The organism is Anabaena catenula FACHB-362 (assembly GCF_014698735.1).
Classification (GTDB): Bacteria; Cyanobacteriota; Cyanobacteriia; order Cyanobacteriales; family Nostocaceae; genus Anabaena; species Anabaena variabilis_A.
Map to the genome: position 1 here is coordinate 1 of NZ_JACJTQ010000014.1, position 115,343 is coordinate 115,343.

91 protein-coding genes and 1 pseudogene (1 of these 92 running past the window's edge) are annotated in these 115,343 nt (G+C 38.3%); 37 read left to right on the top strand and 55 right to left on the bottom strand.

Annotated elements, in window-relative coordinates:
- Positions 1–326: pseudogene (locus H6G68_RS11020) on the bottom strand (serine/threonine protein kinase); the annotation flags it as partial.
- Positions 327–1,044: 718 nt separating this feature from the next.
- Here H6G68_RS11020 and H6G68_RS11025 point away from each other — a divergent pair.
- The gene (locus H6G68_RS11025; protein WP_190906699.1) at positions 1,045–2,733 is read left to right on the top strand and encodes a potassium channel family protein; all 1,689 of its coding nucleotides are present in this window, start codon (positions 1,045–1,047) and stop codon (positions 2,731–2,733) included.
- A 48-nt stretch (positions 2,734–2,781) separates the two neighbouring features.
- Here the strand turns inward: H6G68_RS11025 and H6G68_RS11030 are convergent, their stop codons facing one another.
- The 4 genes from H6G68_RS11030 to H6G68_RS11045 all read right to left on the bottom strand — a co-directional run bounded on the left by H6G68_RS11030 (position 2,782) and on the right by H6G68_RS11045 (position 5,993).
- Positions 2,782–3,297, bottom strand: a complete 516-nt coding sequence (locus H6G68_RS11030; protein WP_190906700.1) for a hypothetical protein — start codon at positions 3,295–3,297, stop codon at positions 2,782–2,784.
- 19 nt (positions 3,298–3,316) lie between these two features.
- Positions 3,317–4,120 (bottom strand): hypothetical protein, encoded by an 804-nt coding sequence (locus H6G68_RS11035; protein ID WP_190906701.1) that lies wholly within the window; start codon positions 4,118–4,120, stop codon positions 3,317–3,319.
- Positions 4,086–4,862: a TIGR04255 family protein gene (locus H6G68_RS11040; RefSeq protein WP_190906702.1), complete on the bottom strand. Its 777-nt coding sequence runs from the start codon at positions 4,860–4,862 to the stop codon at positions 4,086–4,088. Before H6G68_RS11040 ends, H6G68_RS11035 begins: the two co-directional genes overlap by 35 nt.
- 162 nt (positions 4,863–5,024) lie before the next feature.
- Entirely contained in the window at positions 5,025–5,993 is a 969-nt protein-coding gene (locus H6G68_RS11045) for an ROK family protein (RefSeq protein ID WP_190906703.1), read from the bottom strand.
- Positions 5,994–7,081: 1,088 nt separating this feature from the next.
- Here H6G68_RS11045 and H6G68_RS11050 point away from each other — a divergent pair.
- Complete coding sequence (locus tag H6G68_RS11050; RefSeq protein ID WP_190906704.1) at positions 7,082–8,065, top strand: sucrase ferredoxin; 984 nt, start codon at positions 7,082–7,084, stop codon at positions 8,063–8,065.
- 121 nt (positions 8,066–8,186) lie between these two features.
- Here the strand turns inward: H6G68_RS11050 and H6G68_RS11055 are convergent, their stop codons facing one another.
- Positions 8,187–9,776: a helix-turn-helix domain-containing protein gene (locus H6G68_RS11055; protein WP_190906705.1), complete on the bottom strand. Its 1,590-nt coding sequence runs from the start codon at positions 9,774–9,776 to the stop codon at positions 8,187–8,189.
- 1,141 nt (positions 9,777–10,917) lie between these two features.
- Here H6G68_RS11055 and fdxB point away from each other — a divergent pair.
- The 4 genes from fdxB to H6G68_RS11075 all read left to right on the top strand — a co-directional run bounded on the left by fdxB (position 10,918) and on the right by H6G68_RS11075 (position 15,007).
- Complete coding sequence (gene fdxB, locus H6G68_RS11060; protein ID WP_190716893.1) at positions 10,918–11,211, top strand: ferredoxin III, nif-specific; 294 nt, start codon at positions 10,918–10,920, stop codon at positions 11,209–11,211.
- A gap of 364 nt (positions 11,212–11,575) precedes the next feature.
- A complete protein-coding gene (locus H6G68_RS11065; protein ID WP_190906706.1) occupies positions 11,576–12,538 on the top strand; it encodes a cytochrome c oxidase subunit II in 963 nt (320 codons plus the stop codon).
- A gap of 41 nt (positions 12,539–12,579) precedes the next feature.
- Entirely contained in the window at positions 12,580–14,226 is a 1,647-nt protein-coding gene (ctaD, locus tag H6G68_RS11070; protein ID WP_190906707.1) for a cytochrome c oxidase subunit I, read from the top strand.
- 184 nt (positions 14,227–14,410) lie between these two features.
- The gene (locus H6G68_RS11075) at positions 14,411–15,007 is read left to right on the top strand and encodes a cytochrome c oxidase subunit 3 (protein ID WP_190906708.1); all 597 of its coding nucleotides are present in this window, start codon (positions 14,411–14,413) and stop codon (positions 15,005–15,007) included.
- A gap of 140 nt (positions 15,008–15,147) precedes the next feature.
- On the opposite strand, the gene H6G68_RS11080 is transcribed toward H6G68_RS11075, so the two are convergent.
- From H6G68_RS11080 to H6G68_RS11090, 3 genes are all read right to left on the bottom strand, one after another.
- Positions 15,148–15,714, bottom strand: coding sequence for a Uma2 family endonuclease (locus H6G68_RS11080; protein WP_190906709.1), 567 nt, complete (start codon positions 15,712–15,714; stop codon positions 15,148–15,150).
- A 129-nt stretch (positions 15,715–15,843) separates the two neighbouring features.
- Positions 15,844–16,104 carry a ribbon-helix-helix domain-containing protein gene (locus H6G68_RS11085; protein WP_190906710.1) on the bottom strand — a complete coding sequence of 87 codons (261 nt, stop codon included), beginning with the start codon at positions 16,102–16,104 and terminating at the stop codon, positions 15,844–15,846.
- Between the two features lie 170 nt (positions 16,105–16,274).
- A complete protein-coding gene (locus tag H6G68_RS11090) occupies positions 16,275–18,080 on the bottom strand; it encodes a bifunctional serine/threonine-protein kinase/formylglycine-generating enzyme family protein (protein WP_190906711.1) in 1,806 nt (601 codons plus the stop codon).
- A gap of 404 nt (positions 18,081–18,484) precedes the next feature.
- On the opposite strand from H6G68_RS11090, the gene H6G68_RS11095 reads away from it, so the two are divergent.
- The 3 genes from H6G68_RS11095 to H6G68_RS11105 all read left to right on the top strand — a co-directional run bounded on the left by H6G68_RS11095 (position 18,485) and on the right by H6G68_RS11105 (position 20,497).
- Positions 18,485–18,970: a hypothetical protein gene (locus H6G68_RS11095; protein ID WP_190906712.1), complete on the top strand. Its 486-nt coding sequence runs from the start codon at positions 18,485–18,487 to the stop codon at positions 18,968–18,970.
- A gap of 228 nt (positions 18,971–19,198) precedes the next feature.
- On the top strand, positions 19,199–19,810 hold the full coding sequence (locus H6G68_RS11100; protein ID WP_190906713.1) for a cysteine dioxygenase family protein: 612 nt from the start codon (positions 19,199–19,201) through the stop codon (positions 19,808–19,810).
- 195 nt (positions 19,811–20,005) lie between these two features.
- Positions 20,006–20,497: an ArsC/Spx/MgsR family protein gene (locus tag H6G68_RS11105; RefSeq protein ID WP_190906714.1), complete on the top strand. Its 492-nt coding sequence runs from the start codon at positions 20,006–20,008 to the stop codon at positions 20,495–20,497.
- 167 nt (positions 20,498–20,664) lie between these two features.
- Here H6G68_RS11105 and cysK read toward each other — a convergent pair whose 3' ends face one another.
- Positions 20,665–21,606 carry a cysteine synthase A gene (gene cysK / locus H6G68_RS11110; RefSeq protein ID WP_190906715.1) on the bottom strand — a complete coding sequence of 314 codons (942 nt, stop codon included), beginning with the start codon at positions 21,604–21,606 and terminating at the stop codon, positions 20,665–20,667.
- 1,059 nt (positions 21,607–22,665) lie between these two features.
- Here cysK and H6G68_RS11115 point away from each other — a divergent pair.
- The 8 genes from H6G68_RS11115 to H6G68_RS11150 all read left to right on the top strand — a co-directional run bounded on the left by H6G68_RS11115 (position 22,666) and on the right by H6G68_RS11150 (position 29,294).
- The gene (locus H6G68_RS11115; RefSeq protein WP_190906716.1) at positions 22,666–23,094 is read left to right on the top strand and encodes a hypothetical protein; all 429 of its coding nucleotides are present in this window, start codon (positions 22,666–22,668) and stop codon (positions 23,092–23,094) included.
- 36 nt (positions 23,095–23,130) lie between these two features.
- A complete protein-coding gene (locus tag H6G68_RS11120; protein WP_071188923.1) occupies positions 23,131–23,394 on the top strand; it encodes a hypothetical protein in 264 nt (87 codons plus the stop codon).
- Between the two features lie 2 nt (positions 23,395–23,396).
- Positions 23,397–23,708: a hypothetical protein gene (locus tag H6G68_RS11125; RefSeq protein ID WP_016949635.1), complete on the top strand. Its 312-nt coding sequence runs from the start codon at positions 23,397–23,399 to the stop codon at positions 23,706–23,708.
- 510 nt (positions 23,709–24,218) lie between these two features.
- Positions 24,219–24,554, top strand: a complete 336-nt coding sequence (locus tag H6G68_RS11130; protein ID WP_127055969.1) for a hypothetical protein — start codon at positions 24,219–24,221, stop codon at positions 24,552–24,554.
- Between the two features lie 126 nt (positions 24,555–24,680).
- Positions 24,681–25,682, top strand: a complete 1,002-nt coding sequence (locus H6G68_RS11135; protein WP_127055936.1) for an LLM class flavin-dependent oxidoreductase — start codon at positions 24,681–24,683, stop codon at positions 25,680–25,682.
- On the top strand, positions 25,675–26,046 hold the full coding sequence (locus tag H6G68_RS11140) for a hypothetical protein (protein WP_127055935.1): 372 nt from the start codon (positions 25,675–25,677) through the stop codon (positions 26,044–26,046). The genes H6G68_RS11135 and H6G68_RS11140 overlap by 8 nt, the downstream gene beginning before the upstream one ends.
- A gap of 403 nt (positions 26,047–26,449) precedes the next feature.
- A complete protein-coding gene (locus H6G68_RS11145) occupies positions 26,450–27,061 on the top strand; it encodes a class I SAM-dependent methyltransferase (RefSeq protein ID WP_190906717.1) in 612 nt (203 codons plus the stop codon).
- A 466-nt stretch (positions 27,062–27,527) separates the two neighbouring features.
- Positions 27,528–29,294, top strand: coding sequence for a ShlB/FhaC/HecB family hemolysin secretion/activation protein (locus H6G68_RS11150; RefSeq protein ID WP_190906718.1), 1,767 nt, complete (start codon positions 27,528–27,530; stop codon positions 29,292–29,294).
- A gap of 168 nt (positions 29,295–29,462) precedes the next feature.
- Here the strand turns inward: H6G68_RS11150 and H6G68_RS11155 are convergent, their stop codons facing one another.
- The 13 genes from H6G68_RS11155 to H6G68_RS11215 form a co-directional block, all read right to left on the bottom strand.
- On the bottom strand, positions 29,463–32,021 hold the full coding sequence (locus H6G68_RS11155; RefSeq protein ID WP_190906719.1) for a CHAT domain-containing protein: 2,559 nt from the start codon (positions 32,019–32,021) through the stop codon (positions 29,463–29,465).
- 189 nt (positions 32,022–32,210) lie between these two features.
- A complete protein-coding gene (locus H6G68_RS11160) occupies positions 32,211–36,584 on the bottom strand; it encodes a beta strand repeat-containing protein (protein WP_190906720.1) in 4,374 nt (1,457 codons plus the stop codon).
- A 201-nt stretch (positions 36,585–36,785) separates the two neighbouring features.
- Positions 36,786–39,035: a CHASE2 domain-containing protein gene (locus tag H6G68_RS11165; RefSeq protein ID WP_190906721.1), complete on the bottom strand. Its 2,250-nt coding sequence runs from the start codon at positions 39,033–39,035 to the stop codon at positions 36,786–36,788.
- Positions 39,036–39,088: 53 nt separating this feature from the next.
- Entirely contained in the window at positions 39,089–39,880 is a 792-nt protein-coding gene (locus tag H6G68_RS11170) for a DUF928 domain-containing protein (protein ID WP_190906722.1), read from the bottom strand.
- A gap of 294 nt (positions 39,881–40,174) precedes the next feature.
- Positions 40,175–40,978, bottom strand: a complete 804-nt coding sequence (gene hypB / locus H6G68_RS11175) for a hydrogenase nickel incorporation protein HypB (RefSeq protein ID WP_190906723.1) — start codon at positions 40,976–40,978, stop codon at positions 40,175–40,177.
- Positions 40,969–41,310, bottom strand: a complete 342-nt coding sequence (gene hypA / locus H6G68_RS11180; protein WP_190906724.1) for a hydrogenase maturation nickel metallochaperone HypA — start codon at positions 41,308–41,310, stop codon at positions 40,969–40,971. The genes hypB and hypA overlap by 10 nt, the downstream gene beginning before the upstream one ends.
- A gap of 57 nt (positions 41,311–41,367) precedes the next feature.
- Positions 41,368–42,462 carry a hydrogenase expression/formation protein HypE gene (gene hypE, locus H6G68_RS11185; RefSeq protein ID WP_190906725.1) on the bottom strand — a complete coding sequence of 365 codons (1,095 nt, stop codon included), beginning with the start codon at positions 42,460–42,462 and terminating at the stop codon, positions 41,368–41,370.
- 66 nt (positions 42,463–42,528) lie between these two features.
- Positions 42,529–42,783 carry a tautomerase family protein gene (locus H6G68_RS11190; RefSeq protein WP_190906726.1) on the bottom strand — a complete coding sequence of 85 codons (255 nt, stop codon included), beginning with the start codon at positions 42,781–42,783 and terminating at the stop codon, positions 42,529–42,531.
- 24 nt (positions 42,784–42,807) lie between these two features.
- Complete coding sequence (hypD, locus tag H6G68_RS11195) at positions 42,808–43,959, bottom strand: hydrogenase formation protein HypD (protein ID WP_190906727.1); 1,152 nt, start codon at positions 43,957–43,959, stop codon at positions 42,808–42,810.
- Between the two features lie 76 nt (positions 43,960–44,035).
- Positions 44,036–44,284: a HypC/HybG/HupF family hydrogenase formation chaperone gene (locus H6G68_RS11200; RefSeq protein WP_190906728.1), complete on the bottom strand. Its 249-nt coding sequence runs from the start codon at positions 44,282–44,284 to the stop codon at positions 44,036–44,038.
- A 51-nt stretch (positions 44,285–44,335) separates the two neighbouring features.
- A complete protein-coding gene (gene hypF / locus H6G68_RS11205) occupies positions 44,336–46,687 on the bottom strand; it encodes a carbamoyltransferase HypF (RefSeq protein ID WP_190906729.1) in 2,352 nt (783 codons plus the stop codon).
- Between the two features lie 31 nt (positions 46,688–46,718).
- Positions 46,719–47,891 (bottom strand): NHL repeat-containing protein, encoded by a 1,173-nt coding sequence (locus H6G68_RS11210; RefSeq protein WP_190906730.1) that lies wholly within the window; start codon positions 47,889–47,891, stop codon positions 46,719–46,721.
- Between the two features lie 104 nt (positions 47,892–47,995).
- Positions 47,996–48,151, bottom strand: coding sequence for a NifU family protein (locus H6G68_RS11215; RefSeq protein ID WP_242045222.1), 156 nt, complete (start codon positions 48,149–48,151; stop codon positions 47,996–47,998).
- A 187-nt stretch (positions 48,152–48,338) separates the two neighbouring features.
- Between H6G68_RS11215 and H6G68_RS11220 the strand changes: the two genes are divergently transcribed.
- Positions 48,339–48,833, top strand: a complete 495-nt coding sequence (locus tag H6G68_RS11220; protein ID WP_190906731.1) for a hypothetical protein — start codon at positions 48,339–48,341, stop codon at positions 48,831–48,833.
- A 43-nt stretch (positions 48,834–48,876) separates the two neighbouring features.
- Here H6G68_RS11220 and H6G68_RS11225 read toward each other — a convergent pair whose 3' ends face one another.
- From H6G68_RS11225 to H6G68_RS11245, 5 genes are all read right to left on the bottom strand, one after another.
- Complete coding sequence (locus H6G68_RS11225) at positions 48,877–49,689, bottom strand: NifU family protein (protein ID WP_190906732.1); 813 nt, start codon at positions 49,687–49,689, stop codon at positions 48,877–48,879.
- 94 nt (positions 49,690–49,783) lie between these two features.
- Entirely contained in the window at positions 49,784–50,008 is a 225-nt protein-coding gene (locus H6G68_RS11230; protein WP_190906733.1) for a hypothetical protein, read from the bottom strand.
- An 8-nt stretch (positions 50,009–50,016) separates the two neighbouring features.
- Positions 50,017–50,280: an asr0689 family protein gene (locus H6G68_RS11235; RefSeq protein WP_190716957.1), complete on the bottom strand. Its 264-nt coding sequence runs from the start codon at positions 50,278–50,280 to the stop codon at positions 50,017–50,019.
- A 19-nt stretch (positions 50,281–50,299) separates the two neighbouring features.
- Positions 50,300–51,280: a hypothetical protein gene (locus tag H6G68_RS11240; RefSeq protein ID WP_190906734.1), complete on the bottom strand. Its 981-nt coding sequence runs from the start codon at positions 51,278–51,280 to the stop codon at positions 50,300–50,302.
- Positions 51,281–51,753: 473 nt separating this feature from the next.
- On the bottom strand, positions 51,754–52,161 hold the full coding sequence (locus H6G68_RS11245) for a universal stress protein (protein ID WP_016949615.1): 408 nt from the start codon (positions 52,159–52,161) through the stop codon (positions 51,754–51,756).
- Between the two features lie 88 nt (positions 52,162–52,249).
- Between H6G68_RS11245 and H6G68_RS11250 the strand changes: the two genes are divergently transcribed.
- The 7 genes from H6G68_RS11250 to H6G68_RS11280 all read left to right on the top strand — a co-directional run bounded on the left by H6G68_RS11250 (position 52,250) and on the right by H6G68_RS11280 (position 58,599).
- Positions 52,250–53,452: a phosphoglycerate kinase gene (locus H6G68_RS11250; protein WP_190906735.1), complete on the top strand. Its 1,203-nt coding sequence runs from the start codon at positions 52,250–52,252 to the stop codon at positions 53,450–53,452.
- Between the two features lie 116 nt (positions 53,453–53,568).
- Entirely contained in the window at positions 53,569–53,784 is a 216-nt protein-coding gene (locus tag H6G68_RS11255; protein ID WP_190906736.1) for a hypothetical protein, read from the top strand.
- Positions 53,775–53,990 (top strand): hypothetical protein, encoded by a 216-nt coding sequence (locus H6G68_RS26885; protein WP_199332569.1) that lies wholly within the window; start codon positions 53,775–53,777, stop codon positions 53,988–53,990. Before H6G68_RS11255 ends, H6G68_RS26885 begins: the two co-directional genes overlap by 10 nt.
- A 147-nt stretch (positions 53,991–54,137) precedes the next feature.
- Positions 54,138–55,331: an AAA family ATPase gene (locus H6G68_RS11265; RefSeq protein WP_190906737.1), complete on the top strand. Its 1,194-nt coding sequence runs from the start codon at positions 54,138–54,140 to the stop codon at positions 55,329–55,331.
- Entirely contained in the window at positions 55,328–55,942 is a 615-nt protein-coding gene (locus tag H6G68_RS11270) for a DUF4276 family protein (protein ID WP_190906738.1), read from the top strand. The genes H6G68_RS11265 and H6G68_RS11270 overlap by 4 nt, the downstream gene beginning before the upstream one ends.
- A 231-nt stretch (positions 55,943–56,173) precedes the next feature.
- On the top strand, positions 56,174–56,596 hold the full coding sequence (locus H6G68_RS11275) for a DUF29 family protein (protein WP_190906739.1): 423 nt from the start codon (positions 56,174–56,176) through the stop codon (positions 56,594–56,596).
- 179 nt (positions 56,597–56,775) lie between these two features.
- The gene (locus H6G68_RS11280) at positions 56,776–58,599 is read left to right on the top strand and encodes an MASE1 domain-containing protein (RefSeq protein ID WP_242045224.1); all 1,824 of its coding nucleotides are present in this window, start codon (positions 56,776–56,778) and stop codon (positions 58,597–58,599) included.
- A gap of 231 nt (positions 58,600–58,830) precedes the next feature.
- On the opposite strand, the gene H6G68_RS11285 is transcribed toward H6G68_RS11280, so the two are convergent.
- Positions 58,831–59,553, bottom strand: coding sequence for an SDR family NAD(P)-dependent oxidoreductase (locus H6G68_RS11285; protein WP_190906741.1), 723 nt, complete (start codon positions 59,551–59,553; stop codon positions 58,831–58,833).
- Positions 59,554–59,586: 33 nt separating this feature from the next.
- A complete protein-coding gene (locus H6G68_RS11290; RefSeq protein ID WP_190906742.1) occupies positions 59,587–60,342 on the bottom strand; it encodes a glucose 1-dehydrogenase in 756 nt (251 codons plus the stop codon).
- A gap of 69 nt (positions 60,343–60,411) precedes the next feature.
- On the opposite strand from H6G68_RS11290, the gene H6G68_RS11295 reads away from it, so the two are divergent.
- On the top strand, positions 60,412–60,885 hold the full coding sequence (locus tag H6G68_RS11295) for a winged helix-turn-helix transcriptional regulator (protein ID WP_190906743.1): 474 nt from the start codon (positions 60,412–60,414) through the stop codon (positions 60,883–60,885).
- 332 nt (positions 60,886–61,217) lie between these two features.
- Here H6G68_RS11295 and H6G68_RS11300 read toward each other — a convergent pair whose 3' ends face one another.
- From H6G68_RS11300 to H6G68_RS27145, 6 genes are all read right to left on the bottom strand, one after another.
- Positions 61,218–63,326, bottom strand: a complete 2,109-nt coding sequence (locus tag H6G68_RS11300; RefSeq protein WP_190906744.1) for a serine/threonine-protein kinase — start codon at positions 63,324–63,326, stop codon at positions 61,218–61,220.
- 73 nt (positions 63,327–63,399) lie between these two features.
- Positions 63,400–65,127: a serine/threonine-protein kinase gene (locus tag H6G68_RS11305; protein ID WP_190906745.1), complete on the bottom strand. Its 1,728-nt coding sequence runs from the start codon at positions 65,125–65,127 to the stop codon at positions 63,400–63,402.
- A gap of 755 nt (positions 65,128–65,882) precedes the next feature.
- The gene (locus tag H6G68_RS11310) at positions 65,883–66,305 is read right to left on the bottom strand and encodes a type II toxin-antitoxin system VapC family toxin (protein WP_190906746.1); all 423 of its coding nucleotides are present in this window, start codon (positions 66,303–66,305) and stop codon (positions 65,883–65,885) included.
- Positions 66,302–66,529, bottom strand: coding sequence for a hypothetical protein (locus tag H6G68_RS11315; protein ID WP_242045226.1), 228 nt, complete (start codon positions 66,527–66,529; stop codon positions 66,302–66,304). The genes H6G68_RS11310 and H6G68_RS11315 overlap by 4 nt, the downstream gene beginning before the upstream one ends.
- Positions 66,530–66,690: 161 nt before the next feature.
- Positions 66,691–67,197: a DUF1993 domain-containing protein gene (locus tag H6G68_RS11320; RefSeq protein ID WP_190906748.1), complete on the bottom strand. Its 507-nt coding sequence runs from the start codon at positions 67,195–67,197 to the stop codon at positions 66,691–66,693.
- Between the two features lie 88 nt (positions 67,198–67,285).
- Complete coding sequence (locus H6G68_RS27145; protein ID WP_339327854.1) at positions 67,286–67,459, bottom strand: WD40 repeat domain-containing protein; 174 nt, start codon at positions 67,457–67,459, stop codon at positions 67,286–67,288.
- 11 nt (positions 67,460–67,470) lie between these two features.
- Between H6G68_RS27145 and H6G68_RS11330 the strand changes: the two genes are divergently transcribed.
- On the top strand, positions 67,471–68,994 hold the full coding sequence (locus H6G68_RS11330; RefSeq protein ID WP_190906749.1) for a phenylacetate--CoA ligase family protein: 1,524 nt from the start codon (positions 67,471–67,473) through the stop codon (positions 68,992–68,994).
- A gap of 70 nt (positions 68,995–69,064) precedes the next feature.
- On the opposite strand, the gene H6G68_RS11335 is transcribed toward H6G68_RS11330, so the two are convergent.
- Both H6G68_RS11335 and H6G68_RS11340 read right to left on the bottom strand, forming a co-directional pair.
- Positions 69,065–69,286: a hypothetical protein gene (locus H6G68_RS11335; protein ID WP_190906750.1), complete on the bottom strand. Its 222-nt coding sequence runs from the start codon at positions 69,284–69,286 to the stop codon at positions 69,065–69,067.
- 634 nt (positions 69,287–69,920) lie between these two features.
- Positions 69,921–72,191, bottom strand: coding sequence for an AAA-like domain-containing protein (locus H6G68_RS11340; RefSeq protein WP_190906751.1), 2,271 nt, complete (start codon positions 72,189–72,191; stop codon positions 69,921–69,923).
- Between the two features lie 387 nt (positions 72,192–72,578).
- Here H6G68_RS11340 and H6G68_RS11345 point away from each other — a divergent pair, with 387 nt between their 5' ends.
- A complete protein-coding gene (locus H6G68_RS11345; protein WP_242045229.1) occupies positions 72,579–73,997 on the top strand; it encodes a tetratricopeptide repeat protein in 1,419 nt (472 codons plus the stop codon).
- A 314-nt stretch (positions 73,998–74,311) separates the two neighbouring features.
- On the opposite strand, the gene H6G68_RS27600 is transcribed toward H6G68_RS11345, so the two are convergent.
- Positions 74,312–74,434, bottom strand: coding sequence for a hypothetical protein (locus H6G68_RS27600; protein ID WP_277925487.1), 123 nt, complete (start codon positions 74,432–74,434; stop codon positions 74,312–74,314).
- A 117-nt stretch (positions 74,435–74,551) separates the two neighbouring features.
- On the opposite strand from H6G68_RS27600, the gene H6G68_RS11350 reads away from it, so the two are divergent.
- Positions 74,552–75,382 (top strand): Rpn family recombination-promoting nuclease/putative transposase, encoded by an 831-nt coding sequence (locus tag H6G68_RS11350; protein ID WP_190906752.1) that lies wholly within the window; start codon positions 74,552–74,554, stop codon positions 75,380–75,382.
- A 279-nt stretch (positions 75,383–75,661) separates the two neighbouring features.
- On the opposite strand, the gene H6G68_RS11355 is transcribed toward H6G68_RS11350, so the two are convergent.
- A complete protein-coding gene (locus tag H6G68_RS11355) occupies positions 75,662–77,074 on the bottom strand; it encodes an AAA-like domain-containing protein (RefSeq protein WP_190906753.1) in 1,413 nt (470 codons plus the stop codon).
- A 204-nt stretch (positions 77,075–77,278) separates the two neighbouring features.
- Between H6G68_RS11355 and H6G68_RS11360 the strand changes: the two genes are divergently transcribed.
- A complete protein-coding gene (locus H6G68_RS11360) occupies positions 77,279–77,725 on the top strand; it encodes an META domain-containing protein (protein WP_190906754.1) in 447 nt (148 codons plus the stop codon).
- Positions 77,726–78,028: 303 nt separating this feature from the next.
- On the opposite strand, the gene H6G68_RS11365 is transcribed toward H6G68_RS11360, so the two are convergent.
- The 5 genes from H6G68_RS11365 to H6G68_RS11385 all read right to left on the bottom strand — a co-directional run bounded on the left by H6G68_RS11365 (position 78,029) and on the right by H6G68_RS11385 (position 90,290).
- A complete protein-coding gene (locus tag H6G68_RS11365; RefSeq protein ID WP_190906755.1) occupies positions 78,029–83,779 on the bottom strand; it encodes an AAA family ATPase in 5,751 nt (1,916 codons plus the stop codon).
- Positions 83,780–83,837: 58 nt separating this feature from the next.
- Positions 83,838–85,244, bottom strand: a complete 1,407-nt coding sequence (locus tag H6G68_RS11370; protein WP_190906756.1) for a radical SAM/SPASM domain-containing protein — start codon at positions 85,242–85,244, stop codon at positions 83,838–83,840.
- Between the two features lie 277 nt (positions 85,245–85,521).
- Positions 85,522–86,076: a hypothetical protein gene (locus H6G68_RS11375; RefSeq protein WP_190906757.1), complete on the bottom strand. Its 555-nt coding sequence runs from the start codon at positions 86,074–86,076 to the stop codon at positions 85,522–85,524.
- A gap of 135 nt (positions 86,077–86,211) precedes the next feature.
- The gene (locus H6G68_RS11380; RefSeq protein ID WP_190906758.1) at positions 86,212–87,297 is read right to left on the bottom strand and encodes an amidohydrolase family protein; all 1,086 of its coding nucleotides are present in this window, start codon (positions 87,295–87,297) and stop codon (positions 86,212–86,214) included.
- Positions 87,298–87,983: 686 nt separating this feature from the next.
- Positions 87,984–90,290 carry a TOMM precursor leader peptide-binding protein gene (locus H6G68_RS11385; RefSeq protein WP_190906759.1) on the bottom strand — a complete coding sequence of 769 codons (2,307 nt, stop codon included), beginning with the start codon at positions 90,288–90,290 and terminating at the stop codon, positions 87,984–87,986.
- 739 nt (positions 90,291–91,029) lie between these two features.
- Between H6G68_RS11385 and H6G68_RS11390 the strand changes: the two genes are divergently transcribed.
- Positions 91,030–95,001: a glycerophosphodiester phosphodiesterase family protein gene (locus H6G68_RS11390; RefSeq protein ID WP_479686160.1), complete on the top strand. Its 3,972-nt coding sequence runs from the start codon at positions 91,030–91,032 to the stop codon at positions 94,999–95,001.
- Between the two features lie 369 nt (positions 95,002–95,370).
- Here the strand turns inward: H6G68_RS11390 and H6G68_RS27150 are convergent, their stop codons facing one another.
- Positions 95,371–95,697 carry a hypothetical protein gene (locus tag H6G68_RS27150; protein WP_242045230.1) on the bottom strand — a complete coding sequence of 109 codons (327 nt, stop codon included), beginning with the start codon at positions 95,695–95,697 and terminating at the stop codon, positions 95,371–95,373.
- Between the two features lie 318 nt (positions 95,698–96,015).
- Between H6G68_RS27150 and H6G68_RS27155 the strand changes: the two genes are divergently transcribed.
- Complete coding sequence (locus H6G68_RS27155; RefSeq protein ID WP_242045232.1) at positions 96,016–102,717, top strand: phytase; 6,702 nt, start codon at positions 96,016–96,018, stop codon at positions 102,715–102,717.
- Between the two features lie 185 nt (positions 102,718–102,902).
- Here the strand turns inward: H6G68_RS27155 and H6G68_RS11415 are convergent, their stop codons facing one another.
- Genes H6G68_RS11415 through H6G68_RS11425 form a run of 3 tightly spaced genes read right to left on the bottom strand, consistent with a single transcriptional unit; the run spans position 102,903 to position 103,897 of the window.
- The gene (locus H6G68_RS11415; protein WP_190906761.1) at positions 102,903–103,229 is read right to left on the bottom strand and encodes a helix-turn-helix domain-containing transcriptional regulator; all 327 of its coding nucleotides are present in this window, start codon (positions 103,227–103,229) and stop codon (positions 102,903–102,905) included.
- Positions 103,230–103,277: 48 nt separating this feature from the next.
- A complete protein-coding gene (locus H6G68_RS11420; protein WP_242045234.1) occupies positions 103,278–103,538 on the bottom strand; it encodes an HNH endonuclease in 261 nt (86 codons plus the stop codon).
- Complete coding sequence (locus tag H6G68_RS11425; protein WP_190906762.1) at positions 103,535–103,897, bottom strand: hypothetical protein; 363 nt, start codon at positions 103,895–103,897, stop codon at positions 103,535–103,537. Before H6G68_RS11425 ends, H6G68_RS11420 begins: the two co-directional genes overlap by 4 nt.
- A 222-nt stretch (positions 103,898–104,119) precedes the next feature.
- Here H6G68_RS11425 and H6G68_RS11430 point away from each other — a divergent pair, with 222 nt between their 5' ends.
- Together H6G68_RS11430 and H6G68_RS11435 are read left to right on the top strand one after the other, a co-directional pair.
- Positions 104,120–105,499, top strand: coding sequence for an AAA family ATPase (locus tag H6G68_RS11430; RefSeq protein ID WP_190906763.1), 1,380 nt, complete (start codon positions 104,120–104,122; stop codon positions 105,497–105,499).
- Complete coding sequence (locus tag H6G68_RS11435) at positions 105,489–106,052, top strand: hypothetical protein (RefSeq protein WP_190906764.1); 564 nt, start codon at positions 105,489–105,491, stop codon at positions 106,050–106,052. The genes H6G68_RS11430 and H6G68_RS11435 overlap by 11 nt, the downstream gene beginning before the upstream one ends.
- Positions 106,053–106,145: 93 nt before the next feature.
- On the opposite strand, the gene leuS is transcribed toward H6G68_RS11435, so the two are convergent.
- On the bottom strand, positions 106,146–108,725 hold the full coding sequence (gene leuS / locus H6G68_RS11440) for a leucine--tRNA ligase (RefSeq protein ID WP_190906765.1): 2,580 nt from the start codon (positions 108,723–108,725) through the stop codon (positions 106,146–106,148).
- Positions 108,726–108,886: 161 nt separating this feature from the next.
- On the opposite strand from leuS, the gene H6G68_RS11445 reads away from it, so the two are divergent.
- Positions 108,887–109,336 (top strand): gamma-glutamylcyclotransferase family protein, encoded by a 450-nt coding sequence (locus tag H6G68_RS11445; protein WP_190906766.1) that lies wholly within the window; start codon positions 108,887–108,889, stop codon positions 109,334–109,336.
- Here the strand turns inward: H6G68_RS11445 and H6G68_RS11450 are convergent.
- Both H6G68_RS11450 and H6G68_RS11455 read right to left on the bottom strand, forming a co-directional pair.
- Positions 109,329–109,961, bottom strand: coding sequence for an anti-sigma factor family protein (locus H6G68_RS11450; protein ID WP_190906767.1), 633 nt, complete (start codon positions 109,959–109,961; stop codon positions 109,329–109,331). The genes H6G68_RS11445 and H6G68_RS11450 overlap by 8 nt on opposite strands.
- A gap of 156 nt (positions 109,962–110,117) precedes the next feature.
- Positions 110,118–110,774 (bottom strand): sigma-70 family RNA polymerase sigma factor, encoded by a 657-nt coding sequence (locus H6G68_RS11455; RefSeq protein WP_190721066.1) that lies wholly within the window; start codon positions 110,772–110,774, stop codon positions 110,118–110,120.
- A gap of 580 nt (positions 110,775–111,354) precedes the next feature.
- On the opposite strand from H6G68_RS11455, the gene H6G68_RS11460 reads away from it, so the two are divergent.
- Positions 111,355–112,179, top strand: coding sequence for a L,D-transpeptidase (locus H6G68_RS11460; RefSeq protein WP_190906768.1), 825 nt, complete (start codon positions 111,355–111,357; stop codon positions 112,177–112,179).
- 352 nt (positions 112,180–112,531) lie between these two features.
- Here the strand turns inward: H6G68_RS11460 and H6G68_RS11465 are convergent, their stop codons facing one another.
- Both H6G68_RS11465 and H6G68_RS11470 read right to left on the bottom strand, forming a co-directional pair.
- Positions 112,532–113,077 carry a late competence development ComFB family protein gene (locus tag H6G68_RS11465; RefSeq protein WP_127056902.1) on the bottom strand — a complete coding sequence of 182 codons (546 nt, stop codon included), beginning with the start codon at positions 113,075–113,077 and terminating at the stop codon, positions 112,532–112,534.
- Positions 113,078–113,154: 77 nt separating this feature from the next.
- Positions 113,155–114,075 (bottom strand): M23 family metallopeptidase, encoded by a 921-nt coding sequence (locus tag H6G68_RS11470; protein WP_190906769.1) that lies wholly within the window; start codon positions 114,073–114,075, stop codon positions 113,155–113,157.
- A gap of 6 nt (positions 114,076–114,081) precedes the next feature.
- Here H6G68_RS11470 and H6G68_RS11475 point away from each other — a divergent pair, with 6 nt between their 5' ends.
- Positions 114,082–114,240, top strand: a complete 159-nt coding sequence (locus tag H6G68_RS11475; protein ID WP_190906770.1) for a hypothetical protein — start codon at positions 114,082–114,084, stop codon at positions 114,238–114,240.
- Positions 114,241–114,407: 167 nt separating this feature from the next.
- On the opposite strand, the gene devC is transcribed toward H6G68_RS11475, so the two are convergent.
- Positions 114,408–115,343 carry the 3' portion of an ABC transporter permease DevC gene (devC, locus tag H6G68_RS11480; RefSeq protein WP_190906771.1) on the bottom strand. 240 nt of this gene lie beyond the right edge of the window, so 936 of the gene's 1,176 nt are visible here — the last part of the coding sequence; its start codon lies beyond the right edge, outside the window; the stop codon is at positions 114,408–114,410.

Below are 115,343 nucleotides of genomic sequence, written 5' to 3' on the forward strand. Positions count from 1 at the left end.
TCTGGTGAAAAACTGCGAGGTTCTGCTAAAGTGGCAGCATCAATATATTCTTGAACCAAACAAAAACCATCAGATGTAGCAAAAGAATTCAAATAACTGGGAATACCAGGATGTTCTAATCCTTTGAGTACCTGTATTTCTCGTTCGTGTGCTTCTGAACCGGACCAACTCGAACCCACTTGAGCAAAACAAAACTGCTTAATTACCTCTTCTTGCCCTGTGTTAATATTTGTAGCTAACCAGGTAATCCTACCACCTTCTCGGTTACGTCCTAGTTCTCTAATAACTTGATAGCCTTGTTCTTGAAAATCTGGATAGATGCTCATATTTAGACAATAAGTTACAAGTGTGACTTTTTTATCATCTTCCAAGCATAGCATATATGAGAAATCTCAGGCAACAAAAGCTTTGACTGAAATCTTGTATTATTATCTTATTGCGAACATAAAAGCTTATAATTCTTGTAATTCTGTAGATATGGAATACCAAGCCTACTCTTATTGAGAAATTGTTAGATATAAATTTAACTCTGTCATCTGTCACTATTCGGGTTATTTATCACCACTTGCTTTATGTCAGTAAACTCGTCTACCTCAGTGACTTTTATATAAAATGTTACTTATTATACTTTTTAAACGGAGCCAAAATACTACTTAGTTTGGTTATACCAACTCTGTATAAAGATGCGCTTAATTTAAAGATAGACGTATCCTTTACGGGAGCCGAAGGCATACCACAGAGGACCCAGAGAAGCCAGTGCGTTGCGGAGGTTTCCCCCGTTGTAGCAACTGGCGCGACACAGAGAAAGAAAAGACAAGGTTAGGAAATTCGGCGCAGCCTCATAAAGAAATGGTATTAGTTGTAATAAATTCTTCATGGTTCACATTCCAGGTATTTAAATCAACTTGACTTAAAAAACTTGTGAAAGTGCCATGCTATTTGAACTTATCGTATTTTCAGCTACAGTTATCACAATAGAAAGTGAGCAACAATGGAAATGAAGAACTGATATGCAGCCTTTCCTGTAAATAATGCGGCTGTTTCATGAAACCTCGAATAATTGTTTGTGGCTTAGGACGTACTGGATATAAAATCTTTCGTTTGCTGAGACAACAGGGTGCTTTAGTCGTTGGTATTCATCGCAAACCCATACCTGGCGAAGCTTCGGGAGATGTAATTGTTGGCGATTTATACGCAGCTTCTACCCTGAAAGCAGCAGGAATTGAGCAAGCACATACTTTAGTAATTGCTGGTTCTGATGATGCGCTAAATTTGTCAATCATGATGCAAGCGCGGGTATTGAATTCCCATATTCGGATTATTAACCGCTTTTATAATACAAATTTAGGTGAACGTCTAGATCAAACTATAGTAGACCATTTAAGTATGAGTGTTGTCGGGTTGGCAGCACCAGTATTTACTTTTGCTGCTTTGGGAAATCAAGCAATAGGACAAATAAAGCTATTTGATCAAACTTGGCCAATTCAGGAAGAATATATTGATGAGGATCATGTTTGGATAGGTCAGAAAATAAGTGATTTATGGGAAGATAAGACGCGGATGCTGATTTATTATCTACCTGTAGTTGGGAAGATGAATTTAGTATCGGCGGTATTGTCTGAACAAAGATTGAAAGTAGGCGACCGCTTAATTATTGGCATTCAACCTCGCGTCAATCAATCGCGGAAATCATTAGCAAGAAAACTGCTAAAAATATTTACAAGTATCCGGCAGTTTCAGAAACACGCCCAATCTGTAATAGTCATGGCAATGGTGCTAGTAGTAATTATTTTACTGGCTACATTCACATATGTTTCTACTAAATTAAATATCTCATTTGTTGATGCTTTATATTTTGCTGTGGGCATGATTACAGGTGCAGGTGGTAATGATAAGGTAGTAGAACAAGCACCCAACAGCATTAAATTATTTACAGTTTTTATGATGCTGGCAGGGGCAGCAGTTTTTGGTATTTGGTATGCTATGCTCACCGATTTTGTTTTAGGTACTCGCCTCAAACAATTTTGGGATGCTGCCAGAATTCCCCAACGTAGTCATTATATTGTTTGTGGTTTGAGTGGGATTGGTATTAGAATTATCCAGCAACTTCACGCCAGTGGACACGAAGTAGTGGTAATTGAAACAGATCCTAATAATAGATATGTTAACACTGCTAGGGGAATGAGTATTCCCGTAATTCTTGCTGATGCCAGTTTTCTGACAACGTTACAAATCAGTAATATAGATACTGCTGCCGCCGTTTTGGCTGTTACTAATAACGATGCAACTAATTTAGAAATTGCGCTCAAAGCTAAGTGTTTAAAACCCAAAATTCCTGTAATTGTTAATTACGCTGATCCTGATTTTGCAGGAATGGCACAACAGGTATTTGATTTTGAAGCTGTATTGAGTCCGGCAGAATTAGCCGCCCCTGCTTTTGCTGCTGCTGCCCTTGGGGGTAGGATTATTGGGAATGGGATTATTGCCGATAGTTTGTGGGTAGCTTTTGCCACTTTAATTACACCTTTACACCCTTTTTGTGGTCAATGGGTGAAAGATGTAGCCAGATCTGCTGATTTTGTCCCTTTGTATTTAGAGACAAATCATCAAACTTTAAATGGCTGGGATTTATTAGAAACTAACCTCAGTGCTGGAGATATTTTGTATATGACCATTCCTGCAAATCGGTTATATCAATTATGGCGCGAGGAACAGCAGCCGATTATAGGTTGATGATCAGGGTTGGCTGTCTGGCCTACCCTACAAGAGTTTTAAAATTGCTTAGTTTTGGTTTTCACACTTGCAGTTTGGGCTGTTAGTCACTAGAGCTTTACATCCTAAAGTTTTTAAATGATTTAAAATTTCCATTGTATTTTTCTTTTTACAACGCTTTGCTTCTCTATTTTTTGACATGATATTTTCACATAATTTGCAACCAGTGTTTGTGTCGAGAGAAGCATTAAAATGTAGTTTTTGGGAATGTAAACAAGCTCCTTCTATTACTAATTCAAACTTGATTCCAACTTCTTGTAATTCTTCTTGGGTTATCCAGATAAAATCAAAATTCTGATCTTTTGGAGTTCTATTAGCGCTTATAGCAACTATGGTGGCATAAAAATCTTGATCTGACTTAACTAGGTAAAGACTATTAATACCATCGTCAAATATATCTATAGCAGCTTTTTGAGCGCGTTCCTGTTGACTATTACAATTTTCTGGATGCCAATGTGTGAGCTTATTTATTTTTCTGATGTATGCAGGAGTTTGTACACCAAAATCTTCAAGAGTTGGAAGCATTTTTTAAAGTTCTCAACTCCTACATATCTTCCATCGCTTCTTTGGCATATTCCTTTACATATTCATCATGTTCAGAATCTGACAAAAAATATTCTAATTGACCTTTGATAGATTCAATATCTATCTCATCTTCCATGATGAGCAAAGCATCTATAATAGCAGTTTTTACTGAGCGTCTTTTGCTATCTGGAATCAATTTAACGATTGCATCAAATCTTTTTTGAGCAGGAATATTCGAGCTACAAGCCATGCTCGTAATAAGAATTTCCCACTTTTCTTCTAAAACTAATAAATCCTTATTATCTGGGCTGGGTTTTGATAGATGATTAAGAGTAGAAAGAATTACATTTCCACATTCTGCTAACAGCATAACTGTAGCATCAAAACCTTCACGAATTTTTCTGGAAGTACCCAAATCTAATACTTCCAATACTGTATCAGTAGAGGTGATGTATTTGGCAACGTTTTTAGCAAGTGCTTTTCTTTTAGTTGGATGCTCTTGGAAATAATCTTTGATTAGGATTGAACCAATTAATTCACCACCAGAAGAAGTAATTATGGTTCTATTATCATAATTATTTTGACTTGAAATATTGTAACTTCCTGTAGAAAATACAAGCCTCGCGGTAACTAAATTAATTGCTTTTTTACTAGACTGGAACTTAACTAGATTGCATTTTTTGATTCTGATTTCAGAAAATTTGGAAAATCGCAATTCGTCAATATTATCTTGACCTTTACTTTTCTTAAAAGATTGTAAATTTTCAAGTTCAGAAAAACTAGTACACTTAGTAGTCATAACGCCCCCATAATTTTTGAGCATCTTCTTGTGTTAGTTCCAAAAAAGCTTTTACTATGTAATCATGGGCAGATGTGAACCAGTTTGTTATTGGAATATTAGCATTATCAATTGCCGCAATTAGTTGAAAACCTACAAAATCTTCTGAAGTTACTTCTTCCTCATTATCAACATCGCTTGAAATTTTAGATAATTGCTCCACTTTAACAGATAATGCTCCAATTTGATTAGGCAATGAGAAACTAATCTGGAAATCGAATGAATCTGGAATTTTTATAAAACCATTCCATTCTGTTGTTATAAAATTAAATATTTTGGCATAATCTTTAGCATTTTTCCATCCCCAATTGTTGTCAATTCCATTTACATAAGCCAATTCATATTTTTGAATTTCTATAGACTCTTCTGCAATATTTAACCACCATTCTTCTAAATGATTCCATTGGATAATAAAATTTTGAAATATCTCCTCAAAATGAGGATTTTCATCTTGTTGATCATACCTCCAATTGAATATAAATAGATTATCTTGAAGTTGAATTATTTTTTTTCTATCATTTGATATGAACCATACTCTGCGTAGAGGAGGTGTATTATTTTCATAATCTTCTAATTCAATGGGTATGTTATCTTGTTGCAATGGAAACTCTGCCCGAATTGACTCCCAATAAAGTCCTAAATGAACAGACGAAAAACCAGGAGCAACAAATTCTACAGAAAAAACAATTTCATCTAGAGGGGGCTGTGTAAATCTTACTGAAGCCATTAGTCTTTGTGATGATTATATTAATCATGAGACAATATACAATAATATTAGCATTCATATAGATAGCAAAGTCATACCAAATAGAGGGATTGGATGGGCTAAGGATAATTGGTTGTACAGATATGAATCTGGATATTTGTCCATTATCCTTTGGCTTTCAATTCACCGCGCAACATCCAAACCCAAAGCCACAGCCCCCCACAACGGTGCATCATCCCCCAACAACGCCCGCACAACTTCAAAATTAACTTCTGGCAATGCGGTTTCCTGTGCTACCTTGCGTACTGTTGCCCAAAAACTGTCCCCGGCTTTGGTGACACCACCGCCTAAAACAAAGCGTTGAGGATTCATCAAGTTGGCTACATTACCAATACCTACACCTAAAGCCCAAGCCGCTTTGTACAAAACTTCCTGAGCCAATTCGTCCCCATTAGCAGCAGCTGTACTGATGACTTGCCCGGTGAGTAAGTTTAAATCATTGCCTACTAAGTATTTAAGTATTTCTCCTCTTGTGCTGGCTGAGGAATCCTGGGCTTCTTTGTCCAAAAGTTCCCGCGCATTTTGTACCATGTAAGGACCGGATGCTAAACGTTCTACACATCCCCGTTTTCCGCATAAACAGACTGGCCCTGTGGGATCTACAACCATGTGTCCAATTTCCCCAGCCATACCACCAGCACCCTGCCAAGGTTTACCGTTGAGTATCCAACCGCCACCCACTCCTGTACTGATGGTGATATAAAACAAGCTATCATATCCTCGACCAGCACCAAACCGATGTTCGCCAATAGCAGCTACGTTAGCATCGTTGTCTACACTGGCAGGAGCATTGTAGTCTTCTTCTAGTAAGTCTTTGAGGGGAATATTTTCCCAGCCTGGGACATGATGAGAAAGTCTTACCATTCCTGTGGCTGCGTCTACTGGGCCACCAAAGCTGACACCGATAGCATCGGGTTTATTTTTATCTAGCACGGAATCAATGAGCGATCGCATAATTTCTATATCACTCAACGCATCCGCATTTGCTGGTGAGAGGCGATTTTCATAACGCAACCACTCTCTAGAACCAGCTTTCACTGTCGCTGCTGCTAGTTTAGTTCCGCCAAAATCAAGAGCTAATATTAATGTCATAATCGGTTATTGGTTATTGCTTATTGGTGATAGGAAACTAGTCTGACTCATTACCTTTTTCCCCATTACCAATTACTCAATTATCACGCCAATAGACTGTTGCCGTCGTGCATAATGTGACCCTTTCCCATAAATTTGGGTGCATTCGTGACAGCATATCTATTTATTACATTGAAAACTCTAATGATTATTTTATGAAATGCGGATTAAACTTGGTTAAAGCCAAACAAGATGAGAAATATTTGCAAAAATGAGAAAAATTATCAATTACTTGCTTTTATGATTAAATTCTGTTACCCTTGATACAGATACTCAAAAAACTTGCCAAATAGGATTTTCAGTATCTTCATGGTTGATGCACTTTGAGTACAGCACCAGAGATCAAAATTCTTATCTCTCCTCCTCTCTGTCTTCCGGCAGATTTTGACAATAACCTAGATAGGTTGAGGCTAAAGTAAGTTAAATGATTTAATATTTAGTTGGTAAGTTCAATTGTCTGATTGTTCTTCCCGCCCATAGTTTGATTGCTTATATTTTTTTCGGAGTTAATTGAGAATTATTAGCAACATGAAACTAAAAATTGATCAACTTCAACCTTGTGAAAATATGCCGTTAGGTATACAGATAAAAGCCATTGGTAAGAGAGTCTTAATTAAAGATAAGATTTGTTTCCAAACTTCTCCCCTACAAGAAGGGAGGTTTTTAATCTTCTCTTCCCTACTAGGAAAGGGAATAGGGAATAGGGAATAGGGAATAGGGTTGAAAGTCTTTTAGCATAAGGCTTGAGTCTTAAATTTTGTACCTCCTGCAACCTGAAATATGCTGTATCTTTAATTACGGAATTTTACATAGCTTTCCAATAATTAGATACTAAATTAATTATTTACTACGTAAATGCTGTCTTTATAGAGGCTAAGTTTGGGGAATGGAGGATTTATTAACCGGAAAGACTTTAAAAAACCAGAAACTTATAAAGTGGCCACCTGTTTTTAGCTGGTAAACCTATTAGCCTCAGAACTGGTAGCTAGAAACACAATTTTATTTTTTCATTACCTTTGTCTATAAAATTGATTCTTGAGTAAACCTATATGGATACTTTTTTTTGCTCTGATTATTCTCGACAAATAGGAGAAGAAATTATTGGTAGCGCCAGCAATTATCAAACTTATATTTTGGTTGAATGCCCTCAACCTTGGATTTCAGAAGCATTTAAATCCAAATGGGTTCCAGATAATTTACGTGTTTTAGTTGAAGAAGTACAGCGCAGTAAATTACCGATTCGGTTTCTGTTAATTGCTAATGATGAATCGCATAAAATAGAAACAACAACTTTGCTGATTTATCAAAAACACCAAGGTTTAAGTAATGGCTACAGCAAGCAAGAGTTTAAGTTGCCGAATATTGAGCAAGTTGCAGGAGTTGTGCGGAAATGGTTATCGGGTGACAGTCCTGATTATCAACTAGAAACCAGTATAACTAGAGATATTTTAGTATGTAGTCACGGTAGCCATGATCAGTGTTGCGCGAGATATGGCAATCCTTTTTACTTTTATGCCAAAAATACTATTGCTGATTTAAATTTAGATCATGTCAGGATGTGGAAATCGACTCACTTTGGTGGACATCGTTTTGCTCCCACAGCGATAGATTTTCCAGAAGCCAGATATTATGGTGTACTAGATCAAGATTCCTTCAGAGCAATTTTAACTCGGACTGGTGATATTCAATTTTTGAATAAAGTATATCGTGGTTGGGGAATTTTGCCATCTGCATTACAGATTTTAGAAAGAGAAATAATTCTCCAACAAGGTTGGGATTGGTTCAACCACAAAGTAGCCGGTAAAGTTTTAGAGCAAAGTTTAGATAATAATACAATTTTAGCAGAGCTAACTTTTGAAAACCCCGCTGGTTCTCTCTACACATACCAGGCTAAACTTGTGAAAGATCCAGTTAAAACACAAGCATTAAAAAGTTCTTGTCATGCTACACAAGAATCAGTGGTTGTTAAATATGCTGTAGCTAATCTTTGGCTTGCTGATAGAAAAGTTGCTACTTATGCAAATAATTATTAGTGCAATCAATCAGCAGGAAAGAAGAAAAAAAGTGTGTGGTAGGGGTTTAGCATTACGCTTTACCCCAACTTAGGGAATCAAACGATTCAGAATTTTGAACAGGAGCGCACTCAAAATGAAGTTAAAGTATATTCAGCACCTTTCTTAAAAGCGCTTGATCTTCTAACTTAGGTTTAAGACGACCATTTTCCACATCACGAATCCAGCTTTGGCTTTTACCCGTAAGCTTTGCTAATTCTCTTTGGGAAATATTGATATTCTTTCGAGCTTGCAAAATCTGTTCACCTAATAAATCATCTGTACTTTTAAGAGTTTTTTTACTCCTAACATGACGCTGCTTTTTTTTATCTGCTTCTGAACTGTGCTGTTCCCATTCTGGGGGAAGTTCAAAAGATAAAATTCGTGCATTCATCAACAAATTCCACTTCCCACGAGGTCCACTATCTGTGAGACGATTATCACCACCACCGTCATTAATCCAAAATTCCAAAGCCTCATCTGGATCTTCGGGAATATCAACTAATTTCGCCCACAAAGGTTGAATTTCGGGCGGGTAGGTAATTGGGTCAAATAATGCTTTGACTCCATAATGATTGAGAACTTCCAAATCATTTTCAAATGTTCGCAATAAGCGTTTACGTTCATCTCGTAATCTAGAAGCTAGGTTGACTTTTTCTTCACCATAGGCAACGCGCAGCAAGGTAGGAATGGTGATGCGTTGTTCTCTACCCATTTTGGTTTTAAATAGTAACCATAACATAAGTCTAACTGCGCCTTCATGCTGTTGCCAAAGACTCATAACTGTAGTTAATACGGTTTTGGGGAGACTACCATATTGATAGAATCCACTTCGCTCCTTACAGGCTTGTTTATTTAAGAAATGCTGCGCCCAAATGCCGGCTTTGACTGTAAATGTCAGTCCAATCAAATATTTAGACCCCTGAGCATCTTCTTGAAAATGGTGCTGAATATTTGTTAAATGCCATAAGCGACTATTTGTGATGGAAAATCCGGGAACTCTACCCCGTTCAGGCCAGTCAATGGAAACAATAAGTGAGCAAGCTTGTTGGATTATGTTCTTGATTAAACATAGCTTGGCTATTTTATTCAGGTCTTTGCGTTTCTCTAACCCCAAGTAGTTTTCAATTTGTCGTTCATCAATGGTAAATTCCTGTTCCCACGATTGATCTAAGGCTGTAGCATGGGCAGCAAAAATTAGATGAATACAAGCTGCTCGAATATCTATATTTTCGATTGCTTGTAAATTTTGAGCTAGGTTGCTAACTTGAAATGGGTCTTGGATGTGAAAAGAAATTGCACCCCGACCTTGATTAACTTGTCGGCTATAATGTAAATTACCTTCTGAATCTGTTTCCCAATTTAATGATTTGCGTTGTGCTAGTAAATTGCAAGCTTCCCAGATAACTATTGCCGAAGCAAAAGGGTGATTCTTGCCATTGGAAAACAAATCAGGACTGGTAGGTTCTCGCGCGTCAACTTTGCATCTGCCTTTTTTTGCTTGCCAAGGTATAGGAGCGTTTGTTGGGCAAGCAATTACACATTGTGGTTCGGGATAATAACCCTCACAATTGTTGCAAAGACAAGGATCAATCCAATATTCATTATTTTCGATTTTGATTGCACCCGTAGGACATTGGGGGCGGCAGTTGTCACATCCAACGCAATTTTTGTTAGGAATTGTATAAGGCATTAGACTTCTTCCTACTTTAATTGCTGAGATGTCTGGCTCAAGTCTCCCCTCGATGTCTCCTCTTGATTCATAACTTGCTACCAAAGTATCTCCATGACAAGAAATGTTTTTCTCGCCTCACTTATCAGTTATCAGTTGTATAGTTTAGTGAAACATCACAGCATATCCTTAATAACTGTTCACTGTTGACTATTCACTGATTTAAGATATTGAAACTAAGGCTTCATTACTTCTTCATTAACTATACATTTCATAAAGATTTTGCTAAGTTTGTTCACAATGAGCTTAGGAATATTTCTTAATATTTGTGTTGTTGTTTGACCACAAATCCTTACTCAAAGTGTTTTTGGAGAACATCAAAGTGATGCTGAATTGTTTTTATTTGCAATTAATATAAATTCAGATATTGCTATAGAAGTTACAGCTTTTTTCATAAATTCATTCTTGGGCATAAATTGAGTTAAGACAAAAATATAACTTTTCTTCTAATTGTATTTGTATAGATGTTTGCATAATAGATAACTAATATTTTTATCATGTTGGATTGAAAATTTTAGCTTTGGGGTTGTAAAAGACTGACTGCATAAGCTTTACGGTTTTACATCTGTCAACATAATTTTAAAAAAATTAAAAAAATTGGTATTATTTAGTATCTACTAATACTGTTAAAGTGCATTGTTTATCTAGAGTTTTCATATTCTATTTGCTAAAAAATATCAATATTGAATGTATTGATATAGTAATAATATTTGACTTTTGAAATATAAGTTTGGTGGGCAATGCCCACCCTACGAGAGTTAAAATTTTCAGATATTATTTATGATTCCTAGATGGCTTATTTTATTGAGATATAGAGACTTTGCCTGTAAGGTGTCTAGATTAAAAAGATAGATTTAAGCCTGTATTTTATCAAATAAAAGTTGCTCTAAATAAGCATTTAGTGAGTTTGGCTTTTAGGTAATTTATTAATAATGAGTTGCAGCTAAGATACTTAATTATCTCAAGTGAATTGAGATTATTTGGCAAGTCAGCAAAACATGATAAAAAAATTAATTTTTATTAGCAAATTTAAAAAATATTAGGCTAGTATGAAGATTAAATCACCAACTAATTTGTAAGCAGAATTGCTGAGGATAAATTCATGGCAACATTAACAGGAGTGACTTTTGGCGGTAAGGCTTGGACACCTAAATTTGCTCAAGAAATTGACAAAGATAAATGTATCGGTTGTGGCAGATGTATTAAAGTGTGTGGTCACAATGTTTTAGGGTTGAAGGCGCTAAATGAAGAAGGCGAATTTGTGGAAGATGAAGATGATGAAGAAATCGAACGGAAAGTAATGTCAGTTACTTCTCCAGAAAACTGTATTGGTTGTGAAGCTTGTTCTCGGATTTGTCCCAAGAACTGTTATTCTCATACAACAGTAGACAACTAAGACTTTTAGGAATTAGCTCAAGTTATCATTCTTTCCAGGAGAGATGATTTAATTCCGTACATCAGTCAAACAAGGTAATTAGAGGGGAATACTCAATCCTTATCTGAAGTAGTTAAAAAGTTCACAATAAACAAAAATATAAATTACAAATTGTTATTAATTAACAGAATTTAAAAACTAGATTCCCGGTTTCCATAAGATGTCGGGAATCTGAGCATTTTCAGAAGGTAAGATATGAAAAAATATGGAAGTTTATCCCCTTTCTGATTAGGTGTAAGTTAGAACGTTAGTAAGTGAAAATCAAAAACACTGGCTTAAATCAGTGAACAGATTGATAACTGATAATGGATAGAGATCAGCTAGTATGCAAAAAGTTCCTGTATCGTTATGGACGCTGTTAGCTGGGATGATAATTTCCCCTATCAGCATCTGGATTGGTCAAAATCATCATCTACTACCGGTACAAGCATCGCAACAAGCGCCTTTGGTAGACGGATTTTTCAATATCATGTTTACCATTGCTGTTGCTTTATTTTTAGTAGTAGAAGGAACGATTCTAATTTTCTTGTTTATGTATCGTCGCCGTCCAGGAGACAATGGTGATGGTACATCTGTAGAAGGTAACTTAGCCTTAGAAATTTTTTGGACAGCAGTCCCCACAGTAATTGTGATTGTTTTAGGTATCTACAGTGTGGATATTTATAACAAAATGGGAGGTTTAGAACCAGGAAGTCATCCTCATGGACAGATGGCTCATGTTTCCGGTAGTGCAATGGCTGCTACTATGAATGATGGTTCTGAACCTGTAACTGCTGGGATTGGTATTGGTGCAAGTCCACAAACTCAAGGTAAACCAGCGGATTTGGTAGTTGATGTCAAAGGGATTCAGTTTGCTTGGTTATTTAACTATCCTCAAACTGGTATTGCTGCGGGTGAATTACACGTTCCTGTTGGTGCTGATGTGCAGTTGAATCTATCAGCAGATGATGTAATTCATTCGTTCTGGGTTCCCCAATTTCGTCTCAAACAAGATGCACTTCCTGGTATCCCTACAGAATTACGTTTTGTCGCTACAAAACCAGGTACATATCCGATAGTTTGTGCGGAATTGTGTGGTGGTTATCACGGTTCCATGCGATCGCAAGTTATTGTCCACACCCAAGAAGATTTTGATAGCTGGTTGACAGAAAACCAGATTGCTCAACAGCAAGGACAACCCCAAGTTGTGGCTGTAAATCCAGCTAATTTATCTACACCTGAATTTCTGGCGACCTACATCAATGATATGGGAGTGAGTACAGATACTCTGTCCCAAATTGCAAAATAGCAGCGTTCAGTTGACTACTGAACAAATTCCCAAAATAGCTTATGACACAGTTAGAAGTTCCACAAAATACGCCACACACCTCACACCCTACAGCGTGGAAATGGCGAGATTATTTCACTTTTAATATTGATCACAAGGTAATTGGGATTCAATATTTAGTGACAGCGTTTGGATTTTATCTCATCGGTGGGTTGATGGCGATCGCACTTCGCACCGAGTTAGCCACCGCAGATTCCGATTTTCTTGATCCTAATCTGTACAACGCCTTCATGACCAATCATGGGACAATCATGATCTTCCTATGGATTGTCCCCAGTGCAATTGGGGGATTTGGTAACTATCTAGTCCCGTTGATGGTGGGTGCTAGAGATATGGCGTTTCCCAAATTAAATGCGATCGCATTTTGGTTAAACCCACCAGCCGGTTTACTGTTATTACTAAGTTTCATTTTTGGCGGTTCTCAATCAGGTTGGACAGCTTACCCACCATTAAGCTTAGTTACCGCACCAATCGCGCAAACCATGTGGATTTTAGCGATTGTGTTAGTGGGAACTTCCTCAATTTTGGGTTCACTCAACTTTGTCATCACCATCTTGTTCATGAAAGTCCCCAGCATGAAATGGGATCAAGTTCCCCTATTTTGCTGGGCAATTTTAGCAACTTCCGTCCTCGCACTTGTATCTACACCAGTATTAGCAGCAGGTTTAATTCTGTTGTTGTTTGATATCAACTTTGGTACTTCCTTCTTCAAACCAGATGCTGGTGGTAACATCGTTATTTATCAGCATTTGTTCTGGTTTTATTCCCACCCGGCGGTTTATTTAATGATTCTGCCGATTTTTGGGATTATGTCCGAAGTAATTCCCACCCATGCGCGGAAACCGATATTTGGTTATAAAGCGATCGCATTTTCCACAGTTGCTATTTGCGTCGTCGGTTTATTCGTCTGGGTACACCATATGTTCACCAGTGGCACACCTGGATGGATGCGGATGTTCTTCACCATTTCCACCCTCATAGTTGCAGTTCCCACTGGTGTCAAAATCTTCGGTTGGGTTGCTACTCTGTGGGGTGGAAAAATCCGCTTCACCAGCGCCATGTTATTCGCTATTGGCTTACTTTCCATGTTCGTCATGGGTGGATTAAGCGGCGTAACAATGGGAACAGCACCCTTTGATGTTCACGTCCACGACACCTATTATGTAGTCGCACATTTCCACTACGTTCTCTTTGGTGGTTCCGTCTTTGGTATTTACGCAGGTATATATCACTGGTTCCCCAAAATGACCGGCAGAATGATGAATGAAACCTGGGGAAGAGTTCATTTTGTTCTGACTTTAATTGGTACTAACTTGACATTCCTACCCATGCACAAATTGGGTTTACAAGGAATGCCCCGCCGAGTTGCTATGTATGATCCCCAATTTGTGAGCTTAAACCAGCTTTGCACCATTGGCGCATTCATTTTGGGTATTTCTGTGATTCCCTTCGCTTACAACGCCATTATCAGTTGGAAAAAAGGTGAACTCGCAGGTGATAATCCCTGGGAAAGTTTGACTTTGGAATGGACAACCAGTTCTCCACCAATTATTGAAAACTGGGAAGTTTTACCTGTTGTTACTCATGGCCCTTATGATTACGGTCATATTCATGATGAATCTTCATCGGTGACTGAGGCTGTCAGTTAAAACGCAGACATTGACATAGTTTACTCACCTTGTACTCAAGTTCAAGGCTAATAGCAAAAGTCGGTTAAAACCGACTAACAAATCCGGTTTTCAGTCCGTTTTAACGGACTTGGGCTATTAGACTGGGAATTTATTCCCAGGCAGGTGAGACAGCTAATCGAGAAATGAATAGTAGGTAAATGAAATGACTGCAATTACAACCAGTGAACATCACGAAGCTGGACACGAAGAACATCAAGATTTGCGAGTTTGGGGACTGTTGACTTTTCTGGTTTCTGAATCTTTGATGTTTGGTGGATTTTTTGCCACTTATTTGTTTTTTCGAGGTACTACCGCAGTTTGGCCACCAGAAGGCACTGATGTAGAATTATTTATCCCTACAATTAACACTATCATTCTGGTTTCTAGTAGTTTTGTCATTCACTTTGGTGACATGGCAATTAAAAGAAATAGTGTTGGCTGGATGCGGTTTTGGTATTTTATTACCGCCGTTATGGGCGCAGTTTTCTTGGCTGGTCAGGTTTATGAATACATGAATTTGAGCTATGGTCTGACCACCAATGTTTTCGCCAATTGCTTTTATCTTATGACTGGTTTCCACGGTTTACACGTCTTTATCGGACTGTTGTTAATCTTGGGCGTATTATGGCGTTCTTTACGTCGTGATCATTATTCTGCCACTAAACACACTGGCATTGAAATGGCAGAAATTTACTGGCACTTCGTTGATATTATTTGGATTGTTCTCTTCACTTTGGTTTACATTCTTAACGCATTTTAAATTGGTAATGGGTAATGGGTAATGGGTAATTGGTAATTACAATCCTTTTACCTATTACCTGTTATAACTAAAATGTATATTTCTAATAGCATAGCGAAAGCTATATCAAGATTTACAGGACTATTTTGTTTATTTTAACCTTAATCAAAAATCTGAGATGCTTGTAAATTGAGACTATTAAATTGTGGAGATATAACTAACTCATCACCAGAAAAAATCCCAATTTCATGATAAATTTCATTAATTAATTCTAAAACTAATATACTTTTGGTTTGGGGGTCAATAATCCAATATTCAGGAATACCACAATCTTGATACTGTAGACGCTTGGCGATAAAATCTCTATCTCTTTGTAATTCCCCAGGGCTAACAACTTCAACAACTAACAAAGGTGGTGACATTGAGAGGCGAATCGTGTTACGGTTTACTAATTGTTGAATATGTTCTTCTCGAATAATAGTCAGGTCAGGATAACGGTTTCTTGGTTCTCCTCTTACTTCCAATTCCAAACCATGTCCCCGCACTCTATCAATGCCTATTAACAATGCAAAAATGAGAAAAAGACGATTAGCAATTTGTACATTAATACCTGATTCTGGTGGCATTTCAATCAACTCACCATTAAACAATTCATACAAGTTATCTGTGCCATCATCATAAGATAAATATTCTTCAAAACTTGCAAATCTATGTTTAGTTTGTACCATGACATTTACTCCATGATTACTTATATCTAACTTTAACACGATGTGGATGAAGGATTATTATCCTACTCTCCAAATAAAGCTTCTAAATCTTGGCGACCGTTCACAACTCGAAGAATTTCAACATTATTATCAATAACTTGATAAAAGACGAAACTTTGCCTGTATCTGTTCAACAACCGTTTCTAAAGGAACTCCTTCTCCTCGTTCTAATTCTTCACCAGCTTCATTGACTTTAACTCTAACAACCTCTACCCATTCTTCATATTCTCGCTGTTTTTCCTGCAAAAGCTGTAGAGCTTGATTAATCACTGCTTCAGCATTAGGAAATCTGCCTTGAGCTAACTGATTTTGAATAAACTGTTCTTGTTCTGGTTTTAAGGTAATATTCATCGCCTATTTCCTGTATTTTAAATAGACTGTAACTGATAATTTAATTATAAACTGGTAAAAGATAGCCAGATTTACAGAATTAAATTATTAATGATACATTATTAATGTTAATTGATGCTTAGGAGAAAGGGAAAGAAGTGTAGAGGGTAAAATATCAAAAGTATAAACAGCTATAAATTATTAGAAATGACGACTACACGGAAACCCACGTTGACGTACCAGTAGTCACGGGAGTCGTTGACGCGATTTGCACAACGACAGTCCCTAGCGTTACTGTCCCAAGAACCACCGCGCAGCAATTTTGAGTTACATTGTCTAATCCAAGCACTACCGTTTGTAGGCGCGTTTATATAATTATTATGCCAGTCATCTTCGCACCATTCCCATACATTCCCGTGCATATCGTATAAACCAAACTTGTTAGGGGGAAAAGAACCTACATCATTAGTTTGTTGACGATATTTACCTTTTGCACCGGAATTATAGGGATATTTACCATTGTAATTTGCCAAATCAGTGGTGATGTTGTCACCAAAGTAAAATGGTGTAGTTGTTCCGGCTCTACAGGCGTATTCCCATTCAGCTTCACTAGGTAGACGATATTTTTTACCTGTAGCTTTACTTAGCCTAGCGCAAAACTCCTGTGCATCAAGCCATGAAACACATTCCACTGGTCTATTTTTGCCAGAAAACTGGGAAGGATTGGGATTTAGATCCGATTTAATTTTTGGTAACGCTGCCACCCTTTCCCATTGTGGCTGAGTTACAGTAAACTTGCCCATATAAAATGGTTGAATATTCACCCGATGTTGGGGACTTTCTGAATCATATCTTTCGGGTTCATTTTCTGGTGAACCCATGAGAAAAGTTCCATTAGGAATAGCAATCATTTCTAACAGTACACCATTACCTAAATTTTCCGTAAATGATGTTTGAGCATTACTAGCTTGAGGCTTAATATTAGACTGAATATTTACAGGTTGAGGTGAGTTAGTTGGGGTAGAAATAAACTGTTGAAAAATTTGTTTAAATGGGTTATTAGAACCTGGTTGTGTTTGAGGAGGTTGTGGGTTAGGAATGACAACAGTTTTTTGACTGATGGGATTTTTTAATGCTGCTAAAACCTCTGCTGCTGAATGATAACGTTTTTTAGGAATATCTTGCAACATAGTTTCTAAAACATCACTTAATTCCTGACTTAAAGAAACATACTTTTGCCATTTCCACTCCATAACAGAAGTATCAAATAACTCATCTGAACCATCAGCTTTGGGAAAATATCCCGTCAATAAACGTACACAAGTAACAGCTAAACTATATAAATCACTACTTGGGTAAACCATCCCGCGAAATTGTTCCGTTGGTGCATATCCAGGAGTACCTGTAATCGTACCAAGTTTAGTTAAAATACTGCCACTTGTTTCTTTAGAAACACCAAAATCAATTAGGAATAATTTACCGCTTTTGCTTCTAATAATATTTTCTGGTTTAATATCTCTATGAATGACTTGATTTTCATGAATAAATTGTAAGACTGGCAATAATTCTGTTAGAATAATTCTAATTTGGGATTCATTTAATTGACCTTGAGTTTTTAACTCTTGGAATAAATTTTGACCATCAATAAATTCCTGTACCAAATACAATCTACCATCCTGGGGAAAGAAGGCAAGTAAATCTGGTATTTGGGGATGTTTTCCTAACTCTTGCAGTCTTTTAGCTTCTTGTTGAAATAATTCCGTAGCTTTTGGTAAAGATGCGCTTCCGGCTTGTTGTGGTAAAAATTGTTTAATGACACAGGGAGTATTTAATCTTTTCACATCTACAGCTTGAAAAGTCCTCCCAAAACCACCTTCTCCGATAAATTTAATCGGTAGATAACGGTCATCTAAAATGATTTTATTTCCACAACGTTGACAAAAGCTAGTACCCTGGTGATTTTCGTAAAGACAGTCAGGATTGAGACATTGGCTCATGGTATTTGCTGGGGATATCTAGTGATGATTGTAGCATAAGCAATGTCTGAATCATGATTTTAATTGTCTGAATCAGGATGTCCAGGATTTAAGGATTTACAGGATATCTTCTTTGCGCTTTTGCTCCTTTGCGTCTTTGCGCGAAATAAATCAATTTTGTCTGAATCAGGATATCCAGGATTTCAGGATTTACAGGATGGTATTATTTGTGTGTAAGTTATGACTTTGATTAATTATTTATTATTTTTTAAGATAGATATTGAGATAAGCTAAAATTTACAGAATTACGTCTAGTGTATGTTCTACAATAAATTAGATTGGTAATTGGTAATTGGTAAATTACATCCTGTTAATCCTCAAATCCTGGACATCCTGATTCAGACAATTTATCATGTTTCAAGATTATGCAACCTAACCAAAACAAATTTTCATGGTTTGATGTAGCAGATGATGTGAAGGAATTATTGATATTAGCAGCACAGACTTGGGAAAATACAGAATTCTCAGAAAAATATATGCAACAAGCTTTAGCTAAAACCCAAGGAAATACAGATGTTTTAGTTGCAGCTTATAGATATTTTTACTACAAAAATAATTATCCTCTAGCACTGACAACAGCACAGCAATTAATTGCTAAAATTAAAGAAATTGAAAAATTACCTGATAATTGGGAAGACCTAAAATCCATCTTAGTTCAGCGACACGAAGAACCACAAATCAGATTGTACTTGAATGCTTATGCTGCTTCTGGTTTGGTATTAGCTAAACTAGGAGATTTAGAGCAAGCCAAGGAAATCAGTACCAGAATTAAAGGTATTGATGACAAAAATGATTTTGGTGCTGGCATTCTTCTGGATATTTTAACCCGTCCACCAGAAGAAGATGATTAAAATAATTCGTAATTTGTAATTGTCAAAAACTATTACCTAGTCCCCAATCACCATGAATAATTGGTTTTCTACCCAAATCTATGATCACACACACTCAACATCTACTAACAATAATGTTATCTTACCCATGCTTCCTACATCTCCTGTGACTCCTATAACTAAGATGCCTCAAACCAATCCTCCCATAATTTTCCTACCCAAATATTCCTAATTGATAGGATAGAAATTATGCAAGGTAAGGATTGGTTTGTCGCTGGAGATGGAGAGCATCAAATCTGTAAATCAGCGAGAATATGGGATTTATTGCGTGATAATTATCGCCTATATCGGTTTCTGACAGAGGTAGAAGATGTTCTCAATAATGTTGAGGATGAATCAACTCGTCTCCCTGAAATTAGAATGCTGGTCAGGCGATTAATTATAAATTCCTATTGGGTAAATAGTCAATTTTTAGAACCTGATAGTAAAGCAGGAACATCAGTTTTACTGTTATATGATGAATTAGGATTTCCCTTAACCGTGCAAACAGTCACATTTGCACCGGGGACAATTTCCAATATTCATAATCATGGAACATGGGGAGTAGTAGCAGTCTTAAAAGGCGAGGAAAAAAATACATTTTGGCGGCGCAGTTCTCATCCAGAGTTTCCTGATCAAATTGAAAAAACCGGAGAAATCAATTTATTTCCAGGCGATATTATCAGTTTTGCTCCTGATACAATACATTGCGTGCAAGCTGTGGGAGAAGAACCAACAGTTACATTTAATATATATGGAGAAACCGATCCCAAAAAGAGATTTGAATTTGATATCATTAACCACATTGCTAAAAAATTTTAAATGTAGTGGCAAAAACAGAAATAAATGATTATTGTGATAAATAGATAGCAACTAATAGTAATAGGTAAAAAATCCAGAATATTTACCTATCAATAAAACCCACCATCTTTCTTTTATCTGCGTTTATCTGCGTTTATCTGCGGTTAATTATTTGCTGTCCAGAAATCGAATAAAAACCTTATAGGAGATATAGCAATGGCCAGAGTAATTTTCTATGAAAAACCAGGCTGTAAAGGTGGTACAAAGCAAAAAGTTTTGCTGACAGCCGCAGGTCATGAGGTAGTAACATACAGTCTATTAACAGAACCTTGGACAGCAGAAAGATTGCGTTCATTTTTTGGAAATCGCCCTGTAGTTGAATGGTTCAACAAAGCCGCACCGAGGGTAAAATCTGGAGAGGTTAACCCTGAGAAGATTGACGGTGACACCGCTTTAGTAATGATGCTCAGAGATCCTTTATTAATTCGTCGTCCTTTACTGGAAGTAGGGGATAGACGTGAAGTAGGCTTTGATGTCGAGAAAATCGACGCATGGATAGGCTTAAAAGCTGCTGATAAGTCGTTGAAGGAAATTAGCGAAAGCCTAATGCAGCAAGACCTCCAAGGTTGCTCTCATGGTCATAATCACGAACACCATCACGGTGAAGGTGGTTGTAAACATCACGGAAAAGAACAACACCAGCATTAGATATTTCAATATTCAGTAAATCCTGATTCTGATGATTAAAAATGTCAGAATCAGGATTTTTAGGATTAAAGGATTTACAGGATGAATCAGAATAATCCTCAATCTTGCAAATCTTCAAATTCTGTATATCCTGATTATGTGAGCGTTTCAATTTTAAGGTTAATTTATTAACTCATCAATTCTTGAAACATTGCTGTACTCAGATAGCGTTCACCAAAAGAAGGCTGAATCATCACAATTAATTTACCAGCATTTTCTGGACGCTTACCGACTTGAATAGCCGCACACAAAGCCGCACCAGATGATATTCCTGATAATAAACCTTCTTCTTTTGCTAATCTGCGTCCATAAGACATTGCTTGTTCGTCACTGACGCGAATCACTTCATCAATTAATTCTTGACGCAAAATATCGGGGACAAATCCTGCACCAATTCCTTGAATTTTATGGGAACCGGGTTCACCTCCAGAGAGGACAGGACTGTTGCTAGGTTCAACCGCAATCACTTGAAAACTTGGCTTGCGTTCTTTAAGTATCTCTGCAATACCAGTAATCGTTCCTCCGGTTCCTACACCAGCAATTAATATATCTGCTTCCCCGTCAGTATCTGTCCAAATTTCCTCAGCCGTTGTTTCTCGGTGAACTTTCGGATTTGCTGGGTTGCGGAATTGTTGCAACATAAACGCATTGGGAGTCTGAGCCACTATTTCCTCAGCTTTGCTAATTGCTCCCCGCATTCCTTGGGGACCAGGTGTTAACTCCAACGTTGCACCATAAGCGCGCAGCATGGCACGTCTTTCTTGGCTCATGGTTTCTGGCATGGTTAAAATCAAACTGTAGCCACGGGCAGCTGCTACCATTGCTAAAGCTATGCCGGTGTTACCAGAGGTAGGTTCGACTAAAACGGTTTTTCCTGGGGTAATTAAACCCTCTGCTTCGGCTGAAAGTACCATACTCAACCCAATTCGGTCTTTGACGGAAGCCGCTGGGTTCATGCTTTCTAATTTAACAACTATTCTGGCAACTACTCCTTCTGCTTGGGGAATTTTGTTCAGCTGAACTAAGGGTGTTGTGCCAATAAGTTCTGTTACGTCTTGAGCAATTCGCATTTATTAACTCCTAAAATTCTAAATATTACTTCTAAGTCCTTACTCATAATAATAGGTTTTTACTTATTTAATTTGTAGTTAAGTAACATTTACTGGGAGCAGATATCACGGCTGCTTAAAATAGTGATGATGCCTTGGTGTTGAGTCAAAATATTCATGGCACACAACCCAAAAAAGACTAGGATTTGCTACCAAGATAGTATCAATTTTACTGGGTGAAGATGCAAAACCCAAAATAATCAGCATCTAAATAATGTGCTTGTATGTTGAAAAAATAATCGGTTTTACAAAATTTAATTGTTTTTTTGAGCTATTTAGTTTATTTTAAATTCAGTTCCACTTTGTCATGATATATTGTTATTTGAGTACAAGTTTTTACTGCTAATAATCACCTTCAAATATCCTCAAACATTAGCCTATAATGGGTTGAAGTTGAGTACAAACTTCCCCGAACCCCAGCAGATAAATGCTAGTACCCCCTATCAAAAACACTAGCACCTCTACCCCAAATAAATTTTATAAGTCTGAGTAGATAAGTCTTTTAGGCTTTGAGTACTATTGTAATGAGTTTAATAATCTTAATCCCGGTGGGGTAAACTGTGTTCTGGAGAGGTGACTGCTATAAACATGAATAGGATTTACGCAGAGATTCCCCTCTACCCCCCGAAATTCCTAGACGAAAGTCTGGAGAACTAGGGGGGACTTCTTACCCCTAAGTCGGTTCTAATCTCTCTTCAAAAGCAGTTAAATCCTGTCAGTATTAGTGAATACAAAAGGGAGTATATTTGGGATTTTTAATTTTGAATTGCTTAGTAATACTTTATGAGTAGATTGCACATCTAGTTGTAACTCATAAACCTGCCAATTTTAGATGCAAAAAATTAGAAGATTTGAGATTTGAGATTTGAGATTTTAAATTATTGGGTGTCATCTACTAGGTGTATATTGAGAATCTAAAATTTGATGGCTGTTTGAGAATTGACAATAATAAGGTGCAGTAATAAACCATAAAATACATTTTCTTACTGGGTTAATGCTACCTAGCAAGGGAGAGCGAAGATGAAATTAAAAATTTTAAATATTTTGACAGTTTGCTTAGTTACTTTAGCTGTGCTTTCTCCAGGGCTATTAGTATTTAATTTAATTTGGGGACGACATATAGAGTTAGTTAAGACACAGAATTTATCCTGTCAAGTCACCAATATTAATAAAGGTTCTGATTCTTTATCTCTCCAACCAGAGAGCATAAATACTCCTCAATCTCCAGCTAACAGAAAATTATCTAAATATAATTTTTTTGGACAACTGCAAATTCTAGTAGAACAATACAGAATCGCTACAATTTTGCAATGGTTGGTCTTGGGTACACCTATTTGTATTGGCTTCGGTATTCTTGTTTATGACAGGTATCTTGTATATCGCACTGCTGTTTTTAAAGCACAAGTCGAAATGCTAGAAAGGCTTTGGCAACAAAGTATCGAGCAATAAGTTTCAGTTTTCTTATTCACCCTAAACTAATTAACCATGACAGACGAACGCCAAACACAATATTTTAATTTGATTGATGAATTGCTCCAATGTCCTAATGGTCAAGAACCAGAAATTTTAGAATCTCAGCCCGAATTGGTTGATTCTGGTTTAGTACATTCAATGTTACAAGTAGCTACTATGTTTGCTCATGAAGGCAATCAAGATGGCGCTCAGTTTTTATTTTTTATAGCGAAGGAGTTAGCTAAACAATTGGGTTTATATCCTGAAGTTTCTAATGAGGTTGCACATCAGGAGTAATAATGCTATTGACTTCAACTGATGCTGGAAAAATAGCTCTAGAATTCCTTTTGGCAGACTGGAATATTTCTGAAGATTACAGAGATTGGTTTACTATCTTTAACTCGCGGTTAATGGGTGAGTTTTGGTACATTGTAGAATTGGGTGTTGAGGGTTTTCCTGATAAGTGGTTTATTCAAGTTTACGATACAGGAGCCTGTGACCCAAATTATACATTTAATTCTCCTATCTCTGGTTCTGAGGGATATGTGGATCTAAAGAATGTACCAGATATTATAGCTGATGTTTTAGTGGCTGAACGCAATTCCCGTTAATTCAGAAGTGCTGTACTAATCAACCGGAGATGGGGAGCGGTTTTATATCATGTCCGGTTGAATACTTATCATTTAGACTGACGCGGAGACAGAGAGACGCTCTGACGCGGAGAATTTTTTTGATAAGTGATTAGGTGGACATGATATTACTGTCTTTTGCCCAACAATAAACAGCTGATAAAAGACTCTTCTTCCGTGTCTCTTACTCAATTGTGCCAGTTAATAAATTTTGAATTCATTATATATGGTCATTATTTAGAGGTGATACTTAATTAGAGTACACCTCTTTTTTTTTTAAGATGTATTTAACGAATTACGAATTACGAATTACGAATTACGAATTACGAATTACGAATTACGAATTACGAATTACGAATTACGAATTACGAATTACGAATTACGAATTATTTTAATAATATATTTAACTTTTATTGGCATTTTGTCAGGTTTGGATGACAAATTTATGTTATGCTAATTACAGTGATGGACGCTACAGAAATAGTCAGTCAAATGATTGCTGAAGATATCCTAGCTAAAGAATTCACAAGAGTCGTTAACCACTATTACCCGAACACTGGGGAACTACTGGAAGGGTGTCATGTGAAAGTCATCACCTGCTTCTGGGGACGACCTGCTAAACGCTTTCAATATGTAGGGATTTATTGTTCTGAAGATATTTTGCCCTATGTGCAAGCGCAAAAAGAAATACTGAGGGAAGTAGCAGACAATATGGGACTCATTCAAGTGGTTTGTATGAATGCCAAGCGATTGCTGCACGACCCGATGTCTAAACTTAAGCAATCCGAACCGCGCTTATGGTTAGAGTTGCATTTAGTGGCAGCTTAGTGGAAGGAGGTAGAAGTTAAAAGGCAGAAAGTAGAAGGCAATAATGTTGATGTAATTTACGTTTTTGTCTGATGCTAACTGTTTAATTATTTCTGCTGTGCTGTACTAAAATTTTGTTTGCCAAAAATGAAAACAGGACTTTTCTGCAATTACGAAAATCATCATCACGATGTCCGTCGCGCCATCTTTGAACAGGTTTTACTGGTGAAACAGGCGGAAAACTTAGGTTTTGAAGAAGCCTGGGTGAGTGAACATCATTTTAATGAATCCAATCTCAGCCCGTCACTTTTGCTGTTAATGGCACATTTGGCGGGTGTTACGTCAACTATTCGTTTAGGGACTGGGGCGGTATTATTGCCGTTTTACAACCCAATTCGGGTAGCTGAGGATATTGCTACTTTGGATAATCTTTGTAGTGGTAGATTGGCTTTTGGGGTAGCTAAAGGGGGACCCTTTCCTCAACAAAATCAGCATTTTGGCGTATCGATGTCTGAATCCCGCGCCATGATGCTAGAAGCGGTAGCACTTATTCAAAAGCTATTATATGAAACTGACGTATCATTTAATGGGCAATTCTATCAGTGCGATCGCTTGACAGTTTATCCCCAACCACTACAAAAACCTATCCCCGTCTATATTGCCAGTGGTGATGATGATGCTATTAAATTTGCTGCTGAAAATTCCTTTGGCTTAATGGGGGGTCCGCCCTTTTCCCTGACAAGATTGAAGAATACAGTCAGCAAATATCGGCAATTAAATTCTAGTGGTGCGGATAAATTTCTGTTAGCACGGTTCTTTTTTGTGGCTAAAACCTCTGATGAAGCTGTAAGTGAAGCCTTACCTTTCATCCGCCAATTTAGCCAGAAAATGATCGCTAACACCACTCAAGTAATGCAGAATAGTCCCCAGCCTCAGAAACCATTTGATCGAACAAATATCTGTTTTGATGAAGACTATTTGCTTGAAAATTCGATTATTGGTGATGTAGAAACCTGCCGCGACAAAATCAAGAAATTTCAGGACGAATTAGATCTCGGCACACTAGCGCTCAAACCCTCATCTTCTTCTTTGCAAAAAAATCGAGAGAGTTTGCAGCGCTACAATCAAGAGGTGCGAAATTATGTCTAAACTCCCCTTGCTTCCTCCTGATGACTTACCTCCTGTGGAGGTGACAAAACAGGACGGAATGCTACATATGGAATTAGAACAGTCTATTGGGAGATGCTTTTATCATTCGTGCGATCGCATTACCCAAGTTCTGTTATCTAATTGTCAGTGGTATATGACAACTCATCTTACCACTCTGATGCTGATTGTAGACTGTCCAGATATAGTATCTTACTGGCATATAGTCAGTAATATTCCTCAATTGGGTAATCGGCTGGAACGATTTACCACAGACGCGAAAATCCGAGTTTATCCGCCATTTGGCAAAGGAATGCCCTTTGAAATTGGCATCAATGAAATCTCGGCTTATCGAGACTGGTTGTAAGTTATAAATTAGATTTCCATGACCAGATCCTTGACTTCTCAAACAAGTCGAGGATCTATCTAGAGGAATCATTAATGATAGCTGAAAAATTTTAAGTCTCGTAGGTAGGGTTATGCCTTATACCGTTTCACTTTCAGGTTGATACAAATGGACAGACGCGGAGATTCATTTGTATCTTTAATTAAGTGATTTGATATTACAAATCATTGCGGCGGTGGGCATTGCCCACTCTACGTATATTTCAAAAACCAAATATTATTCCTATAGTTATAGCAGGAGGCAGGAGGCAGAGGGCAGGAGGCAGGAGGGAAAGCCTTATTATATCTAAGTTTCAAGGATTAATAATGTCCTAATTATCCTGGCTACAGCTATATAATCAAATAAATATCAGAATATACAAGCCATGAACAGTAACACTATAAATAACAAAAAACAACTTTTTGACCGTTGGTCATCCAGTTACGATTGGACTTTTCCCTCTTTTATTTATCAAGCTATTCATAAAAGATTGCTTTCTAAAGTTGAATTATCACCAAATGCCAATGTCCTTGATTTAGGTTGTGGAACTGGAAGATTATTAGATAGATTAGCGAGTCAGTTTCCGGAAATCCGGGGAACAGGATTAGATTTATCTCCCCAGATGTTGCGGGTAGCTAGACAAAACAATCGTCACCGTCCCCGATTAATTTATGTTGAAGGGAATGCCGAATCACTGCCCTTTGCAGAAGGTCAATTTGATGCGGTATTTAACACTATCAGTTTCTTACATTATCCTCAACCAGAACAAGTTTTTAGTGAAGTAGCACGAGTACTTTCTCCCGGTGGACGTTTTTATTTAGTTGATATAACTGCCAGTAATCCAGCATTTCAACTCATGGCAAAATCTCCGGCAGGAATCAAATTTTATAGTGGAGAACAGCGTGAACAACTAGGTTCTGATGTCGGACTTTCATGCTTAGGTCACTACTATTTATTAGGTTTTGTGTTGTTGACAATTTTCACAAAACCTGCTTAACAATTAGAATAATTCCTGATTCTTAAGTTGGGTTTTGCTACGCTCAAACCAACCTACAGAAAAATGGCGAAGGTATTGAGTGCTAAAAGCTTTTTAGTGTCTCTTAGGCTGCGCTATCAGTTAATGTTCTAACCATCTTGGCGGTTGCTAGAGTATAAAAAGATATACTATAAATGTATAGGACTAATATTTGATTTTTGTATCCCTTACGGGAGGTGGAGCCATCAAGATACGTAGGGTGCGTAAAGCCCTTGCGGGACAGGCTACGCTTAGAGCGATAGCGTAACGCACCATTAATCAAGTTTAAGGTGCGTTACGTCTTTGCCTAACGCACCCTAAAAATACTTAGATTTTTTCAAAATTCAAATACTATTTCTATATAATATCTATCGGTAAGTGAAATCACTATATCGGTTATTCAGTCTGCATTCTAGCTATTAGATTTAAGAGATCAGATTTAATTATCATGAAGAGTAATAACCAAAAGTTAAAACAATGGATATTTTATTTTTCCATTTTGTCTTTTGAATTTTTTATTCCCAGTCTTCTCTTACCAGTCAATGCTCAAGTAATTATCCAAACTGGAACACCGACACTTGAGCAACTAAGAGGAACAGAAAAACAACCGTCAGTATTACCTAATCCTCAACCTTTACCAGAAAACACCTTACCACCGCTGGAAGACTTATTCCCAAAAACCGAGCCAAATCCATTAATCCCCCAACCATCTTTTGATCAGATTCCTGGGAAAATTACAGTTATAAAATTTGAAGTTATTGGTAGTACTGTTTTTAGTCCAAAAGAACTAGCAAAATTACTAGAACCTTTTACTAAACGCCCGATTTCTTTTGCTGAATTACAGCAAGTTCAAGAAACTATTAATCAATTATATGTGCAGCGGGGATACATCACTTCTGGAGCCTATATACCTCCCCAAGAATTGCAAGATGGGACTGTGAAAATTGCAGTGATTGAAGGTGAGGTGGAATCAATTAATATTTCCGGTTTAAAACGATTACAACCTGGTTATGTTCGCAGTAGATTGGGATTAGGAACAAAGACTCCCTTGGATCAAAATCGCTTACTTCTAGCTTTGCAAATGCTGCAACTTGATCCTCTAATTGCTGGCTTATCAGCAGAATTAGCCGCTGGTTCCCGTCCCGGTGTGAGTGTGTTAGAGATTAAGGTGCGAGAGAAAGATGCTTTTTCAACGCAGATAAGTATTGATAATCAGCGATCGCCTAGTGTTGGGACTGTACGTCGTCAAGCGCAAATCAATCACAATAATCTGTTAGGATTTGGCGATCGCTTTCATGTTGGCTATACCAATACTGACGGTAGCAACTCTATCGATGATCTGAGCTACACTGTCCCCATTAACCCCCAAAACGGTACTATCGGGTTGAGCTACAGTCGCACCAATACTAATATTATTGAAGAACCCTTTAACGTCTTAGATATTCAATCTGCATCTCGCAATTATCAAATTACCTACCGTCAACCCCTGTACCAAACCCCTAATCAAGAATTTACCCTGGGGATAACTGGTTCTAGACAAGAATCAGAAACATCCCTGTTAAATGAGCCTTTTTCCTTATCTCCAGGTGCAAATGATCAGGGGGAAACGAGGATTTCTGCTATCCGCTTTTTTCAGGAATATACTCAGCGGGATAATGTACAAGTCTTTGCGGTGCGATCGCAATTTAGCTTTGGTATTGATGCTTTTAATGCCACAAATAATGACTCAGCCCCTGATAGTCAGTTTGTGACATGGCGCGGACAAACCCAGTACTTACGCTTATTAACACCAGATACAACTTTAGTACTGAGGTCAGATATCCAATTGAGCGATCGTCCTTTAGTTGCTTTAGAACAATTTAGCGCCGGTGGACAACAAAGTGTACGCGGTTATCGACAGGATTATTTATTAGCTGATAATGGCTTATTTGCTTCCGCAGAAGTTCGTACCTCCATTCTTCGCATTCCTAAGTTGGAAACCACTTTACAAGTATCTCCCTTTTTTGATGTGGGTACTGTTTGGAATCACTCTAGCTCTGATGTAGATATCAAACAGCAAACTTTAACTTCTGTAGGTGTAGGTTTGCGCTTGCTAGTAGGGGAAAATTTTAACGCCAAAATTGATTGGGGTATTCCTTTACTTAATGTCGAAAAAAGCGGAAATTCTTTACAAGAAAATGGACTTTATTTCTCGGTAGAATATAAACCTTTTTAGATATTTTTGTCAAGGCATAAAATTCTCTAAACAGACTTTTCACATCACTTAATTAAAGCTACAAATTAGTCTCTGCGTAAGAGCTTCTGTCCATTTGTATCAACCTTAAAGTGAAACAGTATTACCTGTCACCTGCTATACCAGAAGAAGCATGACAACTAGGAGGAATTAAAGCCAATTTCCTACTAAAACAAATGCTGACCAATAATAGGGATGGGAAAAATTCTTAGTTTGTAAAATTGTGAGTTGAGCGCGGCGAATAACTTCAGCTTTAGTAAGTTTGCTGTTAGCTAATTCCTCATAGAATTTCGTCATTAATAAGGCAGTAGCTTCATCATCGACATACCAAAGACTAGCAAGAGTACTACGCGCCCCTGCTCTCACTGCCACACCGGCTAATCCTAATGAGGCTCTTTTGTCTCCAGCAGCAGTTTTACAAGCACTGAGAACCAGTAATTCAATTGGGCGAATCTGGTTTCTATTAGAACGTAAAAGACTATTTAATTGATCGACATTGAGTCGTTGATCCCAAGTGAGAATAAATGTATCTTCAGCTTTAGAACTGAATTCACCGTGAGTAGCTAAATGAACTACTTGATAAGCATTTTCTTTAACAGTTTGCTCCAACTTATTATCAGTGAAAGAATCATTTTTTAGCAAAAATGAATTAGGAACCTGAACTTTAATTAGTTCCAATTCAGTGATGACATTAGGAAGTTCAGAAAAACCTAGACGAGCTTCACTTAATCCACCACCAAGAAGCTGAATTTTTTCTCTAGCTAAAGCTTTAGGATCTATCAGTTGTAAACTGGGTGCGAGAGCAATACTATATTTTTCAATTAGGTATTGTTTACCATCATGAAGAATGGACATAGGAATATTTCGTAAAGCTCCATCTGAGATAAAAACTAGATTTGTGATATTACTAGTTTGCAGTTCTCCTTCAATCTTACTTATTAACCAGTTATAAATTTCTTGGGAGAGTTTTAGCCTGTTTTTATTTAAAGTTCGTTCTCTGGGACTAGCGACAGCAGCCCGTAGTGCGGCGATATTGGCTTCTATTGTTGACTGAGGTAATATTTTATTGTAGTGGCGTAGAGGTTTCTGAGGTAGAGCCACAATTACTTCTAAACGGTCTTTGAGAATAATTGTATAAAATATCGCTGATGTGGGGTCAATTTGGTCAATTTGTACAGGTTTAGCATCTAAACAAGCATTACGAAAGAAGTTATCTAGTTCAGCTAGTTGCAATGATTCAATTACTTCTCTGGCTTGTTTGAGGTCTTCTTGAGTAGCTTCTGGTTGCAATAGTAATGCAACTAGCTCTCGATAGACTGGTTCAACACGCTCTCTAAAGTCAAACTGGGCTTCTGAGCTAATTGCTACTATGTCAGTGCGTATAGATTGAAGAGTTTTAACTGATTTTGTGTAAGCTGCGATCGCACCTTTTTGTTCTTTTTGGGCTGTGAGAACTCTGCCTAATTGCCACTGCCATTCATAACTAAGTTCTGGTGCGTTGTTACTTTGAGAAAGAAGCAAGGCTTTTTCAGTTAATTTTCGCGCTTCTTCATAGCGTTGATTCTGTTCATAGAGATTTCCTAAAGTTCCCATTGCATAACTTTCGGCTCTTTTATCGTCTAAGTTCTTTGCTAATTGGATTGCTGTTGCCAGTTCATTGGCAATTAGGGGTTGGGAATAATTTTCTTGACTCGATTTGAGGAGAGTTCTAGCTAAAGTAATGCGGGAATAAACCGCTGTGCGACTAGGAGGTAATTGAGTAAAGCTGCTTTGGATTTGTGGGATTAATTCTTTGGCTGCTGACAATCGCTTTTCGTCTAACAATAGCTCTAATTGGGATAACTGTGCCTGAATCATCAAATCAGATGAAGGGGATTCTTTAACAGCTTGTTGATAGTAATTTAGGGCTATTTGAGCTTGATCTTTTTGTAATCTTGTGGTTTTGCCTAAACTCAAAAGTGTTTCGGTAATTGCTGACGGAGAGGATAATTTTCGGGATAATACTAAACTTTGCTCCAAAGCTGCTTGAGACTTATCTAATTGTCTGATACTACGCAACACATCTCCTAAACTTTGGAGTGATTTAGCTTTGAGTAGGCTATCTGGTTGTTGTTCAAGACTTTTCTGAGTGTCTGTTAAAGTTTTGACACATTGATTATATAATCCTAAAGCCTGTAATGCCTGAGCTTGGTTGATTTTGCTTCTAATTACTCCTGTATTTTCGCCAATTTTTTGATATGTATTGGCAGCAAGATTCCAAGTGTCTAAAGCTTTTTGGGAATTACCCATAGACAGATGTAATTGTCCTTGAACTTCCAGGGTTTGAGCTAAAATTTGTTGGCGTTCTTTGATATCTGCTATTTTTTCAAGACTATTAAGAGCGGTTGTTATGGCTTGGTTTGCCTGTGCCAAGTCTCCGATTTTTTGATAGACTAAAGCTAGATTTCTCCAAGCTATCACCTCACCAACTAGATCACCTTGTTCCCCATAGCTTTTAATAGCTTTTTGCAACAATGAAATAGCTGGTTTAAATTGTCCTTGTTGATATAATTGTTGAGCTTTTTGTTCTAGAGAAAGGGAATTTATTATAATTTGATTATTGACATAATTACCACTATTATTAAGAGTCGTATTTGCTCTCACCGCATCTATTTGAAAACTGCAAGCTAGAGATAATAAAGTCAGAATTAGAAAGTAAATCTTTTTCATGGTATTTACCGTTTTGTGTGTTGCTGATTAAGAGGGTGATTTTTTTCAAGCAGAGACGCAAAGAGTAGGAGTTTTAGAGGCAGAGAGTTTTTTGATATCAAGTCATTTAATCGTAAACCCTGTAGGGGCGGGGTTTCCCCGCCCTTGATTGTATTGCATCCAACCGATAACCGCGTTCAAACAAGACGATTAATTAGTACTGTTTGCATGACAATCAGGATGATTTAAAGCTGAAATTTGAGGTGTGACATTTGGTGCTTCTGCTGTGAGAATTATCTTACCATCAGCACCGATTATCCATCCTTGTGCTTGCTGAATTACCCGCTTAGTTGAATTTTGTGGCGGATTATTTATCCTTTGTTGCTGTCTCTTAACCATAGGTATTATTTCCTGGTTTTTTGAACGAGTTGCCCATACTACTAACCCAGGTGAATTACTAATGTATTCATCAGAATCAGCAGGTACACCACCCTTCCCTGTAATTACAAAAGAATTGTTTTTAGCAATTTGCTTATCTGAACAAATATCCGTGCCTACTAATGATTCAGCATCGAGTAAATTCTCTGGTAATTCTATTAAGCCAGAAGTAGGATCTACATCAGGTGTATTGATTTGAATTTGTCCAGCTAGACCAAATTGAGAAGATGCAGTAATATCACTTCTTGTGGTTATTTGTGGTTGATATTTTAATCCAAATATGGCATTAGTATTAATGTTGATTTTCCCGCCATTGCCTTGAAAAGCATTAGCAGTAATATCACTGTTTTCATTGGGAAAAGCCACAATCAAGGGAGAATTAATCTTGATATTTCCACCATCTCCCCCAGCACCTGCTGTACCTGCTGTGGCAGTAATTTGGCTGTTGCGACGTAACAATAATAAATCTTGGATTTGCAGATTAATTTCCCCACCTTGACTACTGGAAGTTTCCGCAGTGATAAAAGCATTATTGTCTAAGGTAAGATTACCAGCTTGCAGAGAAATATTTCCACCTTTACCACTACCTTGACTATTGACAGCTATCTTTGCACCATCTTGAATAATTAAGGTTTGGGGGTCAATAAAAATACTCCCGCTATCACCGCTAGAACCTTTTTCTGTGTTGGCAAATAGTCCGGTATTAGTTCCTGTGAGGGTGATATGATCACGGATTGTCAGGTTGATATTTCCAGCTTTGGCAGCATTTGAGGTAGTTGAAAGTAATTGTCCTCCATTTGCAGCTGTAAAAGTATTAGCTTTAACTGTAATACTCCCTGCATCACCTTGTCCCAAGGTACTGGCAGAAATTTGAGCGTTATTTTTTACTGTCACAGTCTCAGCAGTAATATCAATATTGCCACCACTTCCTTGGGCTGTAGCTTCTACACCAATAAAAGCACCACTATTGAATAGTCTGTTGTTGCCATCAAATAAGACATCTTTAGTGGCATTGATATTTACACTGCCTGCATTTCCGTTGCCGCGAGTCCTTGATTCGAGTAAAGCACCATTGGTAACGGATAGTGACTCGGCTGTGATATTCACATTACCGGCATTTCCTTTTGCTCCTTCTTCTACGTTGGTTAAGGCAGAAGTGGAACCATTAACACTATCAAATAAGACATCTTTAGTGGCATGAATATCTATACTGCCTGCGTCTCCCTTGCCTCTAGTACTGGCATTGAGTCGAGCGCCATTTGTCACAGATAGGGAGCCTGCGGTGATGTCGATACCTCCTGCATTTCCTACTGCTCCTAATCCCACAGTGCTAAATGCAGAACCCCGATTAAAGGAAACTATGTCCGTGGCTTTAATTTTGACAGTTCCTGCGTCTCCGGTTCCAAATGTTGTGGCACTCAGTTGAGCGCCATTTATGACAGATAGGGAGCCAGTAGTGATGTCGATACCTCCTGCATTGCCTACTGCTCCTAATCCCAGTTGACTGACTGCACGACTGTTGCTATCAAACTTAACTTCACCAGTAGCGTTAACTTTGATAGTTCCTGCATCTCCCTCTCCATTACTGCTGGCACTCAGTCGAGCGTCATTGGTGAGTGATAAGGAACCTGTGGTGATGTCGATATCTCCTCCCTTTCCTACTGCTCCTGATGTCACTTGACTAAATGCCCCACTGGAAAATCCGTTGCTTACTCCGTCAAACTTAACCGTGTCTGTGGCTTTAATTTTGACAGTTCCTGCGTCTCCAGTTCCAAATGTGGTGGCACTTAGTTGAGCGCCATTTGTGACAGATAAGGAGCCTGTGGTGATGTCGATACCGCCTGCATTTCCGTTTCCTCGTGATGTCACTTGACTGGTTGCATAACTCCCGTCAAACTTAACTGTGTCTGTGGCTTTAATTTTGACAGTTCCTGCGTTTCCTTGTCCACTACTGCTGGCACTCAGTCGAGCCTCATTGGTGAGTGATAGGGAACCTGTGGTGATGTCGATATCTCCTCCCTTTCCTACTGCTCCTGATTCCACAGTGCTAAATGCAGAACTCTTGTCAAAGGAAACTAAGTCAGTAGCATTAATTTTGATAGTTCCTGCATTTCCAGTTCCGCGAGTTCGTGATTCGAGTAAAGCGCCATTGGTAACAGATAGTGAATTGGCTGTGATATTCACATTACCGGCATTTCCTTTTGCTCCTTCTTCTACGTTGGTTAAAGCAGCAGTGGGTAAACCATTAACACCATCCAATAAGACATTGTTAGTGGCATTGATATTTATACTGCCTGCGTCTCCGGTTCCACTAGTACTAGCATTGAGTCGAGCGCCATTGGTGAGTGATAGGGAGCCTGTGGTGATGTCGATACCTCCTGCATTTCCTACTGCACCCTGTCCCACACGGCTGAATGCTGCTGAATCTCCGTCAAACTTAACCGTGTCTGTGGCTTTAATTTTGACAGTTCCTGCATCTCCTTTGCCAAATGTGGTGACAGTCAGTTGAGCGTCATTGGTGAGTGATAGGGAGCCTGTGGTGATGTCGATATCTCCTCCCTTTCCTACTGCTTCTGATCCCAGTTGACTGAATGCTGCTGAATCTCCGTCAAAGGAAACTGTGTCTGTGGCTTTAATTTTGATAGTTCCTGCGTTTCCTTGTCCACTACTGCTGGCACTCAGTCGAGCCTCATTGGTGAGTGATAGGGAACCTGTGGTGATGTCGATATCTCCTCCCTTTCCTACTGCTCCTGATTCCACACGGCTCAATGCAGAACTCTTGTCAAAGGAAACTAAGTCAGTAGCATTAATTTTGATAGTTCCTGCATTTCCAGTTCCGCGAGTTCGTGATTCAAGTAAAGCGCCATTGGTAACAGATAGTGACTCGGCTGTGATATTCACATTACCGGCATTTCCTTTTGCTCCTTCTTCTACGTTGGTTAAGGCAGCAGTGGGTAAACCATTAACACCATCAAATAAGACATCTTTAGTGGCATGAATATCTATACTGCCTGCGTCTCCGGTTCCACTAGTACTAGCATTGAGTCGAGCGCCATTGGTGAGTGATAGGGAGCCTGTGGTGATGTCGATACCTCCTGCATTTCCTACTGCACCCTGTCCCACACGGCTGAATGCAGAACTCCCGTCAAACTTAACTGTGTCTGTGGCTTTAATTTTCATAGTTCCTGCGTTGCCTTTCCCAAATGTACTGGCAGATAGAGAAGAGCCATTGGTAAGTGATAGGGAGCCTGTGGTGATGTCGATATCTCCTGCATTTCCTACTGCTTCTGATGTCACTTGAGTGAATGCAGAACTCTTGTCAAAGGAAACTAAGTCAGTAGCTTTAATTTTGATAGTTCCTGCGTTTCCTTTTCCATTAGTATTGGCAGATAAGGAAGAGTCATTGAGAATATCAAGAGTGTTGGTGGTAATCAAGATATTGCCGGCGTTCTTCTTTCCAGAAGTTGCGGTAGACAAGACACCTTTATTAATCGATATTGAATTATTAGCTTGTAGTGTTAAATTTCCTTTTGCTCTTAGCTGTCCAGATAAATTGATATTGTCTGCATTGAAGAGTAAATTTTTCCCAACTGTTAAATTCCCTTGATTATTAATTTGCGCTTGATAATTTCTTAAGGCGTTGGTAAATAATGCTCCTGGTTGGACAGAAAGTAAATTACTATGTTGGGGATTTGTTGCAGTAAATAAACCATTCTCACCTAATTTAATACCATCCACAGTTGTCGCAGTAAAAGAACCACGAATATCTAAACTAGCATTGTTGCCAAAAAATATCCCATTGGGATTTATTAAAAATAAATTCGCTGTTCCTTCTACTCCTAATTTCCCAAAAATATGGGAAACATTACTACCAGTCACACGAGTTAATATGTTTTCTATGCCTACAGGATTAGCAAAGTACACTCCTTTACCTAAATCAATATTAAATTCTTGAAAACTGTGAAATAGATTAGTACCTCTGGTTGCACCATTTTCTATCCGGTCGTTGATTTGGTCGATGGGCTTAACTACTGAATTTTCTTGTCCTAATGTTTGGTCAGGTGTTATTTGTGCTTTTAGCTGATTACTAGGAAAGAGGAAGAAAATAAACAATAGAATTAGTTGTTGGAGGGAAAATTTTTTCATGATAATGGATTTATAGGGGATTTTAGAGGATGAATGCACAAGTCTAATTTAGTACTAGAATGCAATATCATCGAGGGCGGGGAAACCCCGCCCCTACAGGCTTGGGGATAAAAAACTGTATCTCATAACAGCAGAAAGCGCTTTAAGTCGGCGAAGTCGCCCAACGCAGTGGCTTGGCTATACATACTAAACCCGCCTTTTTCATTTATGATCTTTAATTGATTGAGAAAGAGCTTTAAAAAGTATACCTGCTTCTGCTGGAGGTTTAAAGGTGAATTGCAGATAAAAATTACCCGGAGTTGCAGGTTTATCGGAAATTTTTGCATAGATGTCTTCACTCAAGTTTTCTTGATTGCCATCTATTAATAGGTTGAGCTTAATATTAATGAAATTAGGGAGTGCAGTATCTGATTCTGTGTTATCGATTTGCACTAAGGCAGCTTGATCTGATAGTTTGATTAAATGTCCTTTGAATATATTGTCAGAAACTTGCTTACCATCAACTATTTGGTAGATGATGGGAATTGGTGCCATCAGATCAACAAAGATATCTGTGTCTTTGGTTAAAAACAAGTTATATGGTTCACCAATACCACCAATATCATAAACTGTGATTAATTCTTTAACTCCTTTTGGTTTGATTTGTAGTTCTCCATCGATTCTGAGGGTTGCTGATCCAATTGCTTTTAAAGTTGCTTCAGAAATGAGAATTTGTTTGGCTGTTGTATAAGTTTCAATGCGGAAAGCGAGATTCATTTCTTTGCCAATGACGGTGTATTCGGTGTGTTTTTCTGAGCCAATATTGCCAACGACAACTTCCCCAGTATTAATACCAATACCCATTGCTAAAGTTGGTAAATCCAATTGGGCTAACTTTTCGTTAACAGCAGTCATTGCTAACTGCATGGCTACAGCACAAGCAACTCCTCGTTGAGCATCATCTGCCCTGCGTGTGGGCGCACCAAAGAGAATGACAATACCATCACCCATGAATTTATCAATGGTTCCTTGGTGTTGTGCGATCGCATCTAACATAAATTCCAGATAGATGTTGAGAACTTGTACCACTACTTCTGGAGACAGTCGTTCTGATAGGGCGGTGAATCCTCTTAAATCGGAAGTGACGATGGTAATTTTTGCCCTTTTACCCCCAATTTTCAATCCTTCGGGGCTTTCCAGCAAAGTGGCAACTACCTCATCTGTCAAGTAACGCCCAAAAGTTTTGCGAATTGAATCTGCGGTGTTAGCAATATAAGTTGTAATAGCAATAGCCGCACCGGTCAGTGCTAAAAATGGGGCAACAACAGGCAACCACCAGCCCCAAACAAAAGCTATGTATGTACTACCTAATAAAACCCCTTGCGCCAATACAAGGGTAGTTCCCCACCACCAAAAAGAGGATTTAAGCGATTTACCTACATATCGCCACCGCCAAGTCAGGATAGCACCAACCCCTGACCAGAAGGCAATCCACAGCCATTCTTGGGGTTCTGACCAACTTTTAATTAAGGCGTTACCTTTGAGGGCAGCATTCAAAATTTGGCTGGTGAGATGTGCCTGAACTTCCACCCCAGACATGGGTTCTGGGATACTGAGCAAATCGCCACTGTAGGGAGTGTAGAATAAATCATTGAAACTTTCACCCACCATCCCAATTAAAATAATGCGATCGCGTCCCCAATCTTTTGGGACTCGGTCTTCTAAAATATCTCTGAGGGAAACTGTATTAAAAGAGCCGGTCTCACCTTGGTAATTCAATAACATCTGATAGCCATTGTCATCGGCGCGGATATAGCCACCGTCATGAGATTGAAAGCGAGAAAATACCGTTTTCCCTAACTGCCAATCTTTATTTCCCTGAACAGTAATACCCTCTTTTTGTAGATAAAGTAATGCTAGATAAAAGCTAAAGCTGTAAACAGGTTTATTGTTGGCATCTGCTAGATAAATGAAACCACGTCTGATCTTGTTATCGGCATCAGCAATTACATCATTTGCCCCTACTTGATCCTTGGCTTTAAGTACAGGTGGTGGTGGAACTGGCTGACTATTGCGATCGCCTACTACTTTTTGAATCCCAATCACATAGTCGGTTGATTCAAACACCTTCACTAAATCCTGATGGCCTGGTTCAAAAGGGAGATCTCGATAAATATCCAAACCAATTGCTCTTGGCTTTCTGGCTTTGAGTTTTTTCAGCAACTTCGCATAAACACCATCAGCAATGTAACCTTGCTGAAGATATTGCATATCTGCTTCCTCAATCCCCACAATCACAATTCTGTCATCCTGGGGTTGAGGCGGCCGCCAACGCATATATTGATCAAAAGCTGCCCAGTCCCAAGATTGTAATAAACCAAGAAAGCGTAAAAGGATTACTAATCCCGCCATACTGGGGGTAGTAATCCCAACAGCCCGCCATTCCCACAAAAAACGTTTTATCTTGCCCATCTCCTAGGAAAATCAAAGGATTTAATACTCAAGAACTCAGCACTACTGAGGGACTAATTCTGTGGTTTAGGGGAAGAGGAAGAAATTTCGACAAGTTTTTCTAACTTAACTGAGTTTAACAGTTCTATCCATTCGGCTTGTGCTTGGGGATTGCGATCGCGCAACTGATCCAAAATCTTCAGAGTTTCATGCCAAATCCCATATTCTGCATACAATTTTGCCTGTTCTACAGAGTTCGCTTTTAGCCGTCTTATTCTAGCCGCTTGTTCTGCACTCAAAGAAGTACGCTGAATCCAACCCTCAAGTGCTTTATCTGCTTCTCTATCCAGAGGATTACAGATAACTAAGAATTGCCATTGATAAGTTTTACCCGCTGCTAAGTTGACAGTATTTGGCATACTTATCTTCACTATCCCAGGAGTATTCACAATTGGAAAAATTTTTTCATAAACAACTGTTTCCGTTTCTTTGTCAATCACACGAAATTCAGCGTTCTTATTAATAGCTTTAGGAACCTGTAGATAAACTGTGGGGTTGGGAGCCACTGTCGTTAACACATTATTTTCTGGAGTCAACGCAGTCAGATATGTTTGCTTCTGATTAAGATTGTCTGAGATTAATCCATTACTTAAGCTCTGATTACCACAAACAGTACCCCGCGAACCCGCTCCTGAAGTTCGTGCCGGTGCGCCCAAATCTTGCGCTGGCGGGAATTTTACGCTCACTCGCAATCCTTGGTATAACTGTGCGTTACTCTGAGTTGGTATGATAGGAATCATGAAGATTCCCGTCAAAATTCCCAAAGTGCGGGTTTTTACTTGAACAAAAGAAAACTTTCTACTCATATACACTAGCTTCGATCAATTTCGATGATACATATCTAACACTAGTCTAAAATTTTATCAATGCCAACAAGATAGACGCGGGGACGCAAGGACACGGGGACGCAGGGACACGGGGACGCAGGGACGCGGGGACGCAGGGACGCGGGGACACGGAGACGCGGAGATTCATTTGTAGCTTTAATTTAAGTGAATTGATATTACACAGAGATTAAAAACCTCTCCCTTTGTCGGAAGAGGCTTTGCGAAAGGTATTAAGTTAAATTATTTACCTATGAGTATTAATTAATTTGAGTATTAATTAGCAACTTTTTGATTTAACCACCTATACAAATCTTCTAACCCTTCACCAGTAGTAGCAGAAACTTGGAAAATCTGCATTTTAGGGTTTACTTGTTTCGCATATTCAATGCAGCGTTGAACATCAAATTGTACATAAGGTAGTAAATCAATTTTCGTGAGAATCATGATTTCACTAGCACGAAACATATGGGGATATTTAATTGGTTTATCTTCTCCTTCTGTCACTGACAAAATTACAACTTTAGCCTCTTCTCCTAAGTCAAATAAAGCCGGACAAACTAAATTTCCGACATTTTCAATCATCACCACAGAATCTAATGGTGGGTTAAGTTTTTGTAAACCTCTTTCTATCATTGATGCGTCTAAATGACAGCCTGTACCTGTGTTAATTTGCACAACCTTACAGCCTGTTGCCTTAATTTTTTCAGCATCATTAGTAGTTTCTTGATCACCTTCAATAACACTGATAGTTAATTTATCTTTTAAATCATTAATTGTGCGAGTTAATAAAGTAGTTTTTCCCGCCCCAGGAGAACTCATTAAATTTAAAGCGAGAATATTTCGACCTTTAAACCAGCCGCGATTTTGGGCAGCTAATAAGTTATTTTTTCCTAAAATTTCTTGTTCTAAAGATATTGTTGTATTATGAATTTTCGCATGAATTTGGGGCGCTTCTTCATGGTGATGAGTATGGGTAATTACAGTCCCATCTGGTAAAGTATGAGTATGATGATGTTCATATTCTAAATTAGTAATTTTGGCTTGATTATCATCAGCACAACCGCAAGTTACACACATAAATCCTCCACTTCAATTTCTTTAATTTTTAGTTCTTCCCCAGTAATTATATCTAACTGCACGCTACCACATTCACAAATACTAAAAGGTTTTTCTACATAAAATTTTGTCCCACATTGACGACATTTAGCCATTCCTGGTATTTCTAATATTTCTAATAAGGCACCTTCTACTATTGTGTCTTTGGCACAAATATCAAAACAAAACTTAATCGCATCTGGCATAATAGCTGATAATTGACCAATTTCTAATAATACTCTTTGGACTTTTTTACCTTGGGCATTTTCCCTAACTATAGCGATGATATTTTGGGTAATTCCTAGTTCGTGCATAATGTTTATGATTTTATCTCACGCAGAGACGCAGAGGCGCAAAGAGAAGGAGGAGTTTTAACAAATTCTGGGAAGTTGATCTCCTACTAGCATATCAATTATTCTTTCTGCACCAAAGGCGGTTTTTAAGAGGACTATTCCTGGTGGTGTGGGGATAATTTCACCTATGATAGATGCTTGTTTTCCTGTTGGATGATTTTGCATTGTTGATAAAATTATGTCGGCTTTTTCTTTTGGTGCTATTATTACTAATTTTCCTTCGTTGGCTAGATATAAGGGTTCTAAACCGAGTATTTCACATACTCCATTTACTTCTTCTCGAATAGGAATTGCATTTTCATTGATGCGTATTCCTACGTTTGCGGTCAGGGCAAATTCATTTAATACTGTGGCTAAACCTCCTCTGGTTGCATCTCGCATAGCGTGAATTTGGGGGCAAACTTTGATTATTTCAGCTACTAATTCATGTAATGGTTGACAGTCACTTTCTATATCTGTTTCTAATGCTAGTTCTCCTCTAGCAATTAATATTGCTGTGCCATGATTTCCTATTTCTCCGTTAATAATGACTACATCTCCCGGTTTAATGTTGCGGGGAGAAATATCAATATTGGGGGGAATTATGCCAATTCCCGCAGTGTTAATAAATAGTTTGTCAGCACAACCACGATTAACAACTTTTGTGTCTCCTGTGACTATTTGCACTCCGGCTTTTTGTGCTGCTTCCTGCATACTTGAAACTACACGGCGCAATGTTTCTACTGGTAAACCTTCTTCTAAAATCATGCTACAGGTAAGATATAAAGGTTTTGCACCACTCACAGCTAAATCGTTAATTGTGCCGTTAATTGCTAGTTTTCCTATATCTGAACCAGGGAAGAATAAGGGATCTACTACATAGGAATCTGTAGTAAATGCTAATCTATTTCCATGTTGGGAAAGACTGGCTAAATCAAATGTTGCTTGGTCTTCTAATTGGGAAAGAATGGGATTATCAAAGGTTTTTACAAAGATATCATCTATCAAATCTCGCATGGCTTTACCACCGCTACCATGTGCGAGATTAATATGGGTATCGCGGATTTTTCCCTGACGACGACGAACTTGTTCGATTTTTTGAAACAGTGGATTTTGATTGGGAAGAATTGTCATTTTAAATTGTTTTATAAGTATAAATTTTGTGTTTTGACAGGCAATATGCCTGTCGTTTTAAATTATTTACCAATTCTTTCTTTCATCTCTTTCGTCTCTGTCTTTTCTTTCATCTCTATCTTCGCGCTTATTGTTATTTTTGTCATAATGCAAAACACCACCAACTGCCCAATCTTCTCGTTCAATTTCTTCAAAATGAATAATTATTGACTCAGGTTTAGTATCTAAAACAGAGACTAAAGCATCAGTCATAGCTTTGACTAATTTCCGTTTTTTCTCTATGGAGTTATTTTTACTAATTCTGACGGTTACATAAGCCATGTAATTTTCCTCAAATTGTGCAATTTAGACTGATAGAGATTCGGTCGATACACCTGATTTATCTCTTTTACCCATATTTGAAAGTCGCCCATATTTGTAATATGCTGCACAAGCACCTTCGGAGGAAACCATACAAGTTCCTATGGGTGTTTCTGGTGTGCAAGCTGTTCCAAATACTTTACATTGCCAAGGTTTTAAGACTCCTTTAAGAATTTCTCCACATTGACAAGCTTTATGATCGGCTACTTTTAAATTAGGAATTGTAAATTTGGCTTCAGCATCAAATTGGGCGTATTCTGGGCGGATTTTAAAACCGGAATTGGGGATTTCTCCTAAACCACGCCATGCAAATTTTTCGCGGACTGCAAAAACTTGATTCATGGCTTTTAATGCGTTTTGATTTCCGGCTGGTTCTACTAAGCGATTATATTGATTTTCTACTTGACAACGTTTTTCGACTATTTGTTTTAATAACATCCAAATTGATTGGAATATGTCTAATGGTTCAAAGCCAGAAATAACTATTGGTTTATGATATTCTTGGGCAATAAATTCGTAGGGTTCTGTACCTATGACCATACTTACATGACCGGGACCGACAAAACCATCGAGTTTTAAATCTGGATTTTCTAATAATGCTTGGAGGGCGGGTATAACTAATACATGATTAGAAAACATACTAAAGTTAGTGATATTTTCTGCTGCGGCTTGGAGTATGGTAAATGCTGTGCTGGGGGCGGTGGTTTCAAAGCCTAAACCGAAGAATACTATTTCTTTATTGGGGTTTTCTTTGGCAATTTTTAAGCTATCTAAGGGTGAGTAAACCATGCGAATATCTGCACCCTGGGCTTTGGCTTGTAAGAGGCTGGTTTTTGAACCGGGTACGCGCATTGCGTCGCCAAAGGTGGTGAAAATTATGTTAGGATTTTGGCAAAGTGCGATCGCATCATCTATTCTACCTTTGGGCATGACGCACACTGGACAGCCTGGGCCGTGAATTAGTTCGATGTTATCGGGTAATATTTCTTCGATTCCGTATTTAAAAATGGAATGGGTATGTCCTCCGCATACTTCCATTATTTTGATGTGTGTATCTATTTTTTGGCTGAGTTTTTCGATTTCTTTTTGTAATGCTTGGGCTTTTTCGGGGTTACGAAATTCATCTACGTATTTCATATCAATTTTTAATAAACCGCAAAGGCGCAAAGGACGCGAAGGAAGAGGGAAGAAGGAAGAAGGAAGAAAAGAGATTTTAAGTGTAAGCTTGGGCTATTTCTTGCAATAATTGCAATGTTTCTGCGGCTTCTTGTTCGTTAATTCGGTTCATTGCAAAGCCGACGTGAACCAGTACCCAGTCTCCTATACATTTTTCTGGTGGGTGTTGTTCGTCTACTATACAAGCTATGTTTACTTGGCGTTTTACTCCCCCAATATTAACTATTGCTAGTTTGTGTTCTACGTTGGTTATTTCTGTTATTTGTCCGGGTATTCCTAAACACATTTTGATTTTCCTTTTTTGAAGATTTATCTCACGCAGAGACAACAGAGGTTTTTATGCTATTTCTTTTAAGTATTTAGCAGCAGCTATAACAGCTTGTCCTAGTGATAAACCTCCATCATTTGCAGGTACTATGCTATGAGTGAGAACGTTTATTTCTAATTTTTCTAATTGCATTTTTACCTGTTTTAATAAAATTCGATTCTGAAATACTCCCCCTGTTAATGCTACTTGGTGAAATTCATGTTCTTGTCTAATTTGTTTAACCATTGTTACCACTGCACTAGCTAAACTTGTGTGAAATTTTGCAGCTATTTCTGATGAGGAGATGTGCTGGTTTATATCATTGAGTATTTCTCGCCATGTAGAAGATGTATCTATATAATAGATATTATCTGATTTTTCAAATTTAAAGGTATAGTTTAGAGTTTCTTCATCATTGTTTAATATGTTAACATCAGCTATGGCTTCCATTTCGATAGCGGCTTGTCCTTCATAACTGCATTGTTCTCTACATATATTTATTGCGGCGGCTACTGCATCAAATAATCTCCCTACTGATGATGTTAAGGGTGAGTTAATACCTTTTTTTATAATTTGATTCAGTAGTTTAGGGTTTTTATGTTCTAAAAATTTGATAATTTCTAAATCACTATATTTTTCTTTGATTTCTTCCCAAGTAAAGGCATTAATTAATTGAGAGTATGTATTTCTCCACGGTTGATAAATTGCTTGTTGTCCTCCTATCATGGGCATGGGTTTAAATGTCGCTAATCGTTGAAAATCATGATAATCTGCTAATAGAAATTCTCCGCCCCATAGTTGACCATCTTCACCATAACCTAATCCATCAAATGCTATTCCTAAAACTGGTTTCGAGTTTAAGGAAATTTGATTTTCTGCCATGCAAGCTGCTATATGGGAGTGATGATGTTGAATTTGAACAAGTGGAATTTGATTAGCTGTTGCTAGTTCTTTACCCAGTTTAGATGATAGATATTCTGGATGTTTATCAATAGCAATTATTTCTGGTTTATGGGCAAATAAGTTTAGATATAAATTTAATGTTTCTTGATAAGCGTTAAATGCTGTTGCGTGTTCTAAATCTCCTAAATGTTGTGATAAAATTGCCTTACCTTCTCTTAATAAGCAAAAGGTATTTTTTAACTCGCTACCCATTGCTAAAATTGGTGGTATTTTTTCAAATCCTGGTGGTAGAATAATTGGTGCAGGTGCATATCCCCTCGCACGTCTTAGAGTTTGTATTTGATTATCGATAACTCTGACAACAGAATCATCTACTCGGTTCACAATATCTCGATTATGTAAAAGAAAATAATCGGCTATTTTTGATAATTTATCTTTTGCATCTTCATTATTTATACATTGTGGTTCATCAGAAATATTCCCGCTAGTTAAAACTATCGGGTGGTTCATGCGTCTGAGAATTAAATGATGTAAGGGGGTATAAGGAAGCATGAAACCCAGAGTATTTTGTCCTGGTGCTATTAAAGATGGTAATTGTTTATCTGTTTTTAGTTTTAATAAAACAATGGGTGCAGCAGGACTTGTTAATAATTGTTTTTCTAAATCATTAATATAGCAATATTCAGAAATAATATTAATATCTCTTGCCATTAAAGCAAAAGGTTTATGATAACGTTGTTTGTGGTTTCTAAGTTTTAAAACTGCATTTTCTAAAGTTGCATCACAAGCTAAATGAAACCCACCCAAACCCTTAATAGCGACAATTTCACCCTTTTGTAATAAAGTACAAACAGCATCCACATCATCTAACATTGAGAACATATCAGAGATAACAGGTTTACCGTCAGCCCTTTCCAACCATGCACGAGGACCACATACATGACAAGCAACAGGTTGGGCATGAAAACGACGATTTTCTACATTTTTATATTCCTTTTCACATTCCTTACACATCGAAAAATTAACCATGCTGGTGTTATTTCTATCGTAGGGAATAGCGCGAATAATGCTCAACCGGGGACCACAATGAGTACAATTAGTAAAAGGATAACGAAAATAACGACTAAAAGGATCAAAAATATCCTTTTGACATTGGGGACAAGTTGCAGCGTCAGGAGAAATTTCGGTTTTCACCACACTATTAACACTGGGAGAAATCACAAAGTCATTAAAATCAAATTCCCCAAAATATGGACTCCTCTTAACCTCATTAATTTTGGCCAAAGGAGGACATTCTTGATATATTTTTTTTATAAATACTGTGATTTCTTCCTCACTACCAGAAACACGAATTAAAACACCTTCACCATTATTACAAACATCACCCTTTAACCCAAAAACCTTAGCCAAACGATACACAGTAGGACGAAAACCGACACCTTGGACAATCCCACGAACCCGAATTTCCTCAATCGGCATTTTTCTTCCTTTGCGTCTCTGCGTGAGATAATCAAAACTTCCAAATCAAAACGCGATTATTTCCAGAATCAGCAATTACCGCAGTTTCTCCACAAACCTTAATTCCATAACACCAATTTAAACTTTGTCTTGTTGGTAGTCCAAAATTCCGATTTTCGCTTTTATTTGTAAAGTTATCTTGTCCCATCACACCATCAGCATTTGCACCTTGTAATAATAAAATGGATTCTCGTTTCTTCCATCCTAGCAAACGAGAATTAGCTGTATCTGCAACTATTAACCAATCTTTCCAGATATCTACCCCATAAGGCATACTTAAACTACTTGCATTAGGGAAATAAACTCCTTGATTTAATTCCACCAAATTAAAATTTTTTTGCCCTAAAACCACCGCACAAGGGGCATTATTTTCTGTTGGTATTCCTGACCAAATCATTACCCGGTTATTACCTGCATCAGTAACAACTAAATTATCTTCCCAAAGGGTGATATCATGACACCAACGCATACTAGCAGCAGTGGGAGAACCACCACCATTTTCATTGCGTGATATCATGTTTGGTTGTCCCAAAACTATATCCGCAGGTTGTCCATTTTCGGTAGGGAATTGATTCCAAATCAATAAACGACGATTTCCAGTATCCGCTACAAATAGCTTACCTTGATGATAGAAAATACCGTAAGGCCAATGTAGGGTATTTGCCGCAGGTTCTCGATTTCCTCGATTTGGTTCATTATCAATAAAATTAATTTGTCCTAATACTAAATCTGCGGGAATATTACTATCTTCTGGAACATTATACCAGATTAAAATGCGATGATTCCAAGCATCGGCAACGGCTAAACCATTACCACATTTACAAATACCTGTAGGAACACTAAATGTAGATTTTCCTGGTGTACCTTTGGCGTTTTGTCCTTCAGAATAAAAGTCTGGTTGTCCTATTACCCAGTCAGATGGTTGATGATCTTTTGTGGGTAAATTTCGCCAACCTAATAAACGATGATGTCCTGTATCTGCTACCCATAATATTCCTGTTGGTGATAATAAACAAGCTGCACGGGGACCGAACATTGTTGTCGGACTAGGTGCAATAGGTATGGCTATTTGTTCGGGTGTAGTGTTGTTTCCTAATATTACTTCTGCACTTTTATGAGATAGGGGTAAATGGGGTATTTGGTTTGTTAAGGGTGGTGAAGTCATTATTTATCTCACGCAGAGTCGCAGAGTCAAGGAGAGAAGGATAGGGTTTTTTGGGGGTTGATTCATTTAAAAACATTAGTGGATGGAAAGATGTAGTTATAATGTCAATTTGAGTTAATTCTCAAATTGTAAATGGGCAGGTAAGCCCGTCTTGACGAAACTGCAATTACTGTGGTTATTTCCTGACAAAGTGCTTTAATAGCCTTTTCAATTCCTTGAGATAAGGTTAATGTGGAAGCTAGACAATTGGATAGAAACATTTTGGTTAGGTTGTTCAATGGAACGCTAGAAAGAAATCAAAACTAGAGAATATCTAAGAAGTATCAAGTTTTATTAAGTTCTCCCTTAGTCTCGTTCCTAAGCAGATTGATGGGATTTATTATTGTTGAATAAAGCACAAAAAATTTTTCAACCATTCTATCAAAAGCAGGGCAAATTAATCAGGGTATGAAAAACTATCAAATCAAGTTACCAAATGCACCTACTGTTATCTTAATAATCGTATCATTTTTGGCGTTGGATCTATTATTTCTTTGGATTTTTCAACCAAGTCCTAAACAGATTGCCGAAGAAGTTATTGGTATACCACTTGATAAATCAGTTAAACTAATTTCTAAAGAATATGAGTACTACGGTTTGGTTGGTGATGGTTACAGAGAAATTATTCTAGAAATTCCTGTTGAAGAATCACAAAAATTTTTGGATAAAATTTTACAATCTAGCCAATGGCAAATTGTCAAATCTGAACAAACAAAAGTTGATACCTGTAGTCCTTTCCATGCCTTACCCTCATTTCCGGGTCCATTTGATTATTATTTGTTAGTAAAGTGTTATGATGGAGATGGTTTAGAGGTAAAGGGTCCTCAATCTATTCAGAAATTTGATATTGTGATTTATTATCCGCAAAGAAGAATGCTTATTATTAAAGAAAACTGGATCTAAATAATTTAGAAAAATACTCCTGCATTCCATCCCATCTGTATGTTTATCTTTGCACGTTCACATATACATTTTCACCCTTAACTCTCACCTCATAAATTTGCAAGTAAACATCAGGTACAGTTAAACATTCACCTGTATTTAAATCATATTGAAACTGATGAGATGCACAGGTAATAATTCCTTTTTTTACAGTTCCTTTATCTAACGGAAAACCCAAATGAGAACAACTATTTTGATAACAACTAATATGATCACCTTGTCTGTACATAATTAAATCATTATTAGCAACTCTAACTGCTAAAATGCGATTTTCAATTATGTTATCTAATGTTGTTGCTTTCACCCAATAGGAATCTGTAGGAAGAGAATTAGCAGGAGAATGAGAATTACCCTTAACCGCAACTACTTGGGTAATTTCTGGACAATATTTTTTAATAGTTTGTTCTATTCCTTGGGTTAAAGTTAAGGTAGAAGTCGCACAATTACTACAACTACCAATTAATTTAACTTCAACTGTATCTGGTAATTTAATGGCGACTAATTCTACATCTCCTTGATGATTTTGTAAACTGGGACGAACTTCGGCTAATGCTGTTTGGATACGTTCTGATAATGGAGGTTTAACTAAGTTATGATATAGCAAAACTGCATAGACAACTTCATCATTTACAGCCTGATTTAAAGCTGATAAATTTTCTTGCTTAAGACTTTTAATTAAATTAGTTAATGCGGCTTTATGTAGAGATTCAATAGCCCGTTGTAAACCTACGGCTACACATCTTTGACTTTCATCCCATTCAGAAATAATCGCTTCAAATCTGTTAATATCTGTAATCAATTCTTCTAGTTGAGTCATTATTAATCTGCTTAATTAATTATAAACATTAAAACTCAACCCCACAGATAAATCTGTAGGGATTGATAACTTTTAATTTGGTATTTATGCAAACTCATTTCATTCTAAAGTCTTGTAGCAGAAAAGGCATCATGACACCAGTTACTAAACTCGCTACAGTGATGGGAATACAAAGAGGGATAGCTGCCTGTGCTAATAATACTAATATGAGTGTGCCAACACCACTAGCAATAGTGGTTTGACGGAGAAAATAGATAGGATCTCGTAATAGTTTACCTTTGAGAAGTAACTTGAAAGAAAACCAGCTTAGTTCTAACATATATCCTCCTAGTAGTTAGATAAGAAATTCATCATTAATAAGCCGAGAATAATGGCAGGAATTATTCCCGCAGGTGCGAACAAACTACCAATAGTTGCAGCGAATTTATAGCCTAAGTCTTTACCTGCAAGGATCATGCCACCAATTGCACCACCAATCATGGATAAAATCACAGCAATGATTAACCAAGTAAATGCTGTCGTGAGATTTAATTCTGTATTCAAACTATACAGAAATTCTTTAAATGCTGGGTTATTGACAAAATCAAACATGGATTCTCCTATTGAGGGTTTAATTCAAAACAAATGCTTGCATTTCTGCTGCTACATCTTGTAGTGCTTTGGCTACTACTTCGGCTTGTTCTAGTTGTTGATTTTCGGTAAATATTTGCCAAGCTTCTTGATAGTAGGATTTGGCTGTTAAGAGATTTTGCTGATTACCTAATTCGGGTTTTTCTGGGTTGTCGGGTAAGTTAAATAGGGCGTTGGCTTTGTTAGAAATTGTGTTAGCATATTCTAAGGGTGTATCTTGAGGATTCCGCACTTTTAAGGCTTCGTTGTAGGCAGAAATAGCGCGTAAGTTATTCTCTACAGGATGGGAACTGATTAAATATTGCAAAGCGTTACCTAAGTTGTTCTGCAACATGGCATATTCCCTAGGATGGTCAATGAGGTTAATATGTTTGAGTGCTACTTCAAAAGACTGCACTGCTAACCCTTGACGTAAATATTCCCGTTCTGATGCCATGGGCATAGAAAGATATGCGATCGCTATATTGTTAGATAAAATCGCATATTCCTGTGGGTAATCTTCCCAGCTAAACACCCGCAAAGCCTGATGATAAGCTTGAATGCTGTCAGTTATCCGCGCTAAATTGTCGGGAACTAGGGATTGCAAAACTAACCCCAAATTCATCTGTGCTTCTGCTACTTCCTCTGGTGTGGCAAATTGTTGTAAGATTGGTAAGGCTTCTTCATAACCTTCCTTTGCTTGTAGCAACAGTTGAGAATCTGCATCAGGAATCATCTGGAGAGTACCTGCTATTCCCACCTTAGCCCGTGCTTTTAGCAAAGGATAGTTGTCACCGCACATTTCATAGGCACGATAAAACAACCCTACTGCATTTCGTAGGTCTTGGGCAGTTTTCGGCTTTTTCTGAAAGCCTTGCGCCATTTCTATCAGCATTTGGATTTTTTCTTCTGCTGTTGCTGACTCCGAAGCAATAGCTGCGATCGCTGCCTTGACTGCTGAATCTGTAATACTAGGGGTCATAATTGGCGTACTCTAGCCGGTTGGGGAATTAAGTCAACACCCACACACAACAAATGTGGGGCTATAAACTAAGCCGATTTACGCAAGTTTCGAGTCTTTTCAACAGATTCCCCAATCTCAAACTTTTCTATCTCTCTTCACAGGGAGATAAAACACGAGAAGCCAAAATTTCAATTAACAGGTATTTTTGCCCGCAATCTTATGACCACTCCTTTGATTGCCTAAGTCAATTCTTCTCACTATAAAACAGTTTGTTGAGAAAATCCTAGCGGGAAATTACCAATATCAATAGCAATTAAAAGTCTGTTAGGAATTCTTCAAAATTAAAAATCAAAAATTAAAAATTAAAAATTGAAGACAGTTGGAGTAGGTGACACTTACCCGACTCAACTGAGACTAAGTGTAGACTTAGAGGTCTCAAACCCTTGAATTTACGATGATAGGACAGGCGAGATGCCTGCCCAAATATATCACTAAGGAACAATCAAAACTGGACAAGGGGAAAGGTTAATGACGCGACTGGTGACGCTATCAGTTGCGCCTTCATCCGTTAAGCCTAACCCCCGACAGCCCATAATAATTAAACTGGCCTCGATTTCATCAGCAACATCACAGATAGTAAAGGCTGGTTTACCTTGTCTTTCCAACACTTCGGCTGTAATTCCTTGCTGAGAAAATAAGGCTTGGGCATTTTCTAGCAGTTTAGCAACCGCCTCTGGAGACACCATAGGATCAGGATTAGGGGTATCTGAGGTTGGTTCTTCCACGACTGACAGGAGTACTAAGCGACTACTGTACTTCTGTACTACGTTGGCAACTACATCCGCAGCTTCCCGCGCAGCCCGACTTTGATCAATTGGAAACAGAACTGTCTTAAACATAAATCACTGGGACACCCCGTACTCCGGTAAAATCTTGATGGTTATACTTTCAAAACAATAACAAAAAGGCAATCAGGAGGGTTTAGTTGTGTCCAAAAAAAGTTTAGCAAGTTTATCTGCGGCTGATATTTCTGGTAAACGCGCCTTAGTGCGGGTTGATTTTAACGTTCCTGTAGATGATCAAGGTAACATTACCGACGATACTCGCATTCGCGCTGCGCTGCCAACCATCAAGGATTTGACCGAAAAGGGCGCTAAGGTGATTTTAACCAGCCATTTTGGTCGCCCCAAGGGTGTAACTGAAAAATTGCGTCTAACGCCTGTTGCCAAGCGCCTCTCTGAGTTGTTGGGACAAGAAGTTGTCAAAACTGATGATTGTATCGGTGATGATGTGGCTGCGAAAGTTGCGGCTTTGCAAAATGGCCAAGTGCTGTTACTAGAAAATGTCCGCTTTTACCCAGAAGAAGAGAAAAACGATCCTGAATTTGCGAAGAAATTGGCAGCAAACGCTGATTTTTATGTAAATGATGCCTTTGGGACTGCACACCGCGCCCATGCTTCGACTGAAGGTGTAACCAAGTTCCTCAGTCCTTCTGTGGCTGGATATTTGGTGGAGAAGGAATTGGAATATCTGCAAAATGCGATCGAAAATCCCCAACGTCCTTTGGCAGCAATTATCGGTGGTTCCAAGGTTTCTAGCAAAATCGGCGTAATTGAAACTTTGTTGGAAAAGTGCGACAAACTGATCATTGGAGGTGGGATGATTTTCACCTTCTACAAAGCCCGTGGTTTGAGTGTGGGTAAGTCTTTGGTGGAAGAAGATAAGCTGGAATTAGCGAAGTCTTTGGAAGCTAAGGCGAAAGAACGTGGTGTGGCTTTGTTGCTACCTACAGATATCGTCTCCGCAGATAAGTTTGCGCCTGATGCTAATGCTACTACTGTCAGCATTGAAGATATCCCTGCCGATGGTATGGGTTTAGATATTGGCCCTGATTCTGTGAAGGTTTTCCAAGCAGCTTTGGCTGATTGTAAGACTGTGATTTGGAACGGGCCTATGGGTGTGTTTGAGTTTGATAAGTTTGCGGCTGGTACGGAAGCGATCGCTCATACTCTAGCAGAAATCGGCAAAACCGGCACAACTACCATTATCGGTGGTGGTGACTCTGTAGCCGCAGTGGAAAAGGTAGGTTTGGCTGATCAAATGAGCCACATTTCTACCGGTGGTGGTGCTAGTTTGGAGTTGCTAGAAGGTAAGATTTTACCTGGTATTGCAGCTTTAGATGAAGCGTAAGCTGTTAAATTCCGTTAACTAATGACAAATTGAGTAGGGGGTGTAATTTTGCATTACCTTACTCTTTTTGTTAGCATTTATCTACTAGCATTAGGAAGTTAGCCAAAGGTAAAATTATGGAAACCCAAGAACTAAAAGCCTTGATTAAGGAGATAGTTCAAGAAGTATTGCAACAAGAAAAACTAACACTTTATAACACCTTGTTACCATATAGAAATAATGCAGAAAATGAAGAATGGAATCAATTTTCTCTTGAACAGGCTATGAGAGGTTTAGAAAATGATCATCTCCCCGAATACACAGAAGCGGATCTCATAGAAAAATGGCAATAGTTAGTCAAATTGTTTTATTCAAATTTCCCCAAACAGACCTGACAATTGGAAAATTACGCCCAGCACTTCTAATTAAGCCATTAAGTAACGGTTATGATGATTGGCTGGTTTGTATGATTTCCGCTAAAACAGGGCAAGAAGTGACTGGACTTGATGAAATTATTACACCCAATGATCAGGATTTTAAACAAACAGGCTTAAAGTAAGAAAGCGTTATTAGAGTCTCACGGTTAGCAGTTGTATCTGAAAAGATATTATTGGGAAAAATTGGTGAAATTCCCACAGAAAGATTGGAGCGAATTAAAATAAATCTGGCTAACTGGATTTTAAGTAATTGAGTTTAGGAGAATACTATGAAAATCGAAAGTATCCATTTAAAAAACTTTAAAGCTTTCAAAGACGTAGAAATTAAAAAGATTCCTAAAATGTGCGTTTTCGTCGGTGCAAATGGTACTGGCAAAACCACAATTTTTAATGTATTCAGTTTTTTGAAAGATGCTTTAACTGATAACGTTCATGTTGCTCTCACGAAATTAGGAGGAAGTCGAGGATTCCAGGAAGTAAGAAGCCGTAATTCAACTGGACCGATAGAAATTGAATTGAAATTTCGTATTCCTCAAGGTAGAAAATCTCCATTAGTTACCTATTCTTTAACAATTAATGAAGAAGATGATCGTCCTATCATAGAAAGAGAGATTCTTCAATACCGAAGAGGGAGTAAAGGTCAGCCTTGGCGGTTTATTGATTTTTCCAACGGTAAAGGACAAGCTGTTATTAATGAACCTGATCAGGTTATAGATGAAAAAGAATTAAAACGAGAAGACCACGAGTTAAAATCTCCAGATATTCTAGCTTTAAAAGGTTTAGCACAATTTGAAAAATTCCCTGCAAGTAAAGCAATTGGTGATTTACTTGAAAATTGGCATATTTCCGATTTTCATATCCAACAAGCGCGACCAGAAAGGGAATCTAGTTATGCAGAACATCTTTCCAGAGAGGGTGAGAACTTAGCAATGGTGACGGAATTTCTCTATAAAAGACACCCTGATATTTATCATAAAATCATTGAAAAACTAAAACAGCGAGTTCCTGGTATCAGCGAAGTTGATTCTAAAATTACTGAAGAAGGACGGGTATTACTGCGGTTTAAAGACGGTGATTTTCATGATCCTTTTTTAGCGCGATATGTTTCTGATGGAACTATCAAAATGTTTGCTTATTTAGTGCTTTTGTATGACCCAAAACCTCATCCTTTGCTATGTGTAGAAGAACCAGAAAATCAACTTTACCCTAAACTTCTTTACGAATTGGCAGAAGAATTTAGAGAATATGCACGAAAAGGGGGTCAAGTTTTTGTATCCACTCATTCCCCTGATTTTTTAAATGGTTGCGAACTAGAAGAAGTCTTTTGGCTACAAAAAGAAAGAGGTTATACAGTAGTTAAACGAGCGAGTGATGATGAACAAATCACAACATACATGAATGAAGGTGATAAACTTGGTTATTTATGGAGGCAGGGTTTTTTTGAGGGAGCAGACCCGCTATGATAGAGCTTGTTTTTTTACTAGAAGAACCATCTGCAAAAGCAATGATTGAAGGCATTTTACCGAAGATAATATTAGAAGAAGATATAGTTGTTCGGTATATTGTTTTTGAAGGTAAACAAGATTTAGAAAAACAGATAACACGAAAACTTCAAGGATATAATAATCCTCATGCAAGATTCATTATTTTGCGTGATCAAGATTCTGGTGACTGTCAAGTTATTAAAACAAATCTTCAACAAAAATGCGAAGCAGCAAATAAATTTCAATCTATTGTGCGTATTGCTTGTCGTGAACTTGAAAGCTGGTATATTGCTGATTTGGAAGCGGTAGAAAAGGCTTATAATAAAACCAATCTTTCATCACAGCAAAATAAAAATAAGTTCCGCAATCCTGATAATCTTGAAAGTCCATCAAAAGAACTGAAATCACTTGTACCTGAATACCAAAAGATAAACGGATCAAGAATGATAGCACCTTATTTAAATCTGGAAAATACACGCTCTCGCAGTTTTTATCATTTTATTAGTTCAATTAAAAAAGTTATTCAGGAATATAAATCGGAAAATGATATTGTTAAGTTACAACATCTTGATTTTGAGGACAAAGAATAATTCTCTCCATTTAAAACAATAAATTCGTAGAGAGTTGGCTTTTGGATAGGTAGATAGACGTGAAATAAACAAAATATGTTACTATTTGTAGATAAATTTGCTGCGGATACGGGAACAAATCGCTTGTAATCTAGCAGAAATCGGCAAAACTTGCACAACAACCGTAATCGTTAGTTGATAGCGTTACCAGCGCTATGCTAGAAATAGCAAACTTCAAGGAGAGAGCAAATCATGGAAGAATTACTAGAACTCAGAGAATTAGTCCTTGCTGGCAACCTAGAAGCGACTCTATCTTTAATTGATGAATTAGAAGAAATCAGCAAAGAAGATAAAATCAATAAAATTTATAGCTATTGTGTAGTGCTTTTAGTCCATTTAATTAAACAACAGGCAGAAAAAAGGACAACTCATTCTTGGGATGTTTCCATTCGCAATGCTACTGACGCAATTGATCGGATCAACAAACGCCGAAAAGCTGGAGGATATTACATGAACCAAAAAGAAATAGAGGAAATTTTAGCAGAAGCTTATAATCGCGCTTTAGATAATGCTTCTTTAGAAGCTTTTGGTGGAATTTATGATGAATTAACCTTAAAAAATATGGTAGATCAAGAATTAATTATCAAACAGGCATTAAATTTTATTTTTAATTAAAGTGCGATACCAATTAATGCAAATAGATTATTTGTTGAGGTCAGTAATAGGATATGTTGCTTTATGGCATTGGAAATTTTTCATGTCCAATACCTAGCCCAAACTTATGATTTCTCCTTTCCCATGCGTAAGTACTAATATATTGATTTATCAATAAATCAATGAACAAATTTAATTTCATGTCCCTTAAGAATAAAATCTCTTTTGTTTTTAACAAAACAGCCCTTTTATCTTTGATTTGTTTGCCTGTAATTCATTTTTTATTAACTAAACTTGCTATTAGTATTTCTTTTGAGAATGGTAGCGCACCTATTTGGCCATCATCAGGAATTTATATGGCAGGAATGTTCCTGTTTGATTTTTCATTCTTACCAGCTATTTTCTTAAGTGAAATAATTGTTAATACGTGGCTTTATCACAATTATGATCATGGTAAATTAATTGCTTTTGTTATTTCTTTAACTGATACCTTAGATCCTGTAATAATATACTTATTAGTTAATAAATATATTCCTGATCGGAATTTTTTAGAAAAAACTCAAGACATTTTTAAATTTATAGGAATTGTGTTGAGTGAATGTTTTATTACTTCTAATATTGCCGCCGGATTTTTATATATTACTAAAGCTACTTCTTGGGATGCTTATGCTCTAATTTGGTGGGGATGGTGGATTAGCATCTCTTTAGCAATTTTAGTTATTAGTCCTACCTTATTAATATGGATTAAACCCTTTAAACACCAACAAAAACTTCCTTCATCATGGAAAATAGAATTATTTTGCATCATAGTTATAATCGGGATAATTAGTAAAATTTCTTTTGGGTTTGGTTATCCTTTAGAATATACATTTTTACCTATTTTAATCTGGTGTGCTTTTCGTTTTCGGTTACAAGAAACCACATTAATTACACTCTTAATTAATTCTATTGCTGTATGGGGAGTAGTTAGCGGTACAGGATCTTTCCATCGTCCATCAACGATAGCATCTATGGTTTTATTACAATCTTTTATTGGGGTATTTGCCCTCACTTCTTTAGTTTTATCCGCAGCCGTTCGAGACAATTGGTGGGCAGAATTGCGTCTCAAACAAGCTAATGAAACTTTAGAAGAAAGGGTAGAAGAAAGGACTTTAGAGTTACAAGATACCCTCCAAGAATTGAAGTTAAACCAGTCACAAGTTATTCAAAGTGAAAAAATGTCCAGTTTGGGTCAATTAGTAGCAGGAGTTGCCCATGAAATTAATAATCCAGTTAACTTTATTCATGGCAATATTGCCCATTTGAAGCAGTATTCTGAAGATTTATTAAAACTAGTTAGTTTATATCAAGAAAATCATAGTAATAATAATCCAAAAATTCAAAAGTTAGAAAAAGAGATTGACTTAGAATTTTTACTAGCAGATATGCCCAAAATTATTAATTCTATGGAGATAGGAACTAGACGTATTCGTGATATTGTTCTATCTTTGCGTAATTTTTCCCGCCTTGATGAAGCTGAATTTAAACAAGTTGATCTACATGATGGGATTGAAAGCACTTTATTAATTTTACAACATCGCCTGAAAGCTAAATCTGAACAGCCAGAAATTGAGATTATTCGAGATTATGGTAATTTACCCGAAGTAGAATGTTATGCTGGGCAATTAAATCAAGTTTTTATGAATATTATAGCTAATGCAATTGATGCTCTTGAAGAAAGCAATATTACTCTAACTTTTCAAGAGATTAAGGCAAATCCCAATCAGATTACAATTAGGACTAAGCTGATAGATAAGCAATGGGTAGAAATCAGGATATATGATAATGGAATAGGAATGTCAGAAGATGTTAAAAATCGCATTTTCGACCCATTTTTTACCACCAAACCCATAGGTAAAGGAACAGGTATAGGAATGGCTATTAGCTATCAAATTATTACTGAAAAACATCATGGTAAATTAGAGTGTTCCTCGAATATTGGCGGGGGAACTGAATTTATCATCCAAATTCCGAGTAAACAATAATATATAGCCGTGGACAGGGTGGTTAGGACATCAATTGATAATGAAACTCCCACTACAAGAGGGTTCTACTCCTGACTCCGGTCACTGAGCGTAGTCGTTCGCGAAGCGTCTCGAAGAGAAGTGCTGACTCCTGACTCCTGACTCCTGCTATATTTTCAAGTACATAGACCATGTAGAGACACAGGATTTCTATGTCCCTACGACTATATTTAAAACAGCCCCAAGCCAAATTTAAACAGCAGGCTTTTCATATAAACGCAAAAGACTACCATTCACCATAGATGCGGCATCAGACGCAAGCCAAGCAATAAACTCACCAATATCCTCAGTTGTAATCCAACTTGGTTGACTCTGTTCTTGACTAACACGAGTTGCTACCCAACTATGGATAATAACTTCATTAATTCGCACACCACTATTCTTATTTTCCGCCATCAATATCTGAGCTAACATAAGTTGTCCAGCGGCAGGAATGCTGACTAAACTAACATTAGGAACGGGATTTTCCGCTGCTGCTCCTCCTATGAGTGTGTAACTAGCGCCTTTTTGTTCTTTCAAAAGAGGCAGAAAAGTACGAGCAGTGATAAAATGACTGGTTAAATTGCTATTCAGGTATTGTTGCCATTCAGCGATTGATACCTCTGTTATCGGCTTGTTTCCAAACCACCAACCTCCAAGGGAAGCAACCACAGCATCAAGTTTACCAAACTGCTTGAGTATTTGGTCACGAATGCGTTCTGCATCTTCAATTTGGCTAATTTCTCCGACAATGGGAATAAATTGATCGCTTGTGGCAATATCACCTAGATATGTGCGTAGTTCCTCTAGTTTTTCGGCTTTACGAGATGGGACTGCAACGATCGCACCAGCTTTGAGAAATGACCGCACAATGCCTTCACCTACATTACCTGCACCGCCGGGGATAAATACAACTTTACCTGCTAATTTGCTCATAATTACACTCCTTTTGTTTTTCCAAACAGATATTTAAGCAGCCAAAATTCCACCATCTACTGCAAGAGTATGACCATTGATAAAATCAGCAGCATCAGAACAAAGCCAGAGGACAGCATTAGCAATGTCATTAGGCTGTCCTAAACGTCCTGCTGGCACAAAACTTTCAAAAGCTTTAGAATTGCCGCCTGTAGCCTGATTTAGCATCTCAGTTTCAATAGGGCCAGGAGCGATCGCATTAATCCGAATTTTTTGGGCTGCATATTCTAACGCTGCTGATTTTGTCAGCATCACCACAGCAGCTTTTGAGGTGTCATACAGGGAAAGTCCAGGTGATAATGGACGGAAACCGTTAATAGATGAAGTGTTAACAATTGCTCCCCCGTTCCCTTGAGCTAACATTTGAGCAATTTCGTATTTCAAACAGAGAAAAACACCCTTAACGTTAACTCCAAAAAGTCGGTCGTAAGCTTGCTCTGATTGGTCTGCTAACAAGGCATTTTCCCCCAGCAGTCCCGCATTATTAAAGGCGATATCAAGGCTACCAAAGGTATTTACTGTGGCGGTAATGAGTGCTTTTACATCTGCCTCTTGAGCTACATCTGCTTTGACAAATAAACCGTCGCTGCCAACTTCACGAATGAGACGGATAGTTTCATTTCCTTCTTCTTCACGCCTTCCAGCCACCACAACTTTAGCCCCTGCACGAGCAAATGCGATCGCTGTTGTGCGTCCAATTCCAGAAGTTCCACCCGTAACTAGCGCAACTTTGTTTGCTAATGAGTTCATTCTCTTTACTCCAGTTCCAGCACTAGAGTAGTGTGATTGAATGGAATTTTTTTGACAAGTAGGCACTTTATGGTTCCCAAGGAACAGCGTCCAATTCTCCTGAGTCAAGACTGCCCTGTACGACAAATGCTTGATATAGTGGGAGATAAATGGACACCACTAATTTTGTGTATCCTGCGTTCTGGAACTATACGATATAGTGAGTTTCAACGCCAGATTCCGGGAATATCCAAAAAGATGTTGACGCAAACTCTTAGACAGTTAGAATCAGACGGAATTGTTGAACGTACTGTCTATCCAGTCGTACCGCCAAAAGTAGAATATAAACTGACTACCTTTGGTGAAAAATTAATTGAACCCATCGCCGTATTAGCAGATTGGGCTTGGCAACATCAAGAGGAATTAAATCTTATTTATAAACGTAACCGGATGTATAGCAGGAGTCAGGAGTCAGGAGTCAGGAGTCAGGAGTCAGGAGTCAGGAGTCAGGAGTCAGGAGTCAGGAGTCAGGAGTCAGGAGGAAGAATTAGAAGCAGCTTTTGAGTAGTTGCTTTGGCGGAAAAGTGATAAGTTTTTGATGGGTAAAATGTCTATTCCTTGCACCAACTTAACCTTTTTTACCCCTGAATCCCTTGATTTATCTAGGTTTTACATTTATATGGCTTACGCCAAGCTGCGCTATCAGCAAGCCCTAATTACGAATTACGTTGGCGGTAGCCTGCCGTAGGCATTATTACGAATTACGAATTACGAATTACGAATTACGAATTACGAATTACGAATTACGAATTACGAATTACGAATTACGAATTACGAATTACGAATTACGAATTACGAATTACGTTGGCGTAGCCTGCCGTAGGCACTATTACGAATTATGGTGTCAGTGTTTCTGTAGGTGTGGGTGTTGGTGTGGGTGTTGGTTCTTCTGTGGGTGTTTCCGTTGGTGTTTCTGTGGGTTCTGGTTCTGGGGGATTTTCTGCTCTGACAGTCAGTTGATACTCTAGGGGTTCTGAGGCTGTGGAAACAACGACAAATTCATAAAATCCTTTTTCTGGTAATGTCTTGGATACAGTCCGCTGTTGGGAATCTTCTAAAAATACGATTTTCCCAGAGGGAGAATAAATTGATAGTAAAACCTTTGAACTTGCTTCTAGATTAACTTCCATAATTTGATCTTTAGCAAGTCCCGCAATGAAAACTTTACCTCTTCCTGGTTGGAGAGTTCCGCTAACTGTTTTACTTGTACCACCTTCAGGAAATACTATTCTTTGAAATGCGCTGTTGGCAAGAATAGCGTTAAGTTGATCATTTACAAATCCGTACCAAACTTGCCCAATGGGTTGTTTGAGAAAATCTTTACCGCGCTGTTCAGGAAATTCACTTAAAAAAGCCGCATCACCCAAATCATATAAAGAACGACTACCAACGTTGATTTTATTAACTTCTACTTTCCAGCGATCGCGTTCTGCTGAGGTGTAAGTTCCCAGTTGACGACGGGAGTCAGAACTGATTGCTGACAGCTTTTCTAGGACTTGGGCGGCGGTTTTATCCCATTCTGCCCGCAAACTTTCATCTTCAGGATCGTTGCTGAGGGTACGTCCTTTTAAACTGGGGTTTTTCTCCCTAAATACTTGATTAACTAAACTAATATAAAAGTTATAATCTATACTTAATTGTTGACGGCGAGCGCTCAATCTTTCTTTACGTCGTTTTTCCTCTGGTGAATAATTGACTTCGGGTTCGGGTGACTCCGTTTGAGTCGGGGTAGGACTAGATGTAATTGTCGGGTTGCTTTCTCCTAGATCCTTTGTGCGGTTATGGAAGCCCCACCAAAGTATACCTGTGCTGGCAAATAAGGCTAAGGTAACAATAAAGACGTTTGTTGCTGTCCAAATACTTGGGGTTTGAGGAGTGGGAGTAATCACAGGTTGGGGTGCTGGGATTTTGGGGGGAGAAACTGCAACTGTCGCAGATATCGGCGGTTGTGTGGGGGTAGGTGGTTGTGTAGCGGGATAATTAATTGGTTGCGGGTTAAGGGCTTGAATAACTTGACGGGCTGATTGATAGCGATCGCTCACGTTTGACGATAACATTTTATCTATTATCTGTCCTAACATGGGACTAATGCTCACTTCCCGTCGCCATTGCCAACTAAAATTATACGTATCAATTAGTTCTTGGGGTTGTTTACCTGTGAGTAAAACTAACACTGTCACTGCTAAGGCATATAAATCACTTTGGGGAGATACCACCCCGGTTTGCATTTGTTCTGGGGGTGCAAATCCGAGTTTTCCCAATAGCGTTGCAGGTGTGGGAGATGTCATTGCCCCGCTTTGGTAATATTGAGAAGCGACGGTTGCGGCAACTTGTTTGACACCACCAAAATCAATTAATACTGGTAATTGATCAGCATTGCGAAGCATTAAGTTATCAGGAGAAATATCACGGTGAATTACACCAACTGAGTGAATGTATTCTAATACTGGTAAAATTTGCTGTAATAGCTGACGGACTTCTATCTCTGTAAATCTTAAACCCTGCAATTTGCGGCTATTTAATAAAGAATTATAAGTTTCTCCATCTACATGATCTTGCACCAACAATAAGTGTTCTTTCCCTTGCAAATTGATGTGTAATAGTTCTCTAAATTTAGGAATTTGGGGATGTTGCAATTTATAAAGAACACTTGCTTCTCTCTGAAACAGTTCTTCGGCTTTTTGGACAACGTAGGGAGTTTGAACTTGGGGGGAGAATTCCTTTAAAACACAAGGTTCTCGGAAACGGTTGATATCTTCAGCTAAATAAGTACGTCCAAACCCACCTTGTCCGAGTAGACGTACAATGACATAGCGATCGCTTAAAGTTAGTCCCGCTTGAATACCAGAAGCTATACTCTTCTCTAATATTTTCTCCCCACATTGGAGACAAAACTTACTACCAGACGGATTTTGATGTCCTTGAGAACAATACATATTAGTCATTAGTCATTGGTCATTGGTCATTGGTCATGTTGAAGAGGGAAATTGCTGATTTTTAATTTTTAATTTTTAGTTTTTAATTTTTACGCGCTTGACTTACTTTATCAGCTGCGATCGCATACCATATTTGCAGAAAGGTCTGCTGATTTAGTTTCCCACGCTCTTGACCAGGAAACAACGGTTCAAATTTCTGATAAGTGTCTGTTCTCAGTTGTTCAATGGATTTATATTTACCCAATTTACCTGACTGTGCTAGTTCTCCCCAAGTTTCGTAATCTTGTCTAGTATAGCTTCCCAGTTTTCTGCGCGCGGAAACACTGAGATTAGCACGTTCTATTTTATCTAGTAAATCATCAGCAATACCATACCATTCATCACGTAAAGCTGCATCTTCTGGCTTAGTAGAGATACTACGTCCTTTTAATTGTGGTTTTTGGGTATAAAATATCTCATCTACCATCTTTGTGAAAAACCCTGAGGGAATTTCTAGCTGTTGACGACGACTGAAAATTTTTTGAATGTCGCGCTTTCCGTTTTTGTCACTCACTGGTTGACTCGCTGGGTTTCCTCCTAAGGGAATTTGCGGTAGGGAAATCTCTGGCACTGTAATTGATGTTACTGAGCGAAAAACATAATTTCCAGCCGCCCAAACACCAGCACCAGTTAAAACAATGGCGCTAGTTCCCAAAAAGCTGACAGCAAAAGGACGTAACCAAGCCGGCATAGGTATTTGTTGGACAACAAATTGAGTCTGGCTATGGAATTTACTACTAATTGCTTTAGCGTTTTTTATACCCGGTGCAGCTACCATTGTTTTCAGCTTAGTCATATAAGTATTCTGGCTTTTGACAGGATTAATTATGGTATTTGCTGTATGGACAGAAGATGGTGCGGGTAAATCTTTGAGAACTTGATCAGCTTTTTGATAGCGATCGCTCGGTTTATATGCCAACATCTTTTTGAAGACAGTTTCTAATTTGGGACTTACCTTAATTTCCTTTCCCCAATACCAAACTCCGTTATAACTATCGTAAAGTGACTGTGGTTCCTTACCCGTAAGTAAAACCAAAGCCGTTACAGCTAAAGAATATAAATCACTACTTTTAAATACTTTCCCTTGGATTAACTGTTCTTCAGGTGCGTAGCCCTTTTTACCTAATAAAGTTCCATCTCCACCCAACTGTGTTCGCCAAAAACCCTGAGAAGCTGGTAATTGTTTCACCCCACCAAAATCAATCAACACGGGTAAATTATCACTTTGGCGTAAAATCAAATTATCCGGTGAGATATCGCGGTGAACAATATCTAGAGAGTGAATGTAAGTCAGCACAGGGAGAATATGATGCAGGAGGTTAACAACTTCCTCCTCACTAAAAGTTTTGCCCTGACTTTGACGTTGTTGAAATAATTGGTAATAATTATCACCTTCAATATAGTCTTGGACTAAAAAGAAAAAATCCTTAGTGCCAATTTTGGCTTGAAACGAAGAGTGAAAACGCGGAATTTGAGGATGTTGAATTTTTTTGAGTACGCTTGCTTCTCGTTCAAACAGTTCTTTGGCTTTTTGTAAATCCTGTGGTTTGACAACTTGAGGTGCAAATTCCTTTAATACGCACTTTTGGCGGGATTTTTGCCTATCAATAGCTAAATAACTGCGTCCAAAGCCACCTTGCCCCAGTATACGCGCAATTTCATAGCGATTATCTATCACCTGTCCCACAGTCAGCGGTAATGCTTCCCCGCAGTGAGTGCAAAAACTGTGACTGCCCTTATTTGCGTGTTTTTTACTGCAATATACCAGCATGGTACGGAAGGATAAATTGACCAATTTGAGATTTTGGATTTGAGATTTTGAATTCTAGATTGTATCAGATGGAAACAATATGACATAAAGCAGGTTGAAACTGTAAAGACTTTTCACGTTTCCACATTTCCTCTTTTCCAGAAAGTCAATATTTCCAGATATTATTCATGGCTACAACAGGTAAAAAGCACTTTACGCAGATTTGTCCCAAAAATATTCAAAGCCGTTTCAATACTTAGAGAACTTCACGGAAGAGGACGCGGAGAGTTCCCGTGTCAGATGCCCGACGCGGGACATGAAAAAAATCTCGTTCCTAGACTCTGGCTGGGAATGCCTACTTTAAGGCTCTGACTCTCGTACAAGCGAATGTTCCCAATTCCTTATGTCACTAATTGTTTCTTGATTTTTTTGGGCATTATCTAAAATTAAACCCCTTGGTAGGGGCTTAAGTGCGATAGCGCCAGCGCTGTTTCTTGGATGGCCGTACCCCTACGGGGAAGCAAGCTACCCGTAGCGTCTCCTCAAGGAGAAGGGCTTTTGTCAGTTCGCCGATCTTGTAGGTTGGTTTGAAGTATGAAACCCAACAGCTTCTCGTTTTTTCACTGACCTTGTCTCAGCTATCGCAAAGATAAATAATAGTTAAGGGATCGGGGCATAATAAATCATTGGAGCGGACAATATTGTGATATTTTGGTATTGAGTTTGGGGATGATTTGGTAGAGGAATAATAAACATCCTAACCATCCTGTCAGATATTAATCCCAAGGGCTAAAAACATTAACAGATGAGAAACCAAAATCACTAATATTACGAGTAACAATTATGAGGTTATTTTCAGATGCAGTGGCAGCTATTAAACTATCCATAATTGGTAGTTTTTTCCCTTGTGCTTCAGATTGACCACAAATTTTTGCCCAAGTATCAAGAATATTCTCATTTAACGGTAAAGTTCTATTATTAAATGTTTGTTCAAGTTTTTGTAGCCATTGCTCTAGTTTTTGATAGCGACTTGGTTGAGATTTTTCTATTTTCACAATTCCTTTTTTGATTTCAGCTATAGTTATAATGCTAATAAATAAACTACTTTCTTTTTGCTCATCTATCCATTTAATAACTTGTTGATTGGGTTGTTTTTTTACATATTCAGAAATAACACAAGTATCTAACAGATATTTCATAATGTCATATCTCTACCTGTGTCTTGATCTCGTTCAAACAACGTTTCAGTTTCTTCTAATTCAGGTAAAAGAAGTAATTCCGATAATTTAACTTGACATTGATTTGATTGAGCAATTTTATGTGTTTCTAACTCATATAACCAACGTTGAAGAATATTACTTTGTTCTTCTATTGGTAAAGTTTTAACTGTTTCTATAACTTTTTGAATTAATTTGGTCGTCATATTATAATTATAGGGAATCATGGTATTTATCTATTATAGCTATAGCTGCGATCAGGAAGAAATTTCTGTCACAAGAAATAGAAGTTCCTGAAGCAACCCATTGGGCTAATGGGCATTATCTAAAATTAAACCCCTTGGTAGGGGCTTAAGTGCGTCTCTTTTTATGGCTGACCTAGGAAGTCTCGTTTACCAAGTTCTACACCGCAGTGTCTGAGAATGTCATATGCTGTTGTGACATGAAAATAAAGGTTTGGTAAAACAAAATACAGGAGAAATGGCATTCCTTGAAAAGATAGAGTGCTACCACCCGCCTCTAAGGTAATTGTTCTCTCCTCTGAACCGTCGATTTGCTCAGGTTTAAGCGTATTTAACTGAGAGATAGTTTTCTGAACGCGGTCAATAAGTTGAGGGAATGTGGTTTCATTGTCCTCAAACTTAGGTGCTTCTATCTCTGCTAGTTTTGCAGTACCTCTGTTTGCTACGTCACAGGCAATTTGTACTTGTCTCGATAATGGAAACATATCTGGGAATAGACGACTATTGATCAACACAGAAGGATCTATTTTTTTTGTTTCTGCATATTCAGCACCTTTTTCAAGAATAGCTATCAGGTTATTCAGTGAGTGAATAGATACGGGTATTGAAGCTTTGTACATTGAAATACTCATTGATATTTCTCCAGAAAGAATTCAAACAACTTTGATATGTCCCATCTCATCTTAAAGGATTAATTAACAGTAGGTAAAAAGCCAATATTTATTCTGGGAGTTGCCAAATTCTAATTGTTCCATCTTCGCTACTACTAGCTATAATTTTCTGATCAACACTGAGAGCAATTGCCTCCACGGGAGTTGAATCACCTCTAAAATATAGCTGGAAAATTGCATTTACAGATAAAATACTGACAAACAGCGACCAGATTTTTTCCACGCACAAGTCTTATGAAGCACGAAATACCGACGGAAAGGGCAATTCTGGCATTAGAAAATTTTTTGTCTACTCCCTTAGGAGAGAAACTAGTAGAGCATCTTGATATACCCAGCGAAGAATTAGCGATCGCACTCTTTCAACATATAGCTGTTACTGTACCCGCTTATCAAGCATTTTTAGCAGAACGGGGCATCAATCCCCAGACTATTCAAACTGTCGAAGATTTCCAAAAAATCCCCACAATCAATAAAGACAATTATATTTCCCGTTATTCTTTACCCCAATTGTGTAATAATGGAAAATTAGGAAGCTGTGATATGATCGCGGCTTCCTCTGGCTCAACGGGTAAACCGACATTTTGGCCGCGTTTTTATACAGATGAACTACAAATAGCCACAAGGTTTGAGCAGATTTTTCACGATAGTTTTGATGCAGACACCAAAAACACCTTAGCGGTAGTTTGTTTCACCTTGGGAACATGGGTGGGGGGGATGTTCACCACTAATTGCTGTCGCCATCTCGCTACCAAGGGCTATCCTATCACAGTTATTACTCCGGGCAACAACAAAACCGAAATATTGCGAGTTGTGCAAGAACTGGGTAATCATTTTGAGCAAGTTGTCCTCTTAGGATATCCGCCATTTCTCAAAGATGTTATTGATACGGGTATTGCTGCTGGTGTGCAATGGCAGCAATATCAGATTAAATTAGTGATGGCCGGAGAAGTATTTAGTGAAGAATGGCGGAGTTTAGTTGGTGAAAGAGTAGGTTCTCAAAATCCCTGTTATGATTTTGCTTCCATGTATGGAACAGCAGACGCAGGAGTTTTAGGAAATGAAACACCTTTGAGTATCTGCATTCGTCGGTTTTTAGCAGAAAATCCTGATGCAGCTAAAGCATTATTTGGGGAATCTCGTTTACCCACATTAGTACAGTATGACCCCTGTAGTCGATTTTTTGAAGTTGAAAATGGGAATTTGCTATTTTCTGGTGACAATGGCATTCCTTTAATTAGATATGATATTTTAGATCATGGCGGGTTAATTAGTTACGAAGAGATGCTGAAGTTTTTAGCAAAATGGGGATTTAATCCCTTAGCAGATCAAAATATCGCTTCGTCAACTGACCATTCACCCAGAGGAATTCATCAATTACCTTTCGTCTATGTTTTCGGAAGGTTGGATTTTACAGTTTCCTATTTTGGTGCAAATATTTACCCAGAAAATGTCACAGTTGGATTAGAACAACCGATAATTAGAGAATGGGTAACAGGTAAATTTGTTTTACAGGTAAAAGAAGACGCAGACAAAAATCGGTTTTTATCTGTAGTTGTGGAATTAGCACCAGGAGTGAAGAGTAACAAGAAAAAGAAAGAAACTATAACCTCTTCCATTCTTTCCCAATTGTTACGTCTGAATAGCGAATTTGCTAATTATGTTCCCTCAGAATATCAAACACCACAGGTGACATTAACTGCAAATGGGGATGCAGAGTACTTTCCTGTCGGTGTCAAACATCGATATACGAGGAAGTAAAATCCATGAAAAAGGATGTAGAGACTTTGCATACAACGTCTCTACAGTATGATTTATTTGTGCAAAAGGTCTAATAATGTCGTCTATTGTTTCTATAGTAACGACATCTATAATACCTGCCATGATAATATCTGTACCGATTTCTACCAAAACAAGTCCGATAACGTCGAACTTGGGTAGTTGTATGACGACGACGATAAGTATTATGTGCAGAATCAGCATTTTCTGCAATACCCAACACTGAAATAGACGCTATAAAGGTAGCGAGAAGTAGTGATGTGATACGTTTCATGAGGGTAATTTGAAGAATTAGTGATAATTTCTACAAGCAGAGGATTTTTACGAAGCGGAGATTCCACAAAGCTTTGAATAGATATTATCATAAAAACCTTCAAAATTATCCTTCATACTTTTAAGGCGGATAATTGGTAATTGGTAATTGGTAATACAATTTTAGATTTGGGATTGTCAAAGACTTTCTGCATCAGTATCTTGTAGAGAAGGGCGATTGCGTATTGGCACAAATCAAAGTCAAAATGCTTGCTGAATTCTGACTTTTATAGTAAATTTTAACCTGAAATTTTTGATATTTTAATGTTTTATTAAACTAGTTATGTGCGAGTTAACTTTATTAAAGTAAATTTAATTTTTTTTAATCAATAAATAGCTAAGTCAGAGTTTCCTCTTAACCTAAAAATCGAATACCACTATAGGTGATGTTTAATAGCCAGTAAATTTAGTTTTTCTTAAAATTATCCAATACATATAATTTTATAAAAACTCATTTTTACACTTATTAGATATTGTCACTAAATGCTTTTGAACTGATTAATCAATAAGCATTGCAATTATAAATTGAGGAATTTTATGACTAATACAACTCAGCCAGATCAAGTACAAGGACTAGACGGTTATACTCCCGTTTGCTATTTCTGGATGTAAAATAATTGCCGATATAATTCACAGCCTGGTATCACTTTATCTTTTAACTGTTTGATCAGCCCCATACTGCTTAATTTATAAGTTGTGAGTGGATCTAATGATATAGGTTGTTGAGCATTTATGACGGTATTTAATGCTTTTGCTAATTCAGGTTGTTCTTGCAATGTTACTTGATGACGCTGTAAGTGAGAGGAATAAATTCCCTTTGATGTAGCTGCTGTATCCAGGAATTGAGCAAAGGTCATTTCCCCCCGGCTGAGATGATAAATAGCCAGATGTGTCAAAGCTGGATGTCCTTCTAGCAAAGCCATAAGTTCTCTAGCTTCCTGGTCATTAGTCCAGTTCAGTCCATAGCATTGAGCTAATTGCTGTACCTGTTCTAAATTGAAGCTGCTTAACTCTATTGGCAATCCTACATTAAATGGAGATTGCTTTAACTGGAGAGGTACATAAATTTCAGTTGAGTGAACGATAATCAGCCGTAATTTTTGCCAAATTGGTTGTCTTTTAGCTTCTTCATACCAGGAACGAAACAGAGGTAAAACATCTTTTGCTACATGAGGATGTTCAAAAATATAGTTGACTTCATCCAAGGCTAAAACTAGAGGAGTATCAATTTGCTTTAATAAATGATGGCGAAAATAGAGAGAACAACTAATTTTGCTGCCGATATCTTCATCCCAATAGTCTTCTAACTTAGGTTCAAGCTGAAGTTGACGAGTAACATTGGCACACAGCCAGCGCAAAAATCGATTCAAATCGTTTAAAATTGCGTCGTCAATTTGCTCTAAATTTAAACTAACAGTGCGATAGCCTTGGTGAGTAGCATAATCCAAGATTCTCAGTAGTAAAGAAGTTTTTCCCATCTCTCTAGGTGCTTTAATTCTTACTAAAGCTCCAGGTTTTCTAATTTCTTCATCAACTTGCTTCTCAATTGCGGCTCGTTCTATGTAAAAAGGAGAATCGAGGGGAACTGCACCACTGGGATAACAGGGAGAATTGAGGAAATTGTCCATATTTTCAATAGACACAGGATCATCAGGGCTAATATGGGAGACAAAGACGGTTTCTTCCATGTCTTTGTGCCTGTTCAACGCCGAATTAACGGTAACAATCTGGGAATTAGAGATTTCTATTGTCAGGTTTTCATTTACCCAATCCAAAGTAAAGACTTGCGCGTAGATTGGGTTTTTGACTATTAAACTTCCTTGGTGTTGGGCGACAAGTCCCGATAGACGTAATTCTATATACTCAGGAAAATTGTGAGCGGGGATTTTTCCCTGTTGTATAATCTGCTGATATAGTTGTAATAATTGTTGGCTTCTGGGAGTATTGCGGAGTATGCGATCGCGAATCGTCCTTAAATGCTCTGGTTCGTCCTGACTTTCCCAATTTTTGATAATTTGGTTCTGCACAATTTGCTCTACCCACTGCGATTCTTCACCATTTTGCCGAGGAGAAAATTCTGTATTGTTATTGCAGCAATTTACAATTAACCAACACAATTTTTGAGTCAAAAAAGGCTGTCCACTAGTCCAATCTAAGACTTCTTTTAAGACTGCTTCCGGGTTGCTAACTTTTCCTACCAATCCTTTTACTAAAGGTTCGCTATCTTCGATTTTAAATCCTTGAAGTTCAATAGCTCTACCAATATTAAAAGGAGTAGAATAGTGTTTATCTTGAATCAAATCTGAAGGTGTAGCTACTCCCAATAAAGCAAAAGACAATCGCCTGTAGGCTGGCTTGTGCGCTCGATTTTCGTAGCAGTGACGAATCAAGGCAAAAAATTCGTCGGTGGAAAACTTCAACCCCAGTACATTATCAATTTCATCAATAAAGATAACTATTTTTTCCTGAATCTGCGTCAATAATACTGTTTCGATAAATTGATTTAAGCACTGGATAGGAGAAAGATCATCCCGTTCTTTTAACCAACTACGCCGATTTATTTCTAGTTTAAAACCGCTGACTAATTCTTGAATAATCCCCCCATACCATTGGGGAGCCGTAATTTGTTGGCTACCAATGCCGCTTAATTCAATTTCTGCACAAACAAATCCTTGAGTTCGCAATTTATCCATTGTTCGCACTCGTAAGCTAGATTTCCCCATCTGTCTAGCGTTGAGAACATAGCAATACTCAAGAGCTAATAACCCTTCGTAAAGTTCGGTGTCAGCCTGTCGCACTACATAAGTAGGGGCATCAGGCGGGAGACTACCACCTGGTTGATAGGTGGCGTTGAGTTTGGCAAACATTGGTATTTTTTAGAAACTTAAACCCTGGGTGCGTATTAATTATCACATATTTTTAGATTTTTGAATGACTGAATTTAACTTAATGGGCTGATTTTTTAAAGTCCTAAATTTTACTCAACTATTGAATTGACAATTTAGGTATTATCTGAACGCACATATATCCATTATCTTCCAGTCTTGTGTACAGTGCATAATTACTCAGGGTTTAAATAATGAACAGGAAGTCATCTATACAAGCGAACCCAGAACAAGAACTTTTGTTCTACTTGTCAGAGATGGAAATCAGGAAAGTATTGCCAAAAGAAAACCAATTCAGGGCTTAAGTATGTCCAGAAATATCCTCAAGGATGGAAAAAAAGATTAGAACTGTCTAATTTGCTTTATGAAATGGGCAAATTGCCAGAAGCCGTAATCGAGTATTATCAAGTGATTGAGCGACAACCTCAATTAATTAATGTGTATCTGCAATTAGGGAAAATCTTGCAGTTAATGGGACTGGAAAAAGAGGCTATACAAATATATCAAAAAGCCCTATTGTGGTCGGAAAATGAAGTGACTCAGCATCATATAAAAGGATTAATTGCAGTTTGTCAAGGTGATAGTAACCAGGCAATTGTCGCCTTTAATTTAGCAGCAACTTTAGAACCTGACAAAGTAGTTCATTGGTTGGCTTTGGCACAGGTGCATCAACAAAGAGAAAATCCTCTTGGTGTGCTAACTTCCCTAGAACAGGTTTTGTCAATCAACCCAGATGATGTTGTGGCGTTGATTTACAGCTATGACGCACTGATGGCGGTGGGAGATGTTTCCGCCGCTAGAGGGCAGTTAAAGAGAGCTATAGCCTTAGCTGGTGATGATTTCCGGATACTGCAACGACAAATTGATCAACGTTGTCAGATGAGATTGGTATCTGGTGAAGAGGGGAAACAGACTAAAAAGATGATTACCTCTTTATTGCTACAGGCTCCGCATGGGGCTGAGGCTCATAAATCCCTGGCATATTATCATATTCTCCGGGGCGATTGGGCGCAAGGTGTGGAGGTGTTAGCAGAGTTTACCACCGAACATCCAAATCATCCTTATAGTTGGTATTACTATGGGCGGTGCTTGTTCGAGACGGGGGAATATCAGAAGGCCGCAGAGATGATGTGGAAAGCTTATCATCTCTATCCCCATGATTGTGAAATTTATCGGGCGTTGTGCGAAATTTTACCAGTTGCCACCTCTCCCCAAGCCCTTCTCCTGGGAGGCGAGGGGAATTTAGTGGAGAAGATGTTGAAGCGGTTTCCTGAACGCTGGAGTGTTTGGGCGACTGCGGGGCGGGTGTTGGTGGAATGCTTTCAGGAGATGCGGGGGTGTCAGGTTTCTGAACAGGGGACGCAACTACAGCCCCAGTTAGCTGATGCTTGGTTCCGTCATGGGCGGGTTTTGGCTTTGGCTGGAAAACATCAGGAAGCGGTGGCGGCGTTGGAGAAAGGATGGGAGTTGTTACCAGCAGGGGGTTGTCTGCAATCTGTACCTGCTGCTGTTTGGCTGGGGGAGAGTTACCAAGTGCTGGGTGATGTTGGGGCTAGTAAGCAATGGTGGGAAGCGGCTGGTGAGGGATGTCAGGAATTGAGGGGGTTTAATCCGGCTATGGCTGATTACTGGTTAGGGAGAGCTTTATTAGGGTTGGGGGATAAATTGGGAGCGATACAGGCTTATGAAGGTGCTTTGAGTCAGCAGTTATTGTATCCGGCTCGTGGGGAAGTTGAGAAGATTTTGCAGGGGTTGAAAGGTAAGAGGAGGAAGGGTTCTAGGGGTTGATGGTGGATTTTTTGGGGGAGGAAATGCCTGTAACTTGAAAAATTCACGAATGGGGGTGGGGAAGCGTCTAACTCGTAACTAAGAGCGATCGCTTTTTGGTTAAGTTGGAGATGAAGGGCGATAGCAGTTTGTAGAGTTTAGGATGAGGAGGCGATCGCTTTTCTGATTTGTGGAAGGTGATCGTTTTTTGGTTGAGGTAGAGATGAAGGAGTGCGATCGCTTGATATTGTAGGCTGCGTTATCGGAAAGTACGGCACATTCTCAATTATCGGTGCGATGTCCACGATACCTAAGCTGGAGTGTGATCGCCCGACTTATCCCAGAGAGCGATCACTTTTTTGTAGGGAGAAGATCGATCGCTCATCTTTCATCAAAGCCATTTTACCGCAGAGCGATCGCTTTGATGATGGGAAATTGAGGGCGTAAGCGTAGCCCATTGTAAACATCGCTGACAAAATATGGGCTACACTAATGATAATAAAATTTCCACCCAATCAGGTATTGCTGTTACTGATTAAATCAATACTTAAATCATCCTCTATTTCGATATATCAGTGAAACGTGACTCCATTTATTACCAAATTTTCAAGCGATTTCCGGCGTTAATATTTGAACTCGTTGATAACCGCCCCGAACAGGCGCAAAATTATCGGTTTGAGTCAGTTGAAGTGAAAGAAACCGCCTTTAGGATTGATGGGGTTTTTTTACCACCAGAAGGCGCAACACCCAGAGTTATCTTTTTTGCCGAAGTTCAATTTCAGAAAGACGAAGCTCTCTATCATCGGTTTTTTACTGAGTCGCTGACGTATTTGTACCGAAATCAGTTTCAATATGATGACTGGTACTGTGTGATAATTTTTCCATCACGCAGTTTGTCACCAAGGGACACAAGAACCCATCGAATGTTTTTGAACAGCGATCAAGTGCAGTGTATTTATCTGGATGAGTTAGGAAGTTTCAATACTCTACCAATAGGTATTAATTTAATGCAGTTGACCATCGCCTCAGAAAAAGTTATGGCAGAGCAGGCGCGTCAACTAATTCAACGGGTACAATTAGAGTCAACTGGCACACTGCCGAAAAACGAAATCATAGACATTATCACCACGATCGCTGTTTACAAGTTTTCATCTTTGAGTAGAGAGGAAGTAGAAGCTATGCTGGGAGTGACTTTAGAGGAAACAAGGATTTATCAAGAAGCGAAAGCTGAGGGTCAAGAACAAGGTCGAGAACAAGGTCGAGAAGAACGGGAAGCTGAAATGTTGAAAGTTACCGTCCCCCTGTTACTAAAAACAGGAATGAGCGTAGAAGAGATTGCTCAAAAACTCAATGTTAACGTAGAATCTGTCAGGCTGTCTGCACAGGAGAACACGGACAATTCGTAGAAAAATACCAAGATTTTGAGTATTTTAGCTGATTGAAAAAAGCCCCTTTATCGGAATTGCAATAGCGGAACATACAGCGTAGGCGATCGCTTTTTTGTAGGGAGAAGGGCGATTTCGCATCCTATATTTTAACTATAGGAATCATAAATGATATTTGATAGCTTGCGTGGCGTAGCCATAAAATTTTAAGTAGTGTAGGGTGGGCAATGCCCACCGGAGGCGGGTTTTGGTGGGCAATGCTACGTATATTTCAAAAATCAAATATTAATTCTATATGATTTACATTCCTCTAACTCCCAACACATCACTAAAATAACTACGATATAACTGACAACGCGGCTCTACTTCATTACCCGCAAGCTTCACCAAACCCATACTCTGCAACTGATAAGCTGAGATTGCTTCCAATCGTACAGGCTTATTAGAAGTAACAACTGTTTTAAATGCTGTCATCAGTTTCAGTTCCTGTTGTAAACTCAACCAAAATTCTCGTAAATGATGGCGATAAATACCTGCGTCAGTTCTAGCCTCTGATAACAATTGCTCAAGAGTGATATCAGGATAACTTTTGAGGTGAGAAAATGCCTGCTGCAACAAATAAGGATGACCACCTACCAGTTGCATTAAGGGATATACTAAAGATGAATCTTCAGCTAATCCATATTGTTGAGCAAATACCTGAACTTCGTCTTTAGTTAACTCTGGCAGTTCAATGGGTAATCCCACATTAAAAGGTGACTGATTAATATTCAGACGGATATAAACATCAGTAGAATGTGCGATCGCTAATCGCAGCTTTTTCCAGTTTGTGCGGCTTCTGGCTTTCTCATACCAAGAACGCAACAACCCAAAAAAGTCTTCATAAACTTCAGGATAAGGGAAAAGTGCGTCCACATCATCTAAGTATAAAACTAGAGGACTATCTGTTGCTGCCAAGAGGTATTCTTCTAAATAAGTTGTGCAACTTACCTTCGCACCCATACCTTCTTCATCCCAATATTCATCTAACTGATTGGGTAGCTTCAATTCTCGGCTAAGATTGAGGCAGAACCAGCGTAAAAATTTATTCAGGTGAGTCAGATGAGTTTGCCGATCTGCCATTTCTAAACTTAAACTGACTGTACGATAGCCCTGCTTTGCCACTTTAGCCAATACCCTTTCCATGAGGGAGGTTTTACCCATTAGTTTAGGTGCTTTAACCCGAATCAAGGAACCGGACTGCAACAGAGTTTCATAGCAGAGAAATTCAATGCCAAAACGCTCCACATATAATTCTGAAATCGGTAAGCTGTGTTTAGCTTGAGTTAAATAGGTCTGAGGACGAGCTTCTTTCAGCTTGCTGTGACGCTGTTGGCTGTTAGTCGTTATCAATTCTGGGTTTGGTAAATAATATTCAGATGTAAATTGCCTATCCCAACATTGCTTTTCCCAACGTCGTTTTAAAGCTTCTTTAAAATTACTTTTTTTAACTTTTTCTCCTAGAGCTTCTGTTAATGATTTCCAAAGCTTGGGCGCAATATCTTGACTGATATAACTTGTTGCATACTGGTTTTTAGCTGCAATTTGGTCATATTCTTCTCGTTCCCAAGCTCCTTTAATTACTATTATTTCAATATCCGTTAAGGGTCTATTGAACTTTGCCAAAACCGCATAGTTAGCAATTTTAATTGCCTCATCTAAATTAAAAACCATAACGAAGTAGCTTTGATTTGGGTAAACATTGGTATTTTCTAGGAAATTTAAGAATCAATCAAGTATAAAATCTTACATGCACTTTACAATATCTAAATTTAACTGAATTAAGCTGAATTTTGATGATCCTGAATTTAACTCAATTCTTAATTGACAAAACAAAATATACTCTAAATGTAACAATCCAAATCTTCAGAGGACCCTATGACTCGTTCTTTTGTTAAATCTGCCTTCTGTTTACCGTTAGCTGTTGTTTGTCTGCTTGGCTTTACTGGTAAAGCTTTTGCCAATGATTATTTTAATATAAGTAGAGGTGATTATGTCCTTGCAAGTGGTCTAGATCGAAAACTAGGAAATAGCAAGATTAGGATCTATTTTGATGGAACCGATAAGATTATCGGTTTTACAGTATGCAATAACTACACTGCTAACTACAAACTTAATCGAGGCACTTTGGCGATTTCCAATTTAGTGACCACCAAAAAAGACTGTCCTAATGCTACACCTTTGGATATGCAACGAGAAGCACAATATTTTGATACTATCACTAAACTCAATGAGTATACCAGTATAAACCATGAATATATCCAATTAGTTATTCTAGAAAACAGAGAATTAGACATCAATTTATCCTTTTTCAAAGGTCTATAAAGATAGACAACTATAGTGTTCTAGGGAATTTCCAATTGACTTCTTGTTAACATTTACCAACAGATAATATTACAGCTGTTTTCGATCAAACCCGCCACCAAAATAAATCTCATAATGTAGTCTAGCACTGGGTTTAACCCTTTTCATCTGTGGCACATTTGATTCCTACGGAGCGCTTTGCTATCAAAATTTGCTGTAATATTTCGCAAATAAAGTAAAATAAGTAATTAGGGCTTGCTGAATAAAGCTGAAATATTTGTCAAGTAAGAGTTTTAATGTTTTTGGAGACAACCAAGTGCAAGATTATGTGTGTTGGGAAATCCAGCTATGATTAAAAATAGCTTCATAAATCCGGTTATGAATTTTTAAATAACTTTGTTCTTTAACTAATAATCCTGATAATATTAATTCTTGCTCTTCTGGACTATCAACTGCCTTCACCTGTCCTTGCTCTAAAATTCGTCGATACAGTTCTAGCAGTGATGTAGCTTGTCGTTCACCCTTGAGAATGCGATCTTTAATCGTCCTTAAATGCTCTGGTTCGTCTTGAGCTTCCCAATCTTTTATAATATTTGTGCAGATCAAATTTTCAATCCAGGCTTTTTCATTTTTTTCGGGAATAGAAGCGGAAGAACTACAAATCATTCGGCAAATTTTTTGAGTTAAAAAAGGTTGGCCATTAGTCCAAAATAAAACTTCTTTAAGTACTGCTTGCGGGTTGCTAACCTTGTCTGAGAACCCGTGTAGTAGAGGTTGGGCTTCGTGTAATTGGAAGCCATGCAATTGAATTGCTTGACCAATATTAAAAGGCGTGCGGCGATAATCTGTGATTAAATCACTCGGAGTAGCAACTCCCAATAAAACAAAGCACAACCGCTTATACTCTAGATTAATACCGCGCTGATTATAGCAGGAGCGAACTAAGGCAAAGAAGTCATTAACTGAGAAATCTAAACCTAAAATACTATCAATTTCATCTAAAAAGATGACTATTTTAGGTGCAGGAGTATTATCTGATAATTTAACTTCATTTAACAGAACTTCTTCAAAAAATCTACTCAATCGCTGTACAGGGGAAAGTTCGATATTTTCTTGCCACCAAGCTTTTAAATTAACCTTACCGAGCAGATCAAAACCTTGCCACAACTCCACAGCTAATCCCTTATACCATTGCTCAGGAGTAATGTTTTCACTGCCAATTCGGGTCATATCAATGGCAGCACAGCAAAAACCTTCTTGCTGCAAGTAATGCATCATCCGCACCATCAAACTTGATTTACCCATTTGTCGGGTATTGAGAATATAACAAAAGTCTCCAGTTTTTAATGCTTTGTAGAGATAACGGTCAGCAGAACGCACTACATAAGTAGGAGCATCAATTGGCAAACTACCGCCAACTTGATAATCATAAATTGAATTTTCTTCGGCACTTTTTAGCAGGGCATTTTCAAATTCTAATTTAGCTTGAGTGGCTTTGAGAATTTCCAGAGTTTGTGATAATTCTTGAGTACGTTCTTCTACTTTTTGTTCTAAGGTTGTGTAAAGACGAGAATTTTCAATAGAGATAGCAGCTTGACTAGAAAGTATATTTAAAACTTCGACTCTCTCTGGTGTAAATGCCCCCGTTGTGAGATTATTTTCTAAATATAAAATACCGCTCAATTTCCCTTGATTGAGTAGGGGAGTGCAGAGAATTGATTTAGGTTGAGTGGTAACAATATAGGAATCGCGGGTAAATTGTCCCTCTTGGGTGGCATCATTGAGAACTACATTTTCCTGAGTGCGGGCGACATAGTTGATGATAGCGACTGAAAGCAACGGAGTCTGGGTGGAGGCATCTGGTGAGTCTACTGGGATGGATTGTAGTATGTTAACGTCATCAGAATCTATTGCTCCCACTGCTTCAATCACCCAGTGATCATCAGAATGTAGAAGCAGAAAGCCTTTTTGAGCGCCAGCATTCTCAATCACAATTTTCATTAACTTTGCCAGCAACTTACCTAGAACAATTTCTCCTGCTAGGGCTTGAGATGCTTTAATAACTGTTGTTAAATCGAGGAATGTTCCATCATTATCACTAGTAGAAATAGTGGGACTGAGGCTTTTAGCCTTCCCTTGGTTTGTAATTCCTATAAAATATTGTGGATATTCATCTTCTAATTGTTTGACTTTGGCTTTAGCTCCCCAGCGAGCGTAACAATGATGGGCATTTCTCAAATATAACTGACCAATCTCTTCCCTACCTAGTTGTAGATAAAATTCTGCTGCTCGTTCATAAGCTAGAGCTTCTTCATGGATAAATTCATATTTTTTAGCACCTTGAATAGCTTTTTCATATAATTCTTCCGCTTGCCAATTTTCTCCTAATACTCGCGCTTTCTCAGCTGCAACTAAATCATATTTATGTTGAAAATTGGCTGGACAATTATTAGCCCATATTTTCATACTCTCCTGATTTTTGTCTACTTGCTCAATAAATTCCTTTTGCTGATTTTTCTCACAAGTATTATAATAGGCAATTAAACTCAAAGAATAGTATAAATTATGCTGTGTAGCAGGTAAAAATACGCCGCAAGCTTTAACATATTTTTCTGCATTAATTGCGTTAGCAGCAGCCTGAATATAATCTTTTAAAAAATAGCAGGAAGTTGTTGTAGCAAAGTATCTGATAAATAACAACCATTCGTTATTATCTTGCGTTAAATCTTCCAAATAGATATTTTCTTTACGTACTAATTCCACTACGATGCTTTGGCATATTTTAATATAATTAAGTGAATATCTTTGCCGCAATTTCAATATTTGTCTGGTATATTTCGTATAGCTATAGTCAACATCATCTAAATTATCTCCTCTAAAAAACCGGATAAGGCAATAGTCTATGGCTGTGTAGCTAGCGTATTCATAGTCTCCTGTGTCTATACCTATTTGAAATGCTTTTAGTAATTTTTCTTCTACAATTCTATTTTGAATAGACTCTTTCCAGTGCCATAATGAAAAATAGTAAACATGCGTTACCAAGGCTTCTAATTTAAAAATATTAAATTTTTTAAGTAGTTTTAGAGACAGATTACCAAACTCAAATCCTAAATCAGTATCTCCCCTTAAACATAAAATCATTCCGTAAAGAATATATATGCTAGGAGATTGAGGAGGATTTCCATATTGAAGACAGAGATGTACCTGAGTTAATATAACTAAAATAAATAAGGAAAAATTTATGGTAAGCGTAGCAGTATTCATCTGCTGTAGTATTGATACTATGGCAGTATGCTCTAACTCATTCATTAAATGGTAATTAATTAAATCTTCTATATTTATTTGATTCAATAACCAATTTATATCTTTTTGTTTTTGGTTAATTTCTTTTTCTATTTCACTTGCTTCGATTGGTAAATATATTCCTAATTCTGCTAAAGCTTTTCGTCCAATATCTATGATTTTTTCTGGTTGTAATTGAGCATAGTATGACAAGTTTATTATCTGGTACACTCTTGCTTTTTCGAGACTTTGTTTAGCATATTTGAGAATTATTTTAGACAATTCTTCTACTTGTTCAAATCTTGTAGTTAAAGCAATAGCTTCCAAATATTTTATATATATTTCAATAGTTAATTCATATTCATCTTCCCAGCTATTTAAGGCTAATGCTTTTGCTCCATTTTCTAGATATTTTAAAGCTGATTCATAAGCTGCTGACATTTCTGCTTTTTTTCCAGCCTGACAATTTAATCTAGCTAACTCTTTTTTCTCTAGCTGATCACTAATCAAATCTATTCCTTCATTCAGTTGATTGACGATATTAAAAATGTTTTCTGCCAATTCATTTTGTTGAGTATTTTTCAATAAATGACGACCTATTTCTAGATGAACTGCTTTTTTATCGTCTTGTTGAATTAGAATATAAGCTGCTTGTTGAACTCTGTCATGTAAAAATTTATAATGTACAAATTGAGGATATTTTGGAATAAAATTAGAGGATATATTGGCAGTAGTATTTAAAACTTCTTCCTGACTCCATAGCAAGGGTACTTTGTAATCATTACTTAAGGGAATAATTAATCCTTCTTTGAGTGCAGGCTGTAATTCTTGAGAAGTAAGTGTTTGAGATTTTTTATTGACAATGGAAAGAACTTCCAAAGTAAATTTATTTCCTATACAAGCAGCTAATTTTAAAACGTTCTGGGTATTATAGTCTAAGTTTTCAATTTTTCTAACCATCAAATCAACTACATTATCAGTTATTCCTACTTGTTGAATTTGCTGAATATCCCACTGCCAAAAACCTCGGCTATGTTCTCCTTGATTAATAGGAGCTTGAGGAACGTTAAATACCAAGAGTTTTTCTTTGTATAATGTACGGAGTAATTGAGTAATAAAGAAAGAATTACCAGCAGTTTTTTTAGTCATTAACTCTGCTAAAGATTGTACATATTCCCTGGAGCAATTTAAAGTATCAGCAATTAATTGTTTAACATCGCTGATTCCCAAAGCTTGAAGCATGATTTGATTAACTGTAGTTTCAGCTTTTTTAATTTGTTCTAATGTTTGCATTAAAGGGTGGGTAGGACTGACTTCATTATCTCGGTATGCTCCTATAATTAATAAATATTGGCTGTCAGCATTGGTAATTAATTTTTCAAGTAAATTCAAAGATGATAAATCTGCCCATTGTAAGTCATCGAAAAAGATAGCTAAAGGGTGTTCCTTTTGACTGAAAATTTGAATAAATCTAGCAAAGAATGAGTTAAAGCGGTTTTGCGCTTCATTTGCTCCTAGTTGCTCAACAGATGGCTGTTTACCTATAATCTTTTCTAAGTCAGGAATGACATCAATAATTATTTGACCATTATTTCCTAAAGCTGCTAATATTTTATCTTTCCAATTTTGTAGAATTATTTCCGGTTCACTCAAAAGTTGGCGGATTAAACCTTGAAAAGCTTGTGTGATTGCTGTGTAAGGAATATCTCGCTGTAACTGGTCAAATTTGCCATTAATAAAATATCCTCTTTGTTGCGTAATGGGTTTATGAATTTCATTGACTAAGGCAGATTTACCGATACCTGAATAACCAGCAACCAGAATTATTTCCGATTTACCTTGGCTGACTCGCTCAAAAGTGGTTAATAGTTGATTAATTTCTTGCTCTCGTCCATAGAGTTTTTGAGTAATATAAAACTTATCAGAAATATCTTGATTACCTAAAGAAAAATGAGCAATTTTTCCTGTAGTTTTTAATTGCTGAAGACAGGTTTCTAAATCGGCTTTAATTCCCCATGCACTTTGATATCTTTCCTCTGGGGTTTTAGCCAATAATTTCATGACAATATTAGATATTGGCACAGGAATAGAAGAAATTAGTTCATGAGGTCTTTGCGGTTGTTGTGCGATATGAGAATGAACTAATTCAATTGGGTTATCAGTTACAAAGGGCAGTTGATGAGTTAAAAGTTCATAAAAGGTAACACCTAGAGAGTAAAAATCAACACGATAATCTATTGATCTGTTCATTCTACCAGTTTGCTCTGGAGCGATATAAGCTAAAGTTCCTTCTAATTGATTAATGTTGTCAACTGTCTGATTTTCTTGAAATAAACGGGTAGAAATCCCAAAATCAATTATTTTAAGTTGTTCAGTTTTTGGGTTATAGACAATATTAGAAGGATTAATGTCTTTATGGATAATGTTAGCAGTATGAATAGCTGCCAAACTCTCAGTAATTTTGATAGCGATAGTTAGAAATTCTTCTAAGGTAAATTGATGTTTGGATGTTAATATCTTTAAAGATTGACCACCAAAATCTTCCAATACTATTACTAAACTATTTTGATATCGAAGTAAGTTATAGGTTTTGATAATATTATTATCGTTCAATAAACTAATGATTTCATATTCTTGTTTATATCGAGTTAATTCTGAAGGAATAGGGTAATTATCTTTAAGAATTTTTAGAATAATTTGTTGATTATTGAGCTTAAAAATGCCTCGATAAACTAGTGAATTGGCACTTTCATATATTTTTTCATTTGTCTGATATTCTGCTATATTAACCATAAATTTCGTAGCCATCCATTTTTTTATGCACTTGATTTGATCATATTTAAAATTTTAATTATCCTCTAGATAGATAACCTTTATCATTAGAGTTCATTTTCTGGTAAATTTCTGTAATTGTAGTTGTTAAAACTTGATATTTTCCTTCTATATATGTTGTCATTACTTGTGATGTCCACGTATCACAGTTTTTACATATATGTGTATTTTCTAACTGATTAAGTATTAAATCTTGTCTCAGTCTGTTAAATAAATCTCCACTCCAAATATTTTGCAGTGTTTGTTCATTATAATTTCCCAAACTTTCAATATTTTGCTCAAACCCAAGTCTAAATAAGGTTTCGATACAGTAGTATATTGCGCCGTCAGGTAAAACTACAATTTCTGTGAAAGGGAACAAACAAGGCCAGCGTCCACCTGCTTTTTGTTTATAATATTGTAAAGAACTATTGCCAATTTCGTTCATAGTTTCAAGACGCATATTACTTTCTTTATACTCGGCAAGGTTCAATATAAAAATACTATTTATTTTTGATAACCAATACTCTCGAAACTGTTCTTCTTCTTCAAGAGATACATTTTTATTTCTCACAAAAGATGTTCTAATTTCACAGTTAATATTCAATTTATCTCTGAGTTGAATAAAATTAATAACATTAGATATAACTCTGTTAAAATCGGCTCCCCGAACTTTTCGATAAGTATCTGGAGTAGCAGCATCAATACTAATATCAATACTTGTTAAACCAGCTTGCAATAATGCTTGAGAACAAGTTTTATCTAATAGTTGTCCATTGGTTGTGATATGAACTCTGGGAACTCCTTGCTGTTTACAGAGTTGGACAAACTCTACAATTTTAGGATGAAGTATTGGTTCTTCAATGCTACCAATTAAGATGCCAATTTTTGCTTCTCCACACTCTTTGGCTAATTTCTGCATCATCTGCCAAGACATTGCTTTGTTACCTTTGAAGAAGTCTGTGCTATGAGTAGGTTTTATCACAGCACTATGGTAAGGACACATGACGCATTTGAGATTACAAGTATTCCCGACAATTACTCTAACATAGGAGGGTTTAACTGCTACTCCATAATAGTTAGCAAAGTAATGTATTTGCTCATCAATATCAGTTTGAGAAATGAGAGTATAAGATATTTTAGTAAATAAATTTTCTTGAGTTTGAAGTTCAATTTTTTGGCGTAATTGATGCCAAATATGACTTAATTCTTGCGGATATAAATATGCCAGTATGGGATAGGAGGGTAAACCTAATTCTGATGCTACTGGCAGGATAGGTTGAAAAGCTATTATTTGCTTTTTTGCGTTTGCTGTTATTAACAGTTTTTCTATACTTTTTGGATGTAAGGGAACATTGTGAGCGGGAATTTCAAGTATCATTTCTGGTATTGCCCAATCACAATTTCTTTGATTTGGTAAAAGTTGCTGAGGGTCTTTAATAATCATAATTTTTTATAATTAGATGATTTTAATACTTGTTAAGTCTTATTATATCAAGAAGTACAAAAGTTTTTTTTACAGACTGTTTCAATAAGTCAGATGGTAAGTCTTTGAGGGGCAATAATCACTAATATTACCCCTATTCGTTATTAAACTTATCGCAGTTCCTGTTTGAGTTAAGTACAATCTAACCCTTGATTTATAAGCTTTACAGGCTTTCATGTACTAGGGAAACGCGGTAACAAGCTTAATACTCAAAATTACAACACCTTGATTATTTCATTTAAGTGCAGGTTGTAGGAATATAAGGGTTTGGTGAACAGTACGGAGGTATATTAAAAGGTTGCTCTATCCATTCTGCCAATTCTCCTGTAGTGAGTGGTGCCGTTTTATCATATTCGCTATCTGAAATTATAGGACGTGGAGGATAGGGAATGTGGCAAACCAAGGTCTGCTTGTCATTGCGATCAACATCCAAAATACAACCTTCAAAAGCATTATATATGACTTTCGTACCCCAATATTCCCTATATGATGGGTTGAATATGGGAAGAAAGCCTTCTCGATCTCCAAAGGCTTCCGATAGTAACTTATATGCTTTCTGATATTCTCTCTCACCACTCTCGTGAGCAAATAACAGGTAATAGACTTTATCATGATTATCACCGTCTATATGAGTGTCTGTGAAGTATTTACTTAACTCTTTCGCAATTTCTCTATTTTGATTCAGCCATATATAAGCAATAACTTGAGAAAGTTTTTTGCTCATTTGCAATAGTTCTTTGACTGGTATTATTTCGACGATGTCGTTCTCATTTATCTCACTACACTTTGACACAAAATCTCTGCTTCCAAACATGATGATTCTCCTTTTATGATTTAGTAAATGTTATCGATAAAAATGGAAAGATTTATTTTTGGATAAATACCAAACAGTTTAATTAATGTTTGATAATTACAAACAAATCTTAATTTATGTACAGTAATAGAATCGAGCCGGATTATCCCAAACAATCTTTTGTATTGTTTCTGGAGATAACTGTGCCTCAAGCTCTATAACTGTGTTCACGATGTCCGGTTTATGATCCATGTGAGGGTAATCAGAGCCGAAAATTAAGTTATCATCACCGATATACTCGATAATTTGAGCTAAATAAGGTTCAGAAGGGTCAATAGACACAAAACACTGACGACGGAAATATTCCGATGGAGGTATTTTTACATGGTTTTTAACCTCCCAGTGTAAATTTTTATATTCTTCATCCATTCTCCAGAGCCAATAAGGAAGCCAACCACAACCAGACTCTAGAAAACCTACCCTTAGCTGAGGGTGACGCTCTAACACCCCTCCTTCAATTAAGGCTAATAATGCCATCATCTGTTCCGTTGGATGAGAACAAGCGTGCAGTGCAAAGCGAGTATTAAACCTATCTGCGCCTGTAGTTGGTAAGCGGCTATGAGTTCCTTCATGAATTCCAACTGATATACCTAACTCCTCGCAGGCTGTCCAAAATGGTTCATAAGTGCGATCGCTCAAAATTCGCCCTTTTACCGGGTTAGGACGTAAAAACACCGCCTTCCAGCCAAAATCAGCTATGCGATGTAATTCTGACACCATTTGCTCTGGTGCATGAAGATTAATCGCTCCTACTCCTTTCAATCTGTCTGGAGCATAGCTACAAAATTCTTCGTATAACCACGTATTGTAAGCATGGGTAAAGGCTCCTACCACTTCGGCGGGCATGGTATCAATGGCAAAGAGCCACAGTCCATAAGTAGGATAAATAAACGCTATATCAACCCCCATTTGCACCATTGCTTGGAGGTGAGATTCTGGATCGTAGCGATGAAGATAAGCATGGGGATGAGCCTGCATCATCTCTTGATTGCCCATTTCTCGCATTTGCTGGGATATCTTTTCGGCAATGTCTTCCCCGTGAATTTTCATGTCTGGGGAGGGTGCAAAATGCTTGAATTCCGGGGCTAAGTACTTAGCCCATATCTGCGGAGGCTCAATCACATGGGAATCAGCATCAATAATTTTATATCCGTGCAGCATAAAACCTGGGAAATTTCAGACAGTTATCAGTATAAATTATCCTGTTTAAAACTTTGAGCAAACATCATTCATATTGCTACCTGTCAAAGCTTTCTCTACAGCTTACTATGCGAACAGGGAATTCAAAATTTGAGGTTATTTAAATAAATGGACAAAATTAATTACACAAAATCTAGGCTGAAATCTTTGGATGATAAAGAATTGATAGAAATCATGTAATTAATTCTGTCCTAATACAAGTACAGCAATCTTAAATGAAAAATGAAAGGTGAACAAACTTTAGGAATAGCTTCTACGAGTTAGTATGGCTACAGCACGCAAGCTATTAGAAGTCCAACCGGACTACTATAGTATCTTTGGTTTTTCACCTCAAGAGTTGAGTTAAAATCAGGACTATTAAAAATTAACTAAATTCAGTTTACTTAAGTTTAATTTAGTTTAATTCAGTTAAATTCAGTTAAATTCAGGTATGGCAGATGCCAAAAGCCTCCGAGTTGTAAAGTTTAGGGAACACAAAAAAATAAATTACCCAAAAATTGTAGGGTGGGTTACGCAGCGTAACCCACCATTATCCCTTAAATTTATGGTGGGTTACGGACTAGAGTCCTAACCCACCCTACAAATTGGAGATTTTTTTATTTGGAAGTCTCTATTCTCGAAGACCGACAATGCTCTCTCAGGTTAAACTACATCCACATGGGATAAGGGTTCAATTGGTCTTCTGTCAAAGACTCTTTCAACCAACCCATTTTGAGAGGAATTTCATAAAGCCGTCCTGTACCTAAGCGTTTCCACATATGTCGCATTCCTGGCACAATTACCTTAGCTACTCTCAGCCCAATATCGGCACGAGTCTGATCTAGAACTAGCATTTCCAGACCATTTTTTTCAACTATTTGTTGACAAAGCCTAATATCTTCGAGAAGATCATCACTGGCTAGTTGGGGATAATCTGCATTAACTTTAGCGACACTGAGAGTATCAGGAAGGAGATAAGGTTGATTTGCTACAGTCGCAGATTTCCACCATTCTATTGCTAAGGGATCAGCCGATGGGGGATATTGGGTAGTACCATCCGCTTGAGCCGATAAAACGTTAGGTAGTATTTGGTTAACTTCAGTTAAAGCTCGACTAATGGCAATCTGAGGGTCAAAATGGGTTCCATAGCCTAAGATAATATCTTCTATTTCTCGATCTGTGCGGCGACTAATAGCAGCGAAAGCCGGAATATTGAGGTCACTAGTAATATCTAAAACCCACAATTCTCTGTTAATGGCTTGGTAATATTTCTTCAGTTCCTGGAAATAAGGCTGATCGAAACTATCTAAATCTACTTGAGGTTTTTTTAGATGGTTATACCACCACAAGGCTACACAATCACGCTCAACTAATTCCATAAATCCTTGGAGAATAGCTTCTTCGAGTGTATTACCTGCCGCACATCCATTGGAGTCTGCCCAACAGTCAGGTTTATGGGATTGAGAATAGCCATAATAGCAATAAGCTGTTGGCAGATATTTGAATTCTTGATGGGTTAAAGACCAAACTGGTGTCCAGTCGATTTCTTTTTCTATATCAAATGGTTCAGGGATTTTTTGAAACCAACCTTTACTTTTGGCATTCCATTGTTCCCGATTCTGGTATTGCTGTTCGCTGAAATTCATACAGACATTGGGATGAATAGCTTTATTTCCCAATTGTTGGTAACTGCCTTTGTGTCTAATTTCATCTCCCTGAAATACTCCAGAATACCTTTCAATACCTTCACAGAAACCGCTCACCCTGGCTTGAATGTCAGTCTTCCCTTTTCCTGCACTTCTACCGCCGATGTTTTGGCGTAAACTGTCTAAATCGTCAAAGATACTGAGAAAATGATGCTTGGCTAAATAAGTATGAGTTAACCCATTTCCTGGTAGTTTTTGTAGTTCTCGGATAATGCCCGTAATAGGACTAATATGATGTTGATATTTTCTGAAAGTTTCTTGGGGTGAACAATAACGATGTCCTCCGTCTGCGGTAAAGTTTTTCTTACGGTGTCCTAGAACAACGGGTAGGGGTTTGTTGTTCAATCCATTTATATCTGCACAGCTAGGACATTGGGGACGCTTAACGAGGATATGGTTTTGGGTTTGGAGAGTAAGGGTATCATAGGTCAATAAAGTTCCTTCTAATTGTTGATTTCCGTCTTGGATAATCCACTTAAAAACCTCTGTAGCTACCATTCCTAATGCTGTTTGCACTGTAGAAGTGAGAAACCCTAGAGGAGGGGAAAATGAGGGGGAATTCTTCTTATGTCTTTGGATAAAACTTTGGACTGGTTGATTGTCTCGTAAACGGTGTGCTAGACATTCCCAGCACCCGGTTTTGTGGGGATAAAATATCGGTCCCATCCAGGTAATTGTTCCTAAGGGATTAACTAGTATCCAAGGAGATTTTGACTTTAATGCTTGTTGATTAAATTCTTCTAGCTGAGGGTGGAGGTAGTCGTCAGTCAAGACTACTGTGAAATCTCCTGTATCAGCTACTTGAATATGCAGAGATTTGAGGATGGCTATGAAGTCGTCGCTAGGAAGAGAACCTATGGCTTTGACTGCAACTGTAGCTGATTGTAATCGTTGAGCAGCGACTGTGGGAGTAATGTTGAGATGATGACAGAAGATGGCTAGGTGGGAGGGTAGTGAGTCATCTTGTTCTACCAGATAGCCCTGTTGTTCCATTTGAAATAGGGCATATTGGGTCTTGATAGTGACATTGAGAGCATTTTGGAAAAAGTCGGTTGTTTCTTGAGAAGTTGGTTGTTGTTGCAGTAGTTCGAGTTGGATTATGTCGATAATTTCGTCAATGCTAAGATGAGCATCTCGTACTAAAGAAGCTATGCGACAAGAAAAGCGATCGCTCAACCAAACTGCCTCTCTCTCGGATAAGAGAAATACCTGGTCTGGTTCTATGGTTTCAACGGAGTAACAAGGCTGGAAATCGGGTTTATTGATCATCTTCTATAGCGATCCTATTTGAGTTGAGAACTTATCGGTGAGGGAAGGGAACAGGGAACAGGGAACAGGGAACAGGGAACAGAAAGTATTCATGAATCATTTAGGATTGCTATATATTTGTATTAATTAAAGTGTAAGTTATTTGGTTCACTAAAATTTAACGGTACAGCAAGGGTTTGAGACCTACAAAATCCAGAGGGTTTAATTGGTATAAAAATTTGTGACAGTTGCGTAAGTCCTAACTATATATATAAACTTATTTTAACCTTTTATTTTACTGAATTTATTTTTACCTTAATCTTTCAATGAAATTATTGTGATTGCTAGTTGAATTTCTTCATACTTACTTCGATGAATTTGAATTAAACATCTCATTTTATTGAACTCAAATTTAGCGGATTTGAGTACCATTACCTCTAGACAAGTATGCTGATTGTGTCAAATTGTTATCGATTTTAATGAAGAAGTCCAAATTAAAAGTATGGACTCAATCATCTGATGACAATTTGGAAATACTTTTCTAAGTAAGAGTTATAGCCGTGGACAGGGTGGTTAGGAAATCAATTGATAATGAAACTCTCACTACAAGAGGGTTTTACTCCTGACTCCTGACTCCTGCTATATAAGGTGAGAATTTGATTTTGAATCCTCGCAGAGATGTAAAGAGAAATTCAATAATGCGTAAAAAACCAAAACCAAGAAGAGAAATACTAAATATATGGTTTCCCAAGTTGAGTTAATCAGTTTTGCTTCTTTACCTGCTGATACCTTTGCTGAGGGGCCTGATTCGGGAAATGGGATCTCTGGTAATGGCATCACTGGTCCTTTCCCCGGACAGCCAATCCAAGGTTTTAGTGGTGTACAATTCGCTAAAAATAATACTTTGTATTTCCTGTCAGATAATGGTTATGGAAGCAAAGATAATAGTGCCGATTATTTGCTGCGTATCCATCGTGTAGATCCCAATTTTAAGGGAATAGAAAATGGTGATGGTACTGTTAATACTTTAGATTTCATTCAATTATCTGACCCTAATAATAAAGTTCCTTTCACAATTGTGAATGAGGGAACTAGCGCAAGATTATTAACTGGTGCAGATTTTGATATTGAATCTTTTGTAATTGCGGAAGATGGTTCAATCTGGATTGGTGACGAATTTGGTCCTTATCTGTTACATTTTGATGCTAGTGGTAAGCTGTTAGATGCACCTATTCCTACACCTAACACAGTCACACTAAATACCTTAAATGGTGAAGCGCCAATTGTGATTGGACACCGGGGTGCTAGTGGTGAACTTCCAGAACATACCCTAGGATCTTATAAATTAGCAATTGAACGAGGTGCAGACTTCATTGAACCAGATTTGGTTTCTACTAAAGATGGTGTGCTAATTGCGCGTCACGAACCCATGCTAGATGATACTACCAATGTAGCAGAAGTTTTTGGTGCAGAACGCAAATCTACCAAGATGCTGGATGGTGTAGAAGTCACTGCATATTTCGCTTCTGATTTTACTCTGGCAGAAATCAAAACACTGCGGGCAAAAATGCCCCAAAGTTTCCGCACTCAAGTGTTTAATGATTTGTATGAAATTCCTACTTTTGCGGAAATCATTGATTTAGTTAAACAGGTAGAAGTAGATACAGGTCGCAAAATTGGTATTTATCCAGAAACGAAACATCCAACTTTTCACGATAATCTGAATCTATCTTTAGAAGAACCGCTGTTAGCAACTCTGGAAGCAGCAGATTTCACAGATCCTAGTCGAATATTTATCCAATCTTTTGAAGTCGCTAACCTCAAAGAACTAAATGGGAAAACTGATATCCCTCTAGTTCAGTTGTTGGATGCTTATGATGTTAATCTTGATGGTTCTCTGCAAGAAGTTCAACCCTACGATTTCGTGGTTAGTGGTGACAACCGCGATTATGCAGACTTACGGACAGTTGCAGGGTTAGAGGAAATTGCTACCTATGCGGATGGTATTGGCCCCTGGAAACGGATGATTGTTTCTGTAAAGGGTGTGGATGCTAATAACGATGGTGCAGCGGATGATGTCAATGGTGATGGTGCAGTTAACGATGCTGATAAAACTCTGACTGCTCCTACTACTTTAGTTCAAGATGCCCATGATGCAGGTTTGTTGGTACATCCCTACACTTTCCGCAACGAAGGACGTTACTTAGCCTCAGATTATAATGGCAATCCAGAAGAAGAATTTAAACAGTTTATCAATTTAGGTGTTGATGGATATTTTACCGATTTTCCTGGTACAGGTGACTTAGCACGAGATCGCATAACCAGTCCATTCGTTAGATCGCCCCAAAACCCTGATGTGCTGGCTAAAACCGAGTTTAATACCTTAGATGGTAATGCACCTTTAGTAATTGGTCACAGAGGTGCGAGTGGTTCACGTCCAGAACATACCTTAGCAGCTTACAAATTAGCGATCGCAGATGGGGCTGATTTTATTGAACCTGATTTGGTAGCTACCAAAGATGGAATTTTAGTCGCACGTCACGAAAACGCCTTAGCAATTCTCAATGCTGATGGTACAATCAACCGCACGGACACCAGCACAGATATTGCTACCCGTCCAGAATTTGCAGACCGTAAAACTACTAAAGTTGTTGATGGTCGCACCATTACAGGTTGGTTTACCGAAGACTTGACTTTAGCAGAAATTAAAACCCTCAAAGCGATCGAACGTCTACCAGACCTGCGGGGAACAGAATATGACAATGACAACTTAGAAGTTCCCACCCTCCAAGAAATCATTGATTTAGTCAAACAGGTAGAAACAGAAACAGGTCGCAAAATTGGTATTTATCCAGAAACCAAACACCCCACCTACTTTGCTACTGAAGGTACACGCCTAGATGGTACTACCAAAATCAACACCAATTTAGGACAGTTGCTAGTTGATACCTTAGTTGCTAATAACTTCACCGATCCAAAGCGGGTATTTATTCAATCTTTTGAAGTAGGCAATCTCCAAGAACTCAATAATGTGATCATGCCTGCTAAGAATATTGACATCCCACTCATTCAATTATATGGCGGAGCCACACAAAAGCCCTATGATTTCGTAGTTAGTGGAGATTCTCGCACCTACGGCGATCTTACCACCACAGCAGAACTAGCTAAAATTGCCGAATATGCCTCTGGTATTGGCCCCAGCAAGCGGTTAATTATTCCTGCTAACACCGTAGATAATAATGGTGATGGTCAACCAGATGACCTGAATGCTGATGGCACAATTAACGAAGCTGATAGAGTTCTCGGTACTCCCACAACTCTAGTACAAGATGCTCATAATGCGGAATTGCTTGTCCACCCCTACACCTTCCGCAACGAAGATGTTTTCCTCGCATCAGACTACGACGGTGATCCCAAGAAGGAATATGAACAGTTTATTGAACTAGGAATTGATGGCTACTTTACCGACTTCCCCAGTACAGGTGACTTGGTGCGTGACCAATTTGTAGGTGAAGTTGTTGTTTCCAATCTTGGTGGTTCAAAAGGGTTTGAGGGAATGGCTATTAGTCCCGACCAAAAAACCTTGTATCCTTTACTAGAAGGAACAGTTTTCGGTGATCCCGCAGGTTCACTGCGAATCTATAAATTTGATGTCGCTTCTCAGGAATTCCAGGGATTACAAGGCTTCTACAAGTTGGAAAACTCCAGCTATGCTATTGGTGATTTCACAGTCATTAATAATAATGAGTATTTAGTGATTGAGCGGGATAATGGACAAGGAAGCACTGCTGAATTTAAGAAAGTCTACAAAGTTGATTTGTCCAAAAAAGATGCTAACGGCTTTGTCGAAAAAGTAGAAGTAGCTGACCTTCTAAATATCCAAGACCCCAACGACCTCAATGGAGATGGAAAAACAACCTTTGACTTCCCATTTGTGACGATTGAGAATGTTTTGGTTGTTGACAAAAACACCATTTTGGTAGCCAATGATAACAACTATCCCTTCTCAATCGGTCGTCCGGGTAATGATCCTCAAAATCCAGTCATTGACAACAACGAAATCATTCTGCTGAAATTAGATCAGCCTCTCAACCTTGCTGCTGGTTTAAGTCAAGAGACCAATGAACTGGTTACAGGTACACCGGGTATAGATGACCTAGTAGCTGGAGTTGACTTTGATGGAGTTAACGATATAGTATTCACCGGTGCTGGTAACGATGAAGTAGATGTTCCCTTGGGTGGAAGTTTGGCTGGTAATAATCGGGTCTTTACTGGTAGTGGTGAGGATACCATTTATGTGGGTGATAGCGATCGCGTTTTTGGTAGCAGTGGGAATGACGAATTCTCTGCTGTTGATGGACAAGGTGAAAACCGGATGTCCGGTGGTGCTGGTAATGATACATTCTACCTGGGTAATGGCGATCGCGCCCTAGGTGGTGTAGGTAATGATCAATTTTACGTTGTTGAAGGTGGTGGTAACTTACTCTCTGGTGGTGCTGGTGCTGACCAATTCTGGATTCTCAACGGTGATTTACCTAGTGCTGCTAACACCGTTGTTGACTTTGAAATCGGTACTGATGTGTTAGGTATTGGTGGTCAAGGTGCTGGTTTTGACTTTGCAGATTTGACTCTGAGTGGCAACAGTATTGCCGTTGGTAGTGCAACCATTGCTATTCTGACAGGAGTGAACACAACTAGTTTGACTGCTGCTAATTTCGCCTTTGACTCATAAATTAGTGTAGGCAAATAGGATAATTGTAAATCCTTTAAAAGCGATCGCATTGTGGGTGAGGTGCGATCGCTTTTTTGATGCTGACTACCCTTGGTGTTAAGAACAAAAGTAGGTTGGGTTGAGCAACAGCGAAACCCAACATTAGCTAACTCTTAAAGTTAGGTTGGCTCTATTCCTATTTATTAGCTGACTTCACTATTATGAATGACCATTTATGACTATATTTGTTTATATATTAGGCGAAGTTTTACAATACCAATTAATTTATAAAACAGTTCTTCCTTATCAATTTCAGCATAACATATATAAAACTCCATGTCAACACTTCTCTTCCTCTCTTAGCGTCAGTTCAACATTCACATCATGTGTCTAAATTCCGTTTTGATTGGTGAAACTGAGGATATCTTGACTGGAAACGAAACCAGAAGTAATCCTGACTGTTGCACTCACTAGATTTGCTGAATCTAAATCACTGACGTTGATAGATGGGTCAATAGCTGTAGTTGCATTTTCGATGTAGGATAAAGCGGTGCTAGTTGTAGTGACTACAGGCGCATCGTTAACTGATGTAATGGTGACATTGCGACTGGGAAGATTGCTTGTAGCAGCACCGTCATTAACACTAAATTGAACAGTGCGAGCAGCAACGTTACAACCATAGAGTAAAATGCTCTTGCTTTGCCAACGCTGCAACAAATCAGCATATTTACTGATATTTTCTAAATTCAGTTGCGCGGTTATGAGACCAGTTCAAGGATAATTTTTGTTTTGTGACTAAATTCCACAAACACAATAGTGACATATTCGTTTACTGGTGTCAACTCCTTCTGCAAAGAAGCCGTAGACTCTATTTTGAATTCACTGAGTTCTTAACGTGTTATTATTTATTTCTTAATTTTGCTGGGATAGGTTTTGGTTTGTCGTCAGGGTTTTCACCCTGCTTTGAAATCTCAAGAGGACTAAAGTCCTGACTACAAACAAAGTAACATCCAAAATCTAATTCTAGACATAACCATGACAAATACAATTCAACTTAATCAACTAGGTACAATTGAATTAGATGGTGCAGAAATTTCTGATTTTGACCCTAAATCAAAACGCCTTTTTGTGACTGGGGAATTTGAAGGTAAACCAGTTATTCAAGTAATTGATGTTTCTAACCCAAGCAATCCTACCAAGATTACTAATATTGATCTTTCTAGCTTAGGTGGAGGAATTCAGAGTGTCGCTGTTAGAAAAGGAATAGAAAATGCAAATAGCATTATTGCTGTTGCCATTTCCGCTAATAACAGTACCGACCGTGGTAAAGTTGCTTTCTATGACGCTACTACTCTCACTAAAATTTCTGAAGTGACTGTAGGCGCTTTACCTGATATGCTCACCTTTACTCCCGATGGTAGCAAATTACTTGTTGCTAATGAAGGAGAACCGAGTGAAGATTATACTATTGATCCAGAAGGTTCAATTAGCATTATTGATGTTTCTGGAGATATTGCCAGTTTAGATAATAGTAAAGTTACAACTGCTGATTTCACGGCATTTAATGGACAAGAAGCAACTTTAAAAGCAGAGGGAGTCAGGATTTTTGGACTTAATGCTTCAGCATCTGAAGATTTTGAACCAGAGTATATAGCAGTTTCTGCTGATAATCAAACTGCTTTTATCACGCTCCAAGAAAATAATGCTGTTGCTATTCTTGATATTGCCAGCGGGACTATTACTGAGGTTGTACCTCTAGGTTTCAAAGACCATAGTTTACCTGGAAATGGTCTTGATGCTAGTGATAGAGATGATGGTATCAATATTGAAAATTGGCCTGTCTTGGGGATGTATTTACCGGATGCAATTAGCTCTTTTCAAGTTGGTAACAACACCTATTACATCACTGCAAATGAAGGAGATTCCCGCATTCGTCCCACAGATGATGATATTTTACCTGCTCCTAATGATGGAGAGGGTGATATTTTCAATGAGGAAACAAGAGTTAAAGATGTCATACTTGATCCAACAGCTTTCCCTAATGCTGCTGAACTACAAAAAGATGAAAATCTGGGTCGTCTAATTATTACCAATACTCTGGGAGATACAGACGGAGACGGAGATTTTGATCAACTGTATACTTACGGTGGTCGTTCTTTCTCAATTTGGAATAATCAAGGTCAATTAGTATACGACAGTGGCAACCAGATTGAACAAATTCTGTCACAAGCAACACCGACACTTTTCAATGCTAATGATGGTTCTCCTGATGAGGTTGATACTCGTTCAGATAATAAAGGACCTGAACCAGAAAGTGTAGTTGTTGGTATTATTGATGATGTTCCTTATGGATTTGTGGGCTTAGAACGTGCTGGTGGTGGGGTGATGGTTTATAACCTGAGTGACCCAACTGCACCTGAGTTTGTTCAGTATATTAGAACTGAAGGTGATGTTAGTCCTGAAGGTCTAAAATTTATCTCTGCGGAAGATAGTCCTAATGCTAAACCAATGCTGGCAGTTTCTCATGAAGTTAGTAATACTGTGAGCTTTTATGAAATCCTTCCCAGTGCTGCACCTACAGTGGAAACCACGCCGGCATTGTTGGATGATGATAATCTGCCTGTAGATCAAAGGGCTGATGCTGATGACCCAGCTATCTATGTAAATGCCACTAATTCTGCTGATAGCTTAGTATTAACTTCGGTAAAAAATGGCGGACTGCGGGTTTATGACTTGTCTGGTGAATTATTGCAAACAGTTAATCCGGGTGGGATTCGTTACAACAATATTGACTTGCAATATGGTTTCCAACTGGGTAGTGAAACAGTAGACTTTGCACTAGCAAGCGATCGCAATAATGACAAATTAGCCATCTTCAAAATTAACCCCAATGCTACCGATGATAATTACTTACAAGACATCACCGATAGCAGCATTGGTACTCTTTTTCAAGCAGAACCCTTTGACCCTCCCTACGAACCATCATCTCGTAGTTCCTATGGACTCGCTCTCTATCGTAGCCCCTTCACCAATGATTACTATGTCTTTACCAGTCGTCGTGAAACAGGAGATATTGCCCAATTCAAACTCATTGATATGGGTAATGGCAAAATAGGAGCAGAAAGAGTCCGGGAATTTACCATCCCTACAGATGCAGGAATTGACCCGCAAACGGAAGGTATGGTTGCAGACCAAGAAACAGGCTTCCTCTACATTGGCCAGGAAAATGTCGGTATTTGGAAATTTGATGCTGAACCCAATGGTAGCAATACAGGCAAACTCATTGATAAAGTCAAAGCTTTGGGTGGTAACAATCTGGTAGATGACGTAGAAGGACTAACTATTTACTACGGTGCAAATGGTACAGGCTACTTACTCGCATCCAGCCAAGGTGATAATACCTTTGCAGCTTACACCCGCGAAGGCAATAACGACTTTTTAGGACGTTTTGGTGTTGGTAATAATGAGGGAATTGACAGTGTACAAGAGTCAGACGGTGCAGATGTCGTTAACGTACCTTTAGGAACTGCATTTCCCAATGGTTTATTTGTTACCCAAGATGGTAGTAATGATCCGGCGGTACTAGTGGATGATGAGGGTGAATTAGCAAATATCAGCAGCAACTTTAAGTTTGTACCTTGGGAAAACATCGCCAATACTCTACCCGATGTCCTGAAAATTGATACCACTAGTTACGACCCTCGCAACCCCGTAGCCCAACCCAGATTAACTAATTACGAATTTACCAACTTGCCCAAATTAGGGACAACCTCCACAGGTCAAGATATCTTCTTGGGTGGTTTTTCGGGGTTGTATTTCCAAGGAGTAGCCGCTAATGGTAATTTGAAATTTGTTACCCATACAGATCGTGGTCCTAATGGTGAACCCACAGGTCAAAACAGACCATTTTTATTACCCGATTTCCAACCAGAAATAGTCAGTTTTGAACTCAACCAGACTACGGGTGCGATCGCTATTACCGATAGAACAGGCTTGTTCCGTGCTGATGGTACAACCCCATTAACTGGACTTCCTAACGTGCAAGCTGGGGAAGGTGGTACGGCTTACACTGATGAAATTGCTGTTGATTTAAATGGTCAAGTTCTACCTAATGATACATTTGGGGCAGATTTAGAAGGTATCGTCATTGCTGAAAATGGCGACTATTGGCTGGTGGATGAATACCGTCCGGCGATTTATCATTTTGATGTGAATGGGAAGTTACTTGAGCGTTTTATTCCCCAAGGAACAGCAACCGCAACCGAACCAGACCAACCCGCCGGCACTTTTGGGACTGAGGTATTACCAGCAGTTTACGCCCAACGCCGTAATAACCGAGGGTTTGAAGCGATCGCACTGGAAGGCAACAAGCTTTATGCTTTTATTCAGAGTCCCATTGATAATCCAGATAATGCTGGTGATACAACCTCTAGAGGTTCTCGTAATCTCAGAATTCTGGAATTTAACATAGTTACTAAACAGGTAACAGGTGAGTATCTATATCTTCTCGACGATATTACAGGTAGTGGTACTGCGAAAACAGACAAGATTGGTGATGCTGTTTCTCTAGGTAATGGTAAATTTGCCGTTGTGGAACGAGATGACAGAAGTGATAACACTTCTAATAAACTCATCTACAAAATTGATTTAGCCACAGCGACTAATATCAATAATCCTGCTAATTTTACTTTGCCAGCTGGGAAGACGATTGAAGAACTATCACCTGCGGAATTAACTGCGGCTGGAATTACTTCAGTTAGCAAGAGTTTGATTGCAAATGCAGCCCAACTTGGTTATACGGGAGTTGAAAAATTAGAGGGTTTGGCGTTAATTGGACCGAACACTTTGGCTTTGATTAACGATAACGATTTTAATGTTGCCGGCACAACAACTCCTGAGAAACTAGCAATTCTCGAATTACCTAATAATCTTCAACTCACATTGGGTACTGCGGGTAACGATGAGTTATATGCCCAACAGGGTGAGGAAATTCAAGGATTGGGAGGAAGCGATCGCTTATTTGCTGAAGGTATTTTGGGTGGAAACATCCTTGATGGTGGTGATGGAGATGATGAGCTTGTTGTAGTCGAAGGTGTCAATAACACCCTCAAAGGTGCTGCTGGAAATGATGAGCTTGTTGTGGTAGAAGGCACTAATAACACCCTTGATGGTGGTGCTGGAGACGATGAGCTTGTTGTCGTAGAAGGTAGCAATAACACCCTCACAGGTGGAATTGGCAGCGATTCACTACGTACATCCAGCACAACAGGTAACAATAGCCTTTATGGTGGTGACAATGATGATACTCTTTTTGGGTCATTAGCGAGCGATAGGTTATTTGGCGAATCTGGTGATGATTCACTGTTCGCTGGTAACAAAGGTACTCAAATGACCGGCGGTGCTGGGTTAGACCGCTTTTTCCTGGGTAATGGCGCAGTTCCCGAAGCCCCTGGGGAAGTATTAGATTTCACGAAAGGTGCAGATAAGGTTATAGTTGCGGGCATTTCTGAGGTTCAAGAATTTGCTGATTTGATACTGCAACAAACAGGGGCTGATACAATTGTCAAAGCTACTATCAATGGCTCTGTAAAAGATTTGGGCATTTTAAGAAATGTTCAAGCCAATACTCTGACAGCAGCCGACTTCGACTTTGTTGCACCCACAAACAATGCACCGACTGTCACCAACATCAGTAAATCTGGAACCGAAGATACCGATATCACTTTCACCGTTGAGAACTTCACATCTGCGTTTACTGACATAGACAGTGATAGTCTGACGAAGATTAAAATTAGCAGTTTACCTGCGAACGGGACTTTAAAGTTAGATGGTACAGCAGTTACAGCCAACCAAGAAATAGTAGTTGCTGATATTGCTAAACTCGTCTTTACTCCTACAGCTAACTTTAATGGCAATACTAGCTTTGGTTGGAATGGTTTTGATGGCACTGTCTACGCGACAACTGATGCAACGGTTAATATAGCAGTTGGAGCAGTTAACAATGCACCTACTCTCACAAACATCAGTAAATCTGGAACCGAAGCCACCGATATCACTTTCACCGTTGAGAACTTCACATCTGCGTTTACTGACATAGATAGTGATAGTCTGACGAAGATTAAAATTAGCAGTTTACCTGCGAACGGGACTTTAAAGTTAGATGGTACAGCAGTTACAGCCAACCAAGAAATAGTAGTTGCTGATATTGCTAAACTCGTCTTTACTCCTACAGCTAACTTTAATGGCAATACTAGCTTTGGTTGGAATGGTTTTGATGGCACTGTCTACGCGACAACTGATGCAACGGTTAATATAGCAGTTGGAGCAGTTAATGATGTCAGCGTATTTGCGATCGCAACTGCTGAAGCTACAGAAGGAAATGCTATCACCTTTACCGTTACTCGTACAGGGGATGCTCAAACAGAACAGAAAGTAACTGTTTCCACAGCTATTAACGCCGGCGATACAGCTAGTAATAATGACTTTACTAGTAAAAGTGAAAATCTTACCTTTGCAGTTGGTGAAACTCAGAAAACCTTCATAGTAGAAACAAATCAAGATTCCCTTGTGGAAGAAGATGAGACTTTCACAGTCAAGTTAAATAATGCTACCAACGGCGCGGTTATAGGTTCTACAAATGGTACAGCCAAGGGAACTATCAATGACGAAGATATTCCACTAGCTGCTATTACTAACAACAACATCTTTACTATTAAAGGTATTGGTGAAAAAGTCAGATTTAAAGCCACTCTTCTCGAAAGCAATTCTAGTTTTGTCAATGAACTAGGTGTATTTATTGTTGACGATGCCCAAGGAAGAATCAACGGTATTGCACCAGGAGAACAAGGTTATAACCAAGCAGCTTTAAACCGTGCCAGAAGCCAAAGTCAAACGATTTTCTCTGCTATTGCTAATCTTCCCAATCGCTTTGAGACTGAAATTGAAACTGACAATCTGTCGCGCTTACGGGAATTTAATTCCGGTAATAACTTGAAATTCTTTTTAGTAAAAGGCGGTACAATTGATTCTTTCCGGGCTGGAAAAATCTCAGCGACAAACATTATCTTTGCAGATACCTCAACTCAAAGAATTACAGAAGATGATGATGGTTTCACCATTTCTTGGAAGGAAAGTTCTAGTGCTACAGTATTCAATTCTCTAGTAGTTAATATTCAGTCCACTGATGAATCCTTAACTACAGGTACAGCATTGCAAGGAGACAACCAAGCAGAACTAATTGATTTTCAAGATATATCAGGTAAGGTGAAAGCAGATTTCTCTGTTTATCGAGAAGCCGCATTTAATAACGAAGTCTACTTTTATGAAGTAGATAATGCTCAAGGATTAATTGGCAGTCTACAAGCAAATGCAGCTAATCGAGCCAATTATCTGCAAGCTGCAATCAACAATATCATTAAAGATGCAGACACTGGTGAAATCATCAAATTTGCTGTTGCTAACCAAGGTTTATTTACAGACAGCGCCATGATTGCCGGTGGTTCAATATTGGCTCCGATGATTATTATCAATGGGACTTTATCCCAGTTAACTGATAGTAATACTGGTAATGATCCTCAAGTTTATTTCCCATATTTGGGAGTAAATTCTGATGGAGTAGATCACATTCGTTTGTTAGGAGATAACACCTTTGGTTTTGAAGATTTACCTGGTGGTGGTGATGCAGATTACAATGATGTAATTGTTCGATTCGATTTTTCCACTGTTGCAGTTGCTTAATAATTGAGCCTGGGAATGATAGCGTAAGCCATATTCCCAGGCTAACAGCAAAAGTCGGCTTAAGCCGACTGGAAGATTTTTATTCCAATTTTATTAGATATTTAAATCTGGGAGCTTTAAAGAATTTTTAAATGTTTTTTCGAGAGGAAAATCAATATTTACTGTTAGTACCATCAGTCAAATTCTTAAGATGAAATCATAGTCGTCTGAACATTGATATCTACATTCAACTTTTTACGCAAAACATTAAAAATTGCAGTCAGATTATCCATTGTCGGATTACCTTTTGCAGATAACATCCGATGTAAACTCTTGCTCGGTTTAGAAGTTTCAATTGCTAACTGTTCAAAACCTACTGTTGCATTCACAATATCTCTCAATACAAGTCTTGCTGTTTCTGGTTCTCCATTGAGGAAAAGAGAAATAGCTTCATCAAGTAATGCTATTGCAAATTCAGAATCTCTTTGGACTCGTGCATTAACTGTTTCTTTAAAGTCTCTAGTAAGTGCCATAATAACTACCTTTTCTCTTGGTTTTCGTTCTCAGGTTCTTGCTCTTTACTAACTTTTTTTTTCGCCTTTTATACTCTTGATACAATCTTCTGTATTAGATTCAGGATCTATTTCACCAATACGAGATCCTTTTCGCAGATTACAAGACCGACAAGCAAGGGCTAAATTAATTTCAACATTAACACCTCCACGAGAAGTAGGAACTATATGTTCAACTTCAAAAGGAAAATTAAATACTAATTCCGGTGCATGACAATATTCACAGCGATGAAAAGCGCGATCTGCTACCAGATGATAAAATGGATTCATTGACTCAACTGTTGTGCTAAAGACGCAGTTCTGGCTGTAGCAGCATTGAGTTCAGCATTAACAAGATTATCTAATTCAATTTGTATTTCTGAGGGAAGTGTTTGTCCTTGATCTCGTGCTGTTCTCCACATACTCATTAGTTCGGATAAACGTTGTTTTTGCTCGTTAGTGAAAAATTGATCAGAACGAAAGTTATCAATAATTAATAATGCTCGAAATTCAACTTCACCTAACTGTGTAGTCAAAGCATCTAAAGCTTGACCGGCAGTTTTGCCAACAGACTGTTTATCTCCAGCAATGGCACGATAAGACCTTTCTCCACTGGCATTTGATGTAGGTATAATAGCAACTGTAGTCATAATTCTGAACAAGGATATCTGTTATTTATCAATTATAGTAGTAAGTTGGTGTGTTTTCCTCTGTTTGTGATAAACTACTACATAAATCTACCAGCAGTGATATATAACGAAGCAATAAACTTTGTTAACTACCCATACAAATAAATATGGCTGCACCACGCAACCTATCAAAAATCACAAAGTATTATAATATAATAAATTGAACTTAGTGAGAGTAAAATTATGAATCAATCTGATTCTAATAATAGCAAGCCAAATCAAAATGTCAAAGGGATTGCAAAAATTTTTATCAGTGGTTATAAGTCACTTTATGATGAATGCAGTATGGAAGTTCGTCCATTAACCATCCTTGCAGGTGCTAATAGCTCGGGCAAATCAAGCATTATGCAGCCTTTATTGTTGATGAAACAAACTTTAGAAGCAACTTATGATCCTGGTGCATTATTACTTAATGGACCCAATGTTAAGTTTACTTCAGCAACACAGTTATTTTCTAAAATATCTGGAATCAAACCTAATAATAAGTTTACCGTTGGTATTGGCATAGAGAATGATCAAATTATTAGTAATGTATTTACAACACATAAAAGAGAAGCAATTGAAATTGTGGAAATGATATATAAAGGAAATGAAAAAGAATTTTCTCTATCGCCTGATATGTTACCAGGTGATGTACTAAATATATTGCCAAAACCATATATAGAAATATATAATGCCATTCAACATACAGAAGCATTAAAAAATAAAATGGCATGGGTTGTTGATAGAAATCGGTGTTTTTTAGAGTTTTCCTTATCAGCAAGGGAAAAATATATTATTTCTCAAAATCCATTATTTAACTTCTTATATTCCAGTCCTTGGGAAGTTTTTGGTAATTATATCCGTCAAATAATCCATGTACCTGGATTAAGGGGAAATCCTGAACGAAATTATAAAATTACAGCTATAGGTGATGAATTTCCAGGTACATTTGAAAATTACGTTGCTAGTGTGATCAATTATTGGCAAAAAGGTAAAAATAACAAAACTATTAAAGAATTATGTGCTGCATTAGAAACACTAGGATTAACTTGTAAAGTACAAGCAAGACAAGTTAATGATACACAAGTAGAATTAATAGTAGGTCGGCTGCCAACACTTTCTAAGTCTAAAGATGATATGGTGAATATTGCCGATGTTGGTTTTGGAGTTTCCCAAACCTTACCTGTTTTAGTTGCTTTATTAGTAGCAAAACCAGGACAATTAGTATATATTGAACAACCAGAAATTCACCTGCACCCCCGCGCTCAAATTGCTATGGCAGAAATATTATCTAATGCAGCAAAAAGGGGTGTTAAAGTAGTTGTAGAGACTCATAGTGATAGGTTAATTTTAGCAATTCAATCTTTAGTCGCCGAAGGTAATTTATCACCAGATTTAGTAAAACTGCACTGGTTTACACGCCAAGAAAATGGGATAACAAATGTCAATAGTGCTGATTTAGATGAAACTGGCGCTTTTGGAGATTGGCCAGAAGATTTTGGTGATTTATCTCTACAATTAGAAAACCGTTATTTAAGTGCTGCGGAAGCTCGTTTAATGCAGGGTGTACATGGTGGCTAAAGTAAATTCTCAACGTTTGGTAATTGATGCTTCTGTAGCTCGTTCTGCTGGTGATAAAAATGCTACTTTTCCCCAGTCGGTTCATTGTCGTGAATTTTTATTAGCAGTTTTAGATATTTGTCATCAAATTGTGATGACACCAGCTATAAAAGCAGAATGGGATAAACATCAATCATCCTATGCGCGAAAATGGCGAATTCAAATGATATCCAGGAAAAAATGGAACTATCTGGAAATATCAATAAATGATAGTTTATGGACTGAGATAGAAAGTATTGCTGCTAATGTTAGTAATAAAAGAATTGCGGAAATGACAAAAGATTTATGTTTAATAGAAGCAGCACTAGCAACAGATAAAATTGTTATATCATTGGATGATAATACTGCTAGGAAATTTTTTAGTGAAGCATCTATAAAAATAGATAAACTCAAGGATATTGTATGGGTAAATCCAGATAAAGTAGATGAAGAACAACCTATTGAATGGTTAAGAAATGGAGCTAAAGTAGAAAGCGATCGCCTACTAATGAATTATTCTGACAAAAAAATCTAAAATCTGTAGGTTGGGTTAACGTAAGGAAACCCAACATTAACCAACAATAATAAATGTGTTGGGTTGCATTTCATTTAACCCAACCTACAAAAACTAACCCAAAACGAAATTCACCAACTTACCAGGAACAACAATCACCTTCTTGATTTCCTTCCCTTCAATATAACGCTGTGCAACTTCCGACTCCCGCGCATATTTCTCCAACCCAGCCTTATCTAACTGCGAAGGAACTTGAATAGAACCGCGAGTTTTACCCATAATTTGAATTACCAAAGTAATTTCATCAGCTATCAAAGCCGCAGAATCAAAACTTGGCCAAGTTTGGGTATGCACAGAATTTTTATTCCCCAACAATTGCCACAATTCATCAGCAATATGCGGTGCAAAAGGCGCTAACATAATCACCAAAGTTAGAATCCCTTCTGCATAAATTGGCGAATTATTACACTTAGCATCAGTCAACGCATTACTTAACTTCATCAATTCCGAAATTGCGGTATTGAATTGATATTCATCTTCCACATCTTCCGTAATTGCTTGAATGGCTAAATGAATCGCTCTCCTTAAATCTTTTTCCTCTTTACTTAACTTCTCCAAATCAGCTTTTTGCTTACAAACTCCCGCAGCCGCATAATCAGTAACCAACCGCCAAACCCGGTTTAAAAAGCGGAATTGTCCCTCAACATCAGCCTCATCCCATTCTAAATCTTTCTCAGGAGGTGCTTTAAATAAAATGAACATTCGCGCCGTATCAATGCCATATTTATTAATGACATCTTCCGGTGCAACACCATTTCCTTTAGATTTGGACATGGTAGCATAGAGACGTTGTAAAGGTTCTCCAGTTTGCGGATCTACAGGATTATTAGCATCAACCAAATGAGAAGGAATCCATTTATCCTTACCACCTTTATTTGGGTTCATGTAAGTTAAACCCTGAACCATTCCCTGAGTTAATAGGCGTTGAAATGGTTCATCAAAGTTAAATAAACCTCTATCTCTCAATACTTTGGTGAAGAAACGCGAATACAATAAATGTAAAATTGCGTGTTCAATTCCCCCCACATATTGATCTACAGGCATCCAATCATTTACTTTACTGGAATCAAAAATCTTTTCTTCATTCTTCGCGTCAGGATAACGCAAGAAATACCACGAAGAATCAATAAAAGTATCCATCGTATCGGTTTCCCGTTTCGCAGGAGTACCGCAAGTTGGACAAGGCACATTTACCCAACTTTCCAATTGTGCTAAAGGTGAACCACCACGGCCACTTAATTCGACTTCTTCCGGTAATTGTACAGGTAAATCTTTATCAGGTACAGGCACAATTCCACATTCAGGACAGTGAATAACAGGAATAGGTGCGCCCCAATAACGTTGTCGAGAAATCAACCAATCTCTGAGGCGATATTGTATTCTTAATTTACCGAAGTTTTGTTTTTCTGCAAATTCGACAATGGCTTTTTTCGCATCTACAGAATTCATGCCATTGAAGTCATCGGAATTAACTAAAATTCCCGCTTCTGTATATGCTGCTTTTAAAGTTTCTTCTGCACCTGCTTCCGGGACAATTACAACTTTAATAGCTAAATTTTGTTCTTTTGCAAACTTGAAATCTCGCACATCATGGGCAGGTACACCCATCACCGCACCTGTACCATATTCATAGAGAACATAATCAGCTATCCAAATGGGTACTTCTTCCCCGGTAAAGGGGTTAATGACTTTTCCACCTGTAGGAATACCGCGTTTGGGTTTATCTTCCGCAGTTCGTTCTAACTCGCTTTGGTTGGATACTTCCTTAATAAAGGCTTCTACTGCTGCTTTTTGTTCGGAAGTGGTGACAACCTGAGTTAAGGGGTGTTCTGGGGCTAAAACGACGTAGCTAACACCATAAATGGTATCGGGACGGGTAGTATAAACACCGATTTTCTCCTCTGAACCAACAATGGGAAATTCTAAATATGCACCGGTGGATTTTCCAATCCAGTTGGCTTGCATTAATTTTACCCGTTCCGGCCAACCTGTTAATTTATCCAGGTCATTCAGCAATTCTTCAGCGTAGTCGGTAATCTTAAAAAACCATTGACGCAATAATTTACGCTCAACTATTGCACCACTGCGCCAAGAACGTCCTTCATTATCAACTTGTTCGTTTGCTAATACGGTTTGGTCGATAGGGTCCCAATTAACTGCGGCTTCTCTTTGATAAGCTAAACCAGCTTGTAAAAATTGCAGAAAAATCCACTGCGTCCATTTGTAATAATCAGGAGAACAAGTAGCAACTTCACATTCCCAATCTAAGGATAAACCCAGACGTTGTAATTGTTGCCGCATTTGGGCAATATTTTGATATGTCCATTTAGCAGGGGGTACACCTCTATCAATGGCGGCGTTTTCTGCGGGTAATCCAAAAGCATCCCAACCCATTGGATGTAATACCCGATACCCTTGCATTCGCTTGAGGCGTGCGATTACATCTGTAATTGTATAATTACGGACGTGACCCATATGTAAGCTACCGGATGGATAAGGGAACATGGAAAGCGCGTAGAATTTTGGCTTCTTTTGATCTTGAGGTGTTTTATCTAAGCCAAGTTCTAACCATGTTTTTTGCCATTTTTCCTCAATTGCGGCTGGGTGGTATAACGTTTTTTGGGGGGACTCCACTAAAATTTCTCCTAAATTAGCTCTTTTATTTATTGTCTGTTGACCTATTGTAGATGCTAGGTACGGACATTAGGAGAAGGAAAACAACAATGATTTTCTCATCTGCGTTTATCTGCGTTTATCTGCGTTTTTTTATTTTATAAAGCCCCTTGTTCAAAACTATGATCAATAAATCAAATATAAAATTTTCTGAAGAATTGCGGGTTTTTGTTTACGGTACTCTCAAACCAGGTGAAGCGAATTATCAAAAATACTGTGCTGGAAAAGTGGTAGAAGCGAAAAGAGCGATCGCATCAGGTAAACTATATACTTTGCCTGAAGGATATCCAGCGATGACACCAGGGGAGGGTAAAGTTCACGGTTATTTACTCTCTTTTGCTGACTCAACGCTTTTAACAGAATTGAATGATTTAGAAGATTACCAGCCGACTCGACAAATCTCAGAAAACCTTTATGATCGGCAATATATAAAGATTTTTGAGCCAACCAACTTGTCTTTGGGTTCGGCTTGGGTTTATCTGATGACTCCAGAAAAAATTTATCAGCTAGGCGGTGTCGGCCTAGTTGATGGCTGTTGGAAGAGTTCACCTGACAAGGTTTTAATTAGTTAATATCGTGTTGGGTGTCTTCCGGTTGATTTTGGGGGGGATTAACTGGCGCTTTCGGGAAGGCTACGGCTGTTTTGGGAATTTCAATGACTGGGTTGTTTAAGGCTACCATCAGCGGTGAAGCAGGAACTGCTGGTTGTGTGGTTGCCACAGTAGGTTTTATTTGTTGTTGTGCCAGTTGCATTTTCAATCCGGTATCTGGCAATAAACCGGATATTGTCCCGATGAAACAAGCAGCCACAGCTGCACCACCAACCATCCAAGCTGCCTGAGAACGGCGGTGCAAGCGTGTCCATACTTGCTGGAATGTTGCTTCTGGGGATTGTTGGGATGGTACTGGTATAGTTTTTAAGCCTTGCCTCAGCTTTAATAGTCGCCCATACAAGCATTTGACGGAGGCATCGTTTGCCAACCATTCTTCTATTTGCCTGCGTTCGACTGCTGTCACCTCGCCATCGAGATAAGCACTCAATAACTCGAAGCGATCTGCTTCGCTGTGACGTAGGCTGTCGCGCTTCTCTATATCCATAGCACCCGTTGATTCATTGGTATGATTAGCCATTCCATCTGGTACATCCTGAGGAAGTTGGGAAGGGGAACGGTCATAAAACTGAGAACCAGTATTCATTTTAACGTTTTTACCAATTCATTCACGGGTAAACACAGCGGATGAGTTTGAGAATTTAAGCATTTTGCCTCGAAATGGCTGATAAAATTGGTTTTTTTCCGAAATTCTTAATATTTCTTAAATTCTGCCATTGAACTGAAGAAAGGTATTGTAAATTTAGGTATCTAGATAAACTTGCAACTGGGCTTGCAATCTGGATCTGGCTCTAGCTATTCTCGACTTTACAGTTCCTAAAGAAACTCCAGTGATTTCGGCAATTTCTTCGTATGCCAACCCTTCAATTTCTCTAAGGACAATAGTAGTACGGAACACCTCTGGTAAATCCGCGATCGCTTCTCGCAGTTGTTCGTAAAATTCTCTAGTAGTTAGTTCTTCCTCAGGCCCTGGAGTATCGCCAGCAATTTCCCAATCCATCTCGCCATCTTCTACCGAGCGGGGAGCATCCAGTGATAGGGGACTAACAACCCGTTTGCGTTTACGTAACTCGTCGTAAAACAAGTTAGTGGCAATACGGCTTAACCAGCCGCGAAACTTAGCAGGTTCTTGTAATCGGTTAATATTCCGATAAATACGAATCCAAACTTCTTGAGCCAAGTCGGCTCTGTCAGACCAATCAGGAGCGAGATGGTATAAAACCCGATCGACCTGAGTCTGATAGCGGCGCAACAGTTCTGCAAAAGCCGCACGGTCTGGACGCAATCCTACTTGACAGCGCAAAATGAGATCGTGATTTGAGAGTTTGTCAACTTGCACCGATGCTTCCGAATAAGTTGCATCAACAGTTGACCAGGATACAGTAATCGACTGACTCATAGATCGTACTGGCTTGAAATTATCCCTTTCTATTAGACCTGATAATTTGTCAGAAGTTCCTGAGTCAGGTGACGGATTTATGACCGGAACACAGAAATATAAGAAAAGACACTCTTTAGAAGATGAGCGAACAGTATTATCTAGGGAGACAAGGAGGGTGACTAAGGGAATAAGGAGGAGATAAACAAGGCTAATCGGAAACCCTATGGAGACTTACCCATAATAGGGAAGAAGGTAATCAGATTGACAACTGACCACTAGGGCTTGACAAAAACTACCATCTATAAATTATGAAAGTATGGGTAGATCAATGAGAAAACTGATAATTTTTGAGCAATTTTTTGCTAATGGCTGGCTCTAAGCAGTCAATCAATTAGTCATTGAATTTTGGATTTTGGATTTTGGGATTGTCACTACAAATGAATCGGCTGGCTCTGAAGATTTCGGATTTATTACGTAGTTGTAACTATGATAGTTATGACTGTGAGGGCTGCCATAGCCACAAAAAATCTCAAATCGGCTTTTCTTCAATCTAAAATCGGTACAGTTAGCCAGATATGTCAGGGATAAACAATAAGCGATGGCAATGGCAAGAAATGAATCTGTAGCGCGGATGGTGATGTTCCTCTGTTTTGGCACAGCAATTTTGTCTCTGGCTGTCCATTGGCGCATTATGAAAACGACAGGGCAGTTGAATCAGTCTGCATCCACTACATTGAGGCAAAATTCTTCTCCCCCAACCTACTCTAATCAAAGCCGTTCAGAAGGGATTGGGATTGGGGAAACTGCTTTAGGGGCAGCTGTCCCTGAATCTGCACCAAATTCGGCTGCTACAAAGCCTCATACTAAGTTGACAACAGGCAAAAAATATGTAGCTAGTGCTGCGGATACGCCAAAAAAGACAAAACTGGTGGTTCCAGAACCTGAAGGACAGAATCGGAAGGCTGAAAATCGGCCCAAGAGCTTTTTATTTCCGGGTGTGGCTCAAGCAAAATCTGTTCAGGGATTGGGGACTAGTAAGACACAAGTGGTAGTTGATTTAAGCGATCGCCGTGTCTATGTTTATCGCTATGATCAAGTCATAGCCAGTTACCCCGTTGCTATAGGAAAGACGGGTTGGGAAACGCCCACAGGTGACTTTCAAGTCATGCACATGGAACACCATCCGATTTGGCGGCACCCGATTACTGGAGAAGTATTTGAAGGCGGTACTAATAGTCCTTTGGGAGACCGATGGATTGGCTTTTGGTCAGATGGACGAAATGAAATTGGCTTTCATGGTACGCCTAATACTGACCTGTTGGGAGCGGCCGTGTCTCATGGTTGCTTAAGGATGCGTAATGCTGACGTGCGGTTGTTATACAGCCAGGTAGGTATAGGTACACTGGTATCAGTACGTGATTAGAAGTCATGTCCGGTTGATTATAGCAGGAGGCAGGAGGCAGAGGGCAGGAGGCAGGAGGGAAAGCCTTATTATATCTAAGTTTCAAGGATTAATAATGTCCTAATTATCCTGGCTACAGCTATAGTTATGATTCACGCATCTGGGCAGAAATTCCATAGTGCAGGGTGGCGTAATATTGTGTCCGGTTGAATACTTATTATTTAGCCGGACATGATATTACGCCATAAACCCGCTTTCAATACAGCAAGATTGCCAGAAAGCTCTCCTGCTTAAGTCTTTAACCGGAAACGATCTAATTTAGTTGATTGTCAGTTGTCAGTTGTTGATTTTGTCACTGACCACTGACTGATGACTAAGATTGTGATTTCTGTTCAAAATTATGTGCGTAGACTTGGAGTAAGCCACTGACTTGACGCAGGACTTCATTACCAGTATTTTTTCCCAAGGCTTGGCGTTCTGGGAAGAACTTGGGCTGATGTAAGTAACGATCAATCGCCTCGCCGACTTGCTGAGAAATCAATTCGTGAAGTTCGGTTTTGGCGCGGTTGCGTTGGTAGTTTGCACCTTCTTCTGTAGTAGCATACAAGGGTGGAAGACGATTGAGAGCATAAGCAGTAATATCCCCAACATCTAGAGAGCTTTCACAGGTCGCTTCAATTTCTGCTACTTTAGCGATGACCTCAGTCAGTACCAACTCTTCCATCACGTTAATAAATTGTTTGCGAGGTACTGCTATTACCTCACCAGTTAACAATGAACCCATGAGTCGATCCAGTGCCATGTACTCTTCAATTGAGAGATCCGACGCATTATCACAGATTCGTCCGACTTCTGCTTCCATAGCTGGTGTTAGATAACCATCCTGGAGAGCTTGTTCCACAATTTTTTCAATACTCATAACTCTCACCATTTAATTTAAGCCAGGCAGGTAAAGTAGTAACCATAGCCAGTTATCACTGATTTACTCTGTCCTTATTAATCAATCACCTTTATCAGCCAGGGTCTTGGATCAATAGATTGTCCATTGACATATAGACCCCAGTGCAGGTGTGGTCCGGTAGAAGCACCTGTTGAACCTACTGCGCCAATTACTTGACCGGCTTTCACGAAATCGCCTTCTTTAACATTAATGCGACTAAGATGCATATAAAGGCTAGTTACTCCTTGACCGTGGTCAATGCCAACTATGTTACCGTGAACTCGGAACCCTTCGGTTACTTTACCTACCAAAGCCACTTGCCCATCAGCGGGGGCAATTACGGCTGAACCCGCTGCTCCAGCGTAGTCAAGACCACGATGATAGTAATCATTCGCAAATTTACCATTATAGTAGCGACGTACACCATAGGTTGTCGTCATCCTGCCAGCATTTGGTTTACGGAAGACACCATTCCAATATTTTTGCGGTGTTTGTAGGGCTTTGAAAGCAGCTACGCGGTTCAGTTCAAGCTCTGTGGCTTTTACTCCCGCTTTCCCAGGGGGTAAATTAATCCGTTGGACGGGGAATTTGCGATCGCGCACTTGCACAGCTAGGTTTCTCTCCTGACCATCCCCGAAAACTTTTAATGTTCTGACTCCAGGTTTCTCTAGTGGAGTTGTGGGAATAAAAGAACGGTATTTATTAGGAGCAATTTCAAATGCTGGATATCTTTTCTCGCCAACTGTCACCGTGGGATTGCTAGTATTTTCTTGACTATCTACATTTATTACTACTGACAGCGTGTCCCCCAATTGAGGATTGGTTGGTGTTACCTGTACCTGTAAAGCCTCTGCGGGTAATGCTAAAGCTATAGGGACAGCCGCAACCATTCCCATTAAAATCTTGTTTGCACGGTTGATGATGCTAACACTCTGCAACCAATTCTGCGGATTGATAGGGTGAGCTTTGATAGTCATAGAGTTATGAAAAAATCTGTTGCTGCTGTTCCTCAACAGACTAACTTATTCCCGCTACTGTTTCCGCCACTTGATCAAAAAAATCAGCTTGATGTTGTCCTCGGAACCAACCAAAATGAGTTGGCTATATTCAAAATTCAAAATTTTTACTGGGGTTTAGACTAAAACTTTTCTTGTAGGCTCAACCCCTTGCTATATATGGCTTATGACTTATAAGACTTAAAGTAAATGTAAAATCATCAAAGCCTTGTGGTGTCCCTGCGTCTCCGTGTCCCCGTGTCTTCTTCAATTCCCATACTGAGTACTCGTTACTGAGTACTCAGTATTGTTTCTTAAAACATATCCGCAGGATCAGCAGCTTGAAGTTTGCGAGTAGCGATCGCACCGGAAATTGCACACATGAGAATCGTCAACACTAACACCTGTAAGGCACGAAGTATGGTCATATACATGGGTAAATTTGTGGCCTTTCGGGTCAATTGATAGAGTCCCAAGGACACTGCTAACCCTGGCATAAATCCCAATAGAGCCAAAATCAGCGCTTCTTCAAATATCACAGTTAATAAATAGTAATTAGGATAACCAATAGCTTTTAGAGTCGCATATTCCCGCAAATGGGCATTAACATCGGTGAAAAGGACTTGATAGACAATAATCACCCCTACCACAAACCCCATGGAAACACCTAAGCTGAAAATAAAGCCGATGGGGGAGTTAGTTCGCCAAAAGTTATTCTCAAATTCAATAAATTCTGCATGAGTCAGCACTCGGATATCGTCTTTCAGGTAAAGTCTCAAGTTTTCGGCTACTTTTTGCGAGTCATAGCCTGGTTTTATCTTCACTAAACCGAGACTAACACTACTTGCTGGGCGGTTGGCAACTAGCCTCAATAAATTCTGATCGCTAGTAATCAAGCTACCATCAGTTCCAAAGGAAGCACCAATTTTAAATAAACCACTGACAGTGATTGTTCGACCGTCGATTTCGGTAGTCACAATTTTACCTTGATCAATTTGTGCGATCGCTTCTTGATAATCTCCTCTTGCACCCCGGTCAAATAGGACTGTATCTGGCAATTTAATAGACTGTAATTGTTGATTGACTTCTGGTAAATCAAAAGCTGGCTTATTGGGATTAAAGCCGATTGCTAACACTGCTGTCTCTCTACGAGTTTGGGGATTCTTCCAGGTGATGACACTGAAATATATTGCTTCTGCTGATTCAACCCCTGGTATATCCATTGCTTGGTATAGTCGCCTTCGAGAAAA

What these genes read in the sequence shown, in the direction of transcription:
- H6G68_RS11025 (WP_190906699.1), top strand. Translation starts at nt 1,045, where the DNA reads ATGAAACCTCGAATAATTGTTTGTGGCTTAGGACGTACTGGATATAAA.
- H6G68_RS11030 (WP_190906700.1), bottom strand. Translation starts at nt 3,297, where the DNA reads ATGCTTCCAACTCTTGAAGATTTTGGTGTACAAACTCCTGCATACATC.
- H6G68_RS11035 (WP_190906701.1), bottom strand. Translation starts at nt 4,120, where the DNA reads ATGCTCAAAAATTATGGGGGCGTTATGACTACTAAGTGTACTAGTTTT.
- H6G68_RS11040 (WP_190906702.1), bottom strand. Translation starts at nt 4,862, where the DNA reads ATGGCTTCAGTAAGATTTACACAGCCCCCTCTAGATGAAATTGTTTTT.
- H6G68_RS11045 (WP_190906703.1), bottom strand. Translation starts at nt 5,993, where the DNA reads ATGACATTAATATTAGCTCTTGATTTTGGCGGAACTAAACTAGCAGCA.
- H6G68_RS11050 (WP_190906704.1), top strand. Translation starts at nt 7,082, where the DNA reads ATGGATACTTTTTTTTGCTCTGATTATTCTCGACAAATAGGAGAAGAA.
- H6G68_RS11055 (WP_190906705.1), bottom strand. Translation starts at nt 9,776, where the DNA reads ATGCCTTATACAATTCCTAACAAAAATTGCGTTGGATGTGACAACTGC.
- fdxB (WP_190716893.1), top strand. Translation starts at nt 10,918, where the DNA reads ATGGCAACATTAACAGGAGTGACTTTTGGCGGTAAGGCTTGGACACCT.
- H6G68_RS11065 (WP_190906706.1), top strand. Translation starts at nt 11,576, where the DNA reads ATGCAAAAAGTTCCTGTATCGTTATGGACGCTGTTAGCTGGGATGATA.
- ctaD (WP_190906707.1), top strand. Translation starts at nt 12,580, where the DNA reads ATGACACAGTTAGAAGTTCCACAAAATACGCCACACACCTCACACCCT.
- H6G68_RS11075 (WP_190906708.1), top strand. Translation starts at nt 14,411, where the DNA reads ATGACTGCAATTACAACCAGTGAACATCACGAAGCTGGACACGAAGAA.
- H6G68_RS11080 (WP_190906709.1), bottom strand. Translation starts at nt 15,714, where the DNA reads ATGGTACAAACTAAACATAGATTTGCAAGTTTTGAAGAATATTTATCT.
- H6G68_RS11085 (WP_190906710.1), bottom strand. Translation starts at nt 16,104, where the DNA reads ATGAATATTACCTTAAAACCAGAACAAGAACAGTTTATTCAAAATCAG.
- H6G68_RS11090 (WP_190906711.1), bottom strand. Translation starts at nt 18,080, where the DNA reads ATGAGCCAATGTCTCAATCCTGACTGTCTTTACGAAAATCACCAGGGT.
- H6G68_RS11095 (WP_190906712.1), top strand. Translation starts at nt 18,485, where the DNA reads ATGCAACCTAACCAAAACAAATTTTCATGGTTTGATGTAGCAGATGAT.
- H6G68_RS11100 (WP_190906713.1), top strand. Translation starts at nt 19,199, where the DNA reads ATGCAAGGTAAGGATTGGTTTGTCGCTGGAGATGGAGAGCATCAAATC.
- H6G68_RS11105 (WP_190906714.1), top strand. Translation starts at nt 20,006, where the DNA reads ATGGCCAGAGTAATTTTCTATGAAAAACCAGGCTGTAAAGGTGGTACA.
- cysK (WP_190906715.1), bottom strand. Translation starts at nt 21,606, where the DNA reads ATGCGAATTGCTCAAGACGTAACAGAACTTATTGGCACAACACCCTTA.
- H6G68_RS11115 (WP_190906716.1), top strand. Translation starts at nt 22,666, where the DNA reads ATGAAATTAAAAATTTTAAATATTTTGACAGTTTGCTTAGTTACTTTA.
- H6G68_RS11120 (WP_071188923.1), top strand. Translation starts at nt 23,131, where the DNA reads ATGACAGACGAACGCCAAACACAATATTTTAATTTGATTGATGAATTG.
- H6G68_RS11125 (WP_016949635.1), top strand. Translation starts at nt 23,397, where the DNA reads ATGCTATTGACTTCAACTGATGCTGGAAAAATAGCTCTAGAATTCCTT.
- H6G68_RS11130 (WP_127055969.1), top strand. Translation starts at nt 24,219, where the DNA reads ATGATTGCTGAAGATATCCTAGCTAAAGAATTCACAAGAGTCGTTAAC.
- H6G68_RS11135 (WP_127055936.1), top strand. Translation starts at nt 24,681, where the DNA reads ATGAAAACAGGACTTTTCTGCAATTACGAAAATCATCATCACGATGTC.
- H6G68_RS11140 (WP_127055935.1), top strand. Translation starts at nt 25,675, where the DNA reads ATGTCTAAACTCCCCTTGCTTCCTCCTGATGACTTACCTCCTGTGGAG.
- H6G68_RS11145 (WP_190906717.1), top strand. Translation starts at nt 26,450, where the DNA reads ATGAACAGTAACACTATAAATAACAAAAAACAACTTTTTGACCGTTGG.
- H6G68_RS11150 (WP_190906718.1), top strand. Translation starts at nt 27,528, where the DNA reads ATGAAGAGTAATAACCAAAAGTTAAAACAATGGATATTTTATTTTTCC.
- H6G68_RS11155 (WP_190906719.1), bottom strand. Translation starts at nt 32,021, where the DNA reads ATGAAAAAGATTTACTTTCTAATTCTGACTTTATTATCTCTAGCTTGC.
- H6G68_RS11160 (WP_190906720.1), bottom strand. Translation starts at nt 36,584, where the DNA reads ATGAAAAAATTTTCCCTCCAACAACTAATTCTATTGTTTATTTTCTTC.
- H6G68_RS11165 (WP_190906721.1), bottom strand. Translation starts at nt 39,035, where the DNA reads ATGGGCAAGATAAAACGTTTTTTGTGGGAATGGCGGGCTGTTGGGATT.
- H6G68_RS11170 (WP_190906722.1), bottom strand. Translation starts at nt 39,880, where the DNA reads ATGAGTAGAAAGTTTTCTTTTGTTCAAGTAAAAACCCGCACTTTGGGA.
- hypB (WP_190906723.1), bottom strand. Translation starts at nt 40,978, where the DNA reads ATGTGTGTAACTTGCGGTTGTGCTGATGATAATCAAGCCAAAATTACT.
- hypA (WP_190906724.1), bottom strand. Translation starts at nt 41,310, where the DNA reads ATGCACGAACTAGGAATTACCCAAAATATCATCGCTATAGTTAGGGAA.
- hypE (WP_190906725.1), bottom strand. Translation starts at nt 42,462, where the DNA reads ATGACAATTCTTCCCAATCAAAATCCACTGTTTCAAAAAATCGAACAA.
- H6G68_RS11190 (WP_190906726.1), bottom strand. Translation starts at nt 42,783, where the DNA reads ATGGCTTATGTAACCGTCAGAATTAGTAAAAATAACTCCATAGAGAAA.
- hypD (WP_190906727.1), bottom strand. Translation starts at nt 43,959, where the DNA reads ATGAAATACGTAGATGAATTTCGTAACCCCGAAAAAGCCCAAGCATTA.
- H6G68_RS11200 (WP_190906728.1), bottom strand. Translation starts at nt 44,284, where the DNA reads ATGTGTTTAGGAATACCCGGACAAATAACAGAAATAACCAACGTAGAA.
- hypF (WP_190906729.1), bottom strand. Translation starts at nt 46,687, where the DNA reads ATGCCGATTGAGGAAATTCGGGTTCGTGGGATTGTCCAAGGTGTCGGT.
- H6G68_RS11210 (WP_190906730.1), bottom strand. Translation starts at nt 47,891, where the DNA reads ATGACTTCACCACCCTTAACAAACCAAATACCCCATTTACCCCTATCT.
- H6G68_RS11215 (WP_242045222.1), bottom strand. Translation starts at nt 48,151, where the DNA reads ATGTTTCTATCCAATTGTCTAGCTTCCACATTAACCTTATCTCAAGGA.
- H6G68_RS11220 (WP_190906731.1), top strand. Translation starts at nt 48,339, where the DNA reads ATGAAAAACTATCAAATCAAGTTACCAAATGCACCTACTGTTATCTTA.
- H6G68_RS11225 (WP_190906732.1), bottom strand. Translation starts at nt 49,689, where the DNA reads ATGACTCAACTAGAAGAATTGATTACAGATATTAACAGATTTGAAGCG.
- H6G68_RS11230 (WP_190906733.1), bottom strand. Translation starts at nt 50,008, where the DNA reads ATGTTAGAACTAAGCTGGTTTTCTTTCAAGTTACTTCTCAAAGGTAAA.
- H6G68_RS11235 (WP_190716957.1), bottom strand. Translation starts at nt 50,280, where the DNA reads ATGTTTGATTTTGTCAATAACCCAGCATTTAAAGAATTTCTGTATAGT.
- H6G68_RS11240 (WP_190906734.1), bottom strand. Translation starts at nt 51,280, where the DNA reads ATGACCCCTAGTATTACAGATTCAGCAGTCAAGGCAGCGATCGCAGCT.
- H6G68_RS11245 (WP_016949615.1), bottom strand. Translation starts at nt 52,161, where the DNA reads ATGTTTAAGACAGTTCTGTTTCCAATTGATCAAAGTCGGGCTGCGCGG.
- H6G68_RS11255 (WP_190906736.1), top strand. Translation starts at nt 53,569, where the DNA reads ATGGAAACCCAAGAACTAAAAGCCTTGATTAAGGAGATAGTTCAAGAA.
- H6G68_RS26885 (WP_199332569.1), top strand. Translation starts at nt 53,775, where the DNA reads ATGGCAATAGTTAGTCAAATTGTTTTATTCAAATTTCCCCAAACAGAC.
- H6G68_RS11265 (WP_190906737.1), top strand. Translation starts at nt 54,138, where the DNA reads ATGAAAATCGAAAGTATCCATTTAAAAAACTTTAAAGCTTTCAAAGAC.
- H6G68_RS11270 (WP_190906738.1), top strand. Translation starts at nt 55,328, where the DNA reads ATGATAGAGCTTGTTTTTTTACTAGAAGAACCATCTGCAAAAGCAATG.
- H6G68_RS11275 (WP_190906739.1), top strand. Translation starts at nt 56,174, where the DNA reads ATGGAAGAATTACTAGAACTCAGAGAATTAGTCCTTGCTGGCAACCTA.
- H6G68_RS11280 (WP_242045224.1), top strand. Translation starts at nt 56,776, where the DNA reads ATGTCCCTTAAGAATAAAATCTCTTTTGTTTTTAACAAAACAGCCCTT.
- H6G68_RS11285 (WP_190906741.1), bottom strand. Translation starts at nt 59,553, where the DNA reads ATGAGCAAATTAGCAGGTAAAGTTGTATTTATCCCCGGCGGTGCAGGT.
- H6G68_RS11290 (WP_190906742.1), bottom strand. Translation starts at nt 60,342, where the DNA reads ATGAACTCATTAGCAAACAAAGTTGCGCTAGTTACGGGTGGAACTTCT.
- H6G68_RS11295 (WP_190906743.1), top strand. Translation starts at nt 60,412, where the DNA reads ATGGTTCCCAAGGAACAGCGTCCAATTCTCCTGAGTCAAGACTGCCCT.
- H6G68_RS11300 (WP_190906744.1), bottom strand. Translation starts at nt 63,326, where the DNA reads ATGACTAATATGTATTGTTCTCAAGGACATCAAAATCCGTCTGGTAGT.
- H6G68_RS11305 (WP_190906745.1), bottom strand. Translation starts at nt 65,127, where the DNA reads ATGCTGGTATATTGCAGTAAAAAACACGCAAATAAGGGCAGTCACAGT.
- H6G68_RS11310 (WP_190906746.1), bottom strand. Translation starts at nt 66,305, where the DNA reads ATGAAATATCTGTTAGATACTTGTGTTATTTCTGAATATGTAAAAAAA.
- H6G68_RS11315 (WP_242045226.1), bottom strand. Translation starts at nt 66,529, where the DNA reads ATGACGACCAAATTAATTCAAAAAGTTATAGAAACAGTTAAAACTTTA.
- H6G68_RS11320 (WP_190906748.1), bottom strand. Translation starts at nt 67,197, where the DNA reads ATGAGTATTTCAATGTACAAAGCTTCAATACCCGTATCTATTCACTCA.
- H6G68_RS11330 (WP_190906749.1), top strand. Translation starts at nt 67,471, where the DNA reads ATGAAGCACGAAATACCGACGGAAAGGGCAATTCTGGCATTAGAAAAT.
- H6G68_RS11335 (WP_190906750.1), bottom strand. Translation starts at nt 69,286, where the DNA reads ATGAAACGTATCACATCACTACTTCTCGCTACCTTTATAGCGTCTATT.
- H6G68_RS11340 (WP_190906751.1), bottom strand. Translation starts at nt 72,191, where the DNA reads ATGTTTGCCAAACTCAACGCCACCTATCAACCAGGTGGTAGTCTCCCG.
- H6G68_RS11345 (WP_242045229.1), top strand. Translation starts at nt 72,579, where the DNA reads ATGGGCAAATTGCCAGAAGCCGTAATCGAGTATTATCAAGTGATTGAG.
- H6G68_RS27600 (WP_277925487.1), bottom strand. Translation starts at nt 74,434, where the DNA reads ATGGGCTACGCTTACGCCCTCAATTTCCCATCATCAAAGCGATCGCTC.
- H6G68_RS11355 (WP_190906753.1), bottom strand. Translation starts at nt 77,074, where the DNA reads ATGGTTTTTAATTTAGATGAGGCAATTAAAATTGCTAACTATGCGGTT.
- H6G68_RS11360 (WP_190906754.1), top strand. Translation starts at nt 77,279, where the DNA reads ATGACTCGTTCTTTTGTTAAATCTGCCTTCTGTTTACCGTTAGCTGTT.
- H6G68_RS11365 (WP_190906755.1), bottom strand. Translation starts at nt 83,779, where the DNA reads ATGGTTAATATAGCAGAATATCAGACAAATGAAAAAATATATGAAAGT.
- H6G68_RS11370 (WP_190906756.1), bottom strand. Translation starts at nt 85,244, where the DNA reads ATGATTATTAAAGACCCTCAGCAACTTTTACCAAATCAAAGAAATTGT.
- H6G68_RS11380 (WP_190906758.1), bottom strand. Translation starts at nt 87,297, where the DNA reads ATGCTGCACGGATATAAAATTATTGATGCTGATTCCCATGTGATTGAG.
- H6G68_RS11385 (WP_190906759.1), bottom strand. Translation starts at nt 90,290, where the DNA reads ATGATCAATAAACCCGATTTCCAGCCTTGTTACTCCGTTGAAACCATA.
- H6G68_RS27155 (WP_242045232.1), top strand. Translation starts at nt 96,016, where the DNA reads ATGACAAATACAATTCAACTTAATCAACTAGGTACAATTGAATTAGAT.
- H6G68_RS11415 (WP_190906761.1), bottom strand. Translation starts at nt 103,229, where the DNA reads ATGGCACTTACTAGAGACTTTAAAGAAACAGTTAATGCACGAGTCCAA.
- H6G68_RS11420 (WP_242045234.1), bottom strand. Translation starts at nt 103,538, where the DNA reads ATGAATCCATTTTATCATCTGGTAGCAGATCGCGCTTTTCATCGCTGT.
- H6G68_RS11425 (WP_190906762.1), bottom strand. Translation starts at nt 103,897, where the DNA reads ATGACTACAGTTGCTATTATACCTACATCAAATGCCAGTGGAGAAAGG.
- H6G68_RS11430 (WP_190906763.1), top strand. Translation starts at nt 104,120, where the DNA reads ATGAATCAATCTGATTCTAATAATAGCAAGCCAAATCAAAATGTCAAA.
- H6G68_RS11435 (WP_190906764.1), top strand. Translation starts at nt 105,489, where the DNA reads ATGGTGGCTAAAGTAAATTCTCAACGTTTGGTAATTGATGCTTCTGTA.
- H6G68_RS11445 (WP_190906766.1), top strand. Translation starts at nt 108,887, where the DNA reads ATGATCAATAAATCAAATATAAAATTTTCTGAAGAATTGCGGGTTTTT.
- H6G68_RS11450 (WP_190906767.1), bottom strand. Translation starts at nt 109,961, where the DNA reads ATGAATACTGGTTCTCAGTTTTATGACCGTTCCCCTTCCCAACTTCCT.
- H6G68_RS11455 (WP_190721066.1), bottom strand. Translation starts at nt 110,774, where the DNA reads ATGAGTCAGTCGATTACTGTATCCTGGTCAACTGTTGATGCAACTTAT.
- H6G68_RS11460 (WP_190906768.1), top strand. Translation starts at nt 111,355, where the DNA reads ATGGCAATGGCAAGAAATGAATCTGTAGCGCGGATGGTGATGTTCCTC.
- H6G68_RS11465 (WP_127056902.1), bottom strand. Translation starts at nt 113,077, where the DNA reads ATGAGTATTGAAAAAATTGTGGAACAAGCTCTCCAGGATGGTTATCTA.
- H6G68_RS11470 (WP_190906769.1), bottom strand. Translation starts at nt 114,075, where the DNA reads ATGACTATCAAAGCTCACCCTATCAATCCGCAGAATTGGTTGCAGAGT.
- H6G68_RS11475 (WP_190906770.1), top strand. Translation starts at nt 114,082, where the DNA reads ATGAAAAAATCTGTTGCTGCTGTTCCTCAACAGACTAACTTATTCCCG.